Origin of the sequence: Pseudomonas simiae, from assembly GCF_900111895.1 — a bacterium.
In the GTDB taxonomy this organism is placed as follows: Bacteria; Pseudomonadota; Gammaproteobacteria; order Pseudomonadales; family Pseudomonadaceae; genus Aquipseudomonas; species Aquipseudomonas simiae.
Map to the genome: position 1 here is coordinate 1 of NZ_FOKB01000015.1, position 95,544 is coordinate 95,544.

General features: G+C 60.3%; 83 protein-coding genes, 4 tRNA genes and 1 pseudogene. 40 read left to right on the plus strand and 48 right to left on the minus strand.

What is annotated here, in order from left to right:
- The 8 genes from BMZ57_RS27925 to BMZ57_RS29925 all read left to right on the plus strand — a co-directional run.
- Nucleotides 1-2,352: type VI secretion system Vgr family protein (locus BMZ57_RS27925; protein ID WP_069673194.1), on the plus strand; the 2,352-nt coding region annotated here is incomplete at its 5' end.
- Nucleotides 2,349-4,154: an esterase/lipase family protein gene (locus BMZ57_RS27930; protein ID WP_069673193.1), complete on the plus strand. Its 1,806-nt coding sequence runs from the start codon at nucleotides 2,349-2,351 to the stop codon at nucleotides 4,152-4,154. The genes BMZ57_RS27925 and BMZ57_RS27930, both read left to right, overlap by 4 nt.
- Nucleotides 4,142-5,386 carry a T6SS immunity protein Tli4 family protein gene (locus tag BMZ57_RS27935; RefSeq protein ID WP_069673192.1) on the plus strand — a complete coding sequence of 415 codons (1,245 nt, stop codon included), beginning with the start codon at nucleotides 4,142-4,144 and terminating at the stop codon, nucleotides 5,384-5,386. Before BMZ57_RS27930 ends, BMZ57_RS27935 begins: the two co-directional genes overlap by 13 nt.
- 88 nt (nucleotides 5,387-5,474) lie before the next feature.
- A complete protein-coding gene (tssM, locus tag BMZ57_RS27940; protein ID WP_069673191.1) occupies nucleotides 5,475-9,086 on the plus strand; it encodes a type VI secretion system membrane subunit TssM in 3,612 nt (1,203 codons plus the stop codon).
- A 63-nt stretch (nucleotides 9,087-9,149) separates the two neighbouring features.
- Entirely contained in the window at nucleotides 9,150-10,472 is a 1,323-nt protein-coding gene (locus tag BMZ57_RS27945) for a hypothetical protein (RefSeq protein WP_069673190.1), read from the plus strand.
- 183 nt (nucleotides 10,473-10,655) lie between these two features.
- Nucleotides 10,656-11,333, plus strand: coding sequence for a vWA domain-containing protein (locus tag BMZ57_RS27950; protein ID WP_069673189.1), 678 nt, complete (start codon nucleotides 10,656-10,658; stop codon nucleotides 11,331-11,333).
- Complete coding sequence (locus BMZ57_RS27955; RefSeq protein ID WP_437436599.1) at nucleotides 11,323-12,081, plus strand: PP2C family serine/threonine-protein phosphatase; 759 nt, start codon at nucleotides 11,323-11,325, stop codon at nucleotides 12,079-12,081. Before BMZ57_RS27950 ends, BMZ57_RS27955 begins: the two co-directional genes overlap by 11 nt.
- Nucleotides 12,078-14,258, plus strand: a complete 2,181-nt coding sequence (locus BMZ57_RS29925; RefSeq protein WP_069673188.1) for a topoisomerase DNA-binding C4 zinc finger domain-containing protein — start codon at nucleotides 12,078-12,080, stop codon at nucleotides 14,256-14,258. The genes BMZ57_RS27955 and BMZ57_RS29925 overlap by 4 nt, the downstream gene beginning before the upstream one ends.
- 263 nt (nucleotides 14,259-14,521) lie before the next feature.
- Here BMZ57_RS29925 and pdxR read toward each other — a convergent pair whose 3' ends face one another.
- Nucleotides 14,522-16,003 (minus strand): MocR-like pyridoxine biosynthesis transcription factor PdxR, encoded by a 1,482-nt coding sequence (pdxR, locus tag BMZ57_RS27965; protein WP_069673187.1) that lies wholly within the window; start codon nucleotides 16,001-16,003, stop codon nucleotides 14,522-14,524.
- Between the two features lie 77 nt (nucleotides 16,004-16,080).
- On the opposite strand from pdxR, the gene BMZ57_RS27970 reads away from it, so the two are divergent.
- Nucleotides 16,081-17,742 (plus strand): M24 family metallopeptidase, encoded by a 1,662-nt coding sequence (locus BMZ57_RS27970; protein WP_069673186.1) that lies wholly within the window; start codon nucleotides 16,081-16,083, stop codon nucleotides 17,740-17,742.
- A 43-nt stretch (nucleotides 17,743-17,785) separates the two neighbouring features.
- Here BMZ57_RS27970 and BMZ57_RS27975 read toward each other — a convergent pair.
- From BMZ57_RS27975 to BMZ57_RS28005, 7 genes and pseudogenes are all read right to left on the minus strand, one after another.
- Nucleotides 17,786-19,488 (minus strand): annotated as a pseudogene (locus BMZ57_RS27975) (dipeptidase).
- Nucleotides 19,489-19,686: 198 nt separating this feature from the next.
- On the minus strand, nucleotides 19,687-21,426 hold the full coding sequence (locus BMZ57_RS27980; protein ID WP_069673185.1) for a dipeptidase: 1,740 nt from the start codon (nucleotides 21,424-21,426) through the stop codon (nucleotides 19,687-19,689).
- Nucleotides 21,427-21,521: 95 nt separating this feature from the next.
- Nucleotides 21,522-22,739 (minus strand): phospholipase D-like domain-containing protein, encoded by a 1,218-nt coding sequence (locus tag BMZ57_RS27985; RefSeq protein ID WP_069673184.1) that lies wholly within the window; start codon nucleotides 22,737-22,739, stop codon nucleotides 21,522-21,524.
- Nucleotides 22,740-22,792: 53 nt separating this feature from the next.
- Nucleotides 22,793-23,440: a MotA/TolQ/ExbB proton channel family protein gene (locus BMZ57_RS27990; protein WP_029529194.1), complete on the minus strand. Its 648-nt coding sequence runs from the start codon at nucleotides 23,438-23,440 to the stop codon at nucleotides 22,793-22,795.
- Between the two features lie 17 nt (nucleotides 23,441-23,457).
- Complete coding sequence (locus tag BMZ57_RS27995) at nucleotides 23,458-25,740, minus strand: TonB-dependent receptor (RefSeq protein WP_021492120.1); 2,283 nt, start codon at nucleotides 25,738-25,740, stop codon at nucleotides 23,458-23,460.
- Between the two features lie 24 nt (nucleotides 25,741-25,764).
- The gene (locus tag BMZ57_RS28000) at nucleotides 25,765-26,493 is read right to left on the minus strand and encodes an energy transducer TonB family protein (RefSeq protein ID WP_069673183.1); all 729 of its coding nucleotides are present in this window, start codon (nucleotides 26,491-26,493) and stop codon (nucleotides 25,765-25,767) included.
- Between the two features lie 2 nt (nucleotides 26,494-26,495).
- Nucleotides 26,496-26,903, minus strand: coding sequence for an ExbD/TolR family protein (locus BMZ57_RS28005; protein WP_005786670.1), 408 nt, complete (start codon nucleotides 26,901-26,903; stop codon nucleotides 26,496-26,498).
- Between the two features lie 190 nt (nucleotides 26,904-27,093).
- On the opposite strand from BMZ57_RS28005, the gene BMZ57_RS28010 reads away from it, so the two are divergent.
- Both BMZ57_RS28010 and BMZ57_RS28015 read left to right on the plus strand, forming a co-directional pair.
- On the plus strand, nucleotides 27,094-27,648 hold the full coding sequence (locus BMZ57_RS28010) for a GNAT family N-acetyltransferase (protein ID WP_069673182.1): 555 nt from the start codon (nucleotides 27,094-27,096) through the stop codon (nucleotides 27,646-27,648).
- Nucleotides 27,645-29,219, plus strand: a complete 1,575-nt coding sequence (locus tag BMZ57_RS28015; RefSeq protein WP_069673181.1) for an alkaline phosphatase D family protein — start codon at nucleotides 27,645-27,647, stop codon at nucleotides 29,217-29,219. The genes BMZ57_RS28010 and BMZ57_RS28015 overlap by 4 nt, the downstream gene beginning before the upstream one ends.
- Here the strand turns inward: BMZ57_RS28015 and BMZ57_RS28020 are convergent.
- Nucleotides 29,216-29,842 carry an alanyl-tRNA editing protein gene (locus tag BMZ57_RS28020; protein WP_010211656.1) on the minus strand — a complete coding sequence of 209 codons (627 nt, stop codon included), beginning with the start codon at nucleotides 29,840-29,842 and terminating at the stop codon, nucleotides 29,216-29,218. The genes BMZ57_RS28015 and BMZ57_RS28020 overlap by 4 nt on opposite strands.
- 89 nt (nucleotides 29,843-29,931) lie before the next feature.
- Between BMZ57_RS28020 and BMZ57_RS28025 the strand changes: the two genes are divergently transcribed.
- Entirely contained in the window at nucleotides 29,932-30,876 is a 945-nt protein-coding gene (locus BMZ57_RS28025) for a LysR family transcriptional regulator (protein ID WP_010211654.1), read from the plus strand.
- Here BMZ57_RS28025 and BMZ57_RS28030 read toward each other — a convergent pair whose 3' ends face one another.
- Both BMZ57_RS28030 and BMZ57_RS28035 read right to left on the minus strand, forming a co-directional pair.
- Nucleotides 30,877-31,284, minus strand: coding sequence for a PA2817 family protein (locus BMZ57_RS28030; RefSeq protein WP_010211653.1), 408 nt, complete (start codon nucleotides 31,282-31,284; stop codon nucleotides 30,877-30,879).
- Between the two features lie 75 nt (nucleotides 31,285-31,359).
- Nucleotides 31,360-33,807 carry an acyl-CoA dehydrogenase gene (locus tag BMZ57_RS28035; protein WP_010211652.1) on the minus strand — a complete coding sequence of 816 codons (2,448 nt, stop codon included), beginning with the start codon at nucleotides 33,805-33,807 and terminating at the stop codon, nucleotides 31,360-31,362.
- A 158-nt stretch (nucleotides 33,808-33,965) separates the two neighbouring features.
- Between BMZ57_RS28035 and BMZ57_RS28040 the strand changes: the two genes are divergently transcribed.
- From BMZ57_RS28040 to BMZ57_RS28055, 4 genes are all read left to right on the plus strand, one after another.
- A complete protein-coding gene (locus tag BMZ57_RS28040) occupies nucleotides 33,966-34,625 on the plus strand; it encodes a transglutaminase-like domain-containing protein (RefSeq protein WP_010211651.1) in 660 nt (219 codons plus the stop codon).
- Between the two features lie 57 nt (nucleotides 34,626-34,682).
- On the plus strand, nucleotides 34,683-35,300 hold the full coding sequence (locus BMZ57_RS28045; RefSeq protein ID WP_069673195.1) for a glutathione S-transferase family protein: 618 nt from the start codon (nucleotides 34,683-34,685) through the stop codon (nucleotides 35,298-35,300).
- 134 nt (nucleotides 35,301-35,434) lie between these two features.
- Complete coding sequence (locus BMZ57_RS28050; protein WP_010211649.1) at nucleotides 35,435-36,367, plus strand: ABC transporter ATP-binding protein; 933 nt, start codon at nucleotides 35,435-35,437, stop codon at nucleotides 36,365-36,367.
- Nucleotides 36,364-37,143 (plus strand): ABC transporter permease, encoded by a 780-nt coding sequence (locus BMZ57_RS28055; protein WP_010211648.1) that lies wholly within the window; start codon nucleotides 36,364-36,366, stop codon nucleotides 37,141-37,143. The genes BMZ57_RS28050 and BMZ57_RS28055 overlap by 4 nt, the downstream gene beginning before the upstream one ends.
- A gap of 135 nt (nucleotides 37,144-37,278) precedes the next feature.
- On the opposite strand, the gene BMZ57_RS28060 is transcribed toward BMZ57_RS28055, so the two are convergent.
- Entirely contained in the window at nucleotides 37,279-37,818 is a 540-nt protein-coding gene (locus tag BMZ57_RS28060; protein WP_021492115.1) for a TetR/AcrR family transcriptional regulator, read from the minus strand.
- A 91-nt stretch (nucleotides 37,819-37,909) separates the two neighbouring features.
- Between BMZ57_RS28060 and BMZ57_RS28065 the strand changes: the two genes are divergently transcribed.
- The 4 genes from BMZ57_RS28065 to BMZ57_RS28080 all read left to right on the plus strand — a co-directional run bounded on the left by BMZ57_RS28065 (nucleotide 37,910) and on the right by BMZ57_RS28080 (nucleotide 42,657).
- On the plus strand, nucleotides 37,910-39,103 hold the full coding sequence (locus BMZ57_RS28065) for an MFS transporter (RefSeq protein WP_042572444.1): 1,194 nt from the start codon (nucleotides 37,910-37,912) through the stop codon (nucleotides 39,101-39,103).
- A 43-nt stretch (nucleotides 39,104-39,146) separates the two neighbouring features.
- The gene (locus BMZ57_RS28070) at nucleotides 39,147-39,458 is read left to right on the plus strand and encodes a cupin domain-containing protein (protein ID WP_010211643.1); all 312 of its coding nucleotides are present in this window, start codon (nucleotides 39,147-39,149) and stop codon (nucleotides 39,456-39,458) included.
- Nucleotides 39,459-39,566: 108 nt separating this feature from the next.
- Nucleotides 39,567-40,715: a TDT family transporter gene (locus BMZ57_RS28075; protein WP_069673180.1), complete on the plus strand. Its 1,149-nt coding sequence runs from the start codon at nucleotides 39,567-39,569 to the stop codon at nucleotides 40,713-40,715.
- 67 nt (nucleotides 40,716-40,782) lie between these two features.
- A complete protein-coding gene (locus BMZ57_RS28080) occupies nucleotides 40,783-42,657 on the plus strand; it encodes an MFS transporter (protein ID WP_069673179.1) in 1,875 nt (624 codons plus the stop codon).
- A 112-nt stretch (nucleotides 42,658-42,769) separates the two neighbouring features.
- Here BMZ57_RS28080 and sugE read toward each other — a convergent pair whose 3' ends face one another.
- The 3 genes from sugE to rdgC form a co-directional block, all read right to left on the minus strand.
- Nucleotides 42,770-43,084, minus strand: a complete 315-nt coding sequence (sugE, locus tag BMZ57_RS28085; RefSeq protein WP_010211634.1) for a quaternary ammonium compound efflux SMR transporter SugE — start codon at nucleotides 43,082-43,084, stop codon at nucleotides 42,770-42,772.
- Nucleotides 43,085-43,189: 105 nt separating this feature from the next.
- Nucleotides 43,190-44,155: a bile acid:sodium symporter family protein gene (locus BMZ57_RS28090; protein WP_044286919.1), complete on the minus strand. Its 966-nt coding sequence runs from the start codon at nucleotides 44,153-44,155 to the stop codon at nucleotides 43,190-43,192.
- 172 nt (nucleotides 44,156-44,327) lie between these two features.
- The gene (gene rdgC / locus BMZ57_RS28095) at nucleotides 44,328-45,248 is read right to left on the minus strand and encodes a recombination-associated protein RdgC (RefSeq protein ID WP_010211632.1); all 921 of its coding nucleotides are present in this window, start codon (nucleotides 45,246-45,248) and stop codon (nucleotides 44,328-44,330) included.
- A 159-nt stretch (nucleotides 45,249-45,407) separates the two neighbouring features.
- Here rdgC and BMZ57_RS28100 point away from each other — a divergent pair.
- From BMZ57_RS28100 to BMZ57_RS28130, 7 genes are all read left to right on the plus strand, one after another.
- Nucleotides 45,408-45,483 (plus strand) — tRNA-Val (locus BMZ57_RS28100).
- A 19-nt stretch (nucleotides 45,484-45,502) separates the two neighbouring features.
- Nucleotides 45,503-45,579: transfer RNA gene (locus tag BMZ57_RS28105), tRNA-Asp, on the plus strand.
- A gap of 396 nt (nucleotides 45,580-45,975) precedes the next feature.
- Nucleotides 45,976-46,051: transfer RNA gene (locus tag BMZ57_RS28110), tRNA-Val, on the plus strand.
- Between the two features lie 19 nt (nucleotides 46,052-46,070).
- A tRNA-Asp gene (locus BMZ57_RS28115) sits at nucleotides 46,071-46,147 on the plus strand.
- Nucleotides 46,148-46,452: 305 nt separating this feature from the next.
- Nucleotides 46,453-48,036, plus strand: coding sequence for a BCCT family transporter (locus tag BMZ57_RS28120; RefSeq protein WP_021492114.1), 1,584 nt, complete (start codon nucleotides 46,453-46,455; stop codon nucleotides 48,034-48,036).
- A 27-nt stretch (nucleotides 48,037-48,063) separates the two neighbouring features.
- Nucleotides 48,064-50,073: a CocE/NonD family hydrolase gene (locus tag BMZ57_RS28125; protein ID WP_021492113.1), complete on the plus strand. Its 2,010-nt coding sequence runs from the start codon at nucleotides 48,064-48,066 to the stop codon at nucleotides 50,071-50,073.
- Between the two features lie 83 nt (nucleotides 50,074-50,156).
- Nucleotides 50,157-51,092, plus strand: a complete 936-nt coding sequence (locus BMZ57_RS28130) for a LysR substrate-binding domain-containing protein (RefSeq protein WP_021492112.1) — start codon at nucleotides 50,157-50,159, stop codon at nucleotides 51,090-51,092.
- A 3-nt stretch (nucleotides 51,093-51,095) separates the two neighbouring features.
- Here BMZ57_RS28130 and BMZ57_RS30030 read toward each other — a convergent pair whose 3' ends face one another.
- From BMZ57_RS30030 to BMZ57_RS28140, 3 genes are all read right to left on the minus strand, one after another.
- Entirely contained in the window at nucleotides 51,096-51,218 is a 123-nt protein-coding gene (locus tag BMZ57_RS30030; RefSeq protein WP_010211625.1) for a hypothetical protein, read from the minus strand.
- A 111-nt stretch (nucleotides 51,219-51,329) separates the two neighbouring features.
- A complete protein-coding gene (locus BMZ57_RS28135; protein ID WP_021492111.1) occupies nucleotides 51,330-52,496 on the minus strand; it encodes a catalase family protein in 1,167 nt (388 codons plus the stop codon).
- The gene (locus tag BMZ57_RS28140) at nucleotides 52,493-54,301 is read right to left on the minus strand and encodes a di-heme-cytochrome C peroxidase (RefSeq protein ID WP_069673178.1); all 1,809 of its coding nucleotides are present in this window, start codon (nucleotides 54,299-54,301) and stop codon (nucleotides 52,493-52,495) included. Before BMZ57_RS28140 ends, BMZ57_RS28135 begins: the two co-directional genes overlap by 4 nt.
- Nucleotides 54,302-54,559: 258 nt before the next feature.
- Between BMZ57_RS28140 and bamJ the strand changes: the two genes are divergently transcribed.
- The 4 genes from bamJ (at nucleotide 54,560) to BMZ57_RS28160 (ending at nucleotide 56,873) form a co-directional block, all read left to right on the plus strand.
- A complete protein-coding gene (gene bamJ, locus BMZ57_RS28145) occupies nucleotides 54,560-55,291 on the plus strand; it encodes a BamJ family beta-barrel-assembly machinery protein (RefSeq protein ID WP_010211620.1) in 732 nt (243 codons plus the stop codon).
- 319 nt (nucleotides 55,292-55,610) lie between these two features.
- Nucleotides 55,611-56,069, plus strand: coding sequence for a YkvA family protein (locus BMZ57_RS28150; protein ID WP_010211619.1), 459 nt, complete (start codon nucleotides 55,611-55,613; stop codon nucleotides 56,067-56,069).
- 94 nt (nucleotides 56,070-56,163) lie between these two features.
- A complete protein-coding gene (locus BMZ57_RS28155) occupies nucleotides 56,164-56,505 on the plus strand; it encodes a helix-turn-helix domain-containing protein (RefSeq protein WP_010211618.1) in 342 nt (113 codons plus the stop codon).
- The gene (locus BMZ57_RS28160) at nucleotides 56,502-56,873 is read left to right on the plus strand and encodes a hypothetical protein (protein ID WP_005786715.1); all 372 of its coding nucleotides are present in this window, start codon (nucleotides 56,502-56,504) and stop codon (nucleotides 56,871-56,873) included. The genes BMZ57_RS28155 and BMZ57_RS28160 overlap by 4 nt, the downstream gene beginning before the upstream one ends.
- On the opposite strand, the gene BMZ57_RS28165 is transcribed toward BMZ57_RS28160, so the two are convergent.
- Nucleotides 56,870-58,639 (minus strand): bifunctional diguanylate cyclase/phosphodiesterase, encoded by a 1,770-nt coding sequence (locus BMZ57_RS28165; protein WP_029529192.1) that lies wholly within the window; start codon nucleotides 58,637-58,639, stop codon nucleotides 56,870-56,872. The genes BMZ57_RS28160 and BMZ57_RS28165 overlap by 4 nt on opposite strands.
- A 118-nt stretch (nucleotides 58,640-58,757) precedes the next feature.
- Nucleotides 58,758-60,839, minus strand: coding sequence for a carboxy terminal-processing peptidase (locus BMZ57_RS28170; RefSeq protein WP_175439673.1), 2,082 nt, complete (start codon nucleotides 60,837-60,839; stop codon nucleotides 58,758-58,760).
- Between the two features lie 138 nt (nucleotides 60,840-60,977).
- On the opposite strand from BMZ57_RS28170, the gene BMZ57_RS28175 reads away from it, so the two are divergent.
- Nucleotides 60,978-61,940, plus strand: coding sequence for a zinc-binding dehydrogenase (locus BMZ57_RS28175; RefSeq protein WP_010211614.1), 963 nt, complete (start codon nucleotides 60,978-60,980; stop codon nucleotides 61,938-61,940).
- 144 nt (nucleotides 61,941-62,084) lie between these two features.
- Here BMZ57_RS28175 and BMZ57_RS28180 read toward each other — a convergent pair whose 3' ends face one another.
- The 6 genes from BMZ57_RS28180 to BMZ57_RS28205 all read right to left on the minus strand — a co-directional run bounded on the left by BMZ57_RS28180 (nucleotide 62,085) and on the right by BMZ57_RS28205 (nucleotide 67,437).
- Entirely contained in the window at nucleotides 62,085-62,738 is a 654-nt protein-coding gene (locus BMZ57_RS28180; protein ID WP_010211613.1) for an HAD family hydrolase, read from the minus strand.
- A 30-nt stretch (nucleotides 62,739-62,768) separates the two neighbouring features.
- Nucleotides 62,769-63,758 (minus strand): ABC transporter ATP-binding protein, encoded by a 990-nt coding sequence (locus BMZ57_RS28185; protein ID WP_021492106.1) that lies wholly within the window; start codon nucleotides 63,756-63,758, stop codon nucleotides 62,769-62,771.
- A complete protein-coding gene (locus BMZ57_RS28190) occupies nucleotides 63,755-64,555 on the minus strand; it encodes an ABC transporter permease (protein ID WP_044286923.1) in 801 nt (266 codons plus the stop codon). The genes BMZ57_RS28185 and BMZ57_RS28190 overlap by 4 nt, the downstream gene beginning before the upstream one ends.
- On the minus strand, nucleotides 64,542-65,378 hold the full coding sequence (locus tag BMZ57_RS28195) for an ABC transporter permease (RefSeq protein ID WP_069673177.1): 837 nt from the start codon (nucleotides 65,376-65,378) through the stop codon (nucleotides 64,542-64,544). The genes BMZ57_RS28190 and BMZ57_RS28195 overlap by 14 nt, the downstream gene beginning before the upstream one ends.
- Nucleotides 65,375-66,181 carry an alkaline phosphatase family protein gene (locus BMZ57_RS28200; RefSeq protein ID WP_010211609.1) on the minus strand — a complete coding sequence of 269 codons (807 nt, stop codon included), beginning with the start codon at nucleotides 66,179-66,181 and terminating at the stop codon, nucleotides 65,375-65,377. The genes BMZ57_RS28195 and BMZ57_RS28200 overlap by 4 nt, the downstream gene beginning before the upstream one ends.
- Before the next feature lie 179 nt (nucleotides 66,182-66,360).
- Complete coding sequence (locus BMZ57_RS28205) at nucleotides 66,361-67,437, minus strand: ABC transporter substrate-binding protein (RefSeq protein WP_010211608.1); 1,077 nt, start codon at nucleotides 67,435-67,437, stop codon at nucleotides 66,361-66,363.
- Nucleotides 67,438-67,784: 347 nt separating this feature from the next.
- Here BMZ57_RS28205 and BMZ57_RS28210 point away from each other — a divergent pair, with 347 nt between their 5' ends.
- Nucleotides 67,785-68,498 carry a UTRA domain-containing protein gene (locus tag BMZ57_RS28210; protein WP_010211607.1) on the plus strand — a complete coding sequence of 238 codons (714 nt, stop codon included), beginning with the start codon at nucleotides 67,785-67,787 and terminating at the stop codon, nucleotides 68,496-68,498.
- A gap of 71 nt (nucleotides 68,499-68,569) precedes the next feature.
- On the opposite strand, the gene BMZ57_RS28215 is transcribed toward BMZ57_RS28210, so the two are convergent.
- From BMZ57_RS28215 to BMZ57_RS28250, 8 genes are read right to left on the minus strand one after another with little or no spacing between them, the layout of a single operon-like run.
- Complete coding sequence (locus BMZ57_RS28215; RefSeq protein ID WP_069673176.1) at nucleotides 68,570-69,484, minus strand: metal ABC transporter solute-binding protein, Zn/Mn family; 915 nt, start codon at nucleotides 69,482-69,484, stop codon at nucleotides 68,570-68,572.
- Nucleotides 69,484-70,383, minus strand: a complete 900-nt coding sequence (locus tag BMZ57_RS28220; RefSeq protein WP_010211603.1) for a metal ABC transporter permease — start codon at nucleotides 70,381-70,383, stop codon at nucleotides 69,484-69,486. The genes BMZ57_RS28215 and BMZ57_RS28220 overlap by 1 nt, the downstream gene beginning before the upstream one ends.
- Nucleotides 70,380-71,126 carry a metal ABC transporter ATP-binding protein gene (locus tag BMZ57_RS28225; protein WP_010211602.1) on the minus strand — a complete coding sequence of 249 codons (747 nt, stop codon included), beginning with the start codon at nucleotides 71,124-71,126 and terminating at the stop codon, nucleotides 70,380-70,382. Before BMZ57_RS28225 ends, BMZ57_RS28220 begins: the two co-directional genes overlap by 4 nt.
- Nucleotides 71,123-72,043, minus strand: coding sequence for a metal ABC transporter substrate-binding protein (locus BMZ57_RS28230; protein WP_010211601.1), 921 nt, complete (start codon nucleotides 72,041-72,043; stop codon nucleotides 71,123-71,125). Before BMZ57_RS28230 ends, BMZ57_RS28225 begins: the two co-directional genes overlap by 4 nt.
- Before the next feature lie 19 nt (nucleotides 72,044-72,062).
- Nucleotides 72,063-72,623 carry a DUF6162 family protein gene (locus tag BMZ57_RS28235; protein WP_010211600.1) on the minus strand — a complete coding sequence of 187 codons (561 nt, stop codon included), beginning with the start codon at nucleotides 72,621-72,623 and terminating at the stop codon, nucleotides 72,063-72,065.
- Nucleotides 72,620-72,949 carry a hypothetical protein gene (locus tag BMZ57_RS28240; RefSeq protein ID WP_010211599.1) on the minus strand — a complete coding sequence of 110 codons (330 nt, stop codon included), beginning with the start codon at nucleotides 72,947-72,949 and terminating at the stop codon, nucleotides 72,620-72,622. The genes BMZ57_RS28235 and BMZ57_RS28240 overlap by 4 nt, the downstream gene beginning before the upstream one ends.
- Entirely contained in the window at nucleotides 72,946-73,482 is a 537-nt protein-coding gene (locus BMZ57_RS28245) for a PA2404 family protein (protein ID WP_010211598.1), read from the minus strand. Before BMZ57_RS28245 ends, BMZ57_RS28240 begins: the two co-directional genes overlap by 4 nt.
- A complete protein-coding gene (locus BMZ57_RS28250) occupies nucleotides 73,479-74,681 on the minus strand; it encodes a PepSY-associated TM helix domain-containing protein (RefSeq protein WP_021492102.1) in 1,203 nt (400 codons plus the stop codon). The genes BMZ57_RS28245 and BMZ57_RS28250 overlap by 4 nt, the downstream gene beginning before the upstream one ends.
- A gap of 290 nt (nucleotides 74,682-74,971) precedes the next feature.
- Here BMZ57_RS28250 and leuC point away from each other — a divergent pair, with 290 nt between their 5' ends.
- Together leuC and leuD are read left to right on the plus strand one after the other, a co-directional pair.
- A complete protein-coding gene (gene leuC, locus BMZ57_RS28255) occupies nucleotides 74,972-76,390 on the plus strand; it encodes a 3-isopropylmalate dehydratase large subunit (RefSeq protein WP_045792344.1) in 1,419 nt (472 codons plus the stop codon).
- Nucleotides 76,387-77,001, plus strand: a complete 615-nt coding sequence (gene leuD, locus BMZ57_RS28260; protein WP_021492100.1) for a 3-isopropylmalate dehydratase small subunit — start codon at nucleotides 76,387-76,389, stop codon at nucleotides 76,999-77,001. The genes leuC and leuD overlap by 4 nt, the downstream gene beginning before the upstream one ends.
- A gap of 133 nt (nucleotides 77,002-77,134) precedes the next feature.
- On the opposite strand, the gene BMZ57_RS28265 is transcribed toward leuD, so the two are convergent.
- From BMZ57_RS28265 to soxR, 5 genes are all read right to left on the minus strand, one after another.
- Entirely contained in the window at nucleotides 77,135-78,049 is a 915-nt protein-coding gene (locus tag BMZ57_RS28265) for a LysR substrate-binding domain-containing protein (protein ID WP_198729970.1), read from the minus strand.
- A gap of 78 nt (nucleotides 78,050-78,127) precedes the next feature.
- Entirely contained in the window at nucleotides 78,128-79,441 is a 1,314-nt protein-coding gene (locus BMZ57_RS28270; protein ID WP_010211593.1) for a dicarboxylate/amino acid:cation symporter, read from the minus strand.
- Nucleotides 79,442-79,541: 100 nt separating this feature from the next.
- Nucleotides 79,542-80,417 (minus strand): alpha/beta fold hydrolase, encoded by an 876-nt coding sequence (locus BMZ57_RS28275; protein ID WP_021492098.1) that lies wholly within the window; start codon nucleotides 80,415-80,417, stop codon nucleotides 79,542-79,544.
- Nucleotides 80,418-80,618: 201 nt separating this feature from the next.
- Entirely contained in the window at nucleotides 80,619-81,077 is a 459-nt protein-coding gene (locus BMZ57_RS28280; protein WP_069673175.1) for a VOC family protein, read from the minus strand.
- Between the two features lie 243 nt (nucleotides 81,078-81,320).
- Nucleotides 81,321-81,776: a redox-sensitive transcriptional activator SoxR gene (soxR, locus tag BMZ57_RS28285; protein ID WP_010211590.1), complete on the minus strand. Its 456-nt coding sequence runs from the start codon at nucleotides 81,774-81,776 to the stop codon at nucleotides 81,321-81,323.
- Nucleotides 81,777-81,877: 101 nt separating this feature from the next.
- Between soxR and BMZ57_RS28290 the strand changes: the two genes are divergently transcribed.
- On the plus strand, nucleotides 81,878-82,243 hold the full coding sequence (locus BMZ57_RS28290; RefSeq protein WP_010211589.1) for an antibiotic biosynthesis monooxygenase: 366 nt from the start codon (nucleotides 81,878-81,880) through the stop codon (nucleotides 82,241-82,243).
- Here BMZ57_RS28290 and BMZ57_RS28295 read toward each other — a convergent pair.
- From BMZ57_RS28295 to msuE, 4 genes are all read right to left on the minus strand, one after another.
- A complete protein-coding gene (locus tag BMZ57_RS28295) occupies nucleotides 82,232-83,335 on the minus strand; it encodes a sigma-54 interaction domain-containing protein (RefSeq protein ID WP_010211587.1) in 1,104 nt (367 codons plus the stop codon). The two genes, BMZ57_RS28290 and BMZ57_RS28295, sit on opposite strands and share 12 nt — an antisense overlap.
- 11 nt (nucleotides 83,336-83,346) lie before the next feature.
- Nucleotides 83,347-84,534, minus strand: a complete 1,188-nt coding sequence (locus BMZ57_RS28300; protein WP_021492094.1) for an acyl-CoA dehydrogenase family protein — start codon at nucleotides 84,532-84,534, stop codon at nucleotides 83,347-83,349.
- Nucleotides 84,535-84,596: 62 nt separating this feature from the next.
- Nucleotides 84,597-85,739 carry an FMNH2-dependent alkanesulfonate monooxygenase gene (gene ssuD / locus BMZ57_RS28305; protein ID WP_010211585.1) on the minus strand — a complete coding sequence of 381 codons (1,143 nt, stop codon included), beginning with the start codon at nucleotides 85,737-85,739 and terminating at the stop codon, nucleotides 84,597-84,599.
- Nucleotides 85,740-85,748: 9 nt separating this feature from the next.
- Nucleotides 85,749-86,312, minus strand: coding sequence for an FMN reductase (msuE, locus tag BMZ57_RS28310; RefSeq protein WP_010211584.1), 564 nt, complete (start codon nucleotides 86,310-86,312; stop codon nucleotides 85,749-85,751).
- A gap of 398 nt (nucleotides 86,313-86,710) precedes the next feature.
- Here msuE and BMZ57_RS28315 point away from each other — a divergent pair, with 398 nt between their 5' ends.
- From BMZ57_RS28315 to BMZ57_RS28325, 3 genes are all read left to right on the plus strand, one after another.
- Complete coding sequence (locus tag BMZ57_RS28315; protein ID WP_021492092.1) at nucleotides 86,711-86,980, plus strand: hypothetical protein; 270 nt, start codon at nucleotides 86,711-86,713, stop codon at nucleotides 86,978-86,980.
- 233 nt (nucleotides 86,981-87,213) lie between these two features.
- Complete coding sequence (locus BMZ57_RS28320; protein ID WP_010211582.1) at nucleotides 87,214-88,374, plus strand: cysteine desulfurase family protein; 1,161 nt, start codon at nucleotides 87,214-87,216, stop codon at nucleotides 88,372-88,374.
- A gap of 49 nt (nucleotides 88,375-88,423) precedes the next feature.
- Complete coding sequence (locus BMZ57_RS28325; RefSeq protein WP_069673174.1) at nucleotides 88,424-90,232, plus strand: aminopeptidase P family protein; 1,809 nt, start codon at nucleotides 88,424-88,426, stop codon at nucleotides 90,230-90,232.
- Here BMZ57_RS28325 and BMZ57_RS28330 read toward each other — a convergent pair.
- Nucleotides 90,225-91,133, minus strand: a complete 909-nt coding sequence (locus tag BMZ57_RS28330; RefSeq protein ID WP_042571648.1) for a LysR family transcriptional regulator — start codon at nucleotides 91,131-91,133, stop codon at nucleotides 90,225-90,227. The two genes, BMZ57_RS28325 and BMZ57_RS28330, sit on opposite strands and share 8 nt — an antisense overlap.
- A gap of 115 nt (nucleotides 91,134-91,248) precedes the next feature.
- On the opposite strand from BMZ57_RS28330, the gene BMZ57_RS28335 reads away from it, so the two are divergent.
- Complete coding sequence (locus BMZ57_RS28335) at nucleotides 91,249-92,235, plus strand: zinc-dependent alcohol dehydrogenase family protein (protein ID WP_069673173.1); 987 nt, start codon at nucleotides 91,249-91,251, stop codon at nucleotides 92,233-92,235.
- On the opposite strand, the gene BMZ57_RS28340 is transcribed toward BMZ57_RS28335, so the two are convergent.
- From BMZ57_RS28340 to rhtA, 4 genes are all read right to left on the minus strand, one after another.
- Nucleotides 92,232-92,822, minus strand: a complete 591-nt coding sequence (locus BMZ57_RS28340) for a 2-hydroxychromene-2-carboxylate isomerase (protein ID WP_010211578.1) — start codon at nucleotides 92,820-92,822, stop codon at nucleotides 92,232-92,234. The two genes, BMZ57_RS28335 and BMZ57_RS28340, sit on opposite strands and share 4 nt — an antisense overlap.
- 35 nt (nucleotides 92,823-92,857) lie before the next feature.
- The gene (locus BMZ57_RS28345; protein WP_010211576.1) at nucleotides 92,858-93,589 is read right to left on the minus strand and encodes an SDR family oxidoreductase; all 732 of its coding nucleotides are present in this window, start codon (nucleotides 93,587-93,589) and stop codon (nucleotides 92,858-92,860) included.
- A gap of 111 nt (nucleotides 93,590-93,700) precedes the next feature.
- Nucleotides 93,701-93,982, minus strand: a complete 282-nt coding sequence (locus tag BMZ57_RS28350) for a hypothetical protein (protein WP_021492088.1) — start codon at nucleotides 93,980-93,982, stop codon at nucleotides 93,701-93,703.
- Between the two features lie 163 nt (nucleotides 93,983-94,145).
- Complete coding sequence (rhtA, locus tag BMZ57_RS28355) at nucleotides 94,146-95,033, minus strand: threonine/homoserine exporter RhtA (protein WP_010211573.1); 888 nt, start codon at nucleotides 95,031-95,033, stop codon at nucleotides 94,146-94,148.
- Nucleotides 95,034-95,544 lie beyond the last annotated feature (511 nt).

Consider the following 95,544-nt stretch of genomic DNA (forward strand, 5'->3'; position numbering starts at 1 on the left):
GTGTTCACCATTTGGCGAGACGACACCCCGGTGCGCTACGTCCACGGCCTGGTCAGCCTGTTCCAACAGGGCGACACCGGCTTTCGCCGCACCCGCTACACCGCCGTGGTCGAACCGACCCTGAAACGTTTCGACCTGCGCTCCAACTGGCGCATCTTCCAGGGCCAGACCGTACCCGACATCATCACCAGCGTACTGACCGAGCAGAAGCTGACCGACATCCGCAGCGAGATCTGCTTCGACCACCAACCCCGCGAGTACTGCGTACAAGCCGGCGAAACCGACCTCGATTTCCTCGCCCGCCTCGCCGCCGAAGAAGGCCTGCTCTACACCTTCGAACACCGCGCCGACGGCCACACCCTGGTCCTTACCGACCGCGTCGGCGGCCTGGGCACCATCGGCACCCACACCGATTGCCCGGTGATCTACCAACCGATGAGTGGCGGCGACGCGTTGGAGCCGGCCCTGAACCGCTTCCACTACACCGAACAGGTGCGCACCGCCGTGCAAGTGCAGCGCGACTACACCTTCACCCACCCGCGCTACAACCAGCAGCACACCGCCACCGGCGATCAGGACCTGAACAACCAGCACAAGGACTACGAACGCTACGACTACCCTGGCCGTTACAAGCGCGACATCGCCGGCAAGCCCTTCACCAAAACGCGCCTGGCCGCCCTGCGCAACGACGCCAAGCTAGCGCATCTGGAAGGCGACGACGAACGCCTGCAACCGGGATTGGCCTTCGACCTCAGCGAACATCCGCGCGAGGACTTCAACGACCGTTGGCGCACCATCGCCATCAAACACGAAGGCAAGCAGCACACCAGCCTGCAGGAAGAATCGTTCGGCAGCGGTCTCGGTACGTCTTATGAAATGAAGGCCAGCGCCATCCGTTGGACCTCGGACTGGAAAGCGCCACTGCGTGACAAACCCTGCATCGACGGCCCGCAGATCGCCACGGTGGTCGGCCCTCCCGGCGAGGAGATTTATTGCGATGAATGGGGCCGGGTCAAGGTGCAGTTTCCGTGGGATCGGTCGGACAAAAACAACGATCAAAGTTCGTGCTGGATTCGTGTGTCTCAGGGCTGGGCCGGGGCGACTTGGGGCGCCATGGCCGTGCCACGGGTGAATCAGGAACTGATCATCAGCTTCCTGGATGGCGACCCAGACCAACCCATTGCCACGGGGCGGGCCTACCGCCAAACCAATCTGCCGCCTTACGAGCTGCCCAAGCTCAACGCCGTAGCGACGACCAAAAGCCGCGAGTTCAAGGGCACACGCGCCAACGAGTTGCGCATTGACGACACCACTGCGCAAATCAGTGCTGCATTGATGAGCGATCACGAGCATAGCGCTCTGCATCTGGGTTTTCTCACCCACCCGCGCCATTACGGTGGTGGTCAACCGAGAGGGGAGGGGTTTGAGTTGCGCACTGATGGTCACGGCGCGCTGCGCGGGGCCAAAGGTTTGCTGCTGACCGCCGAGGCGCAATTGAAGGCCGGTGCCGGTCAATTGGAACGCCAACAGGTGATCGAGGTATTACACGCCGCTCTGACATTGGCCAAACAGCTGGGGGTATCTGCCGAAAACGTCCAAGCAATTGCCCAGGATTTTCAGCCACAACAGGCCCTGACGGGGGCAGTGAATGCGCTGGGCCATGGCGCCAATGATCAGGCCAAGAGTAACGGCGATGGTGCTCAGCCCATCATCGCGTTGAGTGGGCCAGCCGGGATCGCCGTCGCGTCGGCCCGCAGTATCGTCCTGGGCGCAGGCGAACACATCGACAGCGTGGCGCAACAGAACCAGCAATTTACCGCCGGTAAAAAAGTGGTGATCAATGCGGGCGACGAACTTGGCCTGTTCGCCCAGGGCGGCGACATGCGCCATATCGCCCACAACGGCCAACTGCTATTGCAGGCCCAGCACAACAGCATTCAGGTGCAGGCGGACCAAAGCGTGGAAATCAGCGCCAGCCAGCAACATGTGCTGGTGGCGGCTGACAAGCACATCACCCTGTTGTGCGGCGGGGCCTATATCAAGATGCAGGGCGGCAATATCGAACTGGGGATGCCCGGCAACTTTACGGTGAAGGCTGCGAACAAGTACTTCATTGACCCAAGCGATGCCGCAGCGGAACTCAATAGCTGGCCCAGCACCGCGTTCAACGAACGCTTTCAAACCTTCTTCACCGACGGCAACCCCATCCGCAACCGCGCCTATGCATTGCTTCGCAAGGATGGCGCACGTTTTGAAGGCCGCACCGATGCGCAAGGCTTCGTCACCCTGCAACAGGGCATGACGCTGGAAGGGCTTGTATTGGAATGGCTGGATAACGGAGAACCCGTATGACCGATAACCCCTCGGCGCCTCGTGTTGCGCCCATGACCTATAACGCTCGGGGTAATCCCGTGCATACCTGGACTATGACGCCCAGCAGCATTACCGACCCAGTGCACTGCATTTTGCCGCCGGATGGGATATTGCCGGTGATATTCGTGCCGGGGATCATGGGGTCGAATTTGAAGAGTAAGCCTGAGGAGCAGGAAGGCGAGGAGCCGGGGGAGGAGGGCGTACCTGTCTGGCGGCTGGATGCGGGCTTCATGGGCAAAAATATGTGGCTGGCCCTGAACTGGATCAACAAAAAAGCCGGTATACGACAAAAACTCCTGCACCCGGCCAGGGTGGAAGTCGACAACAAGGGCGCGGTGCCTGAACGCGCTGCCGGTACGGTCCTGGCACCGCCTGGGTTAGGCCGCAAAAAGACCCTTCAGGCCCTGAAAACACGCTATGAAGAACGTGGTTGGGGTGAGGTCAGTGAGACCAGCTATCACGCATTTCTGCTCTGGTTGGAGGAGGCGCTCAATAGCCAATTCCTGCCGCACCAATGGCCACAATTCGATATCCAGCCAGAGCACCTGCATACCGTTGCCGTCGAGCCGGGGCCGACTCACATCACCCGGTTAAAACCCGAAATGCCCATCGGTATGCCAGGGCTGGGTGCCAACCTGGCCAGCCAGTTGCCGTCGATTCTTTCGGATGAGTTGGTGGCGCGCGCCGGCTATCGAATGCCGGTGCATGCCTGTGGTTATAACTGGTTGGATTCCAACAAAGTCGCAGCGCAACGTTTGGCCGATCGCATCGACGAACTGATGCACCAATACGGTCGCAACTGTCAGCAGGTGATACTCGTCACTCATTCCATGGGCGGATTGGTGGCGCGTCGATGTGCGCAGTTGCCCGGTATGGCCGCCAAAATTGCCGGTGTTGTACATGGGGTGATGCCCGCCACTGGGGCACCGGTTGCTTATCGCCGTTGCAAGGTCGGCATGAGCGACGAAGATCCCATTGCCGGTGCAGTGATTGGCCCGACAGGCCAGGAAGTGACCGCCGTTTTCGCGCAAGCTCCCGGTGCCCTGCAATTGCTGCCCACCCAAAATTACGCTCCAGGTTGGCTGCGGCTGATTGACCACCAAGGCGTTTCGGCGATGCCGCGCCAACCCGTAAAGGATCCTTACGAAGAGATCTATTTATGCCGCGACCGTTGGTGGGGATTACTGCGTGAAGAATGGTTGGCGCCCAAGGATGGTGATGCGATTACTTGGGAAACCTATGCAGGCAACATAAACAGGGCACAAGCCTTTCATCGACGTATCAGCGGCTTCTACCACCCTCAAACTTATGTCTACTACGGCAACGATGACAAACATCGCAGCTTTGAATCCATCACTTGGCAAATGCAGCGTGGATCTCGCCTCAATGGTCCTCATGCCTCACGCCCCGATGCTTTCACCGTATCCAGCCTGCAGATGCATGAGGTGCGCGATGACGGGCGCAGCCCTGTGTATGTGGGCGGTCAAGCCGAACCCGTGCCGCCGCTGCGTGGCGATCCCGATGCGCCGATCAAAACCGTACAGACCAGTTACTGGGAATTGCATTGCCAAATGCAGGACGGCTCCGGCGACGGCACCGTCCCAGTAAGCTCGGGCAGCGCGCCGGTCAAACATGCGCGTAATGGTGAAGTTCGCCAGCAAATCAAGGCCCCCGGCTTCGATCATGAGGCCTCATATGCCAGCCCGGTAGCGCAGCATTTCACCCTCTATTCCCTTATCAAAATAACGGCGAAAGCCAAGAGGCCCCTATGCGTCAGCTGATTCTTTTTTTTACATGTCTGGTGCTGGGTTCTCTCACTGGCTGTGTCTCGTTCAAACAACCTAGCGAACAGGAGAAAAAAACTGTGCACGAATTGACAAGCAACATGCGCACCTGGGCGCTGGGCCGTGGGCTGATCGACCTGCCCGCCAACTGGTCGGGTGGCGGAGATGTGAAGCTTTATTACGGGCTGGGTGCCGATCATTCATCCGTTGAAGTGCGTGTATTGGGGGAGGGCGTGACGCAAGAGCGGTTTGATGCTGCGCTGGAGGAAAGGGCGCGTCGAATCGCGGCAATCAAAAACGATGAAATGAATGATATACCGATGCTGGTTTCAGCTTGGAGGGAGACACCGCAAAGGGCAACGTTTCAGTATTTCGAGAGCACTGAACTCCCGGATTGGTTCGTTCATGAGTTTCATCTGCTGATTGATGATGTCTATGTTTTGCTTCGTGCGGATTCACATAATGGGAATACTCAGCCCGTCGAAAACCGCTTGCTAAAGCTCTCCAAAGAAATCTTCAAGGTTACTGCACCGCAGAACGCAGGTGCGGGCTTCGCCTTGGGCCCCATCGTGATCAGAAGCCATCATGATCAGGAAATCGCCAGCTTCAACTTTCGTCCCCCAGCATCGGACGTAGCGCTGAACGTCTACATCAACGCGTTATCAGCGGATGATGAAGAGCGTTTGCATCTTCGTACCAAAAAAGACACGCACATATTTCTCGCTGGCGATTATGAAAATTTGCGGGCAGGAAAAATCACCCTGGCCGACATGCAAGCCGAAGAATCCCTGATCGGCTTCAGTGACGATACTCACCGTCAAATACTCTTCGTGAGCGAGAACTATCGCGACAATCCCTCACTGAGTCGTCCGGCAATGAGTTTTCGGTTGTCGGCAGGCGGAAAAAAACGCTCCGCCATTGATCCGAATAAACCCAAAGACCTCGTTCGCTGGACCCTCCCCAACTTCGCCAACAAAGGCTACGAACTACCGCTCTGGCAACGCCCGGACCGCCCTCCGCGAGCAGAACCCGTCAACCCCTCGCTCACCGACTACGAAGCCATGGCTGTGTGGGACGCGATCCTAAAGTCCGTGCGCATCCGCTACGGCGCGGTCGCGCCCAAGCCTGATCCCTGGTTCAACCCCCGCAGGCCTACCCCTGAAGAAGCGGCCGAAAATAAACGAATTCTTGATGAGTTCATCGCCAGTTTTGCGGAGCGCAAGCCATGACCATGGAAAGGGTGTTAGCGAGAGCAAAGGGGGTCATGTTCATCCTGTCGGTGGGCAACGAACTCTACAAATACGCTAGGAGCGATTCATGAAAACGGTCTGGGGTTACCTCAAAGGCTGGGGCCTGCCGGCACTGCGCCAATTCAACCAGGCGGTGCCCGTATTGGTGCTGCTGGGCGTAGTGTTTTTATTGATCGCCATCTGGTGGCTGGGCCCGCAATGGACTTGGCGTGAACATCAGCCGCTGAGTGAGTTGGCGATGCGCGTCTCGGCCAGTGTCGTGGTGCTGGTGGTGCCGCTGCTGATCTGGGCATGGCGGGTGCGTAATCGTTACCACCGGCTGCAGCTTGAACGCCAACATGAGGCGGCGGTGCAAGCCGACCCGTGCCTGCCCTATATCGAGGCACAGGAGCGAGCGCTGGACCGCAGCCTGGGCAACTTGCTGAACAACATGGAGCGCCGCCGTTCGCTCTATCAACTGCCGTGGTATCTGGTGCTGGGTGAGGAAAATGCCGGCAAGACCAGCCTGATCACGCGCTCCAACCAGAGCTTTGCCTTGTCCCATGTGACCAAGGCCGGGGTCAGGGCGCACCAGGAAGAGCAACTGGCCTATCCGGTGGATTGGTGGATCGGTGACGAGGCGGTGTTGATCGATCCGCCGGGTGAGTTCCTCAGTCACCCGGACTCACCCGCTGAAGCGATCGAGCAGCAGGGCAAGGTTAAACCGGTGTTACCCAAAGGCGCCCATGCGCGCCTTTGGTCGCACCTGCTCGATTGGCTGGCGCGCAACCGCAGCCGTCGTGCATTGAACGGCGTGGTGCTGGTGATCGATGTGCAGGCCTTATTGGCGCAACGTCCCGAACAACGCAAGGCCCACGCCAACCTGCTGCGTACCCGGCTGTTTGAGCTGACGCGGCAACTGGGCACGCGCTTGCCGGTGTACGTGACGCTGAGCAAGTTCGACCTGCTGGAAGGCTTCGAAGAGTTCTTCGCCCGGTTGTCGCGCAGTGGGCGCGAAGACCTGCTGGGCTTCACCTTCAGCCTGGACGCGGTGGATGATTTCGATGCCTGGCTGGCGGAGCTGACGCGCCAATACCAAACCTTTGTCGCCTGCCTGAGCGAACAGATTTTCGACGGCGTCAGGACGTCATCGGGGCTCACCGAACGCGATCGTTTACAGGCGCTGGTGCATCAGATGGCGGGCCTACGCCCGGCACTGTTTGGCTTCCTGGGCGAAATGCTCGGCAGTGACCGTTTCACCACCCCGGCGCTGGTGCGCGGGCTGTATTTCTCTTCGGTCTTGCAGCAAGGCACCCTGAGCAATGCCTTCGTCAAAGAAGCGGGGCAAGCCTATCAACTGCCGCCACCGCCTCCCGAGGTCAAACCGGCCGGTGGCACGGCGATCTACTTTGCCCAGCAACTGTTCCAGCGGGTGATCTACCCCGAAGCGGGCCTGGCGGGCGATAACATCAAGGTGGCCCGCAACAAGCGGCGGCTGCTAATCGCCGGGTTCAGTGTCGCGTCCTTGGGCGTTCTGGTGGTCATCGGAACCTGGCAGTTTTACTTCAACATCAACCGCGACAAGGCTGCCAACGTCTTGGCCAAGAGCCAGGAATTCAGTGGTCGAGACATCGACGCCAAGATGGATACCACCGGCCGTAACCTGCTGGTGCCGCTGGACCAGATCCGTGATGCGGTGCTGGTCTACGGCGACTACCGCGAGGCTTGGCCGTTGCTGTCGGATATGGGGCTGTATCAGGGGAGGGCGATTGGCCCCACCGTGGATGAGGCGTACCTGAATCTATTGTCCAAACGCTTCCTCCCGGCGATTGCCAGCGGTGTGTTGGATGCAATCAATACCGCGCCCGCGGGCAGCAATCAACAACTGGCGGCCTTGCGCGTCTATCGCATGCTCGAAGAGCGCCAAAATCGCCGCCCGGCCATCGTCGAAGAATGGGTCGCCAAGCAATGGCAGCGTGCCTATCCAGGCCAGGGCCAGCTGCAGGCCGATCTGATGGGGCACCTGGGCTACGCGCTGAAATACGCCGACGCCGACCTGCCGCACTACCGAGAGCGCATCACCCAGGTGCAACAGCAATTGCGCCAGTTGCCCATGGCCGAACGGGTCTACATGAGCCTGAAACAGGATGCTCTGGAGCGCCTGCATCGCCCGCTGGACCTGCGCAACGAGGTCGGCCCGGCGTTCGATATCGTCTACCGCCCGCTCAACACCGATCAAGAGGGCAGCGGCCTGCAGTTGCCGCCGCTACTCACCGCCAAGGGTTTCAAGGACTACTTCGAGCCCGGCACCGAGGGCATTATCGAACTGGCCATGATCGACCAGTGGGTGCTCGGCGAACGGCAACGCCTGGACTACTCCGACGAAGACCGCAAAGTGCTGACCCAACGGATTCGCGCCCTGTACAGCGCCGACTACGTTGACAGCTGGCGACGTGCACTGAATCAGTTTGCGGTCACCGACTTCGACGACCTCAGCCATGGCGTGGCGGTGCTGGAACAAGTCACCGGCCCGGCCGCCCCCCTGCGGCGCTTGCTGGAAACCCTGCGCGATAACAGCGTGATCTACCCGTCGGTGCCGTTGGCCGAAGGGCAAGTGCCGCTCACGCTGGACAAGGTATCGGATGGTCAACAACAAGCAGCAGGGATTCGCCGCGCGTTCTCCAGCCTGGCGGAACTGACCACTGCGCGAGGCGAGCAGCCATCCTATTACGAAGAAACCCTGCGTTCGGTCAGCGCCGTCTACGACTACGCCAAAGCCGTGCACGACAATCCCGATCCCGGCAAGGCGGCGCTGAAAACTGTACTCAATCGCTTCTCCCTGGGCGGTGCCGATCCCATCGCTAACCTGCAGCGTGTCGCCGTGGGCCTGCCCGAGCCACTGAACCAACAGGTCAAAAAACTCGCCGACCAGACCTCACAGGTACTGGTGATTGCCGCCTTGCGCGAGCTGGAAAAACGCTGGGACAGTGAAATCTACAGCTTCTACCGCGACCGCCTGGCAGGCCGTTATCCGTTCAAGGCCAGCGGCGAGGACGCCTCGCTGGAAGACTTCGAAGCCTTCTTTGGCCCGCAAGGGCGCCTGCAGCAGTTCCACGATCAATACCTGAACGTGTTCCTCAAAGACAACCTCGACGCCCTGTACTCCGACAGCCTCGGCGGCTACCTGGTGCGCAGCGACGTACTGGAACAGCTCAAGAAGGTCGAGCGTATCCGTGACACCTTCTTCAACCATCGCGGCCACCTGGCAGTACAACTCACCATCGAACCCCTGGCCCTCAGTGCCACCCGCCTGAGCAGCATGCTCAGCGTCGACGGCCAACTGATCCCCTACCAGCACGGCGCGCCGCAACGCACCGGATTGGTATGGCCCAACAGCCTGGGCAACACCAATGGCAGTCAACTGACGCTGGTGCACAGCACCGGAAATACCGCCAGCCTGAGCTATCGCGGGCCGTGGTCGTTGTTTCGGCTGCTCAGTCGCGGGCACCTCAATGGCCGCACCGACACCAGCGTGGACCTGACCTTTGCCGTTGCTGATGGGCTCATGCGTTATCGCATCGGCGCGGAGAAGGCCAACAACCCGATCACCCAGCGCAGCTTTGAAGGGTTTGTGCTGCCGAGGACGTTGCTGGAAGAGCGGCGGAGCAAAAAGACCTCCTTCGACGTTACGCAACGCTGAGCGGTACCGCGAAAAACAGCCAGTATTGAGATGAATTTACAGCGAGAGAAATAGGACTTTTACATGACAATCAGGCTACAAATGTTGACCGACGACCCTAAAGAAATTGAGTTGATCGAGCGTTATTGGGCCGTCGATGAGTTTGGTCAATACCTCGAAAAAGTTAGCGCCCTAGCGGGTCTCATTGAAATGTCTCAGGGCGTTACGCTGGCCAGTTTCGTACGGCAGCGTTGCAACGCGTTCGATGAAAATCAGGTCTGCCCCAGATGCGCAGAATTGATCGAAATAAAGAATCGCTCACAGGCTAAGAAGCTCCCCCAGCCATCCATCAAGCTCTGTACGTTGTGTCAGAAAGATCAGGATGACATTGCGCTGGAAGCTAAAAGGTCGAAAGCTGCGGAGCTTGAGCGGCAGTTGGCAGAATTCTGCCGCAATCAGTCAACCCGAACGGTGGACTACTCAGCGATTCCGGATGCTCATGTGCTGATGCTGTTGGCGTTAGACAGGGCCATTACGCCGAGACTGGCCAATGGCGGTTTCACAATAGGTGACTGCCGAGGACTCGCACCACTATATATCGGTGACTTTGTGCTGCAGTTGCGCGAGGCAGGGCTGGTCCTTGATGATCCCAGCAAGGCCAGGCCGGGTACCTACTATTGGGAGGGCGATGAGATTTGGATGGTGAGGGACCAAGTGGTTTACCGTTTGGCACCCGATGCTGAATCCAGAAGTGCAGACGAGGTTATCCGGAGTCTGTCGGATAGGGTGTACACAGACGCGGAAGGGATCTTCAATCTGTGGCTTGATTACTCAGCTGCTGATGTTATGCGCTATCTGGGTATCCAATGCGAACTCTATAACCATGAACTAACTCAACAAGAGCTGGAAGAAATTAAAAGTACCCTACGATCGGCACTGGAAACCTATAGCGTCTCGCAGCTCTGGTCGGTGGTCTGGAAGGTAGTCAGAGATGCCGCAAGTTTAGCTAATCGCGAGTACTACAATCGTCCAAAAGCGGCGGCGACCATTCCCGGGAAGATTCGGCGGAACCTGGAGAAGGTGCGGCGTGAGTCGATTGAACTCAAGTCATGGAGTCGCCCGGACCAGCATCCCGCCGGAACATTGGGCATGGTGCTGGGTGAAATTCTGGGTGTTGACGAAAATACCTCAGGGCACATGGTCTCTTCCCTTGTTACCTGGCTCACCGGGCAAGGGTGTTCACCTAGTGTCGGAGCAGAGCTTGACGAACCGATACGGGAATTGATGACCATAGCGTTGGCCCACGATGTCAGTTCCTCAGTGATGCTGCGGTTTGCGGAGTTGATTCGTGCCGGCCATGACGTTGGTTTTGCCATTGAGGAAATTGGTGAGACGCTTCGGTCGTAAAGGTGGCGGGGAAACTTCAGAGGAAGAGGATGCGGGTAGCAAGCCTGTCCATCACGGCGTCTGGGTGGGGTGGGAGAGACGCTGCTGCTGAAGGCTGTCCCTATCATTTTGTGCGTTCTGTGATCCGCAATGTTATCGTGCTATCACGTATGACAGCTTCGTCAGGGACTGAAAGGGGACAAGATGACCGATTTTGAGCAGCAACCTTTTGCGGACGCCGAGTTTGCAGAGAATCCGGAGCAACGATGCCCCTGCATACTGCTGTTGGACACGTCATCGTCCATGAATGGCGCGCCAATCCGCCAATTGAACGATGCGCTGCAATTCTTCAAAGAAGAGTTGTATGCCGATGCAATGGCAGCGAAGCGGGTAGAGTTGGCAGTGGTGACGTTTGGACCGGTCAACGTCCAAACCGAGTTCACGACCGTTGATGGTTATTTCCCTGAAATGTTAGAAGCCAGTGGTGTTACGCCAATGGGAGAGGCCGTTGAGCGTGCGTTGGATCTGTTGCGTGAACGCAAAGAGCGTTACCGATCCAACGGCGTCAAGTATTACCGGCCTTGGGTTTTCCTGATTACAGACGGTGCACCTACGGATAATTGGCAGGAAGCGCGCCGACGTGTTCATGAGGGCGAGGAACGAAAGGAGTTCATGTTCTACTCCGTCGGTGTTGAAGGTGCGGAGATGTCGACTCTCACTCAGTTGGGAACACGTCAACCTCTCAAGCTGAAAGGTCTGGCGTTTCGAGAGCTCTTCGCTTGGTTATCGAGCTCGCTGAGCGCCGTATCGCAATCGAGTCCGGGGGATGCGGTTCCTCTCGCCAATCCGACAGGGCCAACGGGGTGGGCAGTTGCAGAATAGACTGCATTGGCGCTGGGCCGCGGCATCGTGTATTGGCACGTCGCATCTACGAATGGGTACACGCAAGCAGGATGCGTTTAGCGTCATGCGCGTCCACCCAGATGCAATGTGTGCAATCGTTTCTGATGGGGCGGGCAGCGCCAGTCACGGTAGGCAGGGTGCCGCGTTAGTCTGTCGCACTCTGCTGGTCGATTTTCGTAACTGGTTTAAACAGCATGAGGTTTTACCAGGCGACGAAACGATCATGTGCTGGATTGACCAACTCCGCGATCATCTTTCTATGGTCGCGCAGAAGCGAGGCGTAACTCGGCGACAGTTTGCTGCCACACTGGTCATGCTGGTGGTGTTCAAAGATCAGGTTTTGGCCTTACAGATCGGCGATAGTGCACTCGTGGCGCGCAAGGCGGGTGTGTGGGAGGCCATTTGCTGGCCGGAGAATGGTGAGTTTGCTTCGACGACCTATTTCGTTACTGATGATCCTGAAGTTCGTCTGCACACCTATCGCTTCGATCGGGAGCACGACGCGTTCGCGCTTTTTTCAGATGGGCTTGAGTCCGTTGCGCTGGAGCAGGCTACGCAACAACCTTTTGCTCGCTTCTTCGACCCGATGATCAAACCGGTGGATCAAGCACGGGCGGATGGGCGCCTTGCCGAGTTATCAGAGGCACTCGCGCGTTATTTACAGAGCCCTTCGCTATGTGAACGCACAGATGATGACAAGACGCTCATTTTGGTGTCGTATCGATGAGTTCTACGCAGGTCAAGATCGGCGGTAAAACCGAGCGACTCGACAAGCAACTGGGCAAAGGTGGCGAAGGCGATGTGTACGCGCTGGTGGGGCGGGGAGATTGCGCGGTCAAGATCTACAAGTCCGAGTTGCGAGGTTCCCGCGAGAACAAAGTTCGAGCGATGATTGACGGGCGATTGGCTGAGGCAACAACCCTCGTCGCTTTTCCGGCCGAAGTGGTGACTGATGGCTCTGGCAACTTTCTCGGTTTTACCATGCGGCTGGTGGCGGGATACCGCGCGCTGCATGAGCTATACAGTCCAAAATCCCGCAAGATGCACTTTCCAAAGGCTGATTATCGCTTTCTGGTCCGCGTGGCTCAGAATGTCGCACGTGCTGTCGCCACAGTGCATCAGGCCGGATGCATCATCGGCGACCTCAATCACTCTGGGGTTCTGGTAGGTCCCGATGCGACGGTCGCATTGATTGATGCCGACAGTTTTCAGTTCAGTTTGAAAGGCCACGCTTATCCTTGTGTGGTAGGCACCGAAGACTTCACACCACCGGAGCTTCATGGAGGTAGTCTTGCAAAAGTCGTCCGCACTCAGGCTCACGACAATTTCGGCCTTGCGGTTGCTATTTTCCAGTTGATTGCGATGGGCAAGCACCCCTATGCCGGCCGTTATAACGGTCCGGATCTGTCTCTGGGTCAATCGATCGCACAGAATCGCTTTGCCTTTTCTATGGATCGACGGAACGATACACGTACCACGCCGCCGCCCGGCTCCGTGCTGCTCGCGGATTATCCTGGATCAATAGCGACGGCAATGGAAAGTGCGTTTGGTCTCTCACCATCGTCACGTCCGGACCCCGCTACTTGGGTCAGTTTGCTCCAAGGACTCGAGAGGGGATTGCGCCGCTGCGCAGACGTATCAACCCACTATTTTCCAGGCTCGGCAACTTCTTGTTTGTGGTGTCGGCTGGCGAGTCAGTCGGGGGTCGAAATGTTTCCCCAAGGTCTGGTTGTTGGCACTGTACCGTTGGCAGGGCCTTTCGATTTAGAACGCGTTTGGGCGGCTATTCGAGCACTGCATCTCCCTATTCCAGAGGAGGTTCTGCCGGTTTGGAGTGGCACTATCGCTGCCCCCAGCGTTGCTGTGACGCAAGCAAAGGGTAAGCGCCATGGTCCAGCGATCATGGGAGGCGTCGCTTTACTAATTGCAATTATTGGTTGTGTTTTCGCTCCAAGAGCAGCCCTGCTGTGGGGCGGTCTCGGCCTTTTCGGTTTAGTTCGGGTCTTTGCTACCAATAAAGTGGACTCAACGCCTTTCCGCAAAGCCTATCAAGATGCTGACGGTAAAGTGCGCTTGGCGTCTCAAGCTTATCTTCAAAGAATTGGTCTGCGAGAGATGCATATCTTGCATGCCGATTTGGAAGATGCAGTCATTCGATATCGGCAGGTCGAAACGGGTCTTGCTCAGGCGCTCAGTCAGCTGAAGTTGACACGCGAGGAGCGCCAGCGCGTAGTTTTCCTGGATCGATTTTTGATCCGACGGGCGTCCATACCTGGCATCGGAGCGGGGAAGACTGCCACGCTTGCTTCTTTTGGTATTGAGACGGCTGCGGACATCACAGCTTCAGCAGTTCGAGCGGTGCCAGGTTTCGGAGAGGCGCTGACAGCAAAGATGTTAGCTTGGCGTCAGGGACATGAGAGCAAATTCCGCTATAACGCCACACCCGATCCGTCCGATCTACAAGCAGAGCAGTCCACTCGTGCGACGTTCGCAACTAAACAAATAGAGCTCCAAAGAAAAATTCAGTCGGGATTGGCTGCTTTGCAAGCTGCTATACCACGCTGCCTTTCTGCCAAAAACGCACCAGATCAGGCGCTCTCGCATGCACTCCAAGCGCGTGCTATCGCGCAACATGATTGTGCTGCGTTGGGGATTAGCGTGCCTGCGCCAGCTGCAATCTCTATCGATGTTCCCAAAAGAACGCAGATACAGCCGAGCAGAGCCCAGCCAGCGCCGGTGACCTCTCGTTCGTCGGTGTCGACTACCACGCGTTCATCTGCAACGAACGCTTGCCCGAGCTGCGGCGCTTCCATGGTTCGTCGTACCGCACGTAAGGGGAAGCATGCGGGGCGTCAGTTCTGGGGGTGTTCCAAGTTTCCCGCATGTAAAGGCACGAGAAGCTAAGGCTTCACTAGCCGGTCAACTGCGCTTTGTCGCGTCTCCCGAAGTGGCGCAGGCGGTCAGAACGGCCAATGCAGTAAGCCGCGCGATTCACAGGCTTGTCATGCCCAAAGAAGTAGTCCATAACGCTGTCCATAGAAAGCGTTGTTGAACTTAAGAGTTCAATTTTTTCAAAGGGATAGGCGTTTAGTAAGAAGCTCGTTTCCCGCTCCATATTCAACAAAAACGCCGATCAGCAATGATCGGCGTTTTTGTTTGTGCGCGTTTTATCGTGCGTTCGCCGCTTTGGCCAAGCGCAACGTGGCCTCGCGGATTTCTTCCTGGTTCAGCGATGCGAAGCCCAGGCGCAGCGCATTTTCCGCCTGGTCCATCGGTGAGAACTGTCGGCCGCTGCGGACGACCAGCCCGTGGTCCAATGCGCTTGCTACCATCCGGTCGACGTTTATCTGAGCGTCGAACCGCACCCATAGCGCCAGCCCGCCTTCTGGCTCCCGTACACTGATCCGCTCGCCGAACGCCTCATGCAGGCACGTCTGCAAGGTTTCACGGCGGGCGCGGTATTCCTTCGACACCCGGCGCAGATGTTTCTTGAGTTCGCCGTCGTTGATCAGGTCTGCGAGCATGGTTTGCGCGACTGCATCGGCATCGCCCAGCATCAATGCGGCGTTGCTGTGCAGGGCGTCGACCACCTGCGCGGGAGCCACCACATAACTGCAGCGAAACGTCGAGCCGAGGGCCTTGGATAAGGAGCCGACATAGATCACATGGCGCTGGGCGCGATCGCTTGCCAGGGGCAAGTAGGGCCGCCCATTGAAGTGATACTCGTGGTCGTAATCTTCTTCGATGATGCAGAAGTCGTGCAGCGCCGCCAATGCCAGCAACTGTTGCCGCCGTGCTGCGTGCAGGCTCACGGTGGTGGGGAACTGGTGGTGCGGCGTGAGATAGATCATCCGTACCTGATGTTCGCGGCACAGGCGGTCGATCTGGTCCGTGCGACAGCCTTCTTCGTCGATGTCCACCGTGACCAGTTGCGCGCCCAGCTTGCGGAAGATTTCCCACGCCGGTGGGTAACTCAGGCGCTCCACCAGGACCACGTCGCCGGGTCTGAGCAACAGGCTGGCGGTCAGGTACAGCGACATCTGGGTGCCTTGGGTCAGGCAGATGTTTTCGGCGCTGACCGTCAACCCACGGTTGTTGCGCAGCATCTCGGCCAGGGCGCAGCGCAAATGGTAGCCGGTGCCCTCGCTGCCGTAGCGCAGGGTGTTGGACGCGAAGCTGTTGCGTAGGGCGTTGCGGTAATAGCGGTGCAACACGGCTTGGGGCAGCAAGCGGTGGTCGCTGGTGCCGTTATCGAAAAACAGCGCGTCATGCCGATGATTCAGCGCGGTCACCTGGGCGTTCTGGGTGAAATACGCAGCGGTGGTCTGCGCCAGGATGGGCGGAGCGAAGGACGCTTGCGCGCGACTCGGCAGTTGTTTTGACGTCAACTGCGCATTGACGAACGTTCCGCGCCGCGGCTCGCTGACCAGCCAACCCTTGGTCAAGGCCTCTTCGTAGGCCAGGATCACGGTCTTGCGGTTGACGTCGAGCAACTGCGCCATCTCCCGTGTGCCCGGTAGCAAGGTGCCGGGCGCCAATCGTCCTTCCACGATTGCGGCCACCAGGCCTTCGGCAATCTTGCGGTAGGACGCCTGCCTGGCAGTGTCGTCCAGCTTGAGCAGCGGGCGCCATTTTCGCATCTGGACCATCTGAAGTATCCAAAACTGGAGGTTTTAATGGGCCTAGTCTAACGCAACAATCAAGCCTCACTCACCCCGAGGTTGTTATGAATACACGCCATATCGTCGAACTGTCCCCCTCGGGGAAAACCTTTGAGGCCGGTGACGAACTGTTGCTGGATGCGATGCTCGCCAACGGTTTGTCGGTGCCGTTTTCCTGCCGACGCGGGGCCTGTGGCTCATGCAAGGTGGTGGTCGCAGAAGGGACATACCGGGCCAAATACCTGGCGCCGGATGCACCCGCGCCGTGTTATCCGTTGGCAGCCAATGAGATGCTGTTGTGCCAGAGCCACGCCTGCGGCGACATGCGCCTGGAAATCCCCGGATGGTCGCTGGACACGCCCGCGCGGGTGGTCGAGGCGCAGGTCGTGAGCAAGCGCGCACTGAGCCCCGACATCATTGAACTGGTGATGATGCCGGACAGGCCGCTGGTGGTGCGGGCGGGCCAGTACCTCAAGTTCTGCCTGGTCGATGGCGACTCGCGGTGCTTCTCGATCGCTAACCTGCCGGCCGGAGACGATGGGCGCCTGGTGTTTCAGATTCGTCAGGTAAGCGGTGGGCTGTTTTCCGAGACGCTCCTCAGCGACCTCGATGCCGGGGACCTGTTGCAATTGGAAGGGCCGTTTGGTGCCTGCACCTGGCAGGAAACGGATGACAGCCCTGTCGTCCTGTTCGCCACCGGCACCGGTTATGCGGGCATCAAGCCGATCCTGCTGACAGCGTTGGCGCGCAACGTCGAAGTCACGCTGTACTGGGGAGGGGCGCAACCTGCGGATTTTTATGACCGTGCATTCCTGGCTGACGCGAGCGCCGCGCACCCGGGTTTTTGCTGGCATCCGGTGCTGGCGTCGCAGGGTAGGGTGCAGGAGGTTGCGTTGAGTCACGGGCATGCCTGGGAGCAAGCGCAGGTGTACGCGTGCGGTAACGCCGCAATGATCCGCCAGGCCCGCGAGCAGTGTCTCGACGCGGGCTTGCCGGCGCACCGGTTTGTTGCCGAAGCCTTTGTGCCCAGTGGTTGCTCAGGCGCGCAAACGCCCTTGCCCGCGTTTGACCCGATCTGGGAAAAAGTCGGCCCCCGCTACTCGTTTGACGGCATGCTGGCGGCACGTGACCAATCCATCCGTGCCCTGGCGGCGATTGCGAGCCGCCTCAAGGTTGGCATGACCACCGGCGAAGCCCTCGACATGGCCGCCGAGCAGCTGCAGGCCATGGGCGCATCCCACACCTGGCATCCGACCTATATCCGCTTTGGCGACGACACGGTCCGGCCCCCCCGCGAAGGGATTGACCGTCAGCGCAGGCTGCGCGCCTCCGATATCGCCGTGGTCGACCTGGGCCCGGTGTGGGACGGCTATGAAGGCGATTATGGCGATACCTTTGTGTTCGGTGATTTGCCGTTGCACCTGGCATGCCGCGCGGCACTGCACGAGGTCTTCGACGAGACCCGCGAGGCCTGGTTGCGCGGCCTCACCGGGCGCGAACTCTATGACTTTGCCGAGCAAAGCGCGGTGTCAAAAGGCTGGAGGCTGGCGCGCAATCTCGCGGGGCATCGCCTTGCGGATTTTCCTCACGCATTGTTCGAGTGCAAGGACCTGGCCGATCTGGAGATCCCACCGAGCGAAATGGCCTGGGTGCTGGAAATCCAGCTGTGCCATCCCACGGAACCGGTCGGTGGTTTTTTCGAGGATATATTGATGCTGCAAGCGTGAAGAGCCCGCCTTTGCGGCGGGCTGCTTTACATCAGCGCTTGGCTCAGAGCTTCGGCAATTGGCCGATACGGCCCATCATTTCAGTCACGATCTGCAGGTCCAGCAGGAACTGGTCGACGGTCTTGAATTCGTAGTGGGTGTGGCCGGTGTACTTCACGTCGAGCCTTGCCAGGCCGAACTGCACGCCGTTGGGTAAATCATGTACCGAGGTGGAGCCGGCAGAGGAACCGAACTTGCGTTCCATGCCGAGGTTTTCGCTGGCAACGTCCAGTAAAGCCTTGACCCATTCTCCTTTAGGGTCGCGGTGCATCGGTTCGGTCATCAAGTAGTCCAGTCCCACGGAAATGCCGGTCTTCTGGCTCCAGATGCCCAACTTGTCGGCAATCTCGGCTTTGAGCTCGGCTAAGCGTTTTCCCTTCGGTATTCGCAGGTTGACGGTCAGGGTGAAGGTCTTTTCATCCATTCCGATAAAGGTCAATGCTGTGGTCAGCGGCCCCATGAACGCGTCGGAAAAGCCAATGCCCAGTTTGCCGCCCAGATAATCCAGTCCCCAGTTGTCGGCGGCGTAGCGCGCCGCGTCGGAAATATGGTTTTGCTTGAGCGCGATTTTCCCGTCCAGGCTGTGGATGAAGCTCAACATCCTGGCGACCGGGTTCACACCGAATGCGGGCTCTGATGAGTGCGCGGACACGCCGGTCACGGTCAGCCTGACCTTCTCGTCAACGACCTGGGTGGTCACGTTGAAGTTTCCGCCATTTTGCCTCACATAGTCGTTGCCCGCCGCTTGCAGGCTGGCAGCCAATTCAACGGGATGTTCACTCACAAGCAGGGCAACCGATGTCAGCGGGATCTGATTGGCGGCAAGGCCTCCGGTGAGGGAGAGGATTTCGGCGCCGTCACCGTGCCATAGCCTTTCTCGGCTATCACCACGGGGTAACCGCCATCCAGTGCCACGTTGTAGTGAGGCGTTGGGTTGCGCTCAAAGTAGTAGGCGATCGCGTTGCCGGCGATTTCCTCAGTGGTGTCGATCAGCAGCTTGAAGTTTCTGGCCAACGGCAACTGCTCTTCCTGGATGACTTTCATCGCGTAGAGCGCCACCACGATACCGTTCTTGTCATCCTCCGTACCCCGGCCATACAAGCGGTTACCGATTTGCGTGACCTTGAACGGGTCGAGTCGGGTGCCGTCTTCCAATACCCAGTTCTGCGGGTTGGCGGGCACTACGTCGACATGCGCGTGAATGCCCACGACTTCATCACCGGCACCGTTCAGGGATATCTCATAAACGCGATTGTCGATGTTGCGAAAGGCCAGGTTGAATGATTCTGCCAAGTGCTTGAGTGTGTTTGCGATCTTGATGAATTCGGGGTTGTCATGCTGGGCAACGCCCTCCACGCGAAAGGTCGGGATGGCCACCAGTTCGCGCAGGGTTTCAAGGGCGGCGTCGCCGTATTTCAATCGGGCGTATAGACCAAGCAGGCGATGAATCTGGTTTTGCTGCTCGGTGGATAGAGCCTTGCCGCCAAGGAAACCGCTGATTGCCGGGCCGAGGTCGCTGCCTATGGGGAGGTTGTCCATGCCCAGCCGCTCCAGGAACCCACGGAAGTCTGTGGGTGGTGTCTCGCTGAAGTGCGTGAGGATGGTGGTGCTTTGCTGCGGGGAGATAGCGGCCTGCGCGGGTGGGATAAGCAGAAAGAGGGAGGCGACCAGAGCGACGGCGAGCAGGTGCTTAAGTGATGCCTTCATTGTTGTGGCACTCCTATCTTCGTAGGCAGTTGAAAGTGCCTGCCGAAGCTAACACCGCGAAGCGGAGGTAGGGGTGTTCAAAACAGAATCAGGTATTTCCTACGCGCATCTTCCCCTGAAAAAAACGCCGCTCAGTCATGAGCGGCATTTTTGTTTGCATGCGCCAGAGTTGCCAGGGCGCTGGGGCCATCGCGTGGCTCAGAGCTTCGGCAGTTGGCCGATACGGCCCATCATTTCAGTCACGATCTGCAGGTCCAGCAGGAACTGGTCGACGGTCTTGAATTCGTTGTCGGTGTGCCCGGTGTACTTCACTTCCGGACGCGCCAGGCCGAATTGCACGCCGTTGGGCAGTTCATGCACGGAGGTCGCGCCGGCCGATGTGCCGAACGTGTGATCCATGCCCAGGTTTTCGCTGGCCACCGCCAACAGCGCTTTGACCCACTCACCTTCAGGGTTGCGGTACATCGGTTCGGCCACCGAGTAGGTGAAGTCCACTTTGACCTTGGTTTTCTTGTCCCAGGCGCTCAGCTTGTCGGCGATCTCGGCCTTGAGTTTTTCCGGCGACTTGCCCTTCGGCACGCGCAGGTTCACCGCCAGCTTGAAGGCTTTGTCATCCAGGCCGACAAAGGTCAGCGAAGTGGTCAGCGGGCCCATGAACTCATCGGAGAAGCCCACGCCCAGCTTGCCGCCCAAGTAGTCCAGGCCCCAGTTGTCGGATGCATAACGGGCGGCGTCAGTGATGTGGTTGTGCTTGAGGGCGATCTTGCCATCGACGCTGTGAATCAGCTCCAGCATGCGCGCCACTGGGTTGACCCCGGATTCCGGCTCGGACGAGTGCGCGGACACGCCGGTGACGGTCAGCTTGACGTCTTTGCCATCGACCTTGGTGGCCACTTCAAAATCACCACCGTTGCGCTTGGCGTATTCGGTGCCGGCCTTCTGCAGGCTGGCGGCCAATTCGGCAGGCTTGTCGCTGACGAACGTTGCCACCGAGGCCGACGGAATCTGGTTGGTGGCCATGCCGCCGGTCATCGCGATGATTTCCGCGCCTTTGCCTTCACCCTTGCGACGCGGGAAGGTAGCCATCACCGTGCCGTAGCCTTTCTCGGCAATCACCACCGGGTAGCCGCCGTCCAGCGCCAGGTTGTACTGCGGTGTCGGGTTCTTTTCGAAGTAATACGGAATCGCGTCGCCGGAAGTTTCTTCGGTGGTGTCCACCAGCAGCTTGAAATTGCGCGCCAGCGGCAGTTTTTCTTCCTTGATCACCTTCATGGCATACATCGCTACCACGATGCCGTTCTTGTCATCCTCGGTGCCACGTCCGTACATGCGGTCGCCGATCAGCGTGACCTTGAACGGATCGAGCTTGGTGCCGTCTTTCAGCACCCAATTTTCCGGCGTCACCGGCACCACATCGGCGTGGGCGTGGATGCCGACCACTTCGTCACCGCTGCCTTCCAGGGATATTTCGTACACACGGTTGTCGATGTTGCGAAAGTTCAGGTTAAAGGCCTTGGCCAGGTCCTGGATCTTGCCGGCAATCTTGATGAATTCCGGGTTCTTGTATTGCGGCAGACCGTCGACATTAAAGGTCGGGATTTCCACCAGCTCGCGCAGGGTTTCGGTGGCGGCCTTGCCGTATTTCACACGGGTGTAGATGCCGAGCAGGCGATTGATTTCGTTCTGCTGGTCGGCGCTCAGGGTTTTATTGTCGAGGAAGGCATTGATCGCCGGGCCCACGTCGCTGGTTTTGCCCATGTTGCCCTTGGCCAGTGTGCCGAGGAAACCGCGAAAATCGGTGACGGACGTTTCGCTGAAACTCTTGAGAATCGCCGTGCTCTGGTCTGGAGTGATGTTAGCGAACGCGGGGCTGGATAGGGCCGAGAGGCTCGCGGCGAACAGGGTGGCAGCCGCCAATTGCTTGAGTGGGAAGTGCATGGAGAGACGCATTCCTTTGCAGGTAGTGAGTGGGAAGTTTCTGATCAATCTGTCAGAAACATTTCCACACACTACCACTACTCAGGTGCCACTGGTCAATGCTGGCCAGGGTGGGGCTCGGGGTACTCCTCGGTCACGTTCAAGGCTCTAGCGTAGGGCCCATCCCACAATTGCGCATGCAATTCCCCGACACGCTTGGCCATCGCTTCGCTGCGCATCACCACTTCCAGGTTGCGCGAATTATCCAGATACCCGCCCAACCAGTTACTGGTGCCGATCCAGGCAACCTGGCCGTCGATCTCCATGGTCTTGCTGTGGATCACCCGCGCATACGGGATAAAGCCTTGCTTGGCTTGCGGCAGGGTGACGATCTTGACTTGGACGTTGGGCAACACCGACAGGCTTTTGAGGTAGGGCAGTTCCAGCGCGTCGGTGTTCCAGTTGGACACCATCAGCTCTATCGACACCCCACGTGCCGCTGCCGCGCGCACGGCGTTGTCGATCACCGCGTAGTACGGACGCGTCTTGTCGGGTCCGTAGGACAGCGGCGCGTAGTCCAACAGTTGCACGCGCACCTCGTGCTTCGCTTCGTTCAGCAGGCGTGGCAGTTCCAACTGTGAGTCGCCCACGCCCGGTGGGTTGTAGCGTTGCGGGCTGGCGACCAGGTAGTTGCCGGTGCGCGGTGGTGCATTGCGTGTGGCAGGCAGCGGCACCGGTTGGTTGTCGGTCAAGGCCTGCTGGGCTTTCCAGTCCTGCTCGAAGATCGCTTGCACCTGGCTTACCACGGTCGGGTCGGTGATGCGCAGCCCGGTTTCGTGGATGTGTTCCAGTGAGCGCCAATCGAAATTCTGGCTGCCCACGAAGGCCTGCTTGCCGTCCACTACCAAGTATTTGGCGTGGATGATGCCGCCGCTCACGCGCGCGTAGGGCAACACACGAAAGGTCAGGTTGGGGATCGCCCGCAAGCGTTCCAGAGTGGAGGCTTCCGACAACTTGATGCCTTTTTCTTCCAGCAGAAAGCGAATCTTCACACCGCGTTTACCGGCGGCTTCCAGGCGTTCAATCACGCGGTCCATCACCGAGCCCGGGTGATCGACGGCGTAGAATTGGCCGATATCGATGCTGCTTTTTGCACCGTCGAACAGTTCGCTCCATACCGGGCCCGGTTGACGCAAGTCGTCGGTGCCGAGGGCGGTGTCCACCGGCACGGTGTGCACCAGTTCAAACCCCGGAATCGAAAAGTCCGCCTGGACCAGCGGACTCATGAGCAAGCCTGCCAGGCCTGCAATGCGCAATTTCAAGGAAACGGACATAGGGATTCCCATCGGAAAAGAAAAGCGGGCGCATTGCGCGCCCGCTGTTACGGTTACGCCGTGCGGCTGTGCAGCGGCGTCGGCACCAGGTGCGGCACTTCACTCTGCACGCGGGCGCCGGTGGCGGCGCGGATCAGCAGGATTTTCAGCTGATCGTTGATGCGTTCCAGGCTGTCCTGGAAGAAGTTGTGGAACACCACGCAGAACAGCGCGATGGCGATCCCCAGGCCGGTGGCGAACAAGGCCGTCCCGATACCACCGGAAATCTGCCCTGGATCAGACACACCCGCCGTGGCCAGCGCCTTGAAGGTGTCGATAATGCCGAGGATGGTGCCCAGCAAACCCAACAGCGGGGCGGCGGTGGTGATGGTTTCGATGATCCACAGGCTGCGGGCCAGTGGCGCACGAGTGGTCAGGTATTGGGTTTCGATCACGTCATCCAGGTCCTTGCGCGAACCTTGCGAGGCTTTCTGTGCCAGGACCGGCAACACCATGCTCAGCGGCAGGCTGTCACGGCGGATCAGGCTTTCCGGCAGGTCGCGCTCGCTGTGCACATTGGCGCCCAGCACCTCGGTCAGCGCACGGGCTTGCCTGCGTACATAGGCGAAGTAAATCCCGCGTTCGATGGTGATAAAGATCGCGATGGCCATCGCGGCATACATCACATAAAAGGTGATGTCGTGGAGCAGGTTCATGTCCATGTTCACTTACCTCGCAATTAGAAGTTGGCTTCCAGGGAAACCGTCACGGTGCGTTCCAGGCCTACGATGTAGGCAGGGTCGCCGTCGCGGAAACCGCTGTAGCTGGCCGCGTTGGTCTTGGTGGTGTAGACGCCGTCCAGGTATTTCTTGTCGAACAGGTTGTCGACGTTCAGGCGCAGGGTCGCGTCCTTGACCACCTTTTTGTCCACCGGCAGGTAAATACCCGCGCCGGCGTTGAACACGGTGCGGCCGGAGATGGCTTCGTCGTTGGTCAGGTCGCCGTAGAGCTTGCTGGTGTACTTGCCGCCGAAGGTGCCGTAGAAACGACCGTCGTCGTAGCCGATGTTGGCGGCCAGCATGTTTTTCGGCACGTTGGCGAACTGCTTGCCGCTGGTGGGCAACACGATGGCTTTGCCGGCGTTGTAGACGGTCAGGTCGTCTTGCTGCTCGGCCTTGGTGTAGGTGTAGGAGGTGTAGTAGTTGAAGTGATTCGGCAACAGGCCGCTCCACTCCAGCTCCAGGCCGCTGTTGTTGACGGAGCCGGCGTTGATGTCGGCGAAGTCGCCGTTGATGTCGCGCGACGACACCTGGCGATCCTTGAACTGCATGTAGAACAAAGTGGCGGCTACGGTCATGTCTTCATCGGTGTAACGCCAGCCCAACTCATGGTTCCAGCTGGTTTCCGGCTTGGAGTCGATGGAGCCGACGCCTTTGTCGTACAGCACGTAGTTCTGCGGGATGCGCATGTTGCGCGACAGGCTGTAGAACAACTGGTCGCGTTCGTCCAACTGGTATTTCAGGCCGGCGTTGGGCAGCAACTTGTTGTAGGTCTGGTTACGTTTTTCCGGCTGCTCGGTGAGGCTGCCGTGGTTGGTGCCGTCGCGCTTGACGTTCATGTAGGCCAGGCCCGCGATCAGGGTCCAGTCCGAGTTGATGTACCAGGTGTCCTGGGCCCAGACCTTCTGCGCCGGGGTGATGGTGAAGCGGTCGCGACCCTGGATGGTGTTGCCGTTGGCATCGGCCACGGCGTCGTTGGAATCCGGCCAGGTGTCCACCGGCTTGCCATTGGACTTGAGCGGAATGAACGGCTGGGTCTGGCTTTGGCGTGCGCGTTCGTACCAGTAGCCGACTTGCAGGCTGTGGTCGCCCAGGTCCCAGTTCAGTTTGGTGGTGATGCCCGGACGCCAGGTCTGGGTGCGCGAAGGGCGGTAGTACACACCGCTGTTCGGGGTGCCGTCGGCGTTGTATTGGGCGCCGGTGGGCAGGTTGCCCAGGTCGAATACGCCACCCTGGTTCGAGCCGCGGTTCAGCGCATAGCTGGACGAGCCGACACCGCTGCCGTTACCCCAGTAGTAATACGGGATCACCGACAGCGCGAGGTTGTCCGCCAGTTTGAACTGGGTATTGAGCACGGCGGTGAACGTCTGGAACGGGTTCTGCGCCAGCGCGTAGTAGCTGTTGTACTTGCCGTTGCTGCCCACGGTAGGTGTGGCGGGGTAGGGGTCGTACTTGCGGCCGTTCTGCTGGTACTGGGCCTTGGTCAGTTGGCTGTAGCTGTTGTTGTCCTGCTCGTGGTACTTGAGAATCAGGTTGGCGGTGTTGCCATCGCCAGCGTCGAAGAAGCTGTTCCATTCGACCTTGTCCGCGCGCACGGCGCCCGAACCGCGCCACATCTGGCCTTCGGTATGCGACGCCGACAACCAGTTGCTCAGGCCGTTGATCTCGCCGGTATTGAGACGGGCAAAGGTCTTGCGCGTGGCGTTGCTGCCCATCACCTGTTTGACGAATGCCCCGGTTTCCTTGGTCGGGCGAATGGTCACGATGCCGATGTTGCCGCCGCTGGAACCGATGTGCGGACCGTCGGCTTCCGAGGAACCCTGGGTGACGAAAATCTGCTCAATGTTTTCCGGGTCGCCCAACAGGTTGGAGTACAGCGCGTAGTTGCCCGAGTCGTTGATCGGCATGCCGTCCACCGACATTCCCACCTGGTCGGAGTTGAGCCCGCGCATGGTGAAACGAAAGCCGGACAGGCCAGTGTTGTCTTCGCTGGAAATGTTCAAGCCTGGGGTGTACTTGAGCTTGTCCACGGCGTTGCCGGTGGCGGTCTGTTTATCCAGCGCTTCCTTGGTTACGGTGGAGCGGCCCTTGATGCTTTCCTCCTGCACCATGTAGCCGCCACCTGCCGTGGCTTTGCCCTGAACCCCAATAGTCCCGACGTCGCTGTTGTTGGTGTCGGCCATGACCATTCCCTGGCCCATGCTTGCGGCAACGAGTGCCAGATGAATCCGTGTGAACCTCATCTCTGTCGTCCTGGTGTCGGGTGCTTATTGCACGCTGTAGTTGAAGGTGGCGGTGAAGCGCTGCTCATTGCGGCCCCCGAAGGCTTGCTCGGGGAACGGCTTGACTTGCTTGATGCGACGCAAGCTGTTGGTGGCGGCCCGGTTGAGCAACATGCTCGAGGCCTGGGTTTGCAAGCCGGAGTCGAGAACCCGGCCCTGGCGATCGACCAGCAACCAGACCACCACTTCGCCGGTCGGGCGTTCGAGGGAGGCCTGACGCCCGGTGGGATACTGCTTGTAGGTGTCCAACTCGTTGCGCAGCCCCTTGAGATAGCCGCCTTCCAGTGCTTGGCCATCGACCTTAGGTGGCGCAGGCGGCGCGGGCGTCGGCGCGACCTGTGCCACAGCCGCCGGTGCCGGTTTGGCAGTGACCGGTGGCGGAGCCGGTGCAGGTGTCGGTTGGGCGACTACGGGCTTGGGCACAGGTTTCGGCTTGGGCTCATGCTTGGGTTTGGGCAGCGGTTTTGGCGGCGGTGGCGGCGGGGCTGGCTCGGCCTCTTCATCCTCGATCACCGGCGGTGGCGGCGCTTGTTCCACCACCGGCTCCGGGATCACTTCCGGCTCCGGCTCGACCAACGCCAACTCGACCGCCGATTCGTCATAAACCGGCTCGACCTTCAACGTCTGGGACTGGATACCCACTGCAATCAGGACCAGGGCGATCAGGGCCGGAACGCTGCCCACCAGCTGACGCGCACGAAACAATACGTACATGATCAGGACTTACGCGTAGCAATGGACACGGAGGTAAAGCCACCCAGGCGCAGGGTGTCCATCACTTCCACCAGGCGCGAAACCTCCACGCCTTTGTCGCTGTTAACGATGATGGTCGACTTGGTGTCGGGCTTTTCCGCCGCTTTCAGCGCCGGCACCAGCGCGTCGACCGTGAGGTCCTTGCCATCCAGTTGCAGCTGGCCTTCCAGGCCCAGTGTCAGGATGAATTTGTTCTGTGGTTTGAGCTGCTGCGAACTGCTGGCGCTGGGCAGTTGCGTCTTCATGCCGAGGGCCGGAATCACGTTCAGGCTCACGAGTACGAAAAACACCAGGAGGAACATCATCACGTCGATCATCGGGATCAGTTCGATGTGCGCCTTGCGTTTTTTCGGTTCGTCCCAGGTTCTCATTCCGCTACCCCGTTATTGAATTAGGGGCGACACGCTAACAACCAAAAATGACCGATTGGTTAACTTTAATTGACGTTTTGAGGGCTCTAGGACGCGTCTTACAGGCGAATCTCAAGACATTTTTGTGACGTAACAGAATTGACATGTGGCAGGAGCACTCTCAAAAACTTTACTTCGAGGGCCCCTGGAAATGAGCTGTGATCTGCCACAAATATCCACGTCGCGACTGTTAATGCGCGCACTGGAAAACCATCAGGCCGAGACGTTGTGGGCCCTCGCCAACGGTCCGAACATCGCAGATAACACGGCGAGCATTCCCTCGCCTTACACCCTCGAAACGGCGCAGAACTTTATCGAGGGCATGCAGCAAAAATTTCACTCGGCCCACCTGTTGAGCCTGGGCATGCATCGGCGTGACTGCGGTGAACTGATCGGCATCGTCAGCCTGCGCATCAACCCGGCCCACCGCTATGGACATTTGGGCGGGTGGGTAGCGGCGGATGCGCGCAACCAAGGGTATGCAGCAGAGGCGGCGCGTGCGCTGATGGACTACGGTTTTGCCGAACTCGACCTGCACCGTGTGGGCAGCCAGTGTTTCAGTCGCAACAAAGAGTCGGCGCGGGTCATGGAGAAAATCGGCTTGCGGTACGAAGGCTGCATGCGCGGGGCGTTCCTCAAGAACGGCGTGCATGAGGACATGCTGGTGTTCGCCCCGGTGCGTGAGGATTGGGAGTTACGGCGGTGAGTGGTGAGGTTGATCATGGCCGGCGCCGGGTGCTTGCCGGGCTGGCCGTCGCCACCACGTTTTCGATCCTCAGTCCGTTTGCGCGCAGTGCCGGAGTGGACTATCCGTTCACCCTCGGCGTGGCGTCCGGAGACCCGTTGCCCGACGGGTTTGTGATCTGGACACGCCTGGCGCCTTTGTTCAATGCCGCGGATGGCCGGGGCGGCTTGAGCCGATCGGTGCCGGTGCGTTGGCGGGTCGCCAGCGATGCCGCCATGAGCCGCGTGGTGCGCCAGGGCGAGGTCATGGCCAGCGAGCGCTGGGGGCATTCAGTGCATGTGGAAGTCGCGGGGCTGGAGGCGGGCCGGCCTTACTGGTATCAGTTCGAAGGGCTTGGGGCACAAAGCCCGGTGGGGCAGTCGCGCACGGCGCCGGGCGTGCATGCCATGACGTCGGCGCGCCTTGGGTTTGTCTCGTGTTCCCACTGGGAACGCGGCTATTTCAGTGCCTATCGCCACCTGGCAGAGGAGCAGCCCGACCTGGTGTTTTTTCTCGGCGACTACATCTACGACAGTTCCTACGCGGCGGATTCGGGCAAGATCATTCGCTCCCACGGCAGCGGCAATGCAGTGAGCCTGAGCGACTATCGCAACCGCTATGCCCTGTACAAAACCGATCCGGATCTACAGGCCCTGCACGCCGCCGCACCGAGCGTGGCGACCTGGGATGATCACGAAGTGCAGAACGACTACGCCAACCGCTGGTCCCAGGATCCCAGGGTCCCTGTCGCACAATTTATGCAGCAGCGGGCGGCGGCCTACCAGGCTTACTACGAGCATATGCCGTTGCGTGCCAGCAGCTTGCCGAAGGGGCCGGACATGCGCATTTATCGACGCCTGGACTACGGCCGACTGGCCCGCTTCCACGTGCTGGACGGTCGGCAATATCGTTCCGAACAACCGTGCATTTTGGCCAATGGCAGTCACCAGGGGCATATTGCCGATAACCTCTGTCACGACTTGCGCGACCCTGGCCGAACCCTGCTTGGTTGGCAGCAAGAGGCCTGGTTGGAGCAAGGGTTTGCCCAGTCGAAGGCGCAATGGAACATCATCGCCCAGGACCTGCTGGTGGCCCCGTTGACCCAGCGTGACCTGACCAACCACAAACCGGGACGTTGGACCGACGGTTGGGATGGCTACATGGCCAATCGCTCACGGATGCTGGCTTCCATCGAACGTAACCGGGTCAGCAACCCGGTGTTCTGGGGCGGTGATATCCATTCGTTCTGGGTGACGGATCTGCAGGCTGATGGCAACAACCCGGACTCGCAGGTGGTGGCCACGGAATTTGTCGGCACTTCAGTGACGTCCGACGGCCCGCCCTTTGACGCGTTCAGCAAGCTGCTGCCGCTCAACCCGCATGTGAAGTTTTTCGACAGTCGCCAGCGGGGGTATGTGTCGGTGGAGGCGGAAGCACACGAGATGCTCACGAACCTGCGTGTGATTACCGACCCCCACGACCCGGCGGCCACGGTGTCGACCCTCAAGTCATTTGTGGTGGAGTCGGGGCGGGCGGGGGCGATTGAGGTTTAAGCGATTTCGTAGCGCACCGACAGCGCACCCTTTTTCTCCGACAGGGCCAGGATGCTCACCTGGCCCAATTCGCTCAGCGCCTGCACGTGGGTGCCGCCGCAGGCATACGCGGGCAATTCGCCGAAGCCGACTTCGCGGGTGCCGTCTTCCAGGTTCATGCGGCGCGGGTAATCCGCGGCGATCCATTGGTTGACCTGTTGCTGGAGCGCCTCGGCTTCCATGGCTTGCGCCGCTTCGCCACGGATGAAGGTGATCTTGCCTTCGCCGGGCCAGTGATGAGCCTTGATCGGCATCCAGCCCAGGGCCTCGCCTGCGTTGCCGATCAGGTGCCCGGCGGAATGCAATCGGGTGTGTAACGTGCGGCGCTGTTCATCGACCCGAGCGGTGATCGGACCGGGTTCCAATGGGCGGTCGACATAGTGCACCACGCGGTCGGCTTCCTGGGTGACGCGAAGTACAGTGCTTTCACCGAGCCAGCCGGTATCGAAAGGTTGCCCGCCGCCCTGTGGGTGAAAAATCGTCGACTGCAGGATGACTGCAAACTGCTCCCCGTGAGGTGTGCAACTCAACACCTCTAGCTCGGCAGTCAGGTGGTCGTGAGTAAAAAACAGGCGCTCGGTCATGATCTACATCCGCATCAGGGTTCTGCGGGCAGTATAAATAGTGCGTGGATAGGTGATAATCCATTCAATTATCAATGGACCTGTGCACCATGAGCATCAATCTTCCTTTGCCGCTGCTGGGCGAAATGGCGATTTTCGTCAAAGTGGTGGAAACCGGCAGCTTCTCCGAGGCCGCCCGGCAGCTGGGTGCTTCGCCTTCCTCGGTGAGCCGCAGCATTTCTCGCCTGGAGAAGGCCCTGGCGACGCGCTTGCTGCAGCGCACCACGCGAAAGTTGCGCCTCAGCGAAGGCGGGGAGGAGGTGTTCAAGCGCTGCCAGGAGATGGTCAGCGCGGCGCGCTCGGTGATGGAGATCAGCGGCCAGTTCACCCATGAAGCCGAAGGGCTGGTGCGAGTCAGCGTGCCCAAGGCGGTGGGGCGGTTTGTGGTGCACCCGCATATGCCGGAATTCCTGCGGCGTTATCCCAAGGTGGATGTGCAGTTGATCCTGGAGGATCGCCAGGTGGACATGATCGATGACAATGTCGACCTGAGCATCCGCATCACCGACAGCCCACCGCCGGGGTTGGTGGGTCGGCAGTTGTTGCCCATCGAGCATTTGCTGTGCGCGACGCCGCAGTACTTGGCCGCACACGGTACGCCGGGGCATCCCCATGATCTGCTGGCGCACAGCTGCATCTACCTGGGGGAGACACCCGGTGATTCACGCTGGAAATTCCGCCAGGCTGGCAAGGCCGTGACGGTTGCGGTGCGCGGGCGTTACGCGGCGAACCACACCGGAGTTCGGCTGGATGCGGTGTTGCAGCATGTGGGTATCGCCAGCTTGCCGTATTTCACGGCGCGCCACGCGTTGGAGGAGGGGCGGTTGGTGCAGGTGTTGCCGGCGTGGGACTTTATTGCGTCCTACCATGGCGAGGCGTGGTTGCTGCATTCGCCCACGCGGTATCTGCCGCCGAAGTTACGGGTATTTATCGATTATCTGGTGGCGTGCATGGCGAAGGAGCCGACGTTGCGTCGGCCCATTCCAGGTCGCTGATCAGTGCTTGCTCTGGTCGTCCGGCATGGCCAGTAGCTGCTTTTCCTGGTTCCAGTCGAACGGTTCGTCGTTCTGTTCGGCTTCGAAGCGACGTTCTTCCAGCGCCTGGTACAGGTCCAGTTCTTCGTCGGGCATGAAGTGCAGGCAGTCACCGCCAAAGAACCACAGCAGGTCGCGCGGCACCAAGTGGGCAATCTGCGGGTAACGCAGGATGACCTGGCTCATCAGGTCCTGGCCCAGGTACTGGCTTTCGATCGGGTCGATCGGCAGCAGGGCGCGCAATTCGTCGAAGCGCTCCAGGAACAGTGAATGGCTTTCCTCGGGCACCTGTTCGGCTTCGCCGACGGCAACCAGGATGCTGCGCAGGTGGTCGAGCAAGACGAGATGATCGGCAACGACGTTGGACACGAGATAAGTCCTCTAAAGCAAAAACGGGCGCGAGAGTATATAGCTCTCGCGCCCGTATTTATATGACCACTGGGATCAGCGGACTTTACCCTCAGCCTGGGTCAGCTCTTCCTTGCTGAAATCGTCCACGTCGATCACCTTGCGCCGTGCCGCTTCCACCTCACGCAAGGTGTGCGCTTCGGCCGGCTGCAACACGCCTGCGTGCAGCGCGGCGTCGATGGCGTGTTCCCCGGCAGTCGGTTTGACCTGCCCGCTCTTGAGTGCCACGTGCAGTTTCTTCTGCAGCGAATGGCTGGCGCCGAGCAAGTCGTAGGCATGTTGCAAGGCGCCTACCGGATCTTCCGCCGATTGCGGTCGGTAGCAGCCGGCCAGCAACTCTTCCAGGGTCGGGTCGCCCTTGGCACGGCCGATTACCGCAGCCACTTCGGCATCCAGCGCATCCGACGGCCCGGTATGGCGACGGCCGAACGGGAACACGATCACCCGCAGCAGGCAGCCCAGCACCTTGTTCGGGAAATTGCTCAGCAGTTCATCCAGCGCACGTTCCGATTCGCCGAGGCTTTCTTCCATGGCCCAGGCAAACAGCGGTTCCAGGTGATCCGGCGAATCCAGGTCGTGATAACGCTTGAGTGCGGCCGACGCCAGGTACATATGGCTCAGTACATCACCCAGGCGTGCCGACAAGCGTTCGCGACGCTTCAACTCGCCACCCAGCAGCATCATGCTCAGGTCAGCCAGCAGCGCGAATGCGGCAGCCTGGCGGTTGAGTGCACGGAAGTAGCCCTGGCTCAAACGATTGCCCGGCGCCTTCTCGAAATGCCCCACCCCGAGGTTCAACACCAAGGTACTGGCGGCGTTGCTCACGGCAAAACCGATGTGTTGCATCAACAGCCCATCGAACTCCTTCAATGCCTGGTCATGGTCGTCGCGACCGGCCAGGGCCATTTCCTTGAGCACGAACGGATGGCAGCGGATCGCGCCCTGGCCGAAGATCATCAGGTTGCGCGACAGGATATTCGCGCCTTCTACGGTGATGAAGATCGGCGCGCCTTGCCAGTTGCGGCCCAGGTAGTTGTTCGGTCCCATGATGATGCCCTTGCCACCGTGCACGTCCATGGCGTGGCTGATGCACTCGCGGCCGCGTTCGGTGAGGTGGTACTTGAGGATCGCCGACAGCACCGAGGGTTTTTCCCCCAGGTCGACGGCATTGGCGGTGAGCATGCGTGCGCTGTCCATCAGCCAGGCGTTGCCGCCGATACGCGCAAGGGCTTCCTGGATACCCTCGAAGGCCGACAGCGGCACATTGAATTGCTCGCGCACCTGGGCGTATTGGCCGGTCACCAGGCTGGTGAACTTGGCCGCGCCGGTACCCACGGCGGGCAGGGAGATCGAACGGCCCACCGAGAGGCAGTTCATCAACATCATCCAGCCTTTGCCGAGCATTTCCTGGCCACCGATCAGGAATTCCAGGGGGATGAACACATCCTTGCCGGCGTTGGGGCCGTTCATGAAGGCGGCGCCCAAAGGCAGGTGGCGACGGCCGATTTCCACGCCGGGGGTGTCGGTGGGGATCAGCGCCAGGCTGATGCCCAAGTCTTCCTCTTCACCCAGCAGATGGTCCGGGTCGTGGGCCTTGAAGGCCAGGCCGAGCAAGGTCGCAACCGGGCCGAGGGTAATGTAGCGTTTTTCCCAGTTCAGGCGCAGGCCGAGTGTTTCCTTGCCTTCCCATTCACCTTTGCAGATCACGCCAGTGTCCGGCATCGCGCCCGCGTCGGAGCCGGCCAGTGGGCCAGTCAATGCGAAGCAGGGGATGTCATCGCCACGGGCCAGGCGCGGCAGGTAGTGGTTGCGCTGTTCTTCGGTGCCGTAGTGCAGCAGCAGTTCGGCCGGGCCGAGAGAGTTGGGCACCATCACGGTCGATGCCAGGTCACCGCTGCGGGTGGCGAGCTTCATCGCGACCTGGGAGTGGGCATAGGCGGAGAAGCCCTTGCCGCCATATTCCTTGGGAATGATCAGGGCGAAGAAACCGTGGGTCTTGATGTGTTCCCAGGCCGCGGGCGGCAGGTCCATGGCCTGGCCGATTTCCCAGTCGCTGACCATGGCACAGAGTTCTTCGGTGGGGCCATCGATAAACGCCTGTTCTTCTTCGGTCAGTTGCGCCTTGGGGTAGGCCAGCAACTTGTCCCAGTCCGGGCGACCGCTGAACAGTTCGCCGTCCCACCAGACGGTGCCGGCGTCGATGGCATCGCGCTCGGTCTCGGACATCGGCGGCAGGACTTTCTGGAACCAGCTGAACAGTGGCTTGGTGAAGTATTGGCGGCGCAGGTCGGGCAGCAGCAGGGGAGCGGCCACCAAGGCGATCAACACCCAGAAGATCAGCAGCAGCCAACCCGGTGCATGGCTCCAGGCGCCCATCGCCAGCAGGTAGACGGCGACCACGCCCAGGGCGGGCAGGGGCGCGACGCGGCGGTGTGCGAGGTAGGCAATGCCGACCACCAGCACCAGTATCCACAACAACAGCATATTCAATCCTCCGTGAAAACAGGGGCGAAACCACCAGGGAGCTTAGTCGGCATCCGAACAAGCGGGGTGATCAGGGTGTAACGAGATTTGGCCGATTCGTCGTTATCTCCAAGACAGGCCTGTGGTTAGACTCCAGGCTTTCTTCGGAGATAAAGCTCATGGATACCTACCTGAGTCCCAGCCGCTTCATCGATAGTGACCACCCTGCGGTGGTGGAGTTCGCCGAAAAACACCGTGGAACCCGTAGGGATTTTAGTGACCAGGCAGTCAGCCTCTATTACGCCGTGCGTGAGGCGATTCGCTATAACCCCTATACCTTCAGCCGCGATCCAGACACATTAAATGCCAGCTTCGCCCTGTCCACCGGCGAAAGCTATTGCGTGCCCAAAGCCACCTTGCTCGCCGCCTGTGCCCGCCACTGCGGCATTCCGGCGCGCATCGGCCTGGCGGATGTGCGCAATCATTTGTCGACGCCACGCCTGATCGCGTTGCTCAAGAGTGATGTATTTGCCATGCACGGTTATACCGAGCTTTACCTCAACGATCGTTGGGTCAAGGCCACGCCGGCGTTCAACCAGCAACTGTGCGATGTGTTCGATGTACCGCCGTTGGATTTCGACGGCCTCCACGACAGCGTCTTCCACGCGTTCAATCGCCAAGGCCAGCGATCGATGGAGTACGTGGTCGACCACGGGCAATTTCCTGACGTGCCCGAGGCCTTCTTCTTCGCCCACATCCAAGCGTGTTACCCCCATCTGTTTGCCGAGGATATGCCGCCGTTACTGGGCGACATGCAGAGCGATTTGAGCCGCGTGTGAACCGGCGTATGCTGCTGCCTTCATCTAGCCATGTTCATCAACAACAAAGGCGCGGTCATGCTGAAAATCTGGGGTCGTAAAAATTCATCAAACGTCAGGAAGGCACTGTGGTGCGCCGAGGAACTCGGCCTGGACTATGAAGCAATTGATGCGGGCGGGGCTTTTGGTGTGGTCGACACGCCGCAATACCGGGCGTTGAACCCCAACGGCCGGGTGCCGATGATCGAAGACGGTGACTTCGTGCTGTGGGAGTCCAACACCATCGTGCGCTACCTCTGCGCCAAGCAGGCTTGCCGCTGGTATCCGACAGACGTGAAAGCCCGCGCCAACGCGGAAAAGTGGATGGACTGGACCACGTCGACCTTTGCCGAACCGTTCAAGATCGTATTCTGGGGCGTGCTGCGCACCCCGGCGGAAAAACAGAACTGGGAGACCATCCACGCCGGTCGCCAGGCCTGTATCGATGTGCTCAAAACCGTTGATGAAGCGCTTGCTACACAGCCGTATCTGTCGGGCAACGAGATCGGCATGGGCGATATCCCGTTGGGCAGCTTTATCTACGCCTGGTTCGAAATGCCCATCGAACGGCCCGCAATGCCCCATCTAGAGGCCTGGTATGCGCGCCTGCAGCAGCGTCCGGCTTACCGCAAAGCGGTCATGACCGCGTTGACTTAATACTGACTATTAATACAGGTGACTGTACTTGTGCGGCGCGGGCAAGCACCATGCTTGTCATGCGCCGCCGTTGAACTACCTGGGCTGCGCCCTCATCTACTCTTTCTATTCCCTTCTTTGGTGCGTAATCCGATATGAGTTCCGCTCTGTCCATCCGGCAGCTAACCAAAACCTACGGCAACGGTTTCCAGGCCCTGAGTGGTATCGATCTGGACGTTGCCGAAGGTGACTTCTTCGCCTTGCTCGGCCCCAATGGCGCCGGCAAATCCACCACCATCGGTATCCTCTCGACCCTGGTCAACAAGACCAGCGGCACGGTGAATATCTTCGGCCATGACCTGGACAAATCCCCGGCGGCGCTCAAGCGTTCCATCGGCGTGGTGCCCCAGGAATTCAACTTCAACCAGTTCGAAAAGACCTTCGACATCGTCGTGACCCAGGCCGGCTACTACGGCATCCCGGCGAAAGTCGCCAAGGAACGCGCCGAGCAGTACCTGACCCAACTGGGCCTGTGGGACAAGCGCGATGTGCCGTCGCGTTCGCTGTCCGGCGGCATGAAACGCCGGCTGATGATCGCCCGCGCATTGGTGCACGAGCCGCGTCTACTGATCCTCGACGAGCCTACTGCCGGCGTGGACATCGAACTGCGTCGCTCGATGTGGACTTTTCTCACCGAGCTGAACGAGAAGGGCATCACCATCATCCTCACCACCCACTATCTGGAAGAGGCTGAGCAGCTGTGCCGCAACATCGGCATCATCGACCACGGCACCATCGTCGAAAACACCAGCATGCGAAACCTGCTGGGTCAGTTGCATGTGGAAACCTTTTTGCTCGATCTGAAAAACAACTTGTCGGCGCCGCCGCAACTGCTCGGCTACCCGAGCCGCCTGGTGGACAGCCACACCCTGGAAGTGCAGGTGGACAAGGCCATGGGCATCACCGCGTTGTTCACGCAGTTGGCAACCCAGAACATCGAAGTGCTGAGCCTGCGTAACAAAACCAATCGCCTTGAGGAGTTGTTCGTGTCCCTGGTGGAGAAAAATCTGGCGAAGGTGGCGGTATGAGTTCCGAACTGCAACCCAACCTCGTCGCGCTGCAAACCATCGTCTATCGCGAAGTGAAGCGCTTTACCCGGATCTGGCCGCAGACCCTGCTGCCGCCGGCGATCACCATGGTCCTGTACTTCGTGATCTTCGGTAACCTGATCGGCCGCCAGATTGGCGACATGGGTGGCTTCACTTACATGGAGTACATCGTGCCGGGCCTGATCATGATGTCGGTGATCACCAACTCCTACGGTAACGTGGTCTCCAGTTTCTTCGGCAGCAAGTTCCAGCGCTCCATCGAAGAACTGATGGTGTCGCCGGTGTCGCCCCATACCATCCTGATCGGCTACACCCTCGGCGGTGTGCTGCGTGGGTTGATGGTGGGCGTGATCGTCACCCTGTTGTCGCTGTTCTTCACCCACCTGCAGGTGCATCACCTCGGGGTCACCATTCTGGTGGTGGTACTGACGGCGACGATCTTCTCGCTGCTGGGTTTCATCAACGCCGTGTTTGCACGCAACTTCGATGATATTTCGATTATTCCGACCTTCGTGCTGACGCCGCTGACCTACCTGGGCGGGGTGTTCTACTCCATCAGCTTGCTGCCGCCGTTCTGGCAGACCGTGTCGTTGGCCAACCCGGTGCTGCACATGGTCAACGCCTTCCGCTACGGCATCCTGGGGGTGTCGGACATCAAGATCAGCGTGGCGATCACGTTCATGTTGGTGGCGACCGTTGTGCTGTATATCGGTTGCGCGAAGTTACTGGTGAGCGGACGCGGGATGCGCACGTAAGCGCTGACCTGAACGCGGTCAAAAATGTGGGAGCGGGCTTGCTCGCGAAGGCGGTGTGTCAGTTACAGAATGTACTGACTGATCCACCACCTTCGCGAGCAAGCCCGCTCCCACATTTGGTTTTGTGTAAGGGCTTCAGACCTTCAGTGCCAGTTCGATCAGCCTATGCAGCTCTTCAACCGTCAGCGGCGTGGTCGAGAATAGAATACGAAACACCGTTGGCGCCGCCAGCAGATTGATCAGGTGATCCACGCTCGGCGGGCTGCTGTCCGGATAGCGATCGACAATCGCCTGAAACTGCCCGCTCAGGATGCTCACGCAATAGCCTGGCGTCTGGCTGCACTGCACATCCCGCATCATGTTCCGTCCAGGCTCCGAACTCATCTCATCCAGATACTGCTCGGCCCAGGCCTGCAGGTCACCGCGCAGGCTGCCGGTATTCGCCGGCTCGCTGTCCGGGCGCATCCGCGCCAACGCCACATCCGCCAGTAGCACAGAAAGATCGCCCCAACGCCGGTAGATGGTCGAGGGCGTAACCCCCGCGCGCGCAGCGATCATCGGCACAGTGACGCTGGAGCGCTCATGGGCTTCCAGCAGTTCACGCACGGCTGAATGGACGGATTCTTGTACCCGGGCACTACGGCCCCCCGGGCGGAGGCCTTCTTTTATCGCCATGATTGTGACCTTAACACAAAGAATTTGCTTTAAGCCTGGCCTGGTAGCACACTGCACAAAAGCAAAATATTAGCTTTAGCGGAGCGTGCGTATGTCCAACCCGATTTCTCAGCGTTCCAGCCTGGTGTTCCTCGCGATCACCTTGCTGACGTTTCTCGCCGCCTCCAGTGCGCCGACGCCGTTGTATCACCTGTATCAGGAGGGCCTGCATTTTTCCGCAGGCATGCTCACGCTGATCTTTGGCGTCTATGCGCTGAGTCTCCTGGTGGCGCTTCTGACTGTTGGCTCACTGTCGGACCATCTGGGGCGCAAGCCGGTGATTTTTACCGCGTTGATCTTGAACATGCTGGCGATGCTGCTGTTTATCAATGAAGGCAGCGTGGCCTGGTTGATTGCCGCGCGTACGCTGCAGGGCTTTGCTACGGGCATGGCCACTGCCGTACTGGGCGCGGCACTGCTGGACACGGATCGCCAGCAAGGCCCACTGGTCAACAGCGTAGCGCCGTTGCTGGGCATGGCCTGCGGTGCGATGGGCAGCAGTCTGCTGGTGGAGTTCGCGCCGCTGCCGACCCAGTTGATCTACTGCACGCTGTTCGTGCTGATGCTGCTGCAGGCCGTTTACGTATGGCGCCTGCCGGAAAGCGTCAGCCGTATCCCTGGCGCACTGGCTTCGCTGCGCCCGACCTTGCACGTACCGCCCCAAGCGCGCCGGGCCTTGTGGTTGTCGCTGCCGGTGGATGTGGCGGTGTGGGCGATGGGCGGGTTCTACCTGTCCCTGGCGCCGTCACTGGTACGAACCGCCACCGGTTCGACCTCCAACCTGATCGGTGGCGGCCTGGTGGCGGTGTTGACCGTGAGCGGCGCATTGATGATCTTCACGCTGCGCAATCGCCCAGCCGACAAAGTGCTGCGCCTGGGGGCCGGCTTGCTGGCAGTGGGTGTGGCGCTGATCCTCACGGCCGTGCACAGCGCCAGCGTGCTGCTGTTTTTCATCGCCACCCTGATCGCCGGCAGCGGTTTTGGTGCGGGCTTCCTCGGTGCCCTGCGCAGTGTTGTGCCGCTGGCCTTGCCCCATGAGCGCGCGGGTTTGATGTCGGCGTTCTATGTGCTGAGTTACCTGGCGTTCTGCCTGCCGTCTTTGCTGGCGGGCAACCTGATTCGCCGCTTTGGTCTGATCGTCACCACTGACGGCTACGGCGCGGTACTCATCCTGCTGGCCCTCGGCGCACTGGTCGGCCTGCTGTTGCAGGATTCGGCGCGCGCCAGGGCGACGACAGGCGGCTGATGAGTAATAATCGCCTTCCGCATCGCCTGACTGAGATTCAAGCATGAAGATCATCCGCAGCAAGGACTTCACCGGCAGCCGGGCCTGGGAGGCGCTGGACATCGCCAACATGAACGGCATCACCACGCGCCTGCACTGGACCGACCAGCCGTACCGCTGGCACGTCAATGACGGCGAAGAAGTGTTTGTGGTGCTGGATGGCCGGGTGCAGATGCACTATCGCGACAATGGCTTCGAGCAGGTGGCGGAGCTGGCCGTCGGCGACATCTTCTACGCCAGCGTCGGCACCGAGCACGTGGCACATCCCCAAGGCCCGGCGCGCATCCTGGTGATCGAAAGCGAAGGCAGCGTTTGACTCCTATATTGGTAAAGTAGATAACAGATAGAGATATTACCCGTTATATAGATATTCGATCAGGTTCTACCATGGTCTCAACCTCATGCGAGGAAGAGGATTGCCATCATGACCTGCTCGAATACCATCAGCTACAAACCCTTCAGTCACTTGACCCGTCCACGGGAAGTGATCCGCCAATTCACCCCCAACTGGTTTGCTGCCACCATGGGCACCGGCGTGCTGGCGCTGGCCTTGGCCCAATTGCCGGCCGATGTGCCAGGCTTGCACGCGATTGCCGCAGCGCTGTGGTTTTTCACCATCGGCTTGTTTGTGCTGTTCAGCGTGTTGTACACGGCCCGTTGGGTGATGTTTTTCGATGAGGCGCGGCGGATATTCGGGCACTCCACGGTGTCGATGTTCTTCGGCACCATCCCCATGGGGCTCGCGACCATTCTCAACGGCCTGCTGTTGTTCGGCCTGCCGCGGTGGGGCAGCGACGTGATCCCCCTGGCTGAAGCGCTGTGGTGGCTGGATGTCGCCATGGCCCTGGCCTGCGGCGTGCTGATCCCGTTCATGATGTTCACCCGCCAGGAACACAGCATCGACCAGATGACGGCCGTCTGGCTGCTACCCGTGGTGGCCGCCGAAGTCGCCGCCGCCAGCGGTGGGCTGCTGGCACCGCACTTGGCGGACGCCCATTCACAGCTGGTGATGCTGGTGACCAGCTACGTGCTGTGGGCGTTTTCCCTGCCGGTGGCGTTCAGCATCCTCACTATCCTGATGTTGCGCATGGCCCTGCATAAGCTGCCTCACGCCAATATGGCCGCGTCGAGCTGGCTGGCGTTGGGGCCCATCGGCACCGGTGCCTTGGGTATGTTGCTGCTGGGGGGCGATGCGCCGGCGATCTTCGCGGCCAATGGTTTACCGGGCGTCGGTGAGATGGCCAACGGTCTCGGCGTGGTCGCGGGGATTACGCTGTGGGGCTTCGGCCTGTGGTGGATGCTGATCGCGGTATTGATCACCCTGCGTTACCTGCGCGCTGGTATTCCGTTCAATCTGGGGTGGTGGGGCTTCACCTTTCCGTTGGGGGTCTACGCCCTGGCCACGTTGAAGCTGGCGAGCCTGTTGCACCTGGGTTTCTTCAGCGTATTCGGCAGTGTGCTGGTGGTCGCGTTGGCGCTGATGTGGTTGATCGTGGCCAAGCGCACGGTGCAGGGTGCTTATAAAGGTGAGCTTTTTGTTTCGCCGTGCATTGCAGGACTAGCGAATAAGTAAGCCGGATTAGGTAAAGTCGTGGCCTGAATGTTTCTACAAAAAAACAGGCCACGCAGGAACACGGACGATGAGCCACCCCTCGCAATTCACTTTGCTGCGCACACGGCGTTTCCTGCCGTTTTTCATCACCCAGTTGCTGGGCGCGTTCAATGACAACATCTTCAAGCAATCGCTGATCCTCGCCATTCTCTACAAGCTCACCATCGACGGTGACCGCTCTATCTGGGTCAACCTCTGCGCCTTGCTGTTTATCCTGCCGTTCTTCCTGTTCTCGGCGCTGGCCGGGCAGTTTGGCGAGAAATTCAACAAAGACGCCTTGATTCGCGCGATCAAGATTGGCGAGATCGTGATCATGGCCGTGGGGGCGACGGGCTTCCTCACCAACCACTTGGAAATGATGCTGCTGGCGCTGTTCGCCATGGGCACCCACTCGGCGCTGTTCGGGCCGGTGAAGTACTCGATCATGCCCCAGGCTTTGCACGATGATGAATTGGTGGGCGGTAATGGCCTGGTGGAGATGGGCACGTTCCTGGCGATCCTGGCCGGCACCATTGGCGCCGGGATCATGATGTCGTCCACCCATTACGCGCCGGTGGTGTCAGTGGCGATCGTCGGCGTGGCGGTGCTGGGCTATCTGGCCAGCCGCAGTATCCCAAGGGCAGCGGCGTCGACCCCTGGGTTGCGTCTGAACTGGAACATTTTCAGCGAATCCTGGGCCACCTTGCGTTTGGGCCTGGGGCAGACGCCCGCGGTTTCGCGTTCGATCGTCGGTAACTCGTGGTTCTGGTTTGTCGGCGCGATCTACCTCACGCAAATTCCCGCCTACGCCAAGGAATGGTTGTACGGCGACGAAACCGTGGTGACGCTGATCCTCACCGTATTTTCGGTGGGCATCGCGCTCGGCTCGATGCTCTGCGAAAAACTCTCCGGGCGTAAGGTAGAAATCGGCCTGGTGCCGTTCGGTTCATTCGGCCTGACGGTGTTTGGCCTGCTGCTGTGGTGGCACTCCGGCGGCTTCCCGCAGAACGTGCAGGCCAACGACTGGCTCGCCGTGCTCAGCTACGGCCAGGCCTGGTGGGTGTTGTTCGATATCCTTGGCCTGGGCGTGTTTGGCGGCTTCTATATCGTGCCACTGTACGCACTGATCCAGTCGCGTACCGCCGAGAACGAGCGCGCGCGGGTGATCGCGGCCAACAACATCCTCAACGCACTGTTCATGGTGGTCTCGGCCATCGTGTCGATCCTGTTGCTGAGCGTGGCCAAGCTGTCGATCCCCGAGCTGTTCCTGGTGGTGTCGCTGCTCAACATCGCGGTCAACACCTACATCTTCAAGATCGTTCCCGAGTTCACCATGCGTTTCATGATCTGGCTGCTCAGCCATTCCATGTACCGGGTGGAGCATCGCAACCTGGAGGCGATCCCGGATGAAGGCGCGGCGTTACTGGTGTGCAACCACGTGTCGTTTGTCGATGCACTGTTGATCGGCGGCGCGGTACGTCGGCCGATTCGCTTTGTCATGTACTACAAGATCTACCGCTTGCCGGTGCTGAATTTCATCTTCCGCACCGCCGGGGCGATTCCGATTGCCGGCCGTCACGAAGACATCCAGATCTACGAAAAGGCCTTCACACGCATTGCGCAGTACCTGAATGAAGGCGAGTTGGTGTGCATCTTTCCCGAGGGCAAGCTGACCGCCGATGGCGAGATGAACGAGTTTCGCGGTGGTGTGACGCGGATTCTGGAAGAGACGGCGGTGCCGGTGATTCCGATGGCGTTGCAGGGGTTGTGGGGGAGTTTCTTCAGCCGCGATCCGAACAAGGGCTTCTTCCATCGCATCTGGTCGCGGGTGGTGTTGGTGGCCGGTGAGCCGGTGGCGGTAGAGGCCGCGACGCCTGCGCAGTTGCAGGAACGGGTGGGGGTGTTGCGGGGGAGTATCAGGTAGTTGTGGGCTGGGTTACTGGCCTCTTCGCAGGCAAGCCAGCTCCCACACCAGACCGCGTTGTTCTAGCGAACGCGGTCTGGTGTGGGAGCGGCGGTTCGACAGCGGTAATGGATCAGGTGCTGATCTTGAGCCCAATGAGCCCGCAAATGATCAGCGCCACGCTGGCCAACCGGAACAACGCCATGGACTCCCCAAACAGGATGATCCCGGCAATCACGGTGCCCACGGCACCCACGCCGGTCCAGATGGCGTAGGCCGTACCCAGCGGCAATTCTTTCATGGCCAGGCCCAGCAGGCCGAGGCTGACGGCCATGGCGGCAATCGTCAACGCAGTCGGCAGCGGTTTGCTGAAACCGTCGGTGTACTTCAGGCCGACGGCCCAGCCGACTTCAAACAGACCCGCGAAAAACAGAATGATCCAGGACATGATGACCTCCTAACGTTAGGTGGGGTCGTCCCCGGATTAGGCGCTGGAAGCGTCGCGGGGTCGTCCCCGCGAAGCTCGGTAGAGTGCCGAAAAGTGCTCGGCTGATCAAGTTTGCGGGGTGTTCTCCAGCACGCGGCGGTCTTCCTTTTCGCTCATGCGGCGGAAGTAGGTGGACAGCAACGCCCCGGAAATATTGTGCCAGACGCTGAACAGTGCACTCGGCACCGCCGCCAATGGCGAAAAATGGGCGCTGGCCAAGGCGGCGCCCAGTCCTGAGTTCTGCATGCCGACTTCGAGCGCCAGCGACTTGCGCTGTGCCAGCGGCAACTGGAACACGCGGCCGGTGAAGTAACCCAGCAGGTAACCGAAGCTGTTGTGCAACATCACCACCGCCATGATCAACAGGCCCGACTCGGCAATCTTCGCCTGACTCGCCGCAACCACCGCCGCGACGATGATCACAATGCTCACCACCGACACCAGCGGCAACACATCCACTGCATGGCGCACCCGCTCACCGAGCACGCGTTGCGCCAGTACACCGAGCACGATCGGCAGCAGCACCACTTGCAGGATCGACCAGAACAACTCCATGAACGACACCGGCAGCCAGGCCGACGCCAGCAGCCAGATCAGCGCCGGGGTGAGGAGCGGGGCGAGGAGGGTGGTGACGGCGGCGATGGCGACCGACAACGCCAGGTCGCCACGGGCCAACCAAGTCATCACGTTGGACGAAGTCCCGCTCGGGCAGCAACCGACCAGGATCACGCCGACGGCGATTTCCGGCGGCAGGTGGAAGGCCTGGCACAGCAACCAGGCCATGCCGGGCATGATGACAAAGTGCGCGACCACGCCCAAGGCCACGCGCCACGGATGGCGGGCGACTTCGGCGAAGTCATCAATCTTGAGGGTCAGCCCCATGCCGAACATCACCAGGCCCAGCAACGGAACGATGGCGCTTTTCAGGCCGATGAACCAGCTGGGTTCGAAGAAGGCGACGACGGCGAAAACCAACACCCAGTAGGCGAAGGTATTACCGACGAAGCGGCTCAAGGCGGCGAGTGCGCGCATGGGGGTGTCCTTGTTGTCAGTTAGGTTCGGTAATGCTGATGTCTGCCTGGGAACCCAATCAAATGTGGGAGCGGGCTTGCTCGCGAATGCGGTGTGTCAGTCGCTGAATATGTTGACTGATCCACCGCATTCGCGAGCAAGCCCGCTCCCACAGTTTGATCTTCACAAGGCGTTAGATGCCCTGTGGGGTCTCTTCACCGCCGAGTGCTTCGACCAGCGCGGGGATGAAGTCCCCAAACGTCAGCATCATCAGGGTAAAACTCGCATCCAGTTGGCCCAGGGCTTCGTCGCCGCCGTCCTGTTCCGCCTGGTCCTGCAGCAGGTCTTCGAACTTCAGGCGCTTGACGGTCATCTTGTCGTCGAGCATGAAGGACAGCTTGTCCTGCCAGGCCAGGGACAGTTGGGTCACGACTTTGCCGGTGGTCAGGTGGAGTTGGATCTCTTCGCCGGTCAGGTCCTGGCGCTTGCAGCGCACGATCCCGCCGTCTTCGTGGGTGTCACGCAGCTCGCATTCGTCAAGGACGAAGAAGTCATCGGCCGGCTTTTGGGTGGTGACCCAATCGGTCATGATCGCGGTTGGCGCGGTTTTAACCGTGAGTGGACGAACCGGCAGGGTGCCGATCACTTCACGCAGGGTCGACAGCAGGTCTTCGGCGCGTTTCGGGCTGGCCGAGTTGACCAGGATCAGGCCCTGTTTCGGCGCAATGGCGGCGAAGGTCGACGAGCGACGGATAAAGGCGCGTGGCAGGAAGGCCTGGATGATTTCATCCTTGATCTGGTCGCGTTCCTTTTTATAGACCTTGCGCATCTGCTCGGCTTCGATCTCTTCGACCTTCTCCTTGAGTGCATCACGCACCACGCTGCCCGGCAGGATACGTTCTTCCTTGCGCGCGGCGATCAGCAGGAAGTCACCGCTGACGTGAACCAGGGGAGCGTCTTCACCTTTACCAAAAGGCGCGACGAAACCATAAGTGGTCAATTCCTGGCTTGCGCAAGGGCGCGCCAGTTTGGTGGCCATGGCCGCTTCCAACGCCTCGGCATCAACAGGCAGATCTTGGGTCAGGCGATAGATAAGCAGGTTCTTGAACCACATGGGGTGAGTCTCTCCTTTATACAAAGGGGGGCATTATTCTCTTGATAACGTCCCAGGCCAACCCTGCCTAAGCCATTGGAAGCTATCAAAAAAAAGATTTCAGAAAGTGCTTGCCAGACTTAAGGTCGCTCCGTAGAATGCGCGCCACACCGAAACGAAGGGTGATTAGCTCAGCTGGGAGAGCGTCTGCCTTACAAGCAGAATGTCGGCGGTTCGATCCCGTCATCACCCACCATTCGCTTCATGTGTTACGCGCAGCGGTAGTTCAGTCGGTTAGAATACCGGCCTGTCACGCCGGGGGTCGCGGGTTCGAGTCCCGTCCGCTGCGCCATATTCGGTAACCTGGAACACTGAACGCCAGGTCACCACAAGAAGCCCGCTCAATGAGCGGGCTTTTTGCTGTCTGGGGTTTGCAAAAAGCCAAAAAACGCCGCCGATCATTTCCGATGACCGGCGGCGTTTTTATTGGGCGATTAGACATCCCCGCGTGTAGTCACCCTGAAGGTGCGCGGTTCACCCATAGAATCGGCGTGGCTCAAGCATTATCGAGAATGGTATCTCATTGGGCGGCCAGTCAGCGGGTAAGCGCAACAGACTCGCATTTGACGACGTAGAAGCCCGTTTTTGCTGGGGTTTCTCGTGGCTGAGAAAATATTTCAAATAAATTGCATTTAAATCAAGACATTGCGGATTTTTGGTGTATGATGCCGCCCACACCGAAAGTGAAGGGTGATTAGCTCAGCTGGGAGAGCGTCTGCCTTACAAGCAGAATGTCGGCGGTTCGATCCCGTCATCACCCACCATTCGCTTCAAGTGTTACGCGCAGCGGTAGTTCAGTCGGTTAGAATACCGGCCTGTCACGCCGGGGGTCGCGGGTTCGAGTCCCGTCCGCTGCGCCATATTCGGTAACCTGGAACACTGAACGCCAGGTCACCACAAGAAGCCCGCTCATTGAGCGGGCTTTTTTTCGTCTGCGTTTTATCCTCTCCGCGCTCTGCCATTGTGCACTGCCTATTCGCCCTGAACTGTGTGGGTGCGCCATGACGTGGGGGAATACCCCCATGCACATTGGTTGATTGCGCCCTCGGCCGCTTAACCGTTTATCTATAGCCACGCGAAGACTTCCAGGCGAGTGACCGGCAGCAGGATGCTGCGGGGGCTCGCTCTCCAACATAAAAATAGTCTGCAAGGGGAACGGCTCTCTATGAAATATCCACTGCGTCCGTTGGTGTTCTGGCCAACGTTCCTGATCCTGCTGGCGGCGGTGATCGCCAGCTACATCGACCTGAATGCATTCCTTGCGGTCAGTAAACAGCTCAACAACCTGATCCTGAAAAACTTCTCATGGCTGTTCAGTGCCGGCTCGTTTGCCATGGTGGTGCTAACCGCGATCGTCTACTTCTCCGCGCTGGGCAAGGTGCGAATCGGCGGCGAAGACGCCCAGCCGTTGCTGAGCAAATGGCGCTGGTTCATGGTGGCGCTGTGCACCACCCTCGCGGTGGGCGTGCTGTTCTGGACCACGGCCGAACCGCTCTATCATCTGTATGGCCCGCCCACCAGCCTGCCGATCGAGGCGGGTAGTTCGGCGGCGAAGACCTTTGCCATGTCGACGATGTTCCTGCACTGGACCATCACCCCCTACGCCATCTACTTGGTGCCCTCGCTGGTGTTTGCGTTGGCGTTCTACAACCGACGCAGCAATTTCTCCATCGGCGCCATGCTTGAACCGTTGCTCGGTGAAGCGCGGGTCAAGCGCTATGCAGGGCTGATCGACACCCTGGCGATGTTCGCCCTGGTGGCCGGCATGGCCTCGTCCCTGGGTACCGGCGCGCTGACCTTGGCCGGGGGCCTGGCTCAGTACATCGGCGGTGAAACCACACCGTTGCGCCTGGCTATCATCATCGCGATCATCGTTATTACCTTTGTCGCCTCGGCCGCCAGCGGCCTGCAGAAAGGGATCGTGATGCTGTCCTCGTTCAATACTTGGATCATGCTCGCCCTGGGGCTGTTCGTGCTGTTGTGCGGGCCGACCCTGTACATGTTCAGCCTTGGCGTCGAGTCCCTCGGCGTGTACCTCGACACCTTCTTCAGCCGCAGCCTGTTCACCGGCGCCGCCAGTGGCGACACCTGGCCACACAGTTGGACGGTGTTCTACTGGTCGGTGTGGTTTGCCTGGGCGCCGGTCAGTGCGTTGTTCCTCGGCAAGATCGGGCGTGGCTACACGGTGCGTGAATTCATCCACATCAACATGCTCTACCCGGCGTTGTTCACGGCGGTGTGGATCTGCATCTTTTCCGGCACCAGTCTGTACTTCGATGCGCTGGGCGACGGCAGCCTCAACCGTGTGCTGAACGAGCAGGGCGTGGAACACGTGCTGTACCAGATGTTCCAGCAGTTGCCGGCCAGCGGTCTGATGATCGCGTTCCTGCTGTTCGTGGCGTTCATCTCCTTTGTCACCGCCGCCGACTCCAGCACCGATGTGATCGCCAACCTGTGCAGCAAAGGCGTGACCGCCGATTCCGACCTGGATGGCAACCCAGCGTTGAAGATCGTCTGGGGCGTGATCATCGGCTCGGTATCGTGGGTGATGGTCTCATTCGTCGGCATCGACGGGGTGAAGATGCTCTCCAACCTCGGCGGTCTGCCGGGGATGCTCCTGGTGTTGCTGGCCAGCACCTCACTGATCTTCTGGTTGAAAAATCCCGCATTGCTGGATGTGAAACGCCATCAGCGGACCCCCGCAACGGAACTGCACAGCGCCAGCCCGGCGCCGGATTTCGCCCGCTGATCGATTGAACCGCTGTTGGAGTTACTGATGGAAATCGTCACTGAATTTGCTTACACCGTGCGCGAAATCGAGCACTGCCTGATCCCCTTGAAGGACGGCACCCAGCTGGCCGCACGCATCTGGTTGCCGGAAGTCGCGGGCCTGCAGACCTTTCCGGCGATCCTGGAATACCTGCCGTACCGCAAGCGCGACGGCACCGCCGTGCGCGATGCGCTGACCCACCCGTGGATGGCGGGGCAGGGCTATGTGTGTGTGCGGGTGGATATGCGCGGCAACGGTGAGTCCCAAGGCTTGATGGCCGATGAGTACCTGCTGCAGGAGCAGGAAGACGCCCTTGAAGTGATCGACTGGTTGTGCCGGCAACCCTGGTGCGACGGCAATGTCGGCATGATGGGCATCTCCTGGGGCGGCTTCAATGGCCTGCAAGTCGCGGCGCGCCAGCCCGAGGCATTGAAGGCGATCATCACCTTGTGCTCCACCGATGACCGTTATGCCGACGACATCCACTACAAGGGCGGCAACCTGTTGATGGAAAACTTCGGCTGGGCCGCCACCATGCTCAACTTCAGCGCAGCGGTGCCTGATCCCTTGCTGGTCGGCGACGACTGGAAAGACCTCTGGCACCAACGCCTGGACGCCATGCCGCTGCTCGCCGAAACCTGGCTGCAACACCAGACCCGCGATGACTACTGGCGCCACGGCTCGGTGTGCGAGGACTACGCGAAGATCAAGGCGGCCGTGTATGCGGTGGGCGGCTGGGGCGATGCCTATCGCAACACTGTTTCGCGCCTGATGCAAAACCTGCCCGGCCCGAAGAAGGCCATGATCGGACCGTGGATTCACAAGTACCCGCATTTTGCCGTGCCCAACCCGGCCATCGGCTTCCTGCAAGAAGCCAAGCGCTGGTGGGATCACTGGCTCAAGGGCATCGATAACGGGGTGATGGATGACGCATCCTGCACCTTTTACTTACAGGATATTCTGCCGCCGAAGGGCAGTTATGCCGAGCGGCCGGGGATCTGGGTGCAGACGGCGGGCTGGCCCGACTCGCAAGTGCAATGGACGGATTTCAGCCTGGGTGAACATGGCCTGAGTACGGGTGCACAACCTTTGGCGGCGCCGCGCAGCATTTGTTCGCCGCTGACCACCGGCCTGCACCAGGGCGAGTACTGCGCTATCTGGTTTGGCCCCGATGGGCCGACGGATCAACGTCGCGATGACGCCCAGTCGCTGTGCTTCGACTCGCAGCCGCTGACCGAGCCGCTGTCGTTGCTCGGCGATGCACGGCTTAAGTTGCGTCTGGCAAGTGACACATCCTGTGGTCAATTGGTCGCCAGGCTGAATGCGATAGCGCCGGATGGGCAGGTCACGCAAGTCAGCTACGGCGTGCTTAATCTCACACTGCGTGAGGACTTTTCCCAGGTAACGCCTGTCGTCCCAGGTCAACCGATGGATGTGCAGTTGAACCTCGACCACATCGGCATGCGCCTGCCTGCCGGCTACCGTTTGCGCCTGGCGCTCAGCACGGCGAGTTTCCCGTTGCTGTGGCCGAGCCGCGAGCTGACCACTTTGACGTTGCTACCAGGCCTGCAAAGCCTGCAACTGCCGGTGTTTACCGGCGAGGCGGTGGAGTGCCCGTTCGAAGCGCCGCAGTCGGCTACACCGGTAGCGATGGAAGTCTTACGCGGTGCCGCGCCGAAACGCACACTGATCGAAGACGTGGGCAGTGGCGAAGTCTGTGTGAAAATTGAAGACGACCTGGGTTCGGTGCGTTTTACCGACCATGGCTTGTCAGTGGACCAGCGTTGCACCGAGCAATACCGCACCTTGCCCTGGGATCCGCTGTCGACGCGGGCCGACATCGAATGGCACTACTGTGTCGGCCGCGACCAGTGGGCCGTGGAGGTGGAAAGCCACCTGAGCGTGCACGCCGATGCCGAGTGGTTCTACATCGAAGCGGAGCAGACCGCCTGGGAAAATGGCCAACTGGAACATCGTCGACAATGGAGTAAGCGCGTGGCCAGGGTCGCACTGTAAGCAGGCAAGTGGCAGGATGCCTGTCAACGTGATCTCTGCGGGCCTGGGGTAACCTGGGCCCGTCATTGCCAATGGACTTGCTCATGTCGCGCCGAAATGTCGATCTTCCGCCCCTCAACTGCCTGCAGACGTTCGAAGCGGCCGCACGCCATTTGAGCTTTACCCAGGCGGCCCATGAACTGAATCTGACCCAAAGCGCGGTTAGCCGCCAGGTCAAACGCCTCGAAGAAGACTTGGCCCGTCCGCTGTTTTATCGGCTGGCCCAAGGCTTGAGCCTGACCCCTGCCGGGGTACGTTACTTCCGTACCGTCCAACGCCTGTTGCGTGAGCTTGATCGCGAGTCCGCCGAGTTGCGCAGGCGTGGTGCCGATCGCCAGTTGACCCTGGCCAGCACGCCCACCATCAGTTCTATCTGGCTTGCCGGCCTGTTGCCGCAGTTCCAGCGCGACCATCCGGACCTGGATATCCGCATCCTGTGCAGCGAAAGCCCCAGCCACTTGGATGTCAGCGAATATGACCTTGGTTTGTTCTATCACTTGGATGAACTGGCCGCGCCCCACGGCCTTGAGCTGTCACCGGTGTTCGACAGCGAGCAGGTCATCACCGTGTGCAGTCCCGGCTACCTTGAGCGCCACGGCCCAATTCGCGACCTGCACCACTTGTTGCACGCTCACACCTTGCTGATCGTCGAGGACCACCACCACGATTGGCTGACCTGGGCCGACTGGTTCGCCGACGCCGGTGCCGACTACTACTCTCCGCGCCATGCGTTGCGCACCAACAGCTATCAATTGTTGATGCAATCGGCGGTGATGGGGCACGGCGTCGCCTTGGGGTGGAAGCGCTTGCTGGAGACTGACCTTGAGTCCGGACGCCTGCAAATAGCCTTGCCCCACAGCATGCACAGTCGCGGCCGCCTGCACCTGATGCAGCCGCATCATCGCAATCCGCCCGCGGCGGTGCGCAGTTTTCGTCAATGGTTGCAGGCACGTACCGCAGAGGCTGGACTCGCTGACTGAGTGTCAGTGCTGGCCGGTATTTTTCTTTTTGGTCTGGCGCGTCGCCAGGTGTTCGAAGCAAAAAGAAGCGGTGCCGAACACGGCGATCAGGGTGAGTACGATCATGCCGAGGGTTGAGCTTTCCACGGTGACTTCCTACGGGTGATGGGGTAGGTGCTCACGGTAGAGGCAGGGGTGATAAGGGCTCAATAGACCCGACGCAATCCTTACGCCGTCGGGCCTGATGTTATGCATTCTTTACGGGGCGTTGCGGCTGTGGCGGTAATCGCTGACCGCTTCGTACACCGCCTTGCGCAAGCGGTTGATACCGCCGATAGGGCGGTGTTCCGCTACACCAAACCAGGGGTTGAACGATTGGTTGTCGCACGCCAGGTTCTGCTCGGGTGTATCGAAATCCTGCGCCGGGATGCGCACCTTGGCCACCGTTTCATAGGGCGCATCGCTCTCCTTCCATTCGATGCTGGTGTCTTCGATGGGCATGAAGGTCTGCGGGTTCTGCCGCTGGATCTGCAGCACGAAACACGCAGGTATGCGGTCGGTGGACAACTGCTGGCTCAAGGCGCTGCGCAGGAAGTTCGGCAAGTCCTGGTTTTGCTTGGGCAGTTGATATTCCGGGCAGCTGAGCGGGTCGGGCGCGACGCGGAACTTGGCGTTGGCCGTCCCGAACTTGTAGGGCGAGACCGAAAAGTACGTCGTTTGCGTCGGGCTGGCCGGTGCGGGGGCCAGGGTCGCCAGGGCGATAAACAGGTGGCGCACCTGCCAGGTCCGTGGGTCTGCCTTGGGGAAGAACGCCAGGACTTTCTTGCCGTCCGCTTGTGCGCCGATGTTCTGCGCATACTCCGCTACATCGCTGACGAAGAAGTTCGGGTGGCTGAACATCACGAAGTCCTGTTCCGTGCGTGCCTGTTGATCGGCCAGCAGTTGTTTGCCCGGCACGTCCAGCAGCTTGAGCGCCATGCCCCGCGCATCCCGGATGCTGTCGAACTGTGGGTAGGCGTTGCCGTTGGACAGTCGCATCATCGCCTGCCAGGTCTTGCCCGGCTCGGCGAACACGCCCTGGCGCAGCGCCGGGTCGAGATCGGCCAACACGCTGACTTCGGCCTTGACGCAACCATGGGCCTTGGCATGGGCATCGCGCAGGTAGCGCGTGCCTTCGCGGTGCTGGTCAACGATGCGCACGGCCGTCTGGATAATGCCTTGGGTCATCGCTGCTTCGCCCGGCGGAATCTGCTCATTCGGCGACACCGGGCCGCTGTGTTGCCAGGCGTACCAGGCGGTAGCGGCCAGCCAGCCGAGCAGGCCGAGGCCCACCAGCCACAGCAGGGTCTTGCCCAGAAACGCGCCGATGCGCAGCCATAGGCGGGCGAGCAGGGAAGGTCGGTCGTAGGGGGATCGAATCATCATGGCAGTTGTTGCTCCAGCGGGCCGCCCAGTACTTTGAGGTATTCCAGCAGCGCCCAGCGTTCCTGCGGTAGCAGGCCACGGCCGATCACGCCATTGCCACGACTGCCGGCACGGAATTCGTGACCGCTGTTGTGGTTGCCGGTGATTTTGGTGTCGAACAGAAAGGCATTCTTGAACGCACCGGTCTCAAAGCCGAGGTGGCGCGGGTCGTAGTTGAAGGTGCCTTTATAGAAGGTGGTGCTGCGCTCGTCCTGGGGCGAGAGCAACTGATAGATCGTCGGCACCGAACCGTTATGCAGGAACGGCGGTGTCGCCCAGACGCCTGCCAATGGCCGCGCCTTATAAGCTCGCAGTTCACGCACGCCAATGGGCAGGCCGTAGCCGTCCAGGCGCGGGCGCTCGGCCGGGGTCACGCCGGCGGCGCGGTAGGCATGTTCTTCGACGAAAGCGGTGACGTAGGCGAGGCCCTTGGCCACGGACATTTTTTTCAGGTCCAGTGGCTCGGTCGGCGTGGGGTGCAGTTCGACGTTGAGTTTGGCCAGTTCCGCCAGGTCCCATTGCAGGGCGCTGAGGTCGTAGCGCTGATCGGCGATGTTGCTGGCAGTGCCGGGGTCGGTGCCGATGTAGGCCACTGGCAGCATTTTCAGCTGTTGCACAGGACGGCCGTTTTCCTGGGTGACGCTGGGCACATGGCAGCCGGCGCAGTTTTCGGCGAACAGTGCGCGGCCTTGGGCGGCGAGCGGCTTATCGATGGTGCCGAACAGATCCTCGGGCCAGGTCGGGGCCTTGAGGCGTTGCAGGGTTTCTTCGATCAGGTTGAGGTCGCGCACCCTTACGCTGGAGGGGTAGCGCGCATCGCCCTGGAGCGGTTGGCCGGCGTCGTCGAAAAAGGTCAGGGTCGCGCCGACACCCAGCGCTTCGCCGATGTTGCGTGCCATGGGCTGTTGGGCCGAGCCGTTCCATTGCACCCAGTCGAAGGTCCAGATATCCCACAACTGCGGGTAGTCCACCGGCGCATTGGCGACGCGATAGTTGTCGGGAGAAATGGCGTCGCCAAAGCTGGCGTTGGCAATGCGGCCAAAGGCGTCCGTGCGGCCGGGACCTTCTTCAGTGGGGTAGAGGCCACGGTGGGTATCGTTCCAGGCCACCTTGAGGAATTTGTTCAGCGACTGCTTGAAGTCTTGGCGCAGTTGTTTGTGCTCGGCGTCGTAGCGATCTTTCAGCACCTGGCGGGCAAAGCGTTCGAACTTCCATGGGTTGTAATAGGTGGCCGCCAGGCTCGCGACCAGGGCCTGGCCGAAACTGCCGCCGCGCAAGGTCGGCACGCTGGAGGGCAGCACGTGCTGGGCGGAACCGCCGTCGATCCGCAGGGCTTGGTTTTTGTAATGCAGTTCGCCGGTGTGGCAGGCGGCGCAGGTGATATCCAGGTACTCGACGTTGCTGCCGGCGTTTTTGTGCCGGGCGAAACCCACGGGCAGGTTGCCGGGGTTTTGCGCCGTGGGCAGTTGCTTGGGGTCGACCAGGAAACCGAAGCGGGCCAAATACGCTGGCGTGGCAAAGCGCTGCTCGGAAAACGGCAATTCCAGGGCAGTGAACCAGTCGTAGTGCAGGCCTTTTACCTGGGTGCCCTGGGGCGTGAAGTAGTAGGTCTGGCGGTCGGCGGCACTCCATTGTTCCTGGTAGTGCACCTGCTCCACGGGCACATAGTCCGGCAGCTTGGGGTTGATGGTGTAATAAAGCACCACGGCCAGGATCAGGCCCAGTGCTATTAATATCAGGAGTAAAACACGGGAAAAAATGCGCAAGATGGCTATCCTTGTCTCGGCCTTGTCGAGGTGTCGCGTTGTTATGCCACTACGCCACAAGGGCGGCAAGTGGCCATGAGCCTGGTAGCAGGCGGCCCCACGATCCTTCGCGGGGCCCCATCATGAATGAAAATGCTTTTAAACACGTGAACTTATCAGAAGTTTCCTGCTCACATGCCGGTAGCCATTGGTCGTGGCCGCCTGATAAGCTCGCGACTTTATTCGAATGCCCTATTGGCGCATGAACAAGGAAATAGCATGAAACAGCATCGGTTGGCGGCGGCGGTGGCCCTGGTTAGCCTGGTACTTGCGGGTTGTGATTCGCAGACCAGCGTAGAGCTGAAAACCCCGGCGCAGAAAGCTTCCTACGGCATCGGCCTGAACATGGGCAAAAGCCTTGCCCAAGAAGGCATGGATGACCTGGATTCCAAAGCAGTAGCCCAAGGCATCGAAGATGCTGTCGGCAAAAAAGAGCAGAAGCTCAAAGACGACGAGCTGGTTGAAGCGTTTGCCGCACTGCAAAAGCGTGCTGAAGAACGCATGACCAAGATGAGCGAAGAGTCGGCAGCCGCCGGCAAGAAATTCCTCGAAGACAACGCCAAGAAAGACGGCGTCGTCACCACCGCTTCCGGTCTGCAGTACAAGATCATCAAGAAAGCCGATGGCGCACAGCCTAAGCCGACTGACGTGGTGACTGTGCACTACACCGGCAAACTCACCAACGGCACCACCTTTGACAGCTCCGTGGATCGCGGTAGCCCGATTGACCTGCCGGTCAGCGGCGTGATCCCAGGTTGGGTCGAAGGCCTGCAACTGATGCACGTCGGCGAGAAGGTCGAGCTGTACATCCCTTCGGACCTGGCCTACGGCGCACAAAGCCCAAGCCCAGCGATCCCAGCCAACTCCGTGCTGGTATTCGACCTGGAGCTGCTGGCCATCAAGGATCCAGCCAAAGCAGAAGCACCTGCAGCACCAGCCGCCAAGAAGTAATCGGCGCCTGAACATACAACGCCCCGTCTAGACGGGGCGTTGTTGTTTCTGGGGGGCATCGTTCTAAATGGGGGAGCTGTGCAGATCCAAACGAACGTCTGTGGCAGGTAACAGTCTGATATAAGACTCGAGTACGGGTAGCCGCACATCAACGCCAAGTCAATGAAATCTTGGGTTTTTTTTCAGTGCGCAAAAAATGCCCGATCTGACTGAAAGCCTTGTAACACGTGGCTTTCAGCGCGGAAAATAGGCTCTGTTCACAAGGTTATCCACAATTTGTGTGGATAACCTTTTATGTCGCCTGGAACTGGAGTGACAGATGAAACCACCCTTCAATTTCACCCGTTTCCTGCCCATGGCCGCGCGTCTCCTAGGGCGTGGACGTTTGCCGACGTTACTGTTCGCGGTGGCGGCCAAGGGCTCCAGCCAGGGCAATCGCCTGGGCAAACTCAAGGATGACTTCAAGTTGCTCCAGGCGCTGTGCCTGGCCTACTGGCGCGGCGAGTACCGGGCGATCAGCCCCAAGGCGCTGATCTCGGTGGTGGCGGGGTTGATGTACTTCCTCAGCCCGATTGATGCCATTCCGGACTTTATCCCCATGTTCGGCATGCTCGACGACATTGCCGTGCTGGCATGGGTCATGAAGACCCTGGAAGGCGAACTGAGCGCCTTTCGTGCCTGGCGTGACGCCCAGCGCCCGGAAAAGCTCGCCGTGGTTGAGCGACTGCCTGCTACGCCCGCGCTGCTGGCCAAGGAAAACCCGCAAAAAAACGGATGACACGGTATATCCCCCTGCGACCTTTGTGGCTGTTAGGATTACACTCCTAAGGAAAGAGCTTACTCAGTAAGTGTTGTTATCCTACGGGGCGGTCATGGATATTCAGATAATTTCACGCAATGGCGAACCCGAATACGCGGTGTTGCCATGGGATCAGTACCAGGCGCTGCTAAAAGCTGCCGGTCAGCAACAACCGACGTTACCTCCTCTCTCATCGACTGCCCAAGCCGCCCCTGACCAGGACCTGCGCCCGCTTGCAGACCTGCGCGGCTTGCGTGAGGCCAAGGGCCTGGCGATCGAAACCCTGGCACGCACTGTGGGGATCAGCCCCTCATATCTTGGATTGATTGAAAGTGGTGAACGCCAGCCGGATGCCGCGATCCGCCGCAGCCTGGCCTGGGAATTGGGCGTTGCAGGTTGGAGGGATGAATCTTGAGCCTACGTATCAGCCGTCAACACTGGGATGGATTACTCAACGAACTGGACCAGGCTCGCCGCCAGCGCCATCTGCTGACCTACCGCGCGCTGCTGGAGCGCCTGCAATTTCCCACGCCCGCCATGCAAACCCTGGCTGCCGCTTTGGAGCACCTGGCGGCGCTGGACGCCAAGGCCGAGCAGCCGTTGCGCAGCTCGCTGGTGATCAGCCAGGGCGCCAGTCGCCTGCCGCGTACCGGTTTTTTTGAATGTGTGGAGCGCCTGGGGCGTTTCAGTGGGCCGTCCGATGGCGTGGCCGCCGCGTCCTGGCACGCCTCCGAAGTGGTGCGGGTGTTCGAATACGAGTACCCGGAATCCGCCGAGGCTTAAAGCGCCTGGGGTAGTGCGTCCATGCTGTCGATCACATGGATGCTATAGCCGGCCATATCCTTGGCATGGTGCTTGGCTTGCGATGCCAGCTCCGCCAACTGGCTGGCATCGAGTTGTCCACAGGCCTGTGGATACAAATGCACCACGCCGATGGACAGTGACAGCAGCGCAAACTCCTGGCGTACGCCCTGGCGGTTGAGCGCCACGAAACAACCGGCCTCCAGGTGTTCGGCGCGGTAGAAACGTCGGCATTGGGTGTGGAAGTCATCCAGCAGCTGATTAAGGCGTTTACGCCAATCCTGCGGGCCCAGCACCAGCAAAAAGTCATCGCCGCCGATATGCCCGACAAAGTCGCGGCTGGGGTCGACGCGGTCGTTCAAGCACTGCGCCAGGCACAACAAGACCTCATCCCCACGCCCATAGCCGTAGATATCGTTAAACGGCTTGAAGCTGTCGATATCCACATAGCAGATCACCGATTCGCGCTGTTGCTGCAACAGGCGCGTCAGGCATTGCTGGATCGGCACATTGCCCGGCAGTAGGGTCAGCGGATTGGCGTAGCGCGCTTGCTGGATCTTCAACTCGGTGATCAGCTTGAGCACATCGATCACCCGGCCCAGGCCCAGATAATCACCATTGAGCGTGATGATAAAGTCTTCTTCGATGCGTTGCCGTGCACGGCTGGTGAGCAAACGGCTGACCTGCTGCAGAGACTGGCTCAGCTCCACCGCCAGGAAGTCGGCGCTCATCAAGCGGCTGATGGGTTTGCGCGCAAACAGGTCGGTGGCGAAGGGTTTCAGCAGCGCGTCCGACAGCGAATGCCGGTGGACGATACCGATCGGGTGCCCGCGCCCATCCAGCACCGCCAGGGAATTGAGGTTGGCTTGGCGCCGGAACGCTTCCAGCACCTGGGCGGTGGCGGTGTCCTGATCCACCGCCGGTTGTTCGTTGAGCAAGGCGCTGAGGTCGCTGCCTTCATCGTTCAGCGCCACGTTGGCGCTGTCAGGCTTGGGCAGCATCAGGCGTGCTTCCTGCGGCGGTTGCTCCTGCGGACGGCAGAGCAGGTAGCCTTGAACCAGGTCCACCCCCATCTCGGTCAGTACCGCCAACTCTTCAGGCAGCTCGATACCTTCGGCAATCACTTGGGCACGCGACGCCCTGGCGATTTGCAGGATGGAGCCGACAAATTCCCGCTTAAGCGCATCCTGATGGATGCCGTCGATGAAGTGTCGGTCGATCTTCACGTAATCCGGGCGCAACTCCGACCATAGACGCAGGCTGGAATAGCCGGCACCCAGGTCATCCAAGGCGATCGAGAAACCCATGTTGCGGTAGTGGTGCAGCGCCGTTTGCAGCAGGTCGATATCGTTGGTGGGGGTTTGCTCGGTGAGTTCGATCACCACTTGGCTCGGTGGAATGCCGAAGTCATGCAGCAGTTGCAGGGTGCGCCCCGGCTGATGCGCGGTTTCCATCAGGGATTGCGGCGAAACGTTGAGGAACAGCTTGCCCGGCAGCTTCTGTTCACTGAAGCGGCGGCACGCGCTTTCACGGCAGGCGATCTCCAGTTCACTGAGCCGTCCGGCCTGGCTGGCCACGGAGAACAGGGCGACGGGGGAGTGCAGCGGGCTGTTGGACGGCCCACGACTGAGGGCTTCATAGCCGAGAATGCGTCGGTCAGAGAGGCTGATGATCGGTTGGAACAGGCTGTGCAAACTGCCTTGAGCCAGGATAGAGCCCAATGCATTCAGCTGTTCGGTCATGGTCATGGCGATCTCGATCGAAAAAAAAGGACCGCAGGCTGGCAGCCTGCGGTCCTTCATTTCACGACAGAATGATGTCTATATGATGACACTCCAGGGAGCCATCACATTAAATCGCCATCATTTACTGCTTGGCCACCTGTTTGGTGATCTTCAGGTAATCCAGCAGGATCCGGCCCGTCTCGGCCAGGTAGGCGTCGTCTTCCGGCTTGGTTTTTTCGGCTTCGGTCGGCAGCGCGTCTTCGTCTTCTTTCTTCAGTTCCTTGAGTGGATCTTCACCCTTGGCCTTGCGGCGGATGTTTTCCAGTGCAAGTTGCTTGTTTTCGATGTCGGCGTGCTGCGCGCGGCGATCCACTTCATTGAGGCTGACGGTTTTTTCTTCCATCAGCTTCTTGGCCAGGGCCAGCTTGTCGCGGATGAACACGAACTCGGCATCCTTGGCGGAGCGGGTGTCGTGGTCGGCCTTCAACTGCGCCAGGAATGGCTTGAACGGGTCCGAGGCCGGCTTGATCGCAGGGCGGATGGTGTCCCATGGCATGGCTTCCGGCAGAGCGCTCTCGCCGATTTCCTTGGTGTCGATGATCGACGGGAAATCGATGTCCGGCAGTACGCCCTGGTGCTGGGTGCTCTGCCCGGAAACCCGGTAGAACTTGGCCAGTGTCAGTTTCAGCTCGCCATGGTTAAGCGGCTGGATGGTCTGCACGGTGCCTTTGCCGAAGGTCTGGCCGCCGATGATCATCGCGCGGTGATAGTCCTGCATGGCGCCGGCGAAAATCTCCGAAGCCGAGGCCGACAGGCGGTTGACCAGCAACGCCATAGGGCCTTTGTAGAAGGCGCCTGGGTTCTCGTCTTCCAGCACGTCGACACGGCCGTCAGCGTTGCGCACCAACACAGTCGGGCCCTTGTCGATGAACAGGCTGGTCAGTTCGGTGGCTTCCTGCAGTGAACCGCCGCCGTTGTTGCGCAGGTCGATGACCACGCCGTCGACTTTTTCCTTCTGCAGTTCTGTCAGGATTTTCTTAACGTCGCGGGTGGTGGACTTGTAGTCCGGATCGCCAGCGCGGAAGGCCTTGAAGTCCAGGTAGAACGCCGGGATTTCAATCACGCCCAGCTTGTAGTCCTTGCCATCCTGCTTGAGGTTGAGGACTTTCTTCTGCACGGCCTGGTCTTCGAGCTTCACCGCTTCACGGGTGATGGACACGATCTTGCTGGTCTGGTCGTTCGGCGCATTGGTGTGCGGAATCACTTCCAGACGCACCACGCTGCCTTTCGGCCCACGGATCAGCTTGACCACTTCGTCCAGGCGCCAGCCGACCACGTCGACCATCTCTTTGTCGCCCTGGGCAACGCCGATGATCTTGTCGGCCGGAGCGACCTGCTTGGTCTTGTCCGCCGGACCTGCCGGCACCAGGCGCACGATCTTGACCTGGTCGTTGTCGCTTTGCAGGACGGCACCAATGCCTTCCAGCGACAGACTCATGTTGATATCGAAATTTTCTGCGTTATCTGGCGACAGATAATTGGTGTGCGGGTCGTAGGACATCGCGAAGGTGTTGATGTAGGCCTGGAAGATATCTTCGGCACGGGTCTGGTCCAGACGTGCGAGCTGATTCTTGTAGCGCTTGGTCAACAGCTCCTGGATGGCCTTCGGCTCTTTGCCGGCGATCTTCAGGCGCAGCACTTCGTCCTTGACGCGTTTGCGCCACAGGTCGTCGAGGGCGGCGGTGCTGGTCAGCCAAGGCGCGTCCTTGCGGTCCACCAGAAGGGTTTCCTTCTGGGTGAAGTCGAGCTTGTCGACGCCTTTGTCCAACTGGCCCAAGGCGAAGTCCAGACGCGCTTTGACGCGGTCCAGGTAACGCTTGTAGATGGTAAAGGCGGGTTGCAGGTCGCCGCTCTTGAGGAAGTCGTCGAACTGCGTCTTCCACTTGTCGAACTCGGCGATATCGCTGGCCAGGAAGTAGCTGCGCGACGGATCCAGCAGCTTGAGGTAGCTGTCATAGATGATCACCGAGCGCGCGTCGTCCAGCGGCGGCTTGCTGTAGTGATGACGCTTGAGCAACTCGACGACGTTAAGGCTGGCAATCACCTCATCGCGATCCGGCTGAAGGTTGTCCCAGCTGTTGGCTGCGAACGTATTGGTCGACATCGACGCGAAGCCGAGACCAATGAAAAGAGCGAGGGCGGTGCTGGGGAACAAATGCTTCATGCTGATTCGACGCGGGGGCAATTGATAACGCATATTAGGCCGTCTTTGAGGGAGCCGGTTCCATATGGTCCGGTCGCATAATGCAAAAAGCCCGGCGATACAGCTACGGGCTCAGTCCAGACTCACTATGGAGGCACTGTGAAAGCATTGCAAGGCGTTGACGGTCATGTGGAGTGGTTGGACGAACCCAGTCCTACCTGCGATGTAGGGCAAGTTCGCATTCGCGTGGCGGCAGCGGGCCTCAATCGCGCCGATTTGTTACAGCGCGCGGGGCTCTATCCGCCGCCACCGGGTGCCAGCCACGTGTTGGGCCTGGAGTGTTCCGGGGTGATCAGCGAAGTGGGGGCGGGCTCATCCTGGCAAGTGGGCGACCGCGTGTGCGCACTGCTCGCCGGTGGCGGCATGGCCGAAGAAGTGGTGGTGGATGCGCGCCACGTACTGCCTGCGCCGGAAGGCTTGTCGCTGATCGAAGCGGCGGCGCTGCCTGAGGTGTACAGCACGGCGTGGCTCAATTTGTTCCAGTTGGCGGGCCTCAAGCCCGGCGAGAAGGTGCTGCTGCATGCCGGCGCCAGTGGCGTTGGCTCTGCCGCAATCCAGCTGTGCAAGGCGTTTGGCAGCCCGTGCTGGGTCAGCGTTGGCTCGGCGGACCGCCTGGCCTATTGTGAGGAACTGGGTGCCCAAGGCGGCGTGGTGCGCACCGACGGGATCGAAGGGCTGCGGGATTTCGGGCCGTTCGATGTGATCCTCGACCCGGTGGGTGGCAGCTATGCGGCGCTCGACCTCAAGTTGCTGGCCCTCGATGGGCGCTGGGTATTGATCGGCTTGATGGGCGGTCGCGACGCGCAGCTGGATCTGGCCCAGGTGCTGGGCAAGCGGATTCAGCTATTGGGTTCGACCCTGCGCAGCCGCAGTGATCAGTTCAAGGCTGATCTGTTCAGTGACTTGAGCCAGCATGTGTGGCCGTTGTTTGTTGAAGGGCGGTTGAGCCCGCAGCTGGCCAAGACTTTCCCGATCAAGGATGCCGAAGCGGCGTTCGCCGAGTTGGCGACTAACCAGATTTCCGGGAAATTGGTGTTGGTGATTGACGAAACCCTGGTCTGACCTGGATTGAAATGCAGTCAATGTGGGAGCGGGCTTGCTCGCGAAGGCGGTGTATCAGTGAAGAATATTTCATCTGACACATCGCCTTCGCGAGCAAGCCCGCTCCCACATGTTGATCGCATTTCAATTTCTGAAGGGGCTGTGTCAGGTCCAGTGGTGGATCGGCCAGCCGGCCGTTTCGGCATGCTCGCGCAATACCGGGTCCGGGTTCACCACTTGCGGGTAGTCCACCTTGAGCAACAACGGCAAATCATTGCGCGAGTCCGAATAAAAGTACGCGCCTTCCAGCGATTCGCCTGCCTGCTCAAGCCACTCAAGCAGCCGCGTGATCTTGCCCTCGCGATACGTCAGCACATCGACCGTACGCCCGCTGTACACACCATGGCTGACGTCAAGGTTGATCCCCAACACTTCATCAATGCCGATCCGCGCCGCAATCGGCGTGACCAGGTGCGTGCCCGAGGCGGAGATCACCAGGATCCGGTCGCCATTGGCACGGTGGCGGGCGATGGTTTTGGTGGCGTCGCTGTAGATCAGCGGCTCGATCACGTCTTCGACCCAGGGCTCCACCAAGTGCTCGATTTCTTCCGGCGTGCGGCCGATCATCGGCTCCAGGCTGAAGTCCATGAACTCTTCCATCCGCAGCTTGCCTTGGCTGTAGGCGTCCATCAGCTCGTTGTTCTTGCGCATGAACGACTCAGGGTCGACCCAGCCCAGCCGGCCCATCTGCTCACTCCAGAGGGTGGCGCAGTCGCCATGGATGAGGGTGTCGTCCAGATCAAAAATTACCAATGCCATCCGTCATGCTCTCTCAAATGAAACGTTGCATCAGGCTACTTCACACAGGGCACTGGGGTCGATGGAAAGTGCCAGGCGTTGCCCGTCCGGATGCAGGTCATCGGCCGAACGGTTGAGCACATCTACCACCAGTTCTACACCGCGTGCTTCGATGCGGTAGCGAATCACGTTGCCCAGCAGGCTGTGGCTGCGCACCAGCGCATCCAGTTCGCCGGTGCGGCTCAGCTCAATGGCCTCCGGGCGAATGGCGATACGGCTGCTGATCGGGCGTTGCAACAGTTGGGTGGCCTTGTCGGCGTCGAGCAGGTTGTAGTTACCGATGAACCCGGCGGCGAATACATCCACCGGCGCGGTGTAGAGCGTTTCGGCATCGCCGCTTTGCACGATCTTGCCTTGGTTCATCAGGAAGATCCGGTCGGACATGGTCAGCGCTTCTTCCTGGTCGTGGGTCACGAAGATGGTGGTCAGCCCCAGTTCGCGTTGGATCTGGCGGATCTGTTCACGCAGGTGCTTGCGAATCCGCGCATCCAGCGCCGACAGCGGCTCATCCAGCAGCAACAGGCGCGGACGGGTGACCAGCGAGCGGGCCAGGGCCACGCGCTGGCATTGGCCACCGGACATCTGGTGCGGGTAGCGGCCGGCGAGGTCCTTGAGTTCGACCAATTGCAGCACTTCCTGCACGCGTTTGTGACTGTCATCGGCGTTGACTTTTTGCATGCGCAGGCCGAAGGCGACGTTCTGTTCCACGGTCATGTTGGGAAACAGCGCGTAGCTCTGGAACACCATGCCGATATGGCGTTTCTGCGGGCTCAGCGGGACGATGTCCTGGCCATCCAGCAGAATTTTCCCACTGTCCACTGACGTCAGGCCGGCGATGCAGCGCAGCAGCGTGGACTTGCCGCACCCGGACGGGCCGAGCAGGGTGACGAACTCGCCCTTGGCGACTTCGCAGTTGATGTCACTGAACACCGGGGTGCCGGCGTAGCTTTTTTGCAGGTGTTGGACGCTGACGAAGCTCATTGGCTTTTGTCCTTGTTCAAGATGTTGGCGGCCCAGGTCAGCACCAGCACAAAGAAGAAATAGGAAATCACGACGGCACTGGTGAAGTGACCGCTGCTGTTGCGCATGTTGTTCAGGTACACCTGTAATGTTTCGTAGCGGGTGCCCACCAGGATATTGGCGAACACGAACTCACCGAACAGGAACGAGAACGACAGCAGCAACGCCACCATCAAGCCTTTGCGCAGGTTCGGCAGCACCACCAGGATCGCCGCTTGCCAGGTGCTGGCGCCGAGCAGTTGTGACGCGTCCATCAGGTCGCGCAGGTTAATGGCTTGCAGGTTGTTGGTGATCGCCCGGTACATGAACGGCAGTGCGACGGTGAAGTAGCAGCCGATCAAAATCCACGGCGTGCCCACCATCGCCATCGGCCCGGAGCCATACAGTTGCAGCAAGCCCACCGACGACACCACGGGCGGCACCGCGAAGGGCAGCAGGATGAGGATGTTCATCAGCGCATCGAGCTTGGGGAAGTGGTAATGCACCACGAACAGCAGCGGCAGAATCAACACCACCGACAGGATCAGCGCGCCCACACACACCAGCAATGATTGCCCGAAGGCCATCAAGAAGCGTGGGTCGCTCCACAGCTGCACGTACCATTTCACGGTAAAACCGGCAGGCAGAATGGTTGCCGACCAACTGCTGGCAATGGAGTAGACAAAGGTGCCCGCCAGCGGCAACACCAGGATCGCAAATAACAACCACACCACTACCCGATGGTAGAGGGAGGCCGGGCCGGCTTCAGCGCGAGACATGGTAGCTCCTCTTGAGCAGCAGTTGATGGACCACGGTGACTGCGGTCATCAGCGCCACCAGCACCACGGCCAGGGCGCTGGCCAGGTACGGGTCGAGGGACACATCGCCGGACACCAGCCCCGCAATGCGGATCGGCAGCACGTTGAAGTTGCCGGTGGTCAAGGCGTAGACCGTGGCATAGGCGCCGAGGGCATTGGCCAGCAGAATCACGAAAGTGCCCAGTAGGGCAGGGGTGAGCACCGGCAGGCCGATATGCCGCCAGAACTGCCAGCCATTCGCGCCCAGCAGGGACGCCGACTCACGCCAGTCTTCGCGCAGCGCATCGAAAGCCGGGTACAGCAGCAGCACGCCCAGCGGAATCTGGAAGTAGGTATAGAGGATGATCAACCCGGTTTTGGAATACAGGTTGAAGTCCTGAATGATCCCCGCCTGCTTGAGCATGATGGTGATGCTGCCGTTGAAGCCCAGCAGGATGATGAATGCGAACGCCAGTGGCACGCCGGCGAAGTTGCTGGTCATGTTGGCGAAGGCGGTGACGAAATTGCGCAGCGGCGAATCCACCCGGCGCAACGAGTAGCTGCCCAGCGTGGCAATGATGATCCCGAAGATGCTGGAGTAGAAGCTGATCTCCAGGCTGAACTGGATGGCTTGCAGGTAGAACTTCGAGCTTAAGATCCGCGTGAAGTTTTCCAGGCCCCAGCCAGCCTCTTCGGTTTGCAGGCTGTTGATCAGCACCCACACCAGCGGGGCGATTTCGAACACGATAAAGAACAGCGCGAAGGGCACCAGGCACAGCAGTGCCAGCCATTTACCACGGATCATTTCAGCAGCTCCCGGCATGCAGGTTTGTCGTGGGGCACGCCCAGCAACTCGCAGACGGTGCCGCACAGCTCGGTCTGTTTTGGCGTCGCGTTGGGGTCCAGGCTGAAGGCATCGCCAAGGACAAACAGCGGCACTTCACGCTCTTCTGGCAGCAGGCCGTTGTGGGAACGATCGTTGTTCATGCCATGGTCGGCGGTCACCAGCACCTGGTAGCCCGCATCGAGCCAGGCTTGCAGGTAGTCAGCCAGGATGATGTCGGCCGCCCGTGCGCTGTTGCGGTATTGCGGCGTATCGAGGCCGTGCTTGTGGCCGGCGTCGTCGATGTTCATCGGGTGCACCACCAGGAAGTTCGGCGCGTGCTTGAGGCGCAGGCTTTCGGCGTCGGCAAACAGGTGGGAATCCGGGTAGTGGTCATTCCAGTAGAAATGCCCGTGCTGGATCGCCAGTGCCTTGTCGTCGGTATGACGGTCGCGGGCGGCAAGGAAGGGCGTGCGGTTGTACAACTCGCTGACCCAGTGGTAAGCCGCCGCTGCCGTGGTCAGGCCGGCGTCGGTGGCGTAATGGAAAATGCTGCGCTGGTTGGACAGGCGCGAGACGTTGTTGTGGACGATGCCGCTCTGGATCGGAGGCACGCCGGTGAGTACGCATTCATACAGCGGTCGGGACAGGGCGGGCAGTTCACATTCCAGTTTGTAGAGGGCTGCGCGTCCTGCGCCGACATAGGCCTGCAAGTGCCCCATGGCGTGTCGGGCCACCTCAAAGTTCAGGCCGTCGAGCACGACAAGGATGACATTGTGCTTCATGGGGGGAGGCGCTCCGCAACAGTAGACTTGACTCAATTTCTCTGACACAAACGGGTCAAATTGTGGGAGCTGGCTTGCCTGCGATGGCGGTGCATCAGTCGACACAGAGGTTGAATGTCAGACCGCTATCGCAGGCAAGCCAGCTCCCACACTAACTGCATTTCAGGCTGGGAGCCTGATTACTTCATCTCTACGATGACCTGCTCGTTCCACAACTGCGGCAGCTTCTTGGACGTCGCTTCCCAGGCTTCGGCATCCTTGATCGGCTGCGGGTTGGCCTTGGTGTACTGCTCGCCCGGGATCAGGTTCTTGGCGATGTCGGCCGGCAGTTTCAGGTCGGTTTCAGCGCGGATCGGACGCGCATTGCCTTTCGCCAGGTTGAGCTGGCCGGCGTCGCTGAAGATGTATTCGCGGGTCAGCTTGGCGGCGTTCGGGTGTTTGGCGTATTTGTTGATGATGGTGGTGTAGCCGGATTTCACCGAGCCATCCGATGGGATCAGCACCACGTAGTCATCCGGGTTGGCCATCTTGGCCTTGTAGCTCAGGCCGTTGAAGTCCCAGACGATACCCACTTCGACTTCGCCTTTTTCCATGGTGGCAATGGTCGGGTTGGACAGGCCGAGACGACCTTGCTGGGCAATCTTGGTGAAGAATTGCAGGCCTGGGGCGATGTTCTTCTCGTCGCCCTTGTTGGCGATGGCGGCAGCGAGTACGGCGTTGGAGGCCTGGGCCGCGGTGCTCACGTCACCAACGGAGACCTTGTATTTGCCGGTCTGCAGGTCAGCCCAGCTGGTAGGAACCTCGGAACCGTGCAGCAGCTTTTTGTTGACGATAAACGCGATGGTGCCGGTATAGGCCAGGGCCCAGTGACCGTCTTTGTCCTTAGCCCAATCCGGCACCTGGGCCCAGGTGGACGGTTTGTATGGCTGGGTGACTTCCTGCTTCACCGCAATCGGTCCGAACGCCGCGCCCACGTCGCCGATATCGGCGCTGGCGTTGTCTTTCTCGGCCTTGAACTTGGCAATCTCCTGGGCCGAGCTCATGTCGGTGTCGATGTGCTTGAGGCCGTAGGTCTTGGCCAGGTCTTCCCAGGTGCCCTTCCAGTTGGCCCAGTCATCGGGCATGCCGACACTGTTTACAGCGCCTTCTGCCTTAGCGGCAGCTTCCAGGGTTTTTAGATCGGTATCAGCGGCCATGGCGGCGGTGCACATGGCAATGGTCGAGCCTAACAGTGATGCCAGGAAAAGCTGTTTCATCCGAAGCTCCTTTGGGCGTTTTCAACGCGGCGGTTTTTTCTGCGGTGTTGTTGGTCTAGGTCAGAGCAATACCTGAGCCAATCTAGACGCGATGGATGACAGTTTCATGTCGATGTCGTTTTTAAAGCCTCGATGTCGCTCAGCGCAGACCTAGCGTAGACCATGCTCAAGTGCCCGTAGTGACTGGACTTGGCCGATGTATTGCAGGGTGTGCTGCGAGGGATGCACACGGACTGTCATCTGTCGGTCATCTGTAATGCCTAGGCTGGCACGCAACCGTGCAAGCCCATTTACGGAGCGGTTTGTGCACCTTGTCGGTGCTGGTCTAGTCCAGATAGGTAACGTTGATGCGTGATGAGGCAATCAAAGCGGTGACATCCATCGGCCTGGCGCTGCAAGAGCAGATCGACCACGGCCTGTTGCCACCTGCCAGCAAATTGCCCGCCGAACGCAAGCTCAGCGAGTTGTTTGGTACCACCCGGATTACGGTGCGGGAAGCCTTGTTACAACTGGAGGCCCAGGGCCAGATCTATCGCGAGGAGCGGCGCGGCTGGTTTGTCTCGCCGCCACGGCTGGCCTACAACCTGATGCAACGTAGCCACTTTCACGCGATGGTCAGCGACCAGGGGCGGGTGGCGTCCACGGAAGTGATTTCCGCGCGGCTCCAACCGGCCTCGGCGGCGGTGTGTGCGTGGTTGCAGTTACCGGCGCTGTCCAGCGTGATCCAGATCTGCCGGGGCCGGCGGATTGACGGGCGCTTGGTGCTGTATGTAGAGCACTACCTGAACCCGCAGTATTTTCCGGGGATCCTGGCGTGTGATTTGAATCAGTCGATGACTGAGCTGTACGCGCGAAAGTACGACCTGCACTACGGTCGAGTGCGCTTTGAAATCGTGCCGACATCACTGCCGGTGGAAGCCGCCGCTGCATTGCGTGTGTCGGTGGGCAGCCCGGGCTTGCGTATCGCCCGGGTCAATTATGACCAGCACCAGCGTTTGATCGACTGCGACCTGGAGTTCTGGCGGCATGATGCCATCCACGTTGGCGTGGATGTTGTGTAGCCACCGGACTGAATGACACACCACAAACCCACAGTTGAATCGAGCCATAGGCATGACCGATCGGTGGGTTGTCAGGGTGTGAGCGCGTCGATCAGCTGACCCACATTGGTCTCCAACTCTGTCACCGGCTCCGCACTGTCCACATTCAACACCAGCAGTTTCGAGCCCCCGGCGCTAACCGCCGCCTTGACCGCCTCACTCGGCTGACGATGATGCAGCACCACCGCCACCTCGTTGTCCTTCAACTCGGTACTCAGTTTCTGCAACGCCTCAGGTGTCCAGTCAGCGTCGGGCCGCGCATCGGTACTGAGCACTTCCAGGTTCAAACTGCTGACCAGGTACGCGAAGTGGTCACTCAGGCTGACCACGCTCAGGTTGTCCGCCTTGGCCAGTCGCGCTTCGCTGTCGGCGGTGAGCTTGAGCAGGCGCTGCTTGAGGGCGGCGAGGTTGGCATCGATCTTCGGCTTGGCAGTAGGGGCCAGGCGGCTCAGGTCGGCGGCCAGCACATCGGCCATGCGCCCCATGTTGTTGCTCGACTGCCAGGGCTGGCTGTTCAAGCCGTCGGTGACACCCGGCTGCACCGCAATGCCCGGCAAACCGCCGTCCACCGGGCGTGCAGCGTCGACTTCGACGATGCGGATGTTGCTGCGCCGCGCCACCGGGTAGAGCGGGTCATCAGCCCACAACGAGCGCAGGCCGATGGCGGCGTCGGCGTCCAGTGCCAATGTGTTCAGGGCCGGGGCGCCACGGCCGGTGAAGTAGGACACTTGCCGCGAACCGGGCAGGTTGGCCGGGGCGGCGCGCTCAAGCTGTACGTCGGTGCCTTTTAATAGCACCTCAGCCAGGCCGTAGGTGATCGCAAGCGAAGCAAGCACTTTGACCGGCTTTGCCGCGTGGGCAGCCGGTGTGGCCGTTTCAGCCGCCATCAGTGGCGTGGTGAACAAACAAGCGATGGCCAGGGCCAGAGGATGAAGAACGGAGCGCATTATCCAAGATTCCCTTTGAGGCTGGGCACAGTGCCGCGCGCGATGGCGGCCAAGGCGAAGGCGATACCGGCGACCAGGATGATGGCGGCGCCGGACGGCACGGGCAGGTCGAAGATGATCGGCAGCAGGATCCCGCACAGGGTGCTGACGGTGGCAATGGCGACCGAAACCCAGAAGAAACCCTTGAGCGACTGGCTCAACAAACGCGCCGCGGCTGCCGGAATCACCAGCAATGCACCCACCAGGATCGCGCCGATGACCTTGACCGCCGCGACGGTGATCAGCGTCACCAGGATCACGAACAGGTAGTCCAGGGTTTTCACGGCGACGCCGCGCACCGCCGCCAGTTGCGGATTGAAGCTGGCCAGCATGATGCGGTTGTACAGCGGCAGCGCCAGGGCCATCACCAGCGAACCGACAACCGCCAGTACCAGCAGGTCGTTGCCGTTGACCGTCAACACCGAGCCAAACAGCACGTTCTCGAGGATGTGCACGTTGATCTTGCCCGCCAGGATCAGCAACAGGCTCGCACCCAGCGCCAGGGACACCGACAGGAACACGCCGATCAACGTATCCGGCGCCAGGCCGGTGCGATTGCGCAGGTAGTTGAGCAGGATGCCGAACAGCAGGCAGTAGCCGAACAACGCGCCATACGGACCGGTATAGGGCTCTCCCAGCAGGATGCCTACGGCCACGCCCGTCAGCGCGGCGTGGCCGACCGCTTCGGAGAAAAACGCGAAGCGCTTGACCACCACCAGCGTGCCCAGGCCGCCCAGCACCGGGCCGATCAGCAGACCGGCGAGCAGGGCGTTGACCACAAAACCGTAGGCCAGCGCCTCCGGCAGGTAACCGGAAGAGGCCCAGCCCTGGACCATCAAGCGAAAGGCTTCATAACTCATTGCGCCGGGCTCCGAGGGTGGGTGGAGAACAGGGTGAGCAGGCGATCCGGGGTCAGGGCCTCCTTGGGTGTGGCGTCGAACAGCACGCGGCGGTTCAGGCCGGTGACGCGATCAGCCAGACGGCCCACGGCCTCCAGGTCATGCTCGATCCACAGCACCGTGATCCCGGCCAGGCGCCAGTCATTGAGCAGGCGCTCGAAGACCTGGATACCGGCTTCGTCGAGGGCCGACATGGGTTCATCCAGTACCAGCAATTGCGGCGCCGGGATCAGGCCCTGGGCCAGCAACACGCGCTGGCGTTCACCGCCGGACAGCGCGCCCATGCGCCGCTTGCGTTTGTCCTGCATGCCAACGCGCTCCAGCGCGTCCCCAATCGCGCCGGCGTAATGCTTGGACAAACCAAGAAATGCAGGGCGCCGTTGGCACATAGCCGCCATGAAATCATCCACGGTCATCGGCAAACCACGGTCGAATTCCAGGGCCTGGGGCACATAACCGATGGTGCCGGGCGCGGCCGGCCAGTGCAGGCTCAAGCGGCCCTGGTGAGGTGTTTGCCCGAGCAGCGTCTTGATCAGCGAACTTTTGCCGCCACCGTTGGGGCCGACCAGTGCATGGATACTGCCCGGCTGTACCTGGAAACGCACGTCATCAAGGATCACGGTGCGACCCAGGGTCAGCGATACCTTGTCGAATTCAAGCGTCGGACCGACGCTGACCGCACTCAACTGTTCCGCCGCCGTCATGCCCCCGACTCCTGAATCGCCCGCACCACGGTATTGAGGTTGCCGGTCATCTCCACTTCGTACTTCTCGGCGCTGTATTCGCCGTAGGAAATATGTGACAGCGGGTACAGCTTGACGCCCGACTCGCGCTGGATGGTGTCGACGTAGGTGGACGGGAAATCCATCTCCGAGAAGATCACCTTTACGTCCAGGGCGCGCAGTTCATCGATGGTTTTTTTCAGCTGGCTCGGGCTGGGTTCGATGCCGTGGGCGGGTTCGACCACGGCGGTGACTTCCAGGCCGAATTCGCGCAGCAGGTAGTCATAGGCTGCGTGCACAGTCGCCACGCGCAGGTCCGGGTTGGGGGCGCTGGTCAGCTTGGCCAGGGCATCGGCGCGCATCTGGCGCAGACGCTTGCCGTAGGCACGGGCATTCTGGGTGTAGGTCTTGGCGTTGTCCGGGTCGAGCTTGCCCAGTTCGCGGGCGATGTTATTGACCTGGGCAATCGACGCACTGATCGACAGGAAGGTATGCGGGTTGACCACCTTGCCGGCACCGCGCGCGGCGTTACCGGTGGCGGCCAGCAGCGGCACGTTGGCGTTGGCCTCGATCACCGGGATGTCCGGACGTTCGCTGGTGGCAATCATGCGGTCGGCGAAATCATCGTGGCCGACGCCGTTGAGCACAATCACGTCCAGGGTGCCGATACGTTTGATGTCTTCGGCGCGCGGCTCGTAGGCATGCGGGTTGAAACCGGCCGGAATCAGCGGTACCACCTCGGCCTTGTCGCCGACGATATTGGCCACATAGCTGTAATAAGGATGCAGGGTGATGCCGATTCGCAGGCGTTTGTTCGCCTCGGCGTTGGCGAGCGGGGCGAGTATCAGGCTGAACAGGCCAACCAGCAACAGGCGCAACAGGGGAGATGAAATGGACATGGGCAATCGGTCTTCTCGTTCAGTGACGGTGCTGGCGGGTGACGCCGGCATCGAATTGCGCAACCACTTGCTGCCAGCCGGCTGCGATCAGCGCCTGGTCAGTGAGGTCGGAGGGAGCGGCGAGGTGGGCTTGGCGATTGAGCCAGATATCCGGCTCGGCCCCGTGCACGCGCATCAACAGCGAGCCGCTGGTGCCGGGCGCCTGGCTCAAGCCCAGGTAGGCCGAAGGTTCCAGCAATTGCCAACGATGATCACCCCGGCTGACCGAACTGGCGTCCTGGGCAAAGGGTGCGAAGCCTTCTTCGGCCAGTTGCGCAGGGCTGGGCAGTGCACTTTGCTCCTGCTGCAACAGCTGGATCTCATCCAGGGTCACCCGCAGGTCGGCGTAGATGCCTTGCTCGGCGGCGCTCAGGTCGCGACGGGCATCCAATTGGTGGCTGGGTACTGCCGCCACTTCCTGGGTTTCACCGTGCAGCGCGATCACCGAACCCGCCACCGCCAGGATGATCAGGCACAACAACAGCACATAGAGGGTTTCGTGGCCGGCACCGGCGGGTCGTACAACCTGTGTGGTACTCATTGCGGCTGGATATCCGCTTGGTCGATTTCCACCACGTGGCCTGGGCCCGCATCAAACAGCACATAGAACTCGGCCGACGGTTTCTTGAAGGTCAGGGTCGAGTCCTCACCCAGCTTGCCAGGCATCAGGATGGTTTCGTCGTAACCGATCACGTCCAGGGTCACGCCGGGCGCGCCGCTGCCGTCGGAGAAACCGCCTTTGCACTGGATCTGCTCGCCGGGGATTTCCTTGCACTCGCACATCGGGTTGTGGGCCAGGGCAACAGTACTGAAGCCGGCGCACAGCAACAGAACGCCGCAGGCGCGGGTCAGGCGCATCAAAGTCATGGTTTAACTCCTTGCTTGTTCAGCCAGGCAATAGTGGCAGGCGAGGCCTGGCTCAGCGGGATGGAGCCCTGGTGCATGCTGCCGTCCCAGCCTTCCATGGTGACCCACAGTTCGGCATCGGCTGGCGTGCGTTCCGGGATCGGCAGGCCGGCGCCCATGCGGTAGGGGGTGCCGAAGAAGATCACGCCGGCGGCGCGCAGGCTGCGTGGCTTGCCGATGCGCAGGTAGGTGGCCTTGACCTGGTTGGCGCAGGTGTCACACAGGGCGGCGTTGAAAAACTTCATCGGGCCGGCCGGGTCGGGGCGCGGGCCTTCATTGCGAAACTCCGCGAGGGTCAGGCTCCAGGGGCCTACCTGCACTTCACCGGCCACGCGCTCGCCGATGCCGGTGTCGCCGCGAAACAGCGCGGCGTCGGCGAAGTACTTGGGCATGAAGCCCAGAGGGATCAGCAACAGCAGCACATTGATGTGGAAGCGCCATTTCAGCCAGAAGGCCCGCAGTGGCGAAGGCGGTACAGCAGCGACCTTGCTCATGAGTTGGCCTCCGAAGTTTCAGCCTGCAGGGCCGGGATGGACGCTGGCTGTTTTTGAGTCTTGGCTTCGCGCTTGAGGGCATTGAGGGTGGCCAGGGCGGTGCGCTTGGTCCAGATCAGCAGGCCGCTCAACACCATCATGCTCATGATCAGGCCAAAGAATGCCCAGATCAGCTTGATCCAGATCCCACCAAAGTCGCCGGTGTGCAGGGGGCGCATGGATTCGGTGACAAACTCCAGCTTCGAGCGGTCGGACAGCAAGTGCGCCGCCGCGACTTCGCCGTCATAGGGGTTGATCTGTGCGGTCTGGAACATCAATGGGTACCAGCCGCGCCCGCTGATCTGCAGGTGGCTGTAGGCGTTGAGCGGCAGGCTGATGAAACTGGCCTCCAGGCCAGGGATGCGCTGGGTGGCGATCTTGAGCGCCTCGTCCACGGGAATCATGGGGGCCGGCACGCCGGGTGCCGACATCGGCACCTTCTCACGGGCAATCACCGGGATGACCGGTTCGGTGGAAATCGAGATCTGGTTGTCTCCCAGGATCGCCCGGATCAGGAACCAGATGCCGGTGACGGAAATCACCGCAATAAACCAGATCGACCAGATCCCGCTCAGACGGTGGAAGTCGCCCCAGAAAATCCGCGCGCCGTGGCGGATACGCAGGGTCGGGCGCAGGAAACCCTTCCAGAAACGCTTGTACACCACCAGCCCGGTGACCAGCGACGCCAGCAGCGGGATGCCCAGTGCCGACACCAGGTACCAGCCCCAGCTGTAGCCATTGGTGAATGGCACCAGCCACCAGCCGTGCAGGGCGCGGGTGAACTGCTGGAAGTTGAAGGACGGGCTGATGCCCTGGATCGCACCGGTATAGGGGTTGACGTAGACCTCTACCGAACGCCCGTCGGGGTAGCTGAGATTGACGCTGAGGGCGAAATGGGATTCGTCGGGGCGACTGATCGACTGGACGAACACCTGCGGTTCATCGCGCTTGATCGCGGCGATCACCTGGTCATAGCTCAGCGGTTCGGCATCATCCGTCGGCTTGCTCGCGCGGATATCCGGGTTGGCCAGCCAGACGATCTCCTGGCTGACCACCGCCAGGGTGCCGGTGACGCAGACGATCAGTACGAAGAACCAGATGGGCAAGGCCAGCCAGCTATGGACGAGAAACCAGAGTTTGGAGCGTGACTTCTTCGACATGTGAATGAGGGTCTTGATCGGAGAGGGGCAGTGAAGGCCCGGAAAAGGCCAGTCGTAGCTTTTGCTGACGCGACAGGCTGTATCTAAGTTAAGACGGATGAGAATGAGAAATCCCTAACCCCGATATGAAAGAAAATGTTTCAGGTTCACATTCAGGGCGTTTTAACGCCTCGATCGAACACGAAACATGTTCCAAGCCATCACCCTGGCGCCCTTGATGGGGTGGGGCCGCTGCGTAGGATGGGCTTATGCCGTTGAGTGAGCCCTATCCAAAGCGAGCCCTAAGAAAAATGACTGCCAGAACCCTTTACGACAAACACATCGATTCCCACACGGTGTGCCCCCTGGATGACCAGGGCCATGTCCTGCTTTATATAGACCGCCAGGTGATCAACGAATACACCAGCCCCCAGGCCTTCAGCGGCCTGCGCGACGCCGGGCGTAACGTATGGCGCCCCGGCACGGCGTTGGCCGTGGTCGACCATGTGAACCCCACCACGCCCAAACGCATCGCGGCGATGCCCGATGCCGGCGGGGCGCGGCAAGTGTCCTACCTGGCCGAGAACTGCCGGGACTTCGGCATCGAACTGCTGGACATCCTCGACAAGCGTCAAGGCATTGAGCACGTGATCGCCCCGGAACAGGGGTTTATCCTGCCGGGCATGGTGATTGCCGCCGGTGACAGCCACACCACCACCTACGGGGCCCTGGGTGCCTTCGGTTTTGGCATCGGTACTTCGGAAATCGAACACCTGCTGGCTTCCCAGACCCTGGTCTACAAGCGCCTGAAAACGATGTGCGTGAGCGTCGACGGCGACCTGGCGCCGGGCCTGACGTCCAAGGACGTGATCATGGCGCTGATCGGCAAGATCGGCGCCTCGGGTGCCACCGGCTATGCCATTGAATTTCGCGGCTCGACCCTTGATGCGTTGAGCGTCGAGGCGCGCATGACCATCTGCAACATGGCAGTGGAAGCCGGTGCGCGGGGCGCGTTCATGGCGCCGGACGAAAAAGTCTTCGCCTACCTCAAGGGCAAGCCGCGTGCGCCGCAAGGCGAGCTGTGGGACCAGGCGCTGGCGGGCTGGCGCTTGCTGCACTCGGATGTCGGCGCGGTGTTCGACCAAGAGGTGCAACTCGACGCCACCACCCTGGAGCCCATGGTCACCTGGGGCACCAGCCCCGACCAGGCCGCGCCCATCGGCGCCCGCGTGCCCGACCCGCAGGACGTCAGCGACCTGATTCTGCGTCAGGACATGCGCCGCGCCCTCAATTACATGGGCCTGGAAGCCGGCATGCGGCTGAGCGATATCGTCATCAGCCACGCATTCATCGGCTCCTGCACCAATGCGCGCATCGAGGACCTGCGCGACGCCGCCAGTGTAGTGCGCGGCAAGCACGTGGCCGAGCACGTACGGGCGATGATCGTGCCGGGCTCCACCGAAGTGCGGGACCAGGCTGAAGCCGAAGGGCTGGCCGCGATTTTTATCGACGCCGGCTTTGAATGGCGTCAGTCCGGTTGCTCGATGTGCCTGGCGATGAATGATGACGTGCTGGCTCCCGGCGACCGCTGCGCCTCCAGCACCAACCGCAACTTCGAAGGTCGCCAGGGCGCGGGCGCACGTACCCACTTGATGAGCCCGGCGATGGTCGCCGCCGCCGCCATTACTGGCCGCCTCACTGATATCCGCCACGTTGGAGCGCGCCCATGAGCCTGCAACCGTTCACCCTGGTCACCGGCAAGGCCGCGCCGATGCTGGCGGCCAATATCGACACCGATGTAATCATGCCCAAGCAGTTCCTCAAGGGCATCGACCGCAGCGGCCTGGACCGTGGGCTGTTCTTCGACCTGCGCTTCTTGCCCTCCGGCGAGCCCAACCCTGAGTTTGTGCTGAACCAACCGGCCTGGCAGGGCGCGAGTTTTATGGTGGTAGGGCCGAACTTCGGCTGCGGCTCCAGCCGTGAACACGCGGTGTGGGGGCTGAAACAGATGGGCATCCGCGCCTTGATCGGCAGCAGCTTTGCCGGGATTTTCTATGACAACTGCCAGCGTAACGGGGTGTTGTTGATTACCCTGGACGAGGCGGTGCTGCAGACGTTGGGCAAGACCGTCAGCCAGGCGGACCAGGCCCAGATCAGTGTCGACCTTGAAGCCCAGCAGATTCGCCTGGCGGACGGCGAGGTGATCGCGTTCCAGATTGATACGTTGCGTAAGACTGCGCTGCTGCTTGGCCTGGACGCCATCGGCAGTACCTTGCAGCGCAGTGACGAGATCAAGGCCTTTGAACGTCGCCATCTGCAAGCCAACCCCTGGCTCAACTGACACACCCAGCTCTAAAAGCAGGCGCGGGCTTGCTCGCGAGTGCAGTGTGTCAGCCAATACATGTCTGACTGACCCACCGCTTTTGCGAGCAAGCCCGCTTTCACTTTTTTGATTGGGTTTGCAACGCTATGGGCTAGATCGAGAGCCCTTTGAAGTGCTCCTGCAAGAACTCTACGCAGGCGCGCAGCTTCCCGGAATACGCCAGCCGTGTCGGGTACACCGCCCACACATTCGCGCTCTGGGTATATCCGTGCAGTACCTGCACCAGCTTGCCTTGTTCCAGCAGCGGCTTCACATCCCACATCGAGCGCAGCAACACCCCGCGCCCATCCAAGGCCCACTGCAACACAATCTCGCCATTGTTCGACGACAGCGGCCCACGCACGCGCACGCTTTCCTGGGCGCCGTCGCGTTCCAGGTTCCAGATGCCAAACGCGTTATCGCGCTCTTTGAGCACCAGGCAATCGTGCTGTTCCAGGTCGCTCAAATGTTGCGGTGTGCCGTGGCGCTGCAGATAAGCCGGGGCGGCGCACAGTACCCGGCGGTTGCTCACCAGCCGGCGGCCGATGTGTTGACCGGGAATGTCGTCGCCCACGCGGATCTCCAGGTCGAAGCCTTCGCTGACGATGTCCACCACGCGGTCGAAAAGGTCCAGGCGGATTTCCAGGTCCGGGTATTGTTCTGCCATCTGCGACAGGGCCGGGGCCACATGGTTGCGGCCAAAGCCGAAGCTGCTGCACAAATGCAGGCGCCCACGGGGGCTGTCGTGGGCGTCGGAGAGTTCATCGGAGAGTTGCTGGAAGTCCTCCAGGATGCGCACGGCCCAGCGCTGCACCCGCTCGCCGTCTTCGGTCAGGGCGATGCGCCGGCTGGTGCGGTGCAGCAGGCGGGTGGCCAGGGTGGTTTCGAGGATCTGGATACGCTTGCTGACATACGCGGGCGACAGCCCGAGTTCATCGGCTGCCGCTGCGAAGCCGGCCTTGCGGATCACGGTCAGGAACACCCGCAGGTCTTCGGGTAGGGGCACGGTATCTTTCTTGTTAGTCATCAGAAACAGGCGTGGCGGCATGAGCCGCCAGAATAGCACCGCTTGGACGCGCCTTCCGGCACGCCCGGGTGTTGTCGCTTACTCGGCGGCCATCTTGGCCTGGGCCGCAGCCTCGGCAGCCCGAGCATGGCGGCCGCGCTTGAGCGCGATAGGGGCCATTTTTTCGCGGTCCAGCTCACCTTCCCAGGCGGCCACTACCAGGGCGGCCACGGCATTGCCGATAATATTGGTCAACGAGCGGCATTCGGCCATGAAGCGATCGACGCCGAGGATCAACACCATCGCCGCCACCGGCACCGTCGGCACCACCGCCAGGCTGGCGGCCAGCGCCACGAAGCCCGCACCGACCACCGCACCCGCGCCCTTGGAGGTCAGCATGGCCACCGCCAACAGGGTCAACTGCTGCTCCAGTGGCAAGTGGATGTTAGTGGCCTGGGCCAGGAACAGCACCGCCAGGGTCATATAGATGTTGGTGCCGTCGAGGTTGAAGGTGTAACCGGTCGGCACCACGATGCCCACCACGCCCTTGGAGGCGCCCAGGCTTTCAAGTTTCTGGATCAGTTGAGGCAACGCCGACTCCGACGAGCTGGTACCGAGCACGATCAACAGCTCTGACTTGATGTAGCCCATCAATTTGAAAATGCTGAACCCGGCGTAGCGGGCGATGCTGCCCAGTACCACGGCAATAAAGAAAAACGCCGTGACATAGAAGGTGCCCACCAGTTTCAGCAGGGGCAGCAACGAACCGACACCGTACTTACCGATGGTGAACGCGATCGCACCAAAGGCACCGATCGGCGCGACCCGGCTGATGATGCCGACGATGCGGAAGAACACTTCGCTGGCCTGATTGATCACGCCCACCAGCGGCCGGCCCTTTTCACCGACCATTACCAGGCCCACGCCAAACAGCACGGAGACGAACAGCACCGGCAGGATTTCACCCTTGGAAAACGCATCGAAGAATGTCGCCGGGATCACATGCAACAGGAACCCGGTGATGCCTTCGCCATGTTCGGCCTGGCCGACAAAACCGGCGATGGCCGAACTGTCGAGGGTCTTCACATCGATATTGAAGCCCACGCCCGGATGCAGCAGGTGCGCGGCGAGAATGCCGATCAACAGGGCGATGGTCGAGACCACCTCGAAGTACAGCAGCGCCTTGCCACCGACCCGGCCCACCTGTTTTACGTCGTGCATGCTGGTGATGCCGGAGACCACCGTGCAGAAGATGATCGGGCCGATGATCATCTTGATCAGCTTGATAAAACCATCGCCGAGGGGCTTGAGGTCGATGCCGATCTGCGGCCATTGATGGCCGATCAACACGCCCAGCGCGATAGCGATGAGCACCTGGATATACAGGGTTCCCAGCAGTTTTCTGATTGTCATTGTTATTATCTCGGTACGTTTCTTGGGGCAAAGCGAACCCGTCGCAGGCCATTGGCAGCCTGCGAGGCGGGTGGGTCAGGTCACGGGTTTACTGAGTGGTTCAGCGAAGGAAGGTCAGGACTTCGCCCAGCAGCAACTCGGGGGCTTCTTCGGCGATGTAATGGCCGGCCGGCAGGGCCTTGCCGCGCACGTCGGTGGCGACTTTCTGCCATTCCTTGAGCGGCTCGAAACAGCGGCCGACCGTGCCTTCGGCACCCCACATCACCAGCAACGGCAGGTTCAGGTGGTTACTGGCGTCGATGTCCGCCTGGTCGTGCTCAAGGTCGATACCGGCGGCGGCACGGTAGTCCTCACAGAGGCCAGTGGCGGCCCCCGGCAGTTTCAGGCAGCGCAGGTACTCGGCGAAGGCTTCATCGGTAAATGGCTTGAGCCCGGCGCTGCGACTGCCCATTACGCTGCGCAGGTACAGCTCTGGGTCGCTTTCGATCAAGGCTTCCGGCAACGGCGCCGGGCGGATCAGGAAGAACCAGTGCCAGTAGGCGCGGGCGAAGGCTTCGTCGGTCTGTGCATACATCGACAGGGTAGGGGCGATGTCCAGCAGCACCATGCGCTGCACGGCGGCGGGATGGTCCAGGGCCAGGCGATGGGCAACGCGGGCGCCACGGTCGTGGGCCAGCACCGAAAACTGCGCGAAGCCCAAGGCCTTCATCAGCTCGGCGCTGTCCCGGGCCATTTCGCGTTTCGAATAGTTGGAGTGGTCGTCATTGGCTGGCGGCTTGCTGCTGTCGCCATAGCCGCGCAGGTCGGCGGCCACCACGGTGAAGTGTTCAGCCAGCTGTTCGGCGACTTTATGCCAGATGACGTGGGTTTGCGGGTGCCCGTGCAACAGGAGCAGACCGGGACCTGTACCGCCTTGGCGGTAACTGATGTCCACGCCGTTGACGTGGCACTGGTCTTTTTGGAATCCGGCGAACATGGAATGACTCCTCTTTGTAATTGCTTGCATCCTGGAATCACACAGCGTTCGGGGCAAGGGCGAAAACGTGGAGGGGTTGTTCATGAAGTGTGTAGGAGCTGGCTTGCCGGCGATGAAATCGACGCGGTGCGCTGGTAGAACGAGTTGTGTGCATCGCCGGCAAGCCAGCACCTACATTTGATAGATGTTGCCTCAGCTATTTCAGGCTTGCTTGAACATCTCCATGGCACGCTGGCGGATCTGTGCTTCGGTCAAATCTTCCTTATGCGTGGCCAGGAACCACAGATGCCCGAACGGATCCTTCACGCTAGCGGAGCGGTCGCCGTAGAACTGGTCTTTCGGCTCGGACACGACCACAGCGCCCGCAGCCACCGCTTGCCTGAACTGCGCGTCGACATCCTTCACATACAGATGCAAACCGACACTGGTGTGTTCATCCGGATTGCGCAGCGCCATTTCATCGCAGGGCGTGCCCAGCATGATTGCCGAGTCACCAATGCGCAGCTCGGCATGGCCAACTTTGCCATCGGGCATGTCCAGGCGCATGACCTGGGTGGCGCCGAAGGCTTTCTTGTAGAACTCGATGGCTTCAGCGGCATTGTTGATGCCCATATACGGCGTGACGCTGTGATAACCCTCGGGAATCGGTTTAACGCTCATATCGTTCTCCTTGATGGTGGTGGAGGGACGGCCTTTTAACTATAGGCCACGGATTGCGTGGCCTGCGGACAGCCGACGAGGTGTCCGCCAGGCAACAGTGAGCGGGCAGATTGCTGCGCCATAAGCGCGCCAGGTCAGCGTTCTTACCGCCAAACCGCCTGCTTCGAATGCCGATGAGGTGCGCCAGTTCATCCTGACCCGTTACAAAGGCCAGATCGCCGCTGGTTTCTGATTATGAGGGTGTCACTTCAGTGATTGGGAGGTGGGCTCCAACAGCTGTGCCCCTGGCCCGCACTCGCCGAGTTTGTCATCCTGATTACGCAACGGACATGCCTCCAGCGACAGACACCCGCAGCCAATACAGCCACTGAGCTTGTCGCGCAGCAGCATCAGCTTGTTGATGCGTTCATCCAGGTCTTCGCGCCACAGCGCCGATAAACGCTCCCAATCCTGGGCATTGGGCGTGCGCCCGTCCGGGAGCGTCTGCAACGTCTCGCCGATCGTCGCCAGCGGAATGCCCAAACGCTGGGCGATCTTGATCACCACCACACGCCGCAGCACATCCCGTGGATAGCGGCGCTGGTTGCCGGCATTGCGGTTGCTCTTGATCAGCCCCTTGGCTTCATAGAAATGCAGGGCCGTGACCGCGACGCCACTGCGGGCGGCGAGTTGGCCGACGGTGAGTTCCTTGTTGAGCATGAAAAAACTCCCAAACAGCGCTTGACCTTGACTTAACTAGAGGTTTTACCCTGCGTGGCATCGAATCGCAAGATTCTGCCTACAGAGAAAGGGGAGTGTTCATGCAGGTATTAGAGAAAAATCGCAGCTTCACTCAATTGATCGAGTTTCAGATCGAGCCCCGGCAGCAACGGGCCCTGGTGGCGGCGTTGACCACTCAAAGCGAACGCCTGGCCCAAGGCCATGGCGGCTTTATCAATGCAAGTGTGCAAGTCAGCGATGACGGCCGGCGGGTGCTCAATTACCTGCAATGGCGCTCGCGCGAGGATGGCGAGGCGGCGTTCAAATGCTTCGAGCACGGCGAGGAGGATTTCTGGACGCTGATTCGCGCCCACCAGGCCACGGCCGTGACCTTCGGTTCGTTCCAAGTGCTGCGCAGCTTCGAGCGTAGCCACGATAACGCATTGCACTGCCGTCTAAATGGATAGGTGCAGCATGCGCTCGCCCTGCACGTTTTCGCCTGGGCGGCGTTTGTTCACCGCCAACTCGCCGATCTTGATCAGGCGTGTGCGCGTGACGTTGCGGCTCAAGCCCAGCAGGTTGGCGGTGTGCACCTGGTTGTAATGGCTGAAACGGTAGGCGGCGCGGAGCAGGGCGTCCTCGACCTTTTCATGCAGGGCCCCGGCCTGTTCCTCAAACAGCTTTTGGAAGGCCCGCGCCAGCAACGCTTCGGCGCTGTTGTCAGTGCCGTGCTGGCTGTCGTCCTGACGCTCGATGCGCATGTTCGACAGGCGTAAATCGTCGCGTTCGATCACGCCATCGCGGCAGATCAGCAGGGTGTGGTGAATCACGTTTTCCAGTTCACGGATGTTGCCCGGCCAACTGTAGCTCTTGAGTTTGTGCTCGGCCTCGCGGCTGATGGTGATCGGCCCGTAACCCAGGCGCTGGCTGTAGGCTTCGATAAAATGCCGGGTCAGCGGCAAGATATCGCCTGGCCGGTCACGCAAGGGGCTGAGCTCCAGGCTGACCACGTCGAGACGGTAGTAGAGGTCCTCGCGAAAATGCCCGGCATTGATGGCTTTTTCCAGTTGCACGTTGGTGGCGGCCAGGACCCGCACATCAATCGGAATGCTCTTGCGCGACCCCAGGCGTACCACTTCGCGTTCCTGTAGGACGCGCAACAGCTTGACCTGGATCGCCATCGGCAAATCGCCGATCTCATCCAGAAACAACGTGCCGCCGTCGGCCTCTTCGAACCAGCCGGCCTTGGCACTGAGGGCGCCGGTGAAGGCGCCTTTTTCGTGGCCGAACAGCTCGGCTTCCACCAGGGATTCGGAGAACGCACCGCAGTTCACCGCCACGAATGGCCGGTTGCGCCGCGCGCTGAGGTTGTGGATATGCCGTGCCACCAGCTCTTTACCGGTCCCGGTCTCGCCGATGATCAACACGCTGGCTTCGCTGGGCGCCACTTGCTGGATGTGGTCGAGCAACGCCTGGGATTTAGGGTCTTCGAAGACCTGGGCCGTGGCGCGGATCGACGTCGCGAGGGCGGGCGAGGGCGGTAGGGTCAAAAGCTGCATGGGCACCTCTCTTAGGAATAGAACGTTGGAATCGGCAGGGCTTGGTTCAATGCCCAATCCCCGAGTTCGTGGAGCTTGTAGTCCACCGGGTCGTGCAGGGTTTGCGTGCGCAGGTTGCGCCAGTGGCGGTCCAGGCGCAGCGATGCGTGGGTGGAGCGCGCGCCGGTCACTTCGAACAGGCGGCTGCACAAGTCGAGACCTTGGCGGGTCGCGGCGACCTTGGCGGTGGCGATAGCGATAGCCAGTTGGCCACGCTCGTTTTCGCTGAGGTTCGGGCCCTTTGCCCAGGCTTGGTCGAGCAACTCGGCGGCGCGCTCCACCAGCAGGTGCACACCTTCAAGGGCGACCCAGAATTCTCCGTAGTGATGCAGCACGTAAGGGTCCTGGCGCACGTCTTCGGCACTGGATTTATGCCACGAACGGGTTTCGGTGAGCGTGTAGTTGCGCGCTTCTTCGAAAGCGCCTTCGGCTATACCGAGGAACATATGCGTGAAGGTCAACTGCGCGATCAACGGGCGCAGGCAGGCAAAGGGCGTGCTCAGCGGGCCGGGATCGAGCAGCAGTTCGGATTCTTCGACGCGCACCCGTTCGAAGCTCGCGCTGCCGCTGTCGGTCTGGCGCTGGCCGATATTGTTCCAATCGTTGTGCAAAGTGATGCCGCTGCGGCCGCTGGGGATGGCGGCGATCAGCAGCTTGCCGCCGGCGGTTTCATCCACCGCCGAGGCGATCAGCATTTCCGAGTCGCTGGCGCCGGAGCAGAAGCTCTTTTTGCCGGAAAACTCGCGCCAGCCGCCGAAATCCTTGACCACCGTGCGCGTGTCCAGCGGGTTGAGGGCATTGCCCCAAAACCAGTTTTTGCGTGCAGTCTGTTCGAACCAGGGCTGCCATTGGTCCGGGCGTGAAAACAGGCGCACGGTGGCGAGCATCAAGTGGTGAAAACCGAAGACATGGGCGATCGAACTGTCGACCTTGGCGAATTCGCGCACGATGCCGAGGGTGTCGCTCCAGCGTGCGCCGAGGCCGCCGTATTGGATGGGAATACTCAGGGCCAGCAGGCCGCTCTGGCGCAGGGCGTCGCGTTCGGCTTTAGGCGTGCCACCGCGCTCGTCACGCTCGACGGCGGTGCGGGCGAATTCGGCGGCCAGCCGTTTGGCGGTCTGCAAGGGGGAGGGCAGGACGCTGTGGGGGTTGGCTGTCACGGGGGATTCCTCTATTTGCCTTGTAGGCGCTGGCAAGCCGGCGCCTACAGAAGGGCAGCGGTTCAGGCCTTTGTCGTCGGCAGTACGTCGTTGGCAATCATTTCGCCGAACGGGCCAGTGAGGTTGGTGACGCCGCGCCCGGCAAGGCTGGCGTAGGGTTCCGGCAGCAACGGGAACACCAGCTCGGCGAAGCGATAGGCTTCTTCCAGGTGCGGGTAGCCGGAGAAGATGAAGCTCTCGATCCCCAGGTCTGCGTATTCCTTGATGCGCTCGGCCACTTGCTGCGGGTTGCCGACCAACGCGGTGCCGGCACCACCGCGCACCAGGCCGACGCCGGCCCACAGGTTGGGGGCGATTTCCAAGTTGTCGCGGCGCCCGTCATGCAGGGCGGCCATGCGGCGCTGGCCTTCGGAATCGAAGCGCGAGAAGGATTTTTGCGCGGCGGCGATGGTTTCGTCGCTGATGTGCTCGATCAGTTTGTCGGCGGCTTTCCAGGCGTCCTCTTCGGTCTCGCGCACGATCACATGCAGGCGGATGCCGAATTTCACGGTGCGCCCGTGGCGTGCGGCGCGCTCACGCACATCCGCAAGTTTTTCCGCGACGGCGGCCGGCGGTTCGCCCCAGGTCAGGTACACATCGACCTGCTCGGCGGCGAGGTCGTGGGCGGCATCGGAAGAACCGCCGAAATACAGCGGCGGATAAGGCTTCTGCACCGGCGGATAAAGCGCTTTGGCGTTCTGTACGCGCAAGTGTTTGCCTTCGAAATCTACCGATTCGCCCTGCAATACGCGGCGCCAGATCTGTAGGAATTCGTCGGAGACTTCGTAGCGTTCGCTGTGGTCAAGGAAGCTGCCGTCGCCGCGGTTTTCGTCGGGGTCGCCGCCGGTCACCACGTTGATCAGCAGGCGGCCGTTGGACAGGCGGTCCAGGGTCGCCGCCATGCGTGCCGACACGGTGGGCGAGATGATGCCCGGACGAATGGCCACCAAGTAACGCAGGCGTTCGGTCAACGGCACCAGCGCCGAGGCGATGACCCAGGAGTCTTCGCACGAGCGCCCGGTAGGAATCAGCACGCCGTGGTAACCCAGGCTGTCAGCCGCCTGTGCGACTTGCTTCAGGTAATTGAGAGTGACCGGCCTTGCACCTTGTGTGGTGCCCAGGTAATGACCGTCGCCGTGAGTGGGCAGGAACCAGAAAACATCCATGACAAATCCTTAAGCGATTTTCAGCAGAGAGGGGGCGTGCGCAGTGAACAACGGTGCTGCACGTTCTGCCGCCAGTTGAATACGGGCTTTTAATAGGTCGCTGGTTATTTGGTAGTCGGTGAAGTCCGCCTCGGTGGCGTACACGCCGACGGGCAGGGTCAGCGCCTGGAAGAAGCTGAACAGCGGACGCAACTGATGATCGAGGACCAGCGCGTGACGTTCACTGCCGCCGGTTGCAGCCAGGAGCACGGGTGTGTTGACCAACGCATTGAGGCCGATCAGGTCGAACAAATGCTTGAGCAAACCTGGGTAGGAACCGCGATAGATCGGCGCCGCGACGATCAGCAGGTCGGCCTGTTCGATGGCCAACAGTTGCGCCTCGACATCGGCGGGCAACTCATCGCGCGACAACGCGCCGCCGAGAGGCCGAGCGATGTCGCCCAGTTCGATCAGGGTGGTCTCGATCGGCAGCAACGTAGCGATTTCAGCCAGTACAGCCTGGGTCAGTACGAGGGTGCGGGACGGACGCCAGGTTCCGCCGGAGAGGGCGACGACATTCAGGGGACGGGTCATGAACAGTTCCTTTTTCAACAGTGGTTCTAGCAAAGGGGTACAACCGGTTGAGCAAGAGCTGTACCAACGGGTGCAGGCCTTGAACGGCGTGGGTTGCAGGCTCACTGCTGAAAAGTGCGGGTGTTGGCTGCCTGGTGATTTGTTGAATGACTGTTGCTAGCGAAACAGTTGCGTGGGCAACAGTGCTGTCGCCGTGCAGCATCATTTATAGAGGGTTACTTTTATTCCGTAAATGAACGTATTTCCATATTTATAGATCTTAAAGGAATATGAAAGCGCCGCTATCGAAGGTGCTTCAGCGGTTGATAGCAACTATCACGGCAGGTGATTTTTCCCTGCGCGAGGGCGGGAGTAGCCTGTGTTCATTGACTCGAAACCTCCTTTGCAGGGCCACCGCCATGAACCGATTCCTCGCTGTTTCCTTATTGATTGTCAGTGCTGTCCTTGCTGGATGTGCGACCCATCCATCGCCAGAGATGCGCCCTTACACGGCCGAAGAAACCAAACAGTTGGCCCTGGAAGCGTTGAGTCGTCGTGGTTTGTCATTTGATGAATATCAACAGCAGCGCGCTGCACTCACCGGCCAGCCACAGAGACCCTTCGGCTTTGATCGCCAAGGCGAAATGAACGCCGAACGCAGTGTGACCCTGCATGGTCGTCCCAGTTGAGCCTGCGTCCGACGGCAAAAAGCCCGAGGTTTCCCTTAAGGAACCTCGGGCTTTTTGTTTTCCATGGGGCGACTTCAGCCTGTTAAGCTGAATTTCAGGAGCGTTCCTACGCACATTTACATAAAGTGGTCCTTCTTTAATGGCATTCGATCGGTTAAACCTGACGACCTCTGTCCCGGTCCGTGCCCCTGAGACGCTGCTCTCGGGAACCTGCTCTGCGAGTTTTCAATGTCATGAATAAACGTCCGCTGTATTTCGACTACGCCGCCACCACCCCGGTGGATGAGCGGGTCATCCAGGTGATGGTCGAGTGTCTGGGCTTCAATGCCAACTTCGGTAACCCTGCGTCCAGTTCCCACGCGTTCGGCCAGGCGGCGCGGCACACGGTCGAACAGGCGCGTCGTCAGGTGGCCGAGTTGGTCGGTGCCAACCCGGAACAAATCGTCTGGACTTCCGGCGCCACCGAATCCAACAACCTTGCGATCAAGGGCGTGGCCCAGGCGCGAGGTGTGGCGGGTGGGCATATCATCACCAGCCAGATCGAACACAAGGCCACCCTGGATACCGCGCGACAACTGCAGGAAGCGGGCGTGGCCGTGACCTACCTGGTGCCGGATGCCGAAGGCCTGATCAGCGCCGATGCTGTCAGTGAAGCCTTGCGCGAGGACACCTTCCTGGTGTCGCTGATGCTGGTGAATAACGAATTGGGCACCCTCAACGACATCCCGGCCATCGGCGCTCGCGTGCGTGAGCACGGTGCGTTGTTGCATGTGGATGCGGCGCAGGGGGCGGGCAAGGTGGCGATCGACCTGGCGCAGTGGCCGGTGGACTTGATGTCGTTTTCGGCCCACAAATTGTATGGCCCCAAAGGTGTCGGCGCTTTGTATGTCGGCCCGCGGGCGCAGCAGAAGGTGTTGGCGCAGATTCACGGCGGCGGTCACGAAGGCGGCCTGCGCTCCGGCACCTTGGCAACGCATCAGATTGCCGGCATGGGCACCGCGTTTGCGTTGGCGGCGGCGTCTTTTGCCGAAGAAAAGGCGGTGATCGTGGCTCTGCGCCAGCGCCTGCTGGACCAGTTGGCGTCGGTGGCCGGCGTGCGCCTCAATGGCAGCGCCACGCAACGTATTCCACACACCCTGAGCCTCACGTTCAGTGAAGGCGAATTCAATGCCGCTGCGTTGAGCGCGGGGATCGCGTTCTCTGCGACGTCCGCCTGCAATTCGGCGAGTAACGCGCCGTCCCATGTGCTGCTCGCCCTGGGCCATGATGCACGCAGCGCCGGCCGTACCATTCGCTTGAGCCTGGGCCGGTTTACCACCGAACAGGATATTGACCAGGCGGTGCAGTTGATCAAGTCAGCCCTGGCCAGTGCACCGGCCTTCTGGGCGGTCTGATTCATTTATCGCAACACATAATAATTATTCGTGGTTAGCAGGAGACACAATGAGTACGCAGCCTTTGACCCATGGAACGGTTCCCCAGCGCCTGGCGCATACCCGTGAACTGATGAGCCGCGAGGGCATCCACGCCCTGCTGGTGCCGTCGGCCGACCCGCACCTGTCCGAATACCTGCCGGGTTACTGGCAGGGGCGGCAATGGTTGTCGGGGTTTCATGGTTCGGTGGGGACGCTGATTGTCACTGCGGATTTCGCCGGTGTGTGGGCCGACAGCCGTTACTGGGAACAGGCGACCAAGGAACTCAAGGGCAGCGGCATCGAACTGGTCAAGCTGCAGCCGGGCCAACCCGGGCCACTGGAGTGGCTGGCCGAGCAAACACCGGAAGGGGGTGTCGTCGCGGTGGACGGTGCAGTCATGGCTGTGGCGTCGGCGCGAACCCTGGGTGGCAAGTTGGCAGAGCGTGGCGCCCGACTGCGTACGGATGTCGACCTGTTGGATGAAGTCTGGAAAGACCGCCCGGCATTGCCGAACCAGCCGATCTATCAACATTTGCCACCGCAGGCCACTGTCAGCCGTGGTGAAAAACTCGCCTCACTGCGCGCCGCCTTGAAAGAGAAGGGCGCCGATTGGCATTTCATTGCAACCCTGGATGACATCGCCTGGCTGTTCAACTTGCGCGGTGGTGATGTTTCCTTTAACCCGGTGTTTGTGTCCTTTGCATTGATCAATCAGCAGCAAGCCACGTTGTTCGTGGCGCTGAGCAAAGTCGATGGTGAGCTGCGGTCGGTGCTGGAGCAGGATGGCGTGACGCTGCGCGACTACAGCGAAGTGGCTGACGCGTTGCGCGCGGTGCCTACGGGCGCCAGCTTGCAGGTGGACCCGGCGCGCGTCACCGCTGGCCTGCTGGAAAACCTGGATGCTGGCGTCAAGCTGGTCGAAGGGCTTAACCCGACCACATTGGCCAAGTCCCGCAAGAGTCTTGCCGACGCGGAACATATCCGCCAAGCCATGGAGCAGGATGGCGCGGCGCTGTGCGAATTTTTCGCCTGGCTGGACAGTGCGTTGGGTCGTGAACGTATCACCGAACTGACCATTGACGAACACCTGACTGCTGCGCGCACCCGTCGGCCCGGTTATGTATCGCTGAGTTTCAACACCATCGCAGCCTACAACGCCAATGGCGCAATGCCGCATTACCATGCCACTGAAGAAGAGCATGCGCTGATCGAAGGTGATGGCTTGTTGCTGATTGACTCGGGTGGCCAGTACCTGGGCGGCACCACGGATATCACGCGGATGGTGCCTATCGGCACGCCGAGTGACGAGCAGAAGCGTGACTGCACCCGCGTACTCAAGGGCGTGATCGCCTTGTCCCGTGCACACTTCCCGAAAGGGATCCTGTCACCACTGCTGGACGCCATTGCCCGCGCGCCGATCTGGGCGGAAGGCGTGGACTACGGCCACGGCACCGGGCACGGTGTAGGCTATTTCCTCAATGTGCATGAAGGCCCGCAAGTGATTGCCTATCAGGCCGCCACGGCGCCGCAAACGGCGATGCAGCCGGGGATGATCACTTCCATTGAGCCGGGCACCTACCGTCCGGGACGTTGGGGTGTGCGCATCGAGAACCTGGTGCTCAACCGCGAAGCCGGCAAGACTGAGTTCGGCGAGTTCCTGAAGTTCGAAACCCTGACCTTGTGCCCGATCGATACGCGCTGCCTGGAGCCCGCGCTGCTGACGGCGGACGAGCGCGAGTGGTTCAACGCTTACCACGCTGAGGTGCGTGCGCGGTTAAGCCCGTTACTCAGTGGTGCTGCGCTTGAGTGGTTGCAGGTACGCACTGCGGCTATTTGATCGCCTGCAGTTCAGGGGCCTGGGCCAGGGCGTCGGCCATATAGTCGACGAATGCCTTGACCCGGGCTGACTGGCGACGGTTGGGCGCCGACACCGCATGGATCGGCAGCGACTGCGCGGTGTAGTCCTGCAACAGTGCGACCACGCGGCCGGCCTTCAAATCGTCGTAGAACAACCATAGGGGCGACAGCGCAATGCCGAGCCCCGTCAACACCATTTCCCGCACCGCTTCGGAGTTGTTGCTCTGGGCGTTGCCGGTGATGCGCACGCTGTGTCGCGTGCCCTCCTTTTCGTACACCCACTGGTTCTGGCTGCTGAGCAGATTGAAGAGCAGGCAGTTGTGCTGGCTGAGCTCATGCGGGGTTTGCGGCGCGGGATGGCGGGCCAGGTAGTCCGGGCTGGCCAGGGTGACGCGGTGGGTGGTACCGATCTGTCGTGCAATCAAGCCACTGTCGCGCAATTCGCCAATTCGCAGAGTCACGTCCAGGCCTTCGCTGACCATGTCCTGCAGGTGATCGTTGAGTTGCAGGTCCACCTGCACGTCCGGGTATTGCTGCAGGAAATCGCTGAGGCGTGCAGCAATATGCAGGCGCCCGAAACTGACCGACGAACCGATGCGCAAGGGACCGGCGATCGCCTCTTTGCCGGTCTGGAAACTGTGTTCGGCAGCGTCCACGGCGGCGAGGATTTCACGGCAATGGCTGTAGTACCGTTGACCTTCGTCGGTCAGAGACAGTTGGCGCGTACTGCGGGCAATCAACTTGCCGCCCAGTTCGGTTTCCAGGGCGCGCAGTATTTTGCTGATGGTGGGCTGGGTGGTCTGCATTTCCCGGGCGACGGCGGAAAAACTGCCGCGTTCAATTACCCGAACGAAAATCGCCATTGCGTTGAGTTTGTCCATGAGCTGTCCGAACCATGCCAAATGGGCATGAGCACTATAGCTTTTTAGCGTCTTATCAGCATGAGTCGGCAGACGGATCATGGGCTTCATCCTCCTATGACACGAGATCGCCAACATGACTGATATGCACGCTTTGATTGTGGACGCCGTGGATGCGCCGTTTCGGCTGACGACAATGCCCAAGCCAGTGGCCGGCGCTGGCCAAGTGCTGGTTCGGATTCGCGCCAGTGGCCTTAACCCATTGGACGGCAAAATTCGCGCAGGCCAGGCTGCTCATGCGCGCCAACCTCTGCCGGCGGTACTCGGGATGGACTTGGCGGGCACCGTTGAAGCCGTCGGCCCTGGCGCGGGTGGGTGGCAGGTTGGCGATGATGTGTATGCGTTGGCAACCGGGATTGGCGGCGCACAGGGCTCGCTGGCGGAATATGCGGTAGTTGATGCGCGCTTGCTGGCGAAGAAACCCGCGACCTTGAGCATGCGTGAAGCGGCGGTGTTGCCGCTGGTGTTGATTACGGCTTGGGAGGGTTTGGTGGACCGGGCTCAGGTAGGTTCTGCACACAAAGTGTTGATCCAGGGTGGTGCTGGCGGGGTAGGGCATGTCGCGGTGCAATTGGCGCTTGCTTACGGCGCGCAGGTGTATGCCACAGGCTCTGCCAGGCATCGCTCGGTCATCGAGGGGCTTGGCGCGACGTTCATCGATTATCAGCAGCAGACGGTTGAAGCCTATGTCGCGCAGTACACCGCGGGCGAAGGTTTCGACATTGTGTATGACACCGTCGGCGGGGAGACGCTGGATGCATCCTTCCGAGCGGCCAAGACCTATCACGGTCACGTAGTGAGTTGCCTGGGATGGGGGCAACACAGCCTGGCGCCGTTGTCCTTTCGTGGGGCGAGCTACTCTGGCGTGTTTACCTTGTTACCGTTGTTGACTGCAAAAGGGTGTGAACATCACGGGCAGATCCTTTCCGAGGCCGCGCGGTTGATCGATGCCGGCAAGCTCAAGCCGATCATGGACGGGCATCAATTCGATTTGCACAGTGCAAACGCCGCTTACGATCTGCTCGCAGGCGGCGCGCAAGGGCGCTTGGCGATCGAGATCTAACTCAAGGCTTCACGCACGAAATCCAGACGGTCCTGACCGAAGAACAACTGTTTGCCTACAAACATGCTGGGTGCACCGAACACGCCGCGTTGAACGGCCTGTTCGGTGTTGTCTTTGAGGGCAGCCTTTACACGTTCTTCATTAGCCAGTGCCAGCAGCTCATCCGGGTCAAATCCGTGTTCGGTGAGCACGGCAGCCACCACAGTGGGGTCTCCCAAGTGGCGGCCATCGACCCAGAGCGCGCGGAACAGGCAATCGACAACGTCCTGGAAACGTTCAGGGTGGTGCAATTGGACGCCGGTGATCACGCGCATCAATACCAGGGTGTTGATGGGAAAATGCGGGTTGAACTGGAGCGGCACGTTGTAGCGACGGGCATAACGTGCAAGGTCATCAAACATGTAGCGACCTTTTGCGGGAACGGTGATTGGAGAGGCGTTGCCGGTGGCCTTGAACACGCCGCCCAACAGCATGGGCTTGTACACCAACTGCGTACCGGTTGCCGCGCACAACGCCGGCAGTTGAGTGTAGGCCAGGTAGGTGGCAGGGCTGCCGAGGTCAAAGAAGAATTCCAAGGTTTTACTCATGGTCGATGCTCGCTGCTTATTGTTATGGGGCGTGCTCACCAGGGTTCATTCCAGGGGCGCAGGTCCAGTTCGAAGGTCCAGGCATCGCGTGGCTGGCTATGCAGGTACCAATAGTTATCGGCGATGTGCTCGGGGTTGAGGATGCCGTCCTGGTCCTTGAGCGCGTATTTTTGCGGGAAATTGTCGCGAATGAAGTCGGTGTCGATGGCGCCGTCGACCACGATATGGGCGACGTGGATGTTCCTGGGGCCCAATTCCCGCGCCATGCTCTGCGCAAGCGCCCGAATTCCGTGCTTGGCCCCGGCGAATGCAGCAAAACCTGCCGCACCGCGCAACCCTGCGGTGGCCCCTGTGAACAGAATGGTGCCTCGATTGCGCGTGACCATGCGCTTGGCCACCTCGCGTGCATTCAGGAAGCCCGAAAAACAGGCCATCTCCCAGATCTTGAAATACTTGCGCGCGGTTTCTTCGAGGATGCTGCACGGGACGTTGGCGCCGATGTTGAACACGAAGGCTTCGATGGGGCCCAGGTTGGTTTCGATGTTTTCGATCAGTGCGATGACGTCGTCTTCCTTACGTGCATCGCAGGCAAACCCATGGGCCTCGCCGCCTGCAGCTTGAATACTGTCTACCAGTGGCTGCAGTTTGTCGGCACTGCGGCGTGTCACGCAGGCCACATAGCCTTCGCGGGCAAAGCGTTTGGCAATGGCGCCGCCGGTTGCGTCACCGGCGCCCACTACCAATACGATTTTCTTGTTGTGCGTCATGGGAACTCCGTTGGCTCGATAGTCGAGCAGGAGTTTAGACGCAGCGCCGCGAAGGGCTGGATTTGTATCTGGAATTTAATAGGAGCAGTCAGGGGATGACTGCTCGAGCAACTATTTACAGATGACGATCATGCTTCGGCTGGTATAGCCGGCAGGATTGAGGCCGAAGGGGTAGTCCCCTGGTTCCTCGGAGTTGTCACCGGACTTTGCGATAACCCGATAGCCCTTGGCGCCGCAAGAGTTGGTTGCGCTGGTGTAGCACTGGTCCCAGGAAGAAGACAGGCCGGAACAGTTGATATGCAGCCCTTTTTTGCCACGTTTCACTTCTGTCTTGGTGGTCGCGGCACAACCGGCAATCGCCATGACCATTAACAGTATAAAAATTCGCTTCATTCCTATCCTTAATAGCCACCCTGCAGTGCTACAGGCGGCTCTACTCGCTCTCGGGTGTCGCGTTAGCGCTGTCCTTGTCGGAGTTCTCCATGAATGACATTTGTTGACCGCTTAAACATGGCCTAAATGAGCGCCAAATGCCAGAGCTACATTCAAACAGGCTTCAATCGGCTGGAACCAGCGGTTTTGAGTCGTTGCGCATCGTCACCGTTGCGCCTACGGAGGCCAAGATGATGCAAATGATCGCCAGCCACTGCGCGAATGACAGGTGTTCGTGCAGGAACAACAGGCCGGAGAAGGCGCCAAACGCTGGTTCGATGCTCATGAGCGTGCCGAAGGTGCGGGCGGGAAGGCGGGTCAGTGCGACCATTTCCAGGGTATAGGGCAGAGCGGTGGACAGAATGGCCACACCGATGGCGATAGGGATCAACGCGGGGGTCAGCAATGCGCTGCCTGCATGGACGATGCCGATAGGGGCAACAAACAAGGCTGCGATCATTACGCCAAGGGCGGCGGTCTGCACGCCGTTGTCATTACCGGCTTTCTGACCATACAGAATGTAGAGCGCCCAGCAGACCCCGGCACCCAGAGCGTAGCTCGCTCCCACTAGATCGATCCCGCTGCTCGCTTCGCCCAGTGGGATAAGCAAGAGCAAGCCGATGATCGCCAGGGCAATCCACAGGAAGTCGACTGCGCGTCGAGAGGCATAGATAGCGACAGCCAACGGGCCGGTGAATTCCAGGGCGACCGCAATTCCCAAAGGTACGCTGCGCAGGGACATATAGAAGAGGAAGTTCATGCCGCCCAATGCCATTCCATAGATGATCACCGTTCGCAGGGACTTTGCCGTCAACGTGGCGCGCCATGGGCGTAATAGAAACAGCATGATCACGCTGGCAAAAATCAGGCGCAGTGCCGTGGTGCCCTGTGCCCCGACGATAGGGAACATGGTCTTGGCCAGCGAGGCGCCGGACTGGATGGAGGCCATGGCGATCAGCAGCAGGCCAATGGGGAACAATGTCGCGCCCAGGCTGCGGGGGGAGGTGGTCATTTGGGAGTGTTTGTCCAAAGTCATAGTAAAAGAAGCATGGGCGCTATGATGCTTAACTGTTTGAGAATGGGCAATATATTGCTCAACTATCCTTCTGACGTTTTTATAAAGGGCGGATTTTGAAGTTTCCAGCGCCTTTGATAGAAAAACCAAATTAGGAGTTGACGGCAGATTTCAGAAGTCTATAATTCGCCCCACTTCCGGCGCAGTCGAAACGGAAAACTCCTTGGTAAACAATGAGTTATGTAGGTTTCGGCAGCAGGTTGCTTCAGTTCATCGAAGCCAAAAGGAAGTTGAAAAAGAGGTGTTGACAGCAGCGTGTAACGCTGTAGAATTCGCCTCCCGCTAACGAGAGATCGAAGGCGCAAGTGGTTGAAGTTGTTGAAGAATTCTTCGAGAACTTCTGAAAATAATCACTTGACAGCAAATGAGGCTGCTGTAGAATGCGCGCCTCGGTTGAGACGAAAGATCTTAACCAGCCGCTCTTTAACAACTGAATCAAGCAATTCGT

What these genes read in the sequence shown, in the direction of transcription:
- BMZ57_RS28060 (WP_021492115.1), bottom strand. Translation starts at nt 37,818, where the DNA reads ATGGCGATAAAAGAAGGCCTCCGCCCGGGGGGCCGTAGTGCCCGGGTA.
- BMZ57_RS28240 (WP_010211599.1), bottom strand. Translation starts at nt 72,949, where the DNA reads ATGACTTTGATGCGCCTGACCCGCGCCTGCGGCGTTCTGTTGCTGTGC.
- BMZ57_RS28090 (WP_044286919.1), bottom strand. Translation starts at nt 44,155, where the DNA reads ATGCGCGCACTCGCCGCCTTGAGCCGCTTCGTCGGTAATACCTTCGCC.
- BMZ57_RS28245 (WP_010211598.1), bottom strand. Translation starts at nt 73,482, where the DNA reads ATGAGCAAGGTCGCTGCTGTACCGCCTTCGCCACTGCGGGCCTTCTGG.
- leuD (WP_021492100.1), top strand. Translation starts at nt 76,387, where the DNA reads ATGAGCCTGCAACCGTTCACCCTGGTCACCGGCAAGGCCGCGCCGATG.
- BMZ57_RS28215 (WP_069673176.1), bottom strand. Translation starts at nt 69,484, where the DNA reads ATGCGCTCCGTTCTTCATCCTCTGGCCCTGGCCATCGCTTGTTTGTTC.
- BMZ57_RS28195 (WP_069673177.1), bottom strand. Translation starts at nt 65,378, where the DNA reads ATGATCCGTGGTAAATGGCTGGCACTGCTGTGCCTGGTGCCCTTCGCG.
- BMZ57_RS28185 (WP_021492106.1), bottom strand. Translation starts at nt 63,758, where the DNA reads ATGAGCTTCGTCAGCGTCCAACACCTGCAAAAAAGCTACGCCGGCACC.
- BMZ57_RS28325 (WP_069673174.1), top strand. Translation starts at nt 88,424, where the DNA reads ATGAGTACGCAGCCTTTGACCCATGGAACGGTTCCCCAGCGCCTGGCG.
- BMZ57_RS28200 (WP_010211609.1), bottom strand. Translation starts at nt 66,181, where the DNA reads ATGAAGCACAATGTCATCCTTGTCGTGCTCGACGGCCTGAACTTTGAG.
- BMZ57_RS28040 (WP_010211651.1), top strand. Translation starts at nt 33,966, where the DNA reads ATGGATACCTACCTGAGTCCCAGCCGCTTCATCGATAGTGACCACCCT.
- BMZ57_RS27935 (WP_069673192.1), top strand. Translation starts at nt 4,142, where the DNA reads ATGCGTCAGCTGATTCTTTTTTTTACATGTCTGGTGCTGGGTTCTCTC.
- BMZ57_RS28125 (WP_021492113.1), top strand. Translation starts at nt 48,064, where the DNA reads ATGGAAATCGTCACTGAATTTGCTTACACCGTGCGCGAAATCGAGCAC.
- soxR (WP_010211590.1), bottom strand. Translation starts at nt 81,776, where the DNA reads ATGCTCAACAAGGAACTCACCGTCGGCCAACTCGCCGCCCGCAGTGGC.
- BMZ57_RS28035 (WP_010211652.1), bottom strand. Translation starts at nt 33,807, where the DNA reads ATGCTGTTGTTGTGGATACTGGTGCTGGTGGTCGGCATTGCCTACCTC.
- BMZ57_RS28080 (WP_069673179.1), top strand. Translation starts at nt 40,783, where the DNA reads ATGAGCCACCCCTCGCAATTCACTTTGCTGCGCACACGGCGTTTCCTG.
- tssM (WP_069673191.1), top strand. Translation starts at nt 5,475, where the DNA reads ATGAAAACGGTCTGGGGTTACCTCAAAGGCTGGGGCCTGCCGGCACTG.
- BMZ57_RS28315 (WP_021492092.1), top strand. Translation starts at nt 86,711, where the DNA reads ATGAACCGATTCCTCGCTGTTTCCTTATTGATTGTCAGTGCTGTCCTT.
- leuC (WP_045792344.1), top strand. Translation starts at nt 74,972, where the DNA reads ATGACTGCCAGAACCCTTTACGACAAACACATCGATTCCCACACGGTG.
- BMZ57_RS28295 (WP_010211587.1), bottom strand. Translation starts at nt 83,335, where the DNA reads ATGCAGCTTTTGACCCTACCGCCCTCGCCCGCCCTCGCGACGTCGATC.
- BMZ57_RS28275 (WP_021492098.1), bottom strand. Translation starts at nt 80,417, where the DNA reads ATGTTCGCCGGATTCCAAAAAGACCAGTGCCACGTCAACGGCGTGGAC.
- rdgC (WP_010211632.1), bottom strand. Translation starts at nt 45,248, where the DNA reads ATGTGGTTCAAGAACCTGCTTATCTATCGCCTGACCCAAGATCTGCCT.
- BMZ57_RS28050 (WP_010211649.1), top strand. Translation starts at nt 35,435, where the DNA reads ATGAGTTCCGCTCTGTCCATCCGGCAGCTAACCAAAACCTACGGCAAC.
- BMZ57_RS28350 (WP_021492088.1), bottom strand. Translation starts at nt 93,982, where the DNA reads ATGAAGCGAATTTTTATACTGTTAATGGTCATGGCGATTGCCGGTTGT.
- BMZ57_RS28135 (WP_021492111.1), bottom strand. Translation starts at nt 52,496, where the DNA reads ATGATGATTCGATCCCCCTACGACCGACCTTCCCTGCTCGCCCGCCTA.
- BMZ57_RS28020 (WP_010211656.1), bottom strand. Translation starts at nt 29,842, where the DNA reads ATGACCGAGCGCCTGTTTTTTACTCACGACCACCTGACTGCCGAGCTA.
- BMZ57_RS27980 (WP_069673185.1), bottom strand. Translation starts at nt 21,426, where the DNA reads ATGCACTTCCCACTCAAGCAATTGGCGGCTGCCACCCTGTTCGCCGCG.
- BMZ57_RS28205 (WP_010211608.1), bottom strand. Translation starts at nt 67,437, where the DNA reads ATGAAACAGCTTTTCCTGGCATCACTGTTAGGCTCGACCATTGCCATG.
- BMZ57_RS28005 (WP_005786670.1), bottom strand. Translation starts at nt 26,903, where the DNA reads ATGAGAACCTGGGACGAACCGAAAAAACGCAAGGCGCACATCGAACTG.
- BMZ57_RS28075 (WP_069673180.1), top strand. Translation starts at nt 39,567, where the DNA reads ATGACCTGCTCGAATACCATCAGCTACAAACCCTTCAGTCACTTGACC.
- BMZ57_RS28340 (WP_010211578.1), bottom strand. Translation starts at nt 92,822, where the DNA reads ATGAGTAAAACCTTGGAATTCTTCTTTGACCTCGGCAGCCCTGCCACC.
- BMZ57_RS28170 (WP_175439673.1), bottom strand. Translation starts at nt 60,839, where the DNA reads ATGAAGCATTTGTTCCCCAGCACCGCCCTCGCTCTTTTCATTGGTCTC.
- BMZ57_RS28120 (WP_021492114.1), top strand. Translation starts at nt 46,453, where the DNA reads ATGAAATATCCACTGCGTCCGTTGGTGTTCTGGCCAACGTTCCTGATC.
- BMZ57_RS28180 (WP_010211613.1), bottom strand. Translation starts at nt 62,738, where the DNA reads ATGGCATTGGTAATTTTTGATCTGGACGACACCCTCATCCATGGCGAC.
- rhtA (WP_010211573.1), bottom strand. Translation starts at nt 95,033, where the DNA reads ATGACCACCTCCCCCCGCAGCCTGGGCGCGACATTGTTCCCCATTGGC.
- BMZ57_RS28210 (WP_010211607.1), top strand. Translation starts at nt 67,785, where the DNA reads ATGCGTGATGAGGCAATCAAAGCGGTGACATCCATCGGCCTGGCGCTG.
- BMZ57_RS28265 (WP_198729970.1), bottom strand. Translation starts at nt 78,049, where the DNA reads ATGACTAACAAGAAAGATACCGTGCCCCTACCCGAAGACCTGCGGGTG.
- BMZ57_RS27930 (WP_069673193.1), top strand. Translation starts at nt 2,349, where the DNA reads ATGACCGATAACCCCTCGGCGCCTCGTGTTGCGCCCATGACCTATAAC.
- BMZ57_RS28230 (WP_010211601.1), bottom strand. Translation starts at nt 72,043, where the DNA reads ATGTCCATTTCATCTCCCCTGTTGCGCCTGTTGCTGGTTGGCCTGTTC.
- BMZ57_RS28280 (WP_069673175.1), bottom strand. Translation starts at nt 81,077, where the DNA reads ATGAGCGTTAAACCGATTCCCGAGGGTTATCACAGCGTCACGCCGTAT.
- BMZ57_RS27970 (WP_069673186.1), top strand. Translation starts at nt 16,081, where the DNA reads ATGAATACACGCCATATCGTCGAACTGTCCCCCTCGGGGAAAACCTTT.
- BMZ57_RS28155 (WP_010211618.1), top strand. Translation starts at nt 56,164, where the DNA reads ATGGATATTCAGATAATTTCACGCAATGGCGAACCCGAATACGCGGTG.
- msuE (WP_010211584.1), bottom strand. Translation starts at nt 86,312, where the DNA reads ATGACCCGTCCCCTGAATGTCGTCGCCCTCTCCGGCGGAACCTGGCGT.
- BMZ57_RS28010 (WP_069673182.1), top strand. Translation starts at nt 27,094, where the DNA reads ATGAGCTGTGATCTGCCACAAATATCCACGTCGCGACTGTTAATGCGC.
- BMZ57_RS28225 (WP_010211602.1), bottom strand. Translation starts at nt 71,126, where the DNA reads ATGACGGCGGCGGAACAGTTGAGTGCGGTCAGCGTCGGTCCGACGCTT.
- BMZ57_RS28235 (WP_010211600.1), bottom strand. Translation starts at nt 72,623, where the DNA reads ATGAGTACCACACAGGTTGTACGACCCGCCGGTGCCGGCCACGAAACC.
- BMZ57_RS28000 (WP_069673183.1), bottom strand. Translation starts at nt 26,493, where the DNA reads ATGTACGTATTGTTTCGTGCGCGTCAGCTGGTGGGCAGCGTTCCGGCC.
- BMZ57_RS28025 (WP_010211654.1), top strand. Translation starts at nt 29,932, where the DNA reads ATGAGCATCAATCTTCCTTTGCCGCTGCTGGGCGAAATGGCGATTTTC.
- BMZ57_RS28345 (WP_010211576.1), bottom strand. Translation starts at nt 93,589, where the DNA reads ATGACGCACAACAAGAAAATCGTATTGGTAGTGGGCGCCGGTGACGCA.
- BMZ57_RS29925 (WP_069673188.1), top strand. Translation starts at nt 12,078, where the DNA reads ATGAGTTCTACGCAGGTCAAGATCGGCGGTAAAACCGAGCGACTCGAC.
- BMZ57_RS28250 (WP_021492102.1), bottom strand. Translation starts at nt 74,681, where the DNA reads ATGTCGAAGAAGTCACGCTCCAAACTCTGGTTTCTCGTCCATAGCTGG.
- BMZ57_RS27990 (WP_029529194.1), bottom strand. Translation starts at nt 23,440, where the DNA reads ATGGACATGAACCTGCTCCACGACATCACCTTTTATGTGATGTATGCC.
- BMZ57_RS28165 (WP_029529192.1), bottom strand. Translation starts at nt 58,639, where the DNA reads ATGACCATGACCGAACAGCTGAATGCATTGGGCTCTATCCTGGCTCAA.
- BMZ57_RS27985 (WP_069673184.1), bottom strand. Translation starts at nt 22,739, where the DNA reads ATGTCCGTTTCCTTGAAATTGCGCATTGCAGGCCTGGCAGGCTTGCTC.
- BMZ57_RS28330 (WP_042571648.1), bottom strand. Translation starts at nt 91,133, where the DNA reads ATGGACAAACTCAACGCAATGGCGATTTTCGTTCGGGTAATTGAACGC.
- BMZ57_RS28320 (WP_010211582.1), top strand. Translation starts at nt 87,214, where the DNA reads ATGAATAAACGTCCGCTGTATTTCGACTACGCCGCCACCACCCCGGTG.
- BMZ57_RS28220 (WP_010211603.1), bottom strand. Translation starts at nt 70,383, where the DNA reads ATGAGTTATGAAGCCTTTCGCTTGATGGTCCAGGGCTGGGCCTCTTCC.
- sugE (WP_010211634.1), bottom strand. Translation starts at nt 43,084, where the DNA reads ATGTCCTGGATCATTCTGTTTTTCGCGGGTCTGTTTGAAGTCGGCTGG.
- BMZ57_RS28055 (WP_010211648.1), top strand. Translation starts at nt 36,364, where the DNA reads ATGAGTTCCGAACTGCAACCCAACCTCGTCGCGCTGCAAACCATCGTC.
- BMZ57_RS28045 (WP_069673195.1), top strand. Translation starts at nt 34,683, where the DNA reads ATGCTGAAAATCTGGGGTCGTAAAAATTCATCAAACGTCAGGAAGGCA.
- pdxR (WP_069673187.1), bottom strand. Translation starts at nt 16,003, where the DNA reads ATGGTCCAGATGCGAAAATGGCGCCCGCTGCTCAAGCTGGACGACACT.
- BMZ57_RS28065 (WP_042572444.1), top strand. Translation starts at nt 37,910, where the DNA reads ATGTCCAACCCGATTTCTCAGCGTTCCAGCCTGGTGTTCCTCGCGATC.
- BMZ57_RS28270 (WP_010211593.1), bottom strand. Translation starts at nt 79,441, where the DNA reads ATGACAATCAGAAAACTGCTGGGAACCCTGTATATCCAGGTGCTCATC.
- BMZ57_RS27950 (WP_069673189.1), top strand. Translation starts at nt 10,656, where the DNA reads ATGACCGATTTTGAGCAGCAACCTTTTGCGGACGCCGAGTTTGCAGAG.
- BMZ57_RS28290 (WP_010211589.1), top strand. Translation starts at nt 81,878, where the DNA reads ATGCAGGTATTAGAGAAAAATCGCAGCTTCACTCAATTGATCGAGTTT.
- BMZ57_RS28070 (WP_010211643.1), top strand. Translation starts at nt 39,147, where the DNA reads ATGAAGATCATCCGCAGCAAGGACTTCACCGGCAGCCGGGCCTGGGAG.
- BMZ57_RS28335 (WP_069673173.1), top strand. Translation starts at nt 91,249, where the DNA reads ATGACTGATATGCACGCTTTGATTGTGGACGCCGTGGATGCGCCGTTT.
- ssuD (WP_010211585.1), bottom strand. Translation starts at nt 85,739, where the DNA reads ATGGATGTTTTCTGGTTCCTGCCCACTCACGGCGACGGTCATTACCTG.
- bamJ (WP_010211620.1), top strand. Translation starts at nt 54,560, where the DNA reads ATGAAACAGCATCGGTTGGCGGCGGCGGTGGCCCTGGTTAGCCTGGTA.
- BMZ57_RS28130 (WP_021492112.1), top strand. Translation starts at nt 50,157, where the DNA reads ATGTCGCGCCGAAATGTCGATCTTCCGCCCCTCAACTGCCTGCAGACG.
- BMZ57_RS27945 (WP_069673190.1), top strand. Translation starts at nt 9,150, where the DNA reads ATGACAATCAGGCTACAAATGTTGACCGACGACCCTAAAGAAATTGAG.
- BMZ57_RS28150 (WP_010211619.1), top strand. Translation starts at nt 55,611, where the DNA reads ATGAAACCACCCTTCAATTTCACCCGTTTCCTGCCCATGGCCGCGCGT.
- BMZ57_RS27995 (WP_021492120.1), bottom strand. Translation starts at nt 25,740, where the DNA reads ATGAGGTTCACACGGATTCATCTGGCACTCGTTGCCGCAAGCATGGGC.
- BMZ57_RS28190 (WP_044286923.1), bottom strand. Translation starts at nt 64,555, where the DNA reads ATGTCTCGCGCTGAAGCCGGCCCGGCCTCCCTCTACCATCGGGTAGTG.